At 63.4% G+C, this 113,302-nt stretch carries 107 protein-coding genes and 2 tRNA genes (2 of these 109 cut by a window edge); 78 read left to right on the top strand and 31 right to left on the bottom strand.

Going from position 1 to position 113,302, the window contains the following annotated elements:
* The 3 genes in view from tssM to F8197_RS16170 are tightly spaced (at most 19 nt apart) and all read left to right on the top strand, a layout consistent with a single transcriptional unit that may run on beyond the window.
* Window positions 1-2,572: the 3' portion of a type VI secretion system membrane subunit TssM gene (gene tssM / locus F8197_RS16180; RefSeq protein WP_152882714.1), read on the top strand. Its footprint begins 1,190 nt before the window's first position; 2,572 of the gene's 3,762 nt are visible here — the last part of the coding sequence; its start codon lies beyond the left edge, outside the window; the stop codon is at window positions 2,570-2,572.
* On the top strand, window positions 2,569-3,546 hold the full coding sequence (gene tagF, locus F8197_RS16175; protein ID WP_152882713.1) for a type VI secretion system-associated protein TagF: 978 nt from the start codon (window positions 2,569-2,571) through the stop codon (window positions 3,544-3,546). The genes tssM and tagF overlap by 4 nt, the downstream gene beginning before the upstream one ends.
* A 19-nt stretch (window positions 3,547-3,565) precedes the next feature.
* Entirely contained in the window at window positions 3,566-4,348 is a 783-nt protein-coding gene (locus tag F8197_RS16170) for an OmpA family protein (RefSeq protein WP_152882712.1), read from the top strand.
* Between the two features lie 42 nt (window positions 4,349-4,390).
* Here the strand turns inward: F8197_RS16170 and icmH are convergent, their stop codons facing one another.
* Together icmH and tssK are read right to left on the bottom strand one after the other, a co-directional pair.
* Window positions 4,391-5,173, bottom strand: coding sequence for a type IVB secretion system protein IcmH/DotU (gene icmH, locus F8197_RS16165; protein WP_019920415.1), 783 nt, complete (start codon window positions 5,171-5,173; stop codon window positions 4,391-4,393).
* Complete coding sequence (gene tssK / locus F8197_RS16160) at window positions 5,170-6,516, bottom strand: type VI secretion system baseplate subunit TssK (RefSeq protein WP_152882711.1); 1,347 nt, start codon at window positions 6,514-6,516, stop codon at window positions 5,170-5,172. Before tssK ends, icmH begins: the two co-directional genes overlap by 4 nt.
* 181 nt (window positions 6,517-6,697) lie before the next feature.
* On the opposite strand from tssK, the gene F8197_RS16155 reads away from it, so the two are divergent.
* The 9 genes from F8197_RS16155 (at window position 6,698) to F8197_RS16115 (ending at window position 16,216) form a co-directional block, all read left to right on the top strand.
* Window positions 6,698-7,303 carry a tetratricopeptide repeat protein gene (locus tag F8197_RS16155; RefSeq protein WP_227012274.1) on the top strand — a complete coding sequence of 202 codons (606 nt, stop codon included), beginning with the start codon at window positions 6,698-6,700 and terminating at the stop codon, window positions 7,301-7,303.
* 34 nt (window positions 7,304-7,337) lie between these two features.
* On the top strand, window positions 7,338-7,847 hold the full coding sequence (gene tssB / locus F8197_RS16150; protein ID WP_152882710.1) for a type VI secretion system contractile sheath small subunit: 510 nt from the start codon (window positions 7,338-7,340) through the stop codon (window positions 7,845-7,847).
* A 1-nt stretch (window position 7,848) separates the two neighbouring features.
* The gene (gene tssC, locus F8197_RS16145; RefSeq protein WP_152882709.1) at window positions 7,849-9,339 is read left to right on the top strand and encodes a type VI secretion system contractile sheath large subunit; all 1,491 of its coding nucleotides are present in this window, start codon (window positions 7,849-7,851) and stop codon (window positions 9,337-9,339) included.
* A 46-nt stretch (window positions 9,340-9,385) separates the two neighbouring features.
* Window positions 9,386-9,877 (top strand): type VI secretion system tube protein Hcp, encoded by a 492-nt coding sequence (locus F8197_RS16140; protein WP_019920410.1) that lies wholly within the window; start codon window positions 9,386-9,388, stop codon window positions 9,875-9,877.
* Between the two features lie 59 nt (window positions 9,878-9,936).
* Window positions 9,937-10,398 carry a type VI secretion system baseplate subunit TssE gene (tssE, locus tag F8197_RS16135; RefSeq protein WP_152882708.1) on the top strand — a complete coding sequence of 154 codons (462 nt, stop codon included), beginning with the start codon at window positions 9,937-9,939 and terminating at the stop codon, window positions 10,396-10,398.
* A complete protein-coding gene (tssH, locus tag F8197_RS16130; protein ID WP_152882707.1) occupies window positions 10,395-12,989 on the top strand; it encodes a type VI secretion system ATPase TssH in 2,595 nt (864 codons plus the stop codon). The genes tssE and tssH overlap by 4 nt, the downstream gene beginning before the upstream one ends.
* A gap of 11 nt (window positions 12,990-13,000) precedes the next feature.
* Window positions 13,001-13,876: a type VI secretion system protein TssA gene (gene tssA / locus F8197_RS16125; RefSeq protein ID WP_152882706.1), complete on the top strand. Its 876-nt coding sequence runs from the start codon at window positions 13,001-13,003 to the stop codon at window positions 13,874-13,876.
* Between the two features lie 106 nt (window positions 13,877-13,982).
* Window positions 13,983-15,545, top strand: a complete 1,563-nt coding sequence (locus F8197_RS16120) for a methyl-accepting chemotaxis protein (protein WP_152882705.1) — start codon at window positions 13,983-13,985, stop codon at window positions 15,543-15,545.
* Window positions 15,546-15,556: 11 nt separating this feature from the next.
* The gene (locus F8197_RS16115; protein WP_152882704.1) at window positions 15,557-16,216 is read left to right on the top strand and encodes a tRNA-uridine aminocarboxypropyltransferase; all 660 of its coding nucleotides are present in this window, start codon (window positions 15,557-15,559) and stop codon (window positions 16,214-16,216) included.
* 66 nt (window positions 16,217-16,282) lie between these two features.
* On the opposite strand, the gene F8197_RS16110 is transcribed toward F8197_RS16115, so the two are convergent.
* From F8197_RS16110 to F8197_RS16100, 3 genes are read right to left on the bottom strand one after another with little or no spacing between them, the layout of a single operon-like run.
* A complete protein-coding gene (locus F8197_RS16110; protein WP_152882703.1) occupies window positions 16,283-19,171 on the bottom strand; it encodes an Hsp70 family protein in 2,889 nt (962 codons plus the stop codon).
* Between the two features lie 18 nt (window positions 19,172-19,189).
* Window positions 19,190-21,037, bottom strand: a complete 1,848-nt coding sequence (locus F8197_RS16105) for an Hsp70 family protein (protein ID WP_373996893.1) — start codon at window positions 21,035-21,037, stop codon at window positions 19,190-19,192.
* Window positions 21,034-21,723: a DUF2760 domain-containing protein gene (locus F8197_RS16100; RefSeq protein WP_152882702.1), complete on the bottom strand. Its 690-nt coding sequence runs from the start codon at window positions 21,721-21,723 to the stop codon at window positions 21,034-21,036. Before F8197_RS16100 ends, F8197_RS16105 begins: the two co-directional genes overlap by 4 nt.
* 228 nt (window positions 21,724-21,951) lie before the next feature.
* Between F8197_RS16100 and F8197_RS16095 the strand changes: the two genes are divergently transcribed.
* The gene (locus tag F8197_RS16095) at window positions 21,952-23,106 is read left to right on the top strand and encodes a PA0069 family radical SAM protein (protein ID WP_152882701.1); all 1,155 of its coding nucleotides are present in this window, start codon (window positions 21,952-21,954) and stop codon (window positions 23,104-23,106) included.
* A gap of 78 nt (window positions 23,107-23,184) precedes the next feature.
* Here the strand turns inward: F8197_RS16095 and F8197_RS16090 are convergent, their stop codons facing one another.
* Genes F8197_RS16090 through F8197_RS16080 form a run of 3 tightly spaced genes read right to left on the bottom strand, consistent with a single transcriptional unit; the run spans window position 23,185 to window position 25,351 of the window.
* Window positions 23,185-23,784 (bottom strand): gamma-glutamylcyclotransferase, encoded by a 600-nt coding sequence (locus F8197_RS16090; RefSeq protein WP_152882935.1) that lies wholly within the window; start codon window positions 23,782-23,784, stop codon window positions 23,185-23,187.
* A gap of 49 nt (window positions 23,785-23,833) precedes the next feature.
* Window positions 23,834-24,379 carry an NAD(P)H-dependent oxidoreductase gene (locus tag F8197_RS16085; RefSeq protein ID WP_152882700.1) on the bottom strand — a complete coding sequence of 182 codons (546 nt, stop codon included), beginning with the start codon at window positions 24,377-24,379 and terminating at the stop codon, window positions 23,834-23,836.
* A 57-nt stretch (window positions 24,380-24,436) separates the two neighbouring features.
* Window positions 24,437-25,351 (bottom strand): LysR family transcriptional regulator, encoded by a 915-nt coding sequence (locus F8197_RS16080; protein ID WP_152882699.1) that lies wholly within the window; start codon window positions 25,349-25,351, stop codon window positions 24,437-24,439.
* 168 nt (window positions 25,352-25,519) lie between these two features.
* Here F8197_RS16080 and F8197_RS16075 point away from each other — a divergent pair, with 168 nt between their 5' ends.
* The 14 genes from F8197_RS16075 (at window position 25,520) to F8197_RS16010 (ending at window position 37,861) form a co-directional block, all read left to right on the top strand.
* Window positions 25,520-26,542, top strand: coding sequence for a fumarylacetoacetate hydrolase family protein (locus tag F8197_RS16075; RefSeq protein ID WP_152882698.1), 1,023 nt, complete (start codon window positions 25,520-25,522; stop codon window positions 26,540-26,542).
* Window positions 26,542-27,186, top strand: coding sequence for a maleylacetoacetate isomerase (gene maiA, locus F8197_RS16070; protein ID WP_152882697.1), 645 nt, complete (start codon window positions 26,542-26,544; stop codon window positions 27,184-27,186). The genes F8197_RS16075 and maiA overlap by 1 nt, the downstream gene beginning before the upstream one ends.
* Window positions 27,187-27,289: 103 nt before the next feature.
* Window positions 27,290-28,621: a glucoamylase family protein gene (locus tag F8197_RS16065; RefSeq protein WP_152882934.1), complete on the top strand. Its 1,332-nt coding sequence runs from the start codon at window positions 27,290-27,292 to the stop codon at window positions 28,619-28,621.
* 54 nt (window positions 28,622-28,675) lie between these two features.
* On the top strand, window positions 28,676-29,452 hold the full coding sequence (locus F8197_RS16060; RefSeq protein ID WP_152882696.1) for a uracil-DNA glycosylase: 777 nt from the start codon (window positions 28,676-28,678) through the stop codon (window positions 29,450-29,452).
* Window positions 29,453-29,590: 138 nt separating this feature from the next.
* Window positions 29,591-30,073, top strand: coding sequence for a Fe-S cluster assembly transcriptional regulator IscR (iscR, locus tag F8197_RS16055; RefSeq protein ID WP_026637015.1), 483 nt, complete (start codon window positions 29,591-29,593; stop codon window positions 30,071-30,073).
* A gap of 47 nt (window positions 30,074-30,120) precedes the next feature.
* A complete protein-coding gene (locus F8197_RS16050) occupies window positions 30,121-31,377 on the top strand; it encodes an IscS subfamily cysteine desulfurase (RefSeq protein ID WP_152882695.1) in 1,257 nt (418 codons plus the stop codon).
* A 50-nt stretch (window positions 31,378-31,427) separates the two neighbouring features.
* Window positions 31,428-31,820, top strand: a complete 393-nt coding sequence (gene iscU, locus F8197_RS16045) for a Fe-S cluster assembly scaffold IscU (RefSeq protein ID WP_019920391.1) — start codon at window positions 31,428-31,430, stop codon at window positions 31,818-31,820.
* A gap of 148 nt (window positions 31,821-31,968) precedes the next feature.
* A complete protein-coding gene (gene iscA, locus F8197_RS16040; protein ID WP_019920390.1) occupies window positions 31,969-32,292 on the top strand; it encodes an iron-sulfur cluster assembly protein IscA in 324 nt (107 codons plus the stop codon).
* 7 nt (window positions 32,293-32,299) lie between these two features.
* Window positions 32,300-32,815, top strand: a complete 516-nt coding sequence (gene hscB, locus F8197_RS16035; protein WP_152882694.1) for a Fe-S protein assembly co-chaperone HscB — start codon at window positions 32,300-32,302, stop codon at window positions 32,813-32,815.
* Window positions 32,816-32,881: 66 nt separating this feature from the next.
* Window positions 32,882-34,762, top strand: coding sequence for a Fe-S protein assembly chaperone HscA (gene hscA, locus F8197_RS16030; RefSeq protein ID WP_152882693.1), 1,881 nt, complete (start codon window positions 32,882-32,884; stop codon window positions 34,760-34,762).
* A 29-nt stretch (window positions 34,763-34,791) separates the two neighbouring features.
* Window positions 34,792-35,133: an ISC system 2Fe-2S type ferredoxin gene (gene fdx / locus F8197_RS16025; RefSeq protein WP_056143563.1), complete on the top strand. Its 342-nt coding sequence runs from the start codon at window positions 34,792-34,794 to the stop codon at window positions 35,131-35,133.
* A 1-nt stretch (window position 35,134) separates the two neighbouring features.
* Window positions 35,135-36,073, top strand: a complete 939-nt coding sequence (locus F8197_RS16020; protein WP_373996892.1) for an SAM-dependent methyltransferase — start codon at window positions 35,135-35,137, stop codon at window positions 36,071-36,073.
* Window positions 36,074-36,092: 19 nt separating this feature from the next.
* Window positions 36,093-37,115, top strand: coding sequence for a low-specificity L-threonine aldolase (ltaE, locus tag F8197_RS16015; protein WP_019920385.1), 1,023 nt, complete (start codon window positions 36,093-36,095; stop codon window positions 37,113-37,115).
* Window positions 37,112-37,861: an rRNA pseudouridine synthase gene (locus tag F8197_RS16010; protein WP_152882691.1), complete on the top strand. Its 750-nt coding sequence runs from the start codon at window positions 37,112-37,114 to the stop codon at window positions 37,859-37,861. Before ltaE ends, F8197_RS16010 begins: the two co-directional genes overlap by 4 nt.
* Here the strand turns inward: F8197_RS16010 and F8197_RS16005 are convergent, their stop codons facing one another.
* The 4 genes from F8197_RS16005 to F8197_RS15990 are packed head-to-tail and all read right to left on the bottom strand — an operon-like array spanning window position 37,862 to window position 40,101.
* The gene (locus F8197_RS16005; protein ID WP_152882690.1) at window positions 37,862-38,392 is read right to left on the bottom strand and encodes an RDD family protein; all 531 of its coding nucleotides are present in this window, start codon (window positions 38,390-38,392) and stop codon (window positions 37,862-37,864) included.
* On the bottom strand, window positions 38,379-39,131 hold the full coding sequence (locus tag F8197_RS16000) for a DUF3106 domain-containing protein (RefSeq protein ID WP_152882689.1): 753 nt from the start codon (window positions 39,129-39,131) through the stop codon (window positions 38,379-38,381). The genes F8197_RS16005 and F8197_RS16000 overlap by 14 nt, the downstream gene beginning before the upstream one ends.
* Entirely contained in the window at window positions 39,131-39,538 is a 408-nt protein-coding gene (locus tag F8197_RS15995) for a DUF3619 family protein (protein ID WP_152882688.1), read from the bottom strand. Before F8197_RS15995 ends, F8197_RS16000 begins: the two co-directional genes overlap by 1 nt.
* A complete protein-coding gene (locus F8197_RS15990) occupies window positions 39,535-40,101 on the bottom strand; it encodes an RNA polymerase sigma factor (RefSeq protein WP_019920379.1) in 567 nt (188 codons plus the stop codon). The genes F8197_RS15995 and F8197_RS15990 overlap by 4 nt, the downstream gene beginning before the upstream one ends.
* 463 nt (window positions 40,102-40,564) lie before the next feature.
* On the opposite strand from F8197_RS15990, the gene F8197_RS15985 reads away from it, so the two are divergent.
* The 15 genes from F8197_RS15985 to F8197_RS15915 all read left to right on the top strand — a co-directional run bounded on the left by F8197_RS15985 (window position 40,565) and on the right by F8197_RS15915 (window position 55,179).
* On the top strand, window positions 40,565-42,295 hold the full coding sequence (locus tag F8197_RS15985; protein WP_152882687.1) for an acetolactate synthase 3 catalytic subunit: 1,731 nt from the start codon (window positions 40,565-40,567) through the stop codon (window positions 42,293-42,295).
* A gap of 1 nt (window position 42,296) precedes the next feature.
* Window positions 42,297-42,788, top strand: a complete 492-nt coding sequence (gene ilvN / locus F8197_RS15980; RefSeq protein WP_026637011.1) for an acetolactate synthase small subunit — start codon at window positions 42,297-42,299, stop codon at window positions 42,786-42,788.
* 57 nt (window positions 42,789-42,845) lie between these two features.
* Window positions 42,846-43,862, top strand: a complete 1,017-nt coding sequence (gene ilvC / locus F8197_RS15975) for a ketol-acid reductoisomerase (RefSeq protein WP_056143589.1) — start codon at window positions 42,846-42,848, stop codon at window positions 43,860-43,862.
* Window positions 43,863-44,011: 149 nt separating this feature from the next.
* Window positions 44,012-46,225: a TonB-dependent siderophore receptor gene (locus F8197_RS15970; RefSeq protein ID WP_304506166.1), complete on the top strand. Its 2,214-nt coding sequence runs from the start codon at window positions 44,012-44,014 to the stop codon at window positions 46,223-46,225.
* A gap of 2 nt (window positions 46,226-46,227) precedes the next feature.
* Window positions 46,228-47,313 (top strand): alpha/beta hydrolase, encoded by a 1,086-nt coding sequence (locus tag F8197_RS15965; protein WP_152882686.1) that lies wholly within the window; start codon window positions 46,228-46,230, stop codon window positions 47,311-47,313.
* A gap of 134 nt (window positions 47,314-47,447) precedes the next feature.
* Complete coding sequence (locus F8197_RS15960) at window positions 47,448-48,245, top strand: response regulator (protein ID WP_152882685.1); 798 nt, start codon at window positions 47,448-47,450, stop codon at window positions 48,243-48,245.
* Entirely contained in the window at window positions 48,242-49,594 is a 1,353-nt protein-coding gene (locus F8197_RS15955; protein WP_227012273.1) for an ATP-binding protein, read from the top strand. Before F8197_RS15960 ends, F8197_RS15955 begins: the two co-directional genes overlap by 4 nt.
* A 102-nt stretch (window positions 49,595-49,696) precedes the next feature.
* Complete coding sequence (locus F8197_RS15950) at window positions 49,697-50,455, top strand: SIMPL domain-containing protein (protein WP_152882684.1); 759 nt, start codon at window positions 49,697-49,699, stop codon at window positions 50,453-50,455.
* Window positions 50,456-50,521: 66 nt separating this feature from the next.
* A complete protein-coding gene (locus tag F8197_RS15945; RefSeq protein ID WP_373996891.1) occupies window positions 50,522-51,274 on the top strand; it encodes an SIMPL domain-containing protein in 753 nt (250 codons plus the stop codon).
* 101 nt (window positions 51,275-51,375) lie between these two features.
* A complete protein-coding gene (pssA, locus tag F8197_RS15940; protein WP_152882683.1) occupies window positions 51,376-52,242 on the top strand; it encodes a CDP-diacylglycerol--serine O-phosphatidyltransferase in 867 nt (288 codons plus the stop codon).
* Between the two features lie 86 nt (window positions 52,243-52,328).
* A complete protein-coding gene (locus F8197_RS15935; RefSeq protein WP_152882682.1) occupies window positions 52,329-52,841 on the top strand; it encodes an excisionase family DNA-binding protein in 513 nt (170 codons plus the stop codon).
* A gap of 1 nt (window position 52,842) precedes the next feature.
* Window positions 52,843-53,529, top strand: a complete 687-nt coding sequence (locus F8197_RS15930; RefSeq protein ID WP_152882681.1) for a hypothetical protein — start codon at window positions 52,843-52,845, stop codon at window positions 53,527-53,529.
* Between the two features lie 102 nt (window positions 53,530-53,631).
* On the top strand, window positions 53,632-53,976 hold the full coding sequence (locus tag F8197_RS15925; RefSeq protein WP_152882680.1) for an NIPSNAP family protein: 345 nt from the start codon (window positions 53,632-53,634) through the stop codon (window positions 53,974-53,976).
* Between the two features lie 55 nt (window positions 53,977-54,031).
* Window positions 54,032-54,484, top strand: a complete 453-nt coding sequence (locus tag F8197_RS15920) for an antibiotic biosynthesis monooxygenase (RefSeq protein WP_152882679.1) — start codon at window positions 54,032-54,034, stop codon at window positions 54,482-54,484.
* Entirely contained in the window at window positions 54,481-55,179 is a 699-nt protein-coding gene (locus F8197_RS15915) for a helix-turn-helix transcriptional regulator (protein WP_152882678.1), read from the top strand. The genes F8197_RS15920 and F8197_RS15915 overlap by 4 nt, the downstream gene beginning before the upstream one ends.
* Before the next feature lie 77 nt (window positions 55,180-55,256).
* Here the strand turns inward: F8197_RS15915 and F8197_RS15910 are convergent, their stop codons facing one another.
* The 3 genes from F8197_RS15910 to F8197_RS15900 all read right to left on the bottom strand — a co-directional run bounded on the left by F8197_RS15910 (window position 55,257) and on the right by F8197_RS15900 (window position 58,438).
* The gene (locus F8197_RS15910) at window positions 55,257-56,318 is read right to left on the bottom strand and encodes a TonB family protein (protein ID WP_227012272.1); all 1,062 of its coding nucleotides are present in this window, start codon (window positions 56,316-56,318) and stop codon (window positions 55,257-55,259) included.
* Window positions 56,319-56,380: 62 nt separating this feature from the next.
* A complete protein-coding gene (locus F8197_RS15905) occupies window positions 56,381-57,460 on the bottom strand; it encodes a TonB family protein (RefSeq protein ID WP_152882676.1) in 1,080 nt (359 codons plus the stop codon).
* Between the two features lie 165 nt (window positions 57,461-57,625).
* On the bottom strand, window positions 57,626-58,438 hold the full coding sequence (locus F8197_RS15900; RefSeq protein ID WP_019920363.1) for a hypothetical protein: 813 nt from the start codon (window positions 58,436-58,438) through the stop codon (window positions 57,626-57,628).
* A 263-nt stretch (window positions 58,439-58,701) separates the two neighbouring features.
* Here F8197_RS15900 and rpsO point away from each other — a divergent pair, with 263 nt between their 5' ends.
* Complete coding sequence (gene rpsO, locus F8197_RS15895; RefSeq protein ID WP_026637007.1) at window positions 58,702-58,971, top strand: 30S ribosomal protein S15; 270 nt, start codon at window positions 58,702-58,704, stop codon at window positions 58,969-58,971.
* Window positions 58,972-59,195: 224 nt separating this feature from the next.
* A complete protein-coding gene (gene pnp, locus F8197_RS15890; protein WP_019920361.1) occupies window positions 59,196-61,316 on the top strand; it encodes a polyribonucleotide nucleotidyltransferase in 2,121 nt (706 codons plus the stop codon).
* 159 nt (window positions 61,317-61,475) lie between these two features.
* Here pnp and F8197_RS15885 read toward each other — a convergent pair whose 3' ends face one another.
* The 11 genes from F8197_RS15885 to F8197_RS15835 form a co-directional block, all read right to left on the bottom strand.
* Window positions 61,476-63,122 carry a methyl-accepting chemotaxis protein gene (locus F8197_RS15885; protein WP_227012271.1) on the bottom strand — a complete coding sequence of 549 codons (1,647 nt, stop codon included), beginning with the start codon at window positions 63,120-63,122 and terminating at the stop codon, window positions 61,476-61,478.
* Between the two features lie 158 nt (window positions 63,123-63,280).
* A tRNA-Sec gene (locus tag F8197_RS15880) sits at window positions 63,281-63,376 on the bottom strand.
* A 9-nt stretch (window positions 63,377-63,385) separates the two neighbouring features.
* Complete coding sequence (gene selB / locus F8197_RS15875; RefSeq protein ID WP_152882675.1) at window positions 63,386-65,275, bottom strand: selenocysteine-specific translation elongation factor; 1,890 nt, start codon at window positions 65,273-65,275, stop codon at window positions 63,386-63,388.
* Entirely contained in the window at window positions 65,272-66,786 is a 1,515-nt protein-coding gene (gene selA / locus F8197_RS15870; protein ID WP_152882674.1) for an L-seryl-tRNA(Sec) selenium transferase, read from the bottom strand. The genes selB and selA overlap by 4 nt, the downstream gene beginning before the upstream one ends.
* Window positions 66,783-67,796 carry a formate dehydrogenase accessory protein FdhE gene (gene fdhE / locus F8197_RS15865; protein WP_373996890.1) on the bottom strand — a complete coding sequence of 338 codons (1,014 nt, stop codon included), beginning with the start codon at window positions 67,794-67,796 and terminating at the stop codon, window positions 66,783-66,785. The genes selA and fdhE overlap by 4 nt, the downstream gene beginning before the upstream one ends.
* A 150-nt stretch (window positions 67,797-67,946) precedes the next feature.
* Entirely contained in the window at window positions 67,947-68,606 is a 660-nt protein-coding gene (locus F8197_RS15860) for a formate dehydrogenase subunit gamma (protein WP_152882673.1), read from the bottom strand.
* The gene (gene fdxH / locus F8197_RS15855) at window positions 68,593-69,516 is read right to left on the bottom strand and encodes a formate dehydrogenase subunit beta (RefSeq protein WP_152882672.1); all 924 of its coding nucleotides are present in this window, start codon (window positions 69,514-69,516) and stop codon (window positions 68,593-68,595) included. The genes F8197_RS15860 and fdxH overlap by 14 nt, the downstream gene beginning before the upstream one ends.
* Window positions 69,517-69,537: 21 nt before the next feature.
* Window positions 69,538-72,609 carry a formate dehydrogenase-N subunit alpha gene (gene fdnG / locus F8197_RS15850; protein WP_152882671.1) on the bottom strand — a complete coding sequence of 1,024 codons (3,072 nt, stop codon included), beginning with the start codon at window positions 72,607-72,609 and terminating at the stop codon, window positions 69,538-69,540.
* A gap of 212 nt (window positions 72,610-72,821) precedes the next feature.
* Window positions 72,822-73,739, bottom strand: a complete 918-nt coding sequence (locus tag F8197_RS15845) for a carbohydrate kinase (RefSeq protein WP_152882670.1) — start codon at window positions 73,737-73,739, stop codon at window positions 72,822-72,824.
* A gap of 5 nt (window positions 73,740-73,744) precedes the next feature.
* Complete coding sequence (locus F8197_RS15840; protein ID WP_152882669.1) at window positions 73,745-74,956, bottom strand: AGE family epimerase/isomerase; 1,212 nt, start codon at window positions 74,954-74,956, stop codon at window positions 73,745-73,747.
* Entirely contained in the window at window positions 74,953-76,065 is a 1,113-nt protein-coding gene (locus F8197_RS15835) for a LacI family DNA-binding transcriptional regulator (protein ID WP_152882668.1), read from the bottom strand. Before F8197_RS15835 ends, F8197_RS15840 begins: the two co-directional genes overlap by 4 nt.
* 310 nt (window positions 76,066-76,375) lie before the next feature.
* Between F8197_RS15835 and F8197_RS15830 the strand changes: the two genes are divergently transcribed.
* The 5 genes from F8197_RS15830 to axe2C are packed head-to-tail and all read left to right on the top strand — an operon-like array spanning window position 76,376 to window position 83,270.
* Window positions 76,376-78,739, top strand: coding sequence for a glycoside hydrolase family 3 C-terminal domain-containing protein (locus tag F8197_RS15830; RefSeq protein WP_227012270.1), 2,364 nt, complete (start codon window positions 76,376-76,378; stop codon window positions 78,737-78,739).
* Between the two features lie 28 nt (window positions 78,740-78,767).
* On the top strand, window positions 78,768-80,117 hold the full coding sequence (locus tag F8197_RS15825) for a cellulase family glycosylhydrolase (protein WP_152882667.1): 1,350 nt from the start codon (window positions 78,768-78,770) through the stop codon (window positions 80,115-80,117).
* Between the two features lie 10 nt (window positions 80,118-80,127).
* Window positions 80,128-81,348, top strand: a complete 1,221-nt coding sequence (locus F8197_RS15820; RefSeq protein ID WP_152882666.1) for a glycoside hydrolase family 27 protein — start codon at window positions 80,128-80,130, stop codon at window positions 81,346-81,348.
* A gap of 37 nt (window positions 81,349-81,385) precedes the next feature.
* Window positions 81,386-82,144 carry a GDSL-type esterase/lipase family protein gene (locus F8197_RS15815; protein WP_152882665.1) on the top strand — a complete coding sequence of 253 codons (759 nt, stop codon included), beginning with the start codon at window positions 81,386-81,388 and terminating at the stop codon, window positions 82,142-82,144.
* 1 nt (window position 82,145) lies between these two features.
* A complete protein-coding gene (gene axe2C, locus F8197_RS15810; protein WP_152882664.1) occupies window positions 82,146-83,270 on the top strand; it encodes a bifunctional acetylxylan esterase/glucomannan deacetylase AxeC2 in 1,125 nt (374 codons plus the stop codon).
* 80 nt (window positions 83,271-83,350) lie between these two features.
* Here the strand turns inward: axe2C and F8197_RS15805 are convergent, their stop codons facing one another.
* Together F8197_RS15805 and F8197_RS15800 are read right to left on the bottom strand one after the other, a co-directional pair.
* On the bottom strand, window positions 83,351-84,028 hold the full coding sequence (locus F8197_RS15805; protein WP_056143651.1) for an LrgB family protein: 678 nt from the start codon (window positions 84,026-84,028) through the stop codon (window positions 83,351-83,353).
* Entirely contained in the window at window positions 84,025-84,456 is a 432-nt protein-coding gene (locus tag F8197_RS15800; RefSeq protein WP_152882663.1) for a CidA/LrgA family protein, read from the bottom strand. Before F8197_RS15800 ends, F8197_RS15805 begins: the two co-directional genes overlap by 4 nt.
* Window positions 84,457-84,533: 77 nt before the next feature.
* Between F8197_RS15800 and F8197_RS15795 the strand changes: the two genes are divergently transcribed.
* The 3 genes from F8197_RS15795 (at window position 84,534) to F8197_RS15785 (ending at window position 86,937) form a co-directional block, all read left to right on the top strand.
* The gene (locus F8197_RS15795) at window positions 84,534-85,418 is read left to right on the top strand and encodes a LysR substrate-binding domain-containing protein (RefSeq protein WP_152882662.1); all 885 of its coding nucleotides are present in this window, start codon (window positions 84,534-84,536) and stop codon (window positions 85,416-85,418) included.
* Between the two features lie 99 nt (window positions 85,419-85,517).
* Window positions 85,518-86,291 (top strand): GIN domain-containing protein, encoded by a 774-nt coding sequence (locus tag F8197_RS15790; protein ID WP_152882661.1) that lies wholly within the window; start codon window positions 85,518-85,520, stop codon window positions 86,289-86,291.
* A gap of 31 nt (window positions 86,292-86,322) precedes the next feature.
* Window positions 86,323-86,937, top strand: a complete 615-nt coding sequence (locus F8197_RS15785) for a tetratricopeptide repeat protein (RefSeq protein WP_019920339.1) — start codon at window positions 86,323-86,325, stop codon at window positions 86,935-86,937.
* A 2-nt stretch (window positions 86,938-86,939) separates the two neighbouring features.
* On the opposite strand, the gene F8197_RS15780 is transcribed toward F8197_RS15785, so the two are convergent.
* Window positions 86,940-89,240 (bottom strand): TonB-dependent receptor, encoded by a 2,301-nt coding sequence (locus F8197_RS15780; protein WP_227012269.1) that lies wholly within the window; start codon window positions 89,238-89,240, stop codon window positions 86,940-86,942.
* Window positions 89,241-89,506: 266 nt separating this feature from the next.
* Here F8197_RS15780 and F8197_RS15775 point away from each other — a divergent pair, with 266 nt between their 5' ends.
* From F8197_RS15775 to F8197_RS29100, 24 genes are all read left to right on the top strand, one after another.
* Complete coding sequence (locus F8197_RS15775; RefSeq protein WP_152882659.1) at window positions 89,507-90,487, top strand: NAD(P)H-quinone oxidoreductase; 981 nt, start codon at window positions 89,507-89,509, stop codon at window positions 90,485-90,487.
* 102 nt (window positions 90,488-90,589) lie between these two features.
* Window positions 90,590-91,339, top strand: a complete 750-nt coding sequence (gene tpiA / locus F8197_RS15770) for a triose-phosphate isomerase (protein WP_152882658.1) — start codon at window positions 90,590-90,592, stop codon at window positions 91,337-91,339.
* Window positions 91,340-91,468: 129 nt separating this feature from the next.
* On the top strand, window positions 91,469-91,897 hold the full coding sequence (gene secG / locus F8197_RS15765; protein ID WP_056143672.1) for a preprotein translocase subunit SecG: 429 nt from the start codon (window positions 91,469-91,471) through the stop codon (window positions 91,895-91,897).
* A 209-nt stretch (window positions 91,898-92,106) separates the two neighbouring features.
* A tRNA-Leu gene (locus F8197_RS15760) sits at window positions 92,107-92,191 on the top strand.
* 164 nt (window positions 92,192-92,355) lie between these two features.
* Window positions 92,356-92,715 (top strand): NADH-quinone oxidoreductase subunit A, encoded by a 360-nt coding sequence (locus F8197_RS15755; protein ID WP_026637003.1) that lies wholly within the window; start codon window positions 92,356-92,358, stop codon window positions 92,713-92,715.
* Window positions 92,716-92,718: 3 nt separating this feature from the next.
* Window positions 92,719-93,195, top strand: a complete 477-nt coding sequence (locus tag F8197_RS15750) for an NADH-quinone oxidoreductase subunit B family protein (protein WP_019920332.1) — start codon at window positions 92,719-92,721, stop codon at window positions 93,193-93,195.
* Window positions 93,192-93,785, top strand: coding sequence for an NADH-quinone oxidoreductase subunit C (locus F8197_RS15745; protein ID WP_056143675.1), 594 nt, complete (start codon window positions 93,192-93,194; stop codon window positions 93,783-93,785). Before F8197_RS15750 ends, F8197_RS15745 begins: the two co-directional genes overlap by 4 nt.
* Entirely contained in the window at window positions 93,785-95,038 is a 1,254-nt protein-coding gene (locus F8197_RS15740; protein ID WP_056143678.1) for an NADH-quinone oxidoreductase subunit D, read from the top strand. Before F8197_RS15745 ends, F8197_RS15740 begins: the two co-directional genes overlap by 1 nt.
* 12 nt (window positions 95,039-95,050) lie before the next feature.
* Complete coding sequence (gene nuoE / locus F8197_RS15735) at window positions 95,051-95,539, top strand: NADH-quinone oxidoreductase subunit NuoE (protein ID WP_152882657.1); 489 nt, start codon at window positions 95,051-95,053, stop codon at window positions 95,537-95,539.
* Complete coding sequence (gene nuoF, locus F8197_RS15730; RefSeq protein ID WP_019920328.1) at window positions 95,536-96,831, top strand: NADH-quinone oxidoreductase subunit NuoF; 1,296 nt, start codon at window positions 95,536-95,538, stop codon at window positions 96,829-96,831. Before nuoE ends, nuoF begins: the two co-directional genes overlap by 4 nt.
* Before the next feature lie 18 nt (window positions 96,832-96,849).
* The gene (nuoG, locus tag F8197_RS15725) at window positions 96,850-99,171 is read left to right on the top strand and encodes an NADH-quinone oxidoreductase subunit NuoG (RefSeq protein ID WP_152882656.1); all 2,322 of its coding nucleotides are present in this window, start codon (window positions 96,850-96,852) and stop codon (window positions 99,169-99,171) included.
* Window positions 99,171-100,256, top strand: a complete 1,086-nt coding sequence (nuoH, locus tag F8197_RS15720) for an NADH-quinone oxidoreductase subunit NuoH (RefSeq protein WP_019920326.1) — start codon at window positions 99,171-99,173, stop codon at window positions 100,254-100,256. Before nuoG ends, nuoH begins: the two co-directional genes overlap by 1 nt.
* Before the next feature lie 13 nt (window positions 100,257-100,269).
* Window positions 100,270-100,758 carry an NADH-quinone oxidoreductase subunit NuoI gene (nuoI, locus tag F8197_RS15715; protein ID WP_019920325.1) on the top strand — a complete coding sequence of 163 codons (489 nt, stop codon included), beginning with the start codon at window positions 100,270-100,272 and terminating at the stop codon, window positions 100,756-100,758.
* A gap of 82 nt (window positions 100,759-100,840) precedes the next feature.
* Window positions 100,841-101,479, top strand: a complete 639-nt coding sequence (locus F8197_RS15710) for an NADH-quinone oxidoreductase subunit J (protein WP_019920324.1) — start codon at window positions 100,841-100,843, stop codon at window positions 101,477-101,479.
* The gene (gene nuoK, locus F8197_RS15705) at window positions 101,476-101,784 is read left to right on the top strand and encodes an NADH-quinone oxidoreductase subunit NuoK (protein ID WP_019920323.1); all 309 of its coding nucleotides are present in this window, start codon (window positions 101,476-101,478) and stop codon (window positions 101,782-101,784) included. The genes F8197_RS15710 and nuoK overlap by 4 nt, the downstream gene beginning before the upstream one ends.
* A 47-nt stretch (window positions 101,785-101,831) precedes the next feature.
* Complete coding sequence (gene nuoL, locus F8197_RS15700; RefSeq protein WP_152882655.1) at window positions 101,832-103,946, top strand: NADH-quinone oxidoreductase subunit L; 2,115 nt, start codon at window positions 101,832-101,834, stop codon at window positions 103,944-103,946.
* A 31-nt stretch (window positions 103,947-103,977) separates the two neighbouring features.
* Window positions 103,978-105,477, top strand: coding sequence for an NADH-quinone oxidoreductase subunit M (locus tag F8197_RS15695; protein WP_056143688.1), 1,500 nt, complete (start codon window positions 103,978-103,980; stop codon window positions 105,475-105,477).
* A 36-nt stretch (window positions 105,478-105,513) separates the two neighbouring features.
* On the top strand, window positions 105,514-107,019 hold the full coding sequence (nuoN, locus tag F8197_RS15690; protein WP_152882654.1) for an NADH-quinone oxidoreductase subunit NuoN: 1,506 nt from the start codon (window positions 105,514-105,516) through the stop codon (window positions 107,017-107,019).
* The gene (locus tag F8197_RS15685) at window positions 107,019-107,330 is read left to right on the top strand and encodes a DUF2818 family protein (RefSeq protein ID WP_152882653.1); all 312 of its coding nucleotides are present in this window, start codon (window positions 107,019-107,021) and stop codon (window positions 107,328-107,330) included. The genes nuoN and F8197_RS15685 overlap by 1 nt, the downstream gene beginning before the upstream one ends.
* A gap of 47 nt (window positions 107,331-107,377) precedes the next feature.
* A complete protein-coding gene (locus tag F8197_RS15680) occupies window positions 107,378-107,929 on the top strand; it encodes an NUDIX domain-containing protein (RefSeq protein WP_056143696.1) in 552 nt (183 codons plus the stop codon).
* Window positions 107,930-107,951: 22 nt separating this feature from the next.
* Entirely contained in the window at window positions 107,952-108,659 is a 708-nt protein-coding gene (locus tag F8197_RS15675) for a hypothetical protein (RefSeq protein ID WP_227012268.1), read from the top strand.
* 6 nt (window positions 108,660-108,665) lie between these two features.
* Complete coding sequence (gene ispD, locus F8197_RS15670; protein ID WP_152882651.1) at window positions 108,666-109,367, top strand: 2-C-methyl-D-erythritol 4-phosphate cytidylyltransferase; 702 nt, start codon at window positions 108,666-108,668, stop codon at window positions 109,365-109,367.
* A 16-nt stretch (window positions 109,368-109,383) separates the two neighbouring features.
* Complete coding sequence (gene ispF, locus F8197_RS15665) at window positions 109,384-109,872, top strand: 2-C-methyl-D-erythritol 2,4-cyclodiphosphate synthase (protein WP_056143705.1); 489 nt, start codon at window positions 109,384-109,386, stop codon at window positions 109,870-109,872.
* Window positions 109,872-110,171, top strand: a complete 300-nt coding sequence (locus tag F8197_RS29100; RefSeq protein WP_229214499.1) for a hypothetical protein — start codon at window positions 109,872-109,874, stop codon at window positions 110,169-110,171. Before ispF ends, F8197_RS29100 begins: the two co-directional genes overlap by 1 nt.
* A gap of 153 nt (window positions 110,172-110,324) precedes the next feature.
* On the opposite strand, the gene F8197_RS15655 is transcribed toward F8197_RS29100, so the two are convergent.
* Window positions 110,325-111,593: an MFS transporter gene (locus tag F8197_RS15655; protein WP_193333447.1), complete on the bottom strand. Its 1,269-nt coding sequence runs from the start codon at window positions 111,591-111,593 to the stop codon at window positions 110,325-110,327.
* A 114-nt stretch (window positions 111,594-111,707) separates the two neighbouring features.
* On the opposite strand from F8197_RS15655, the gene F8197_RS15650 reads away from it, so the two are divergent.
* Window positions 111,708-112,331, top strand: a complete 624-nt coding sequence (locus F8197_RS15650; RefSeq protein ID WP_152882650.1) for a TetR/AcrR family transcriptional regulator — start codon at window positions 111,708-111,710, stop codon at window positions 112,329-112,331.
* Between the two features lie 9 nt (window positions 112,332-112,340).
* Here the strand turns inward: F8197_RS15650 and F8197_RS15645 are convergent, their stop codons facing one another.
* Entirely contained in the window at window positions 112,341-112,808 is a 468-nt protein-coding gene (locus F8197_RS15645) for a nuclear transport factor 2 family protein (protein ID WP_152882649.1), read from the bottom strand.
* A 277-nt stretch (window positions 112,809-113,085) separates the two neighbouring features.
* On the opposite strand from F8197_RS15645, the gene F8197_RS15640 reads away from it, so the two are divergent.
* On the top strand, window positions 113,086-113,302 hold the 5' portion of the coding sequence (locus F8197_RS15640) for a diacylglycerol kinase family protein (RefSeq protein ID WP_152882648.1). Its footprint extends 773 nt past the window's final position; only the first 217 of its 990 coding nucleotides appear in the window; it begins with the start codon at window positions 113,086-113,088; the stop codon falls past the right edge of the window.

The following is a 113,302-nucleotide window of genomic DNA, read 5'->3' as shown; positions in this document are numbered from 1 at the left end:
ACATGACCGCACCGCCACCGGCCACTCGGGCTTCTTCCTGTTCAACCTGTTCCGCAACGTCATCTTCGCCGACAAGGACCTGGTGTCGCAGTACGCCAGCCGCCACAAGGTGCGCCTGACGTACGCGGTGTTTTTCACGGCGATGCTGGTGCTGGGCGGGGCGCTGGGCGGGTGGGGCTGGTCTTACCTGGGCAACCGCCAACTGGTGAGCAATGTGCAGGCGGACCTGGACCAGGTGATCAAGCTCCAACAGGGGCGCCTCGATTTGCAGTCGCGGCTGGAGGCGCTGGCGATCCTGCAGGACCGCATCGAACAGCTGGAACGCTACCGTGACGAGCGTCCCTGGTCGCTGCGCATGGGGCTGTACCAGGGGGAGCTGCTCGAGCAGAAGCTGCGCGCCGAGTATTTTGCAGGCGTCAAGGAGGTGATGGTCAGGCCGGTGGTGGCCAACCTGGAAGAACTGCTGACGGCGATGAACACTCACGCCGACCAGCTGCGCGCACCGGACGCCGCAGCACCGAGTGCCGAAGCACCCGCTGCCACGGAGGCGGCGCAGTTCCAGCAGGCGTCTGCCGTCAACGTGGACGATGCCTACAACGCGCTGAAAACCTATTTGATGCTGGCCGATAAAAGCCACGCTGAACCGGGCCACCTGAACGACCAGCTCACGCGTTACTGGCGCGGCTGGCTGGAGAGCCAGCGCGGCGCCATGTCGCGCGAGCAGATGATCCAGGCGGCCGAGCGGCTGCTGACGTTTTACCTGGCGCAAGTAGCCGATCCGGCGTGGCCGCGCATCGAGCCGAAGCTGGCGCTGGTGGACCAGTCGCGCGACCATCTGCGCCGCGTGGTGCGCGGCATGCCGGCGCGCGAACGCGTGTACGCCGACATCCGCGCCCGCGCCAATACCCGCTTCCCGGCGATGACGGTGTCGCGCATGGTGGGAGAGCAGGACCAGGCGCTGGTGGCCGGCAGCCATGCGATTGCCGGCGCCTACACCCGCGAGGCGTGGGAAAAATACGTGCAGCCGGCCTTCCGCGAAGCGGCTGCGCGCGAGCTGCAAAGCACCGACTGGGTGCTCAAGAGCGCTACCCGCGACGACCTCACGCTCGAAGGCAGCCCGGAGCAAATCCAGAAAGGCCTCACCGATTTGTACAAAGCCGACTACGCGCGCGAATGGCAAAAATTCGTCACCGGCGTCACCATCGCCAACCTCGATGGTTTTGACGCCGCTGTCGTTGCCATGAACCGGCTCGGCGATCCGCAGGCGTCGCCGATCGCGAAACTGCTGACCACGATCGACCAGCAAACCTCGTGGGACAACCCGTCGGTGATGAGCGCGGAACTGAAGGCGGCGCAGAGCGGCTTCGTCAACTGGATCAAGAACCGCGTACTGAGTCGCGGGCCATCGCAGGTCAACGTCAACCTGCAACTGCCGCAGGCAGGCGACCAGCCCATGGGGCCGATCGGGCGCGAGTTCGCCGGCGTGGCGAAGCTGCTGGCCGCACGGGACAAGGACGCCTCGCTGCTGGGCGGCTATCTGCAAACCCTGTCGAAGCTGCGCGGGCGCCTCAACCAGCTCAAGAACCAGGGCGACCCCGGTCCCGGCGCGCGCCAGTTCATGCAGCAAACGCTGGAAGGCACCGGCTCCGAGCTGGCCGACGCATTGCGCCACGTGGACGAGCAGATGCTCAACGGTATGAGCGACAGCCAGAAGCAGGCGATTCGTCCGCTGCTGGTACGCCCGCTGATGCAAACCTTCGCGGTGCTGATCGCGCCGGCCGAGGCGGAAATCAACAAGACCTGGCTGGCGCAGGTCGTGGAGCCGTTCCGGCAGACGCTGGCCGACAAGTATCCGTTCGCGCCGAACGGCCGCACCGAAGCGGCCGGCGCCGACATCGCCCGCTTCTTCGGACCGGATGGCCTGGTTGCCAAGTTCGCCACCGCCGCCATGGGCCCGCTGGTGGTCAGGCGCGGCGACGTGCTGGCGCCGCGCACCTGGGCCGACATGGGCATTGCGCTGGCGCCGCAGACGGCCACGCGCTTTGCCGGCTGGATCGCGCCCCTGAACGGCGCGGGCGGGGCCGAAACCCCGCCGCAAACCGTGTTCCAGATCCAGCCGTTGCCAGCGCCCGGCGCGCTCGAATACGTGGTCGATATCGATGGTCAGCAGCTCCGCTACCGCAATACGCCGCCGCAGTGGGCGCACATGGTCCATCCTGGCCCCACCGGCGCCGAGGGCGCGCGCATCACCGCCACCGGCGTGGATGGCCGCAGCGTGGATGTGTTCAACCATCCCGGCCCGCAGGGTCTGAAAATGATGATCGACGCGGCGGCCAAGCAGCGCCGCGAAGGTGGCGTGTTCGAACTGCGCTGGACTACCGGCACGGTGACGGTGGCAATGGGGCTGAAAATCATCAGCAGCCCTGAGAGCGGCAACGATGATCCCGAGCCGCCAGCGTCGGGCCAGCGCTTCAAGGGCATGCAATTGCCCGAGACCGTGGTGGGTGCGGGCATTGCTGCCGGTGGTGCGACGGCCGTAGCAGCCATGGCGGCCGCCGGGACCGCACCATGAAAGGCGGCCCTCAAGCGGCGCGCATCGGCTACTTCGGCAAGCTGCCGGCACGCGCAGACTTCATCAAGGCGGCCGACAACCCGGCGCTGGCCAGCCTGCTCGACGGCTGGTTGGCCGAGGTGATGAACCGCCTGAGCGCCGCGCCGCGCTGGAAGCTGCATTACGATGCCCTGCGCCCGGTGCATTTCGCGTTCGTGGGCACGCGCAGCCGGCGCGCCATCGGCGGCCACCTGGCGGCCAGCAGCGACGCTTCGCAGCGGCGCTACCCGTTCCTGGGCATGAGCGCGATCGACGTGGGCGACCCGCGCGGTTTCGCTGCGCTCAGCCCCCTGGTGCTGGCGCCGTTATGGACTACGCTGGACGTGCTGGCCGCCGAGGTGCTGACGGCGTGCGACCCGGAGCCGGCGTTGCTGGCGCTGGCTGCCGCCACCGTCGATCTCGACCCAGGCGCAGCCGAGCACCAGATTGTGTTCACCGATTTTCTCGACCGCCAGACGATAGCGGGGATGGAGGCGCTGCTGGGCCGCACGCAGGTACGCCGCACCATCCTGGCGCTGGGTCTGCTGCTGCGGACGGTACTGCACGCTGGTGCAGGTACCGCCACGCGTCTCGACAAAAGCCTGGTGTTGCCGCTGCCGGTAGCGACGCGCGTGCGTTACCTCGTGGCCGCCTTCTGGCTCGACCTGGTGACGCCGTTCGTGCAGCAGGCCGACGTGGAGCTGGCGCTGTTCCTGGTCGATAGCGGCGACTTGCCGGTGCTGGTGATCGGCTTTGCCGGCGCCGCACCGGAAACGCTGCAGGCGATCATCGATCCCGAGTGCGCGGCGGATCACCAGGTCGGCTTCGACGACACCGGCTGGATCGACGCGCCGCTGGCGGCCGACGCCGCCGTGCAGACCCTGGCTGCCTACCTGGAGCAGGGCCAGCTCTCGCTGCGCTCCGCCCGCGAGCTGTTTCACGAAACCTTTGTCTGATCATCCTTGGGAGTCTCCGATGCGCCAGCGTTCGATCTGGCCGGCCCTGGCGCCGGCATTGTTTGTGTTGATGGTTCCCGCGTCTGCCCAGACCGGGAGCGACCCGCGCCCGGGCCAGGTGGTGGTCAACGGCGCTGTCGCCGACGAGGGCGGCAAGGCGGCCTTGCTGGCGCGCGTGCGTGAGCTGTATGGGCCGGAGCGGGTGGTGGACCAGGTGGCGATCGCCCAGGTATCGCTGCCGCCCAACTGGCACGGTTACCTGCTCAAGCTGATCGGCCCGAACCTGAAGTGGATCACCAAGGGCGAGATCAAGATCGACGGCACCAATATCACCTTGCGCGGCGAGGTGGCCAACGAGGCGCAGCGCCAGCAGATCGCCAGCGACATCGCCACCAGCCTCAATCCCACCTATACCGTCAACAATGGCTTGCGCGTGAGCGCGGCGGAACAGAACCTGCTCGATGCGGCGCTGGCGAAGCGCATCATCGAGTTCGAAAGCGGCAAGGCGACGCTGGCCGACTCGGGCAAGGTGATCCTCGACGAGATGGCGGCCGCGCTGCACAAGGTCAAGGGCAAGCAGGTGGAGGTGATCGGCCACACCGACAACCTGGGCCAGCGCGAGAGCAACCTGGCGCTGAGCCACGCCCGCGCGCAGACGGTGCGCAGCTACCTGGCGGAGAAGGGCGTGAGCCAGGACATGGTGCTGGTGTCGGGCCAGGGACCGGATCGGCCGGTGGCGGAGAACACTACTGCGGAGGGGCGCGCCAGGAATCGGCGGATCGAGTTCAGGGTGGCGCAGTGAATTTTGAGGCCGTCGCTTCGCGCCGGCGGAGCGTCCGTCTTATTAAGGCAAGGTAATCGTCACGTAAGCCGGCCGTGGTGCCAGCTTGACCAGGTCCGAATATCCGGCCAGCCGCTCGCGCGACTCGCTCGCCAGCGACGCCCGCAAACCGATGAACGCCCCCAGTCCGCACACCGCAAACAAGGCGCACGCGGTCCACAGCGGCGTGTTGGTGCGCAGCTTGTGGACGATCTGGTCGGGCCGCTCGGCCTGCGGCGCGAAGCCTTTGCTCTTGCCCTGGATGTGGGCGATCTCGTCGCCGAGGCGCGCAGTCATGTAGGCCAGCTTGTCGCCGCTGTCGAGCGCATACTTGCCCTTGAAGCCGATCAGCAGGCACATATGAAACACCTGCAGCGCGGCCAGGCGCGCGCCGCCGGTGCTGCGCAGCGCCTCCAGGCGGTCGAAGAAGTGCTCGCCCGCCAGTTGGTCGCCGAAGATCACCAGTTGCAGCGGGCGGCGCTCCCACGCTGCGCGCATCGGGAATTGCGATGACAGGATGATCTCGTCGAGCGCCGCGCAGTACGCGTACTTGGCGGCGTCGATGTCGTCGCCGTGGGCGCGCAGCTTGCGTGCCTCGCGGTCGAAGTCGGCCAGGTACGCGGTGATGTTGTCGAGGAACGCCGCCTCGCCCGGCGGTACGCTGCCGTTCCTGAGCATGAACAGTAGGTAGAAACCCTCCTGCAGCAAATCGAGCAGGGTTTGCACGTGGCCGTAGCCGGGCTGGATCTGGCGCCGCTGGCCGCCCAGCTGGGTGGGATTGGCGCGCCGTTCGACGTGGGCGTTCATGCTGTCACCGCGATCAGGTTCAGACGCAGGTCGCGGATCCCGGACGGCACGTAAATCGAAATCGACTGCGCCTTGAGCATATGTTCATACAACATACCCTTGCCCTCCAGTGCGAAGTAATAGGTGTCCGGTTGAACGGGAATGGCCGCCGGCACTTGCGGCGCGTGCGTGAGTTTCACGCCTGGCATGGCCGACAGCACGCATTTTTCCACGTCGTCGGGCGCACCGACTTTGACGCGCAGCGGCACCACGTCCACCAGCTCCAGCGCCGACAGCGCCGCGCCCACCGCCAGGTACAGCGTGGTGCGCTGGTCGATCTTGCCCGAATCGAGTTTGCCCAGGTGGTAGCTGGGCTTCTCCTCGCTGAGCGCGATCGAAAAATACCTGGTCGAGATCACGGTATCGAGCAGGTCGCGGATGATGTGGTCGAGGCTGGAGAAGCACAGCGCCAGGTCGTCGTGGCGGTAGGCAGGCAGTTGCACCAGCGAGTACTGCTTGGAGTAGGTCATCATGGCGCCGGCCAGCGCGAGCAGGCATTCGAACAGGCGCTCCGGGTGCATGCCGGGATGGCGCACGTAGTGCATCAGGGTGGCGGCCGACGTGCTCACCGTGTGCAGCAGCCAGAACGACGACACGTCGCCGGAGCGGAATTCGATCACGTTGCGGCTCGGCTCCCGCATATGGCCTTGCAGCGACTGCACCTTCGCTTGCAGCGCTTCCATCAGCCGGTCCAGCATCTCCTTGAGCGCCGGTGCGCCAGCGATCGACAACGTGGGCGGGATGAACGCAGGATCGGGTTCGAAGCCGCCGGTCACCGTGCGCCGCAGCCGTATCACCGGCACGCAGTCGAAGGCGCCCAGCGGTTCCTGGTCCGACACCAGCCGCACCGATTGTTTTAAAAACGCCACGTCGGCGCCCACCGCGCCGGTGTACAGGTCGGCCGTTTCGCGCGCGGCCTGGCTGTAGCGGGCGCCCTGGTGGTATTCCTTCGCGCCGGCGGCATTACCGCCGCCCGGCGCCAGCGCAGGCAGGGCGGCGTACCACGTCACCTCCTGCAGCGCGGCAGGCAGCGCGGCCAGGTCCACGGCCGGCGGCAGCGGCTCGCTGCCGGGGGCGTCGAAGATTTCGCCGTCGCGGAAGATCAGCGACAACGCCTGCAGGCGCAGGCGGTCCGCCTTGAGCGCGTCGAGATCCCACTCGATGCGGCGCACGCCCCACAGGAACGGTTGCAGCGCCAGCGCGACCTGGTTCAGGCGCGCCTCGTGATAGCGGTCCTGCTGCTGAAAATGCTGCGGCCGCAGGAACAGGCCCTCGCCCCACAGCACCTTGGATGGAATGGTCATGCGAACTCCTTTCTGCGGACAGTTCTGCATTAGAGCCAATCGAGACTCCTCGATTATTGCGTGAGCGCAAGCAAATCGGAAAGGCAAACCAACCTCCGAGGTAGTTGCGTAAGCGCAATTTCTGCCCGTTTGGTTCATGAATAATGGGCCCCTTCCTCATGGTTAGGCAAAGGAGAGTGTGATGATCACGAACAGAACATGGTTGCCCGGTTTGCCCCGTACCACGCTGGCTGGCGCCTTCGCCGGGCTGGTGCTGCTGTCCGGCTGCGCGACCGACGGCGAGAACATTCGTACCGAACCACCAAAGGCGGCCACGCTGAAAACCGTGCTGGCCGACGCCAACGCCGCGCTCAAGGCCGGCCAGGGCGACAAGGCGCAGGCGCTGCTCAAGGAGGCCGCCACCAGCTACCCGGCCGACAAGGCGCCGTGGCTGCAACTGGCGCAGATCAAGTTCGACCGCGCCAGCTACGGCGAGGCGATCACCAACGCCCAGGAGGCGCTGCGGCGCGACCCGGTCGATACGCTGGCCAACAGCATCGTGGCGGTGAGCGGCCTGCGGGTCTCGACCAAGGCGTTGGCCGACCTCAGTGCCCAGAACAACCTCAATGGCTCCTTGCGCACCGAGGCGCGCGAACTGGCCAAGCTGCTGCGCACTACGCTGGGCGAAGAAGTGCTGGTGCCCACCGTGGCGCCGCCGCCACCGGTGCGCGCCAAAACTGCCCCCACCACCCGCAAGGGCGCAGCGAAAAGCCAGTCGAGCAACGACCCTTTCGGCGGCTTGAAGTAAGCCGCCTCCCATCATCCCACTCCAAGGAACTGCCATGGCCAAAGCTGAAAGTGTTCAGAAGCGCCTGACCCGCGTGCGCCCGCCGCGCGTGCAGATGACGTATGACGTGGAAATCGGCGATACGCTGGAAAACAAGGAACTGCCGTTTGTCGTCGGCGTGGTCGGCGACTTCGGCGGCAATCCGGACGCCGACAAGACGCGCCTCAAGGACCGCCTGTTCGTCGGCATCGATGTCGAAAACTTCGACGAGGTGATGAGCGGCGTCGATCCGGTGGCGCGCTTCAGCGCGCCCAATATGCTGGCCGGCGATGACAGCAGCATCGGCGTGGAACTGCACTTCAAGTCGATGGCCGACTTCCGGCCCGAATCGGTGGTGCGCCAGGTGGCGCCGCTCGCCAAACTGCTGGACGCGCGCGGCAAGCTGGCCGACCTGCGCAACAAGCTGGCCGGCAACGACAAGCTCGAAGACATCCTCGGCGAAGTGCTGGGCAACACCGACAAGCTGGCCGCGCTCAAGTCGGCCCAATCCGGCAAGGGAGACTGAGATGTCCGCACAATTACAGGAACTGCAGCCGGCCACCGCGACCGCCAGCGCGCCGGCGGACAACCTGCTCGACCAGATCGTCGAGCAAAGCAAGGTGGCCAAGTCGTCGGTCGAACATGCGCGCGCCCGCGACATCATCGCCGAACTGGTGGACCAGGTTCTCGACGGCACGGTGGTGGTGTCGAACAACCTCACCGCCACCATCGACTCCAGGGTGGCGGAACTGGACCGCCTGATCTCGAGCCAGTTGAGCGCCATCATGCACGCGCCGGCGTTCCAGAAGCTCGAGCAAAGCTGGACCGGCCTGCATTACCTGGTGACCAATTCGGCCAGCGGCCAGGGCGTGAGAATCCGCATGCTCAACGCCACCAAGCGCGAGCTGGTGAAAGACTTCCAGGCCGCGCTGGAATTCGACCAGAGCACCATGTTCAAGAAGATCTACGAGGAAGAATTCGGCACCTTCGGCGGCGCGCCATATGCGGCGCTGCTCGGCGACTTCGAAATCTCGCGCCAGCCCGAGGACATGTACTTCATCGACCAGATGTCGCACGTGGCGGCAGCCGCACATGCACCATTTATCACGGCCGCTTCGCCCGAGCTGTTTGGCCTCGATACCTACGGCGACCTGGGCAAGCCGCGCGACCTGTCCAAGGTGTTCGATACGGTCGAATACACCAAGTGGAAGGCGTTCCGCGAATCGGAAGATTCGCGCTACGTGGGCCTGACCCTGCCGCGCTTTTTGGGGCGCCTGCCATTCAACCCGGCCGACGGCACCGTGGTGGAGGGCTTCAATTTTGTCGAGGAAGTCGATGGCAGCGATCACCAGAAATACATGTGGTGCAATGCCGCCTACGCCTTCGGCGCCAAGCTGACCCGTGCCTTCGACGACTACGGCTGGTGCGCGGCGATACGCGGCGTGGAGGGCGGCGGCCTGGTGGACGACCTGCCCACCCATACCTTCAAGACCGACCAGGGCGAAGTAGCGCTCAAGTGTCCGACCGAGGTGGCGATTACCGACCGCCGCGAGAAGGAACTGAGCGACCTCGGTTTCATCTCGCTGGTGCACTGCAAGAACACCGCGTATGCCGCCTTCTTTGGCGCGCAGTCGGCGCAAAAGGCCCGGAAGTACTCGAGCGATGCGGCCAATGCCAACGCTGTGCTGTCGTCGCAGCTGCAATACATCTTCGCCGTCTCGCGCATTGCCCACTACATGAAGGCCATGATGCGCGACAAGGTGGGCAGCTTTGCCGCCGCGTCCAACGTCCAGGACTTTCTCAACCGCTGGCTGATGCAGTACGTGCTGCTCGACGATAACGCCAGCCAGGAGCAGAAGGCGCAGTTCCCGCTGCGCGAGGCGTCGGTGCAGGTGCACGAAGTGCCGGGGCGGCCCGGCGTGTATCGCGCGGTGTCGTTCCTGCGCCCGCATTTCCAGCTCGACGAGCTGTCCGTTTCCCTCCGTCTGGTCGCGGAGTTGCCGAAGTCGACCAGTTAATTTCGGAAGTTCACTACCGTAGTTCAACCTGAAACAGGAGCATGCAATGGCAATCGACGTCTATCTGCAAATCGATGGTATCAAGGGCGAGTCCAACGACGACCGCCACAAGGACTGGATCGAGTGTAAATCGGTCAGCTTCGGCGTGGAACAGCCGCGCTCCGCGACGTCGTCCACCGGCGGCGGCCACACCGCCGAGCGTTGCGAACATCGCGATATCGTGCTGTCGAAACTGGCCGACCTGGCCTCGCCGGTCCTGCTGCAAACCTGCGCTGCCGGCCGCACCATCCCCAAGGCCAAGTTCGAATTCATGCGTGCCGATGCCCAGGGCGAGCGCGTGAAGTACTACGAGATCGAAATCGAGAACGTGTTGATCGGCGCCGTGTATCCCACCGTGACCGAAGGCGACATTTTGACCGAGGACGTGTCGCTCAAGTTCTCGAAGATCAAGTGGCGCTACACCCAGCAAAAAGTGAGCGGCGGCGCCGGCGGCAATACCTCGGGCGGTTGGGACTTGTCCGCCAATCGCGTGGTGTAAACCTGCGCGTCTTCAGCCGGGCCGTCCTGGTCCGGCTTTTTTTTCGACAGGGGCTTTCGATGAACGGCTACACACCCGGCCTGCTGGACCGGCTGCTGGGCGCGCGCCCGGGCGGCCTGACCCTGGAGCAGTACAAAGACAGCGTGGCGCGCGACCTGGAAGACTTGCTCAACACCCGCTGCGCGCTGCCGGAAGAACTGCTGCGTGCCTATCCCGAATGCGCGCGCTCGATCATCAACTACGGCCTGATCGACTTTGCCGGCCTGTGTCTCAACAGCGCGGAGGACCGCGCCCGCGTGTGCGCCGCGCTCAAGGCCGCGATCGAGCGCCACGAGCCGCGCCTGCGCCAGGTACAGGCGCGCCTGGAGCGCGAGCACGGCAGCATCAATCGCATCAGCTTTGCCATCACTGCCACCCTGGCCGGATTGCCGCAACGCGAGGCGGTCAGTTTCGACGCCGTGCTGCAACCGTCTTCGCTGCACTATTCCATCAACCGCAACGCGCGTGGAGTCACACCATGACGATGAATCTGAAAACCCTGATCGGCAAACTCAATGACACAACGCGGCAGGCGGCCACCCGCGCGGCCAGCATCTGCATGGCGCTGGGCCAGTACGAGGTGGAGGTCGAACACCTGCTGCTGGCGCTGCTGGAGCAGGAGCGCTGCGACCTCGCCATCATCGCACGCCAGTGCGGTGTGGACCTGGGCCGGCTGGAGGCGGACCTGCACCGGCAGGTGGCCCAGTTGAAGACCGGCAGCACGCGCACGCCGGTGTTCTCGCGCCAGCTGCCGCAACTGATCGAACACGCATGGCTGCTGGCTTCCCTGGAAACCGAACAGCCGGCGCGCATCCGTAGCTGCCACCTGCTGGTGGCCTTGCTGACCGATCCCGAGTTGGCGCAACTGGCGCAGCGGGCCTCGGTGCTGTTCGCCAGCATCCCGATCGACGAGATCAAGCACCGGCTTGACAAATTCACGCGCGGCTCGCAGGAGGAGGCCACAGCGCCCACCCCATCGCCGGGCGACGCGCCCGGTGCGGTGCCGCTTGCCCCCCGCACCCCGGCGCTGGACCAGTACACCACGTGCCTGACGCAGCTGGCCCGCGACGGCAAGCTCGATCCCGTGATCGGGCGCGAGGCCGAAGTGCGGCAGGTGATCGACATCCTGCTGCGCCGGCGCCAGAATAATCCCATCCTCACCGGCGAGGCGGGCGTGGGCAAGACCGCCGTGGTGGAAGGGCTGGCGCTGCGCATCGCCGCCGGCGACGTGCCCGAGGTGCTTAAAGGCGTCGATATTCACACGCTGGACATGGGACTGTTGCAGGCCGGCGCCAGCGTCAAGGGCGAGTTCGAGAACCGCCTGAAAAACGTCATCGACGAAGTCAAGCACAGCCCGCACGGCATCATCCTGTTCATCGACGAAGCGCACACCATGATTGGCGCCGGCGGTGCGGCTGGTCAGAGCGACGCTGCCAACCTGCTCAAGCCGGCGCTGGCGCGCGGCGAACTGCGCACCATCGCCGCCACCACCTGGAGCGAATACAAGCAGTATTTTGAAAAAGATGCGGCGCTGGCGCGGCGCTTCCAGGTCGTCAAGGTGGAAGAGCCAGGCGAAGACATCGCCAGCGCCATGCTGCGCGCAATGGCGCCATTGATGGAGTCCCATTTCGGCATCCGCATTCGTGACGAGGCCGTGACCGAGGCGGTGCGGCTGTCGCACCGCTACATCAGCGGCCGGCAATTGCCCGACAAGGCTGTGAGCGTGCTCGATACCGCGTGCGCACGCGTGGCGCTGGCGCAAAGCGGCACGCCCGCATTGCTGGAAAACGCCGCGCGCGCCATGGAGCGTATCGACGCCGAGACCACCGCCTTGCAGCGCGAGGACGATGGCGACACCGACGCCATCCGCCGCAAGCGCCTGGCGCAGCTGGCCGAACACCGCGCGGCGCTGGCCGAGGAACATGCCCGGCTGGCGCAGCGCTGGCAACGCGAACAAGGCGTGGTGGCCGCCATCACCCGTCAGCGCAGCGCAGGTGGCGAATTGGGCACGCTCAAAGCCGAACTGGCAGCGTTGCAGGGTGAAGCGCCGCTGGTGCCGGTGGAGGTTGATGCGGCGACCGTTGCGGCCATCGTCTCCGGCTGGACCGGCATCCCGCTCGGCAAGATGGTCCGCGACGAAATCAACACCGTGTTGAAACTCCAGTCCACGCTGCAGGAGCGCATCCTGGGTCAGCCGCATGCGATTGCCGCCGTGGCGCAGCGCGTGCGCACGGCGCGGGCCAACCTCGACGACCCGAACAAGCCGAAAGGCGTATTTCTTTTCGTGGGACCGTCCGGCGTGGGCAAGACCGAGACCGCGCTGGCGCTGGCCGATGTGCTGTACGGCGGCGAGCGCAAACTGCTGACGATTAACATGAGCGAGTACCAGGAAGCGCACAGCGTCTCGGGCCTGAAAGGCTCGCCGCCCGGCTACGTGGGCTACGGTCAGGGCGGCGTGCTGACCGAGGCGGTGCGCCGCAATCCGTACAGCGTGGTGCTGCTCGATGAAATCGAAAAGGCTCATCCGGACGTGGTGGAACTGTTCTTCCAGGTGTTCGACAAGGGCGTGATGGACGACGCCGAAGGCCGCGAGATCGACTTCCGCAACACCATCATCATTGCCACGTCCAACGCCGGCTCGGCCACCGTGATGCAGGCGTGCCTGAACCAGCCGACCGCACCCACCGTCGAGGAACTCGAAGCGCTGCTGCGCCCGCAATTGGTCAAACACTTCAAGCCGGCCTTGCTCGGGCGCCTGAAGGTGGTGCCGTATTATCCGATCCCGGACGCGGTGCTGGCACAGATCATTGCGCTCAAGCTGGCGCGTATCGGCCAGCGCATTCACCAGCAGCACCACGCGGAATTCAGCTACGACGAAGCGCTGGTGGACGCGGTGCTGGCGCGCTGCACCGAGGTCGATTCCGGCGCCCGCAACGTCGATCATATTCTCAACGGCAGCCTGCTGCCCGAGATCGCGGAAGCAGTGCTGGAGAAAATGGTGCAGGGCGCGGCGATCGCCAAAATCAAGGTGGGCGCCAACCGCCAGGGCCAGTTCAAATACCAGATCAAATAAGGGAGGCCGCCATGTTCAGCATCGCCCAAATGCTGTTGCCCATCAGCGCCGAGCGCGCGTGCGGCGACGATGTGTCGTTCAGCGCCGAAGTGGACGCCATCGCCCGCGCCCGCACCTGCGACGATCCCACCCTCGACCAGGGCGAATGGGTGGCGGAACTCAAGGAGGCCGACTGGGGCTTCGTCGCCAGCCGCTGCGCCACCATGATCGCCTCGCACAGCAAGGACATGCGCCTGGCCGTGTGGCTGGCCGAAGCCCACGCCAGGACGCGCGGCCTGCGCGGCCTGGGCGACGGCTATGCCGTGCTCACCGGCCTGTGCGAACATTACTGGGACGGCCTGTATCCGCTGGCCGACGACGGCGATTACGACCAGCGCATCGGCAACCTGTTCTGGCTGCTGAACCGCACGCCGCTGCTGGTGCGCGAGATGGCGTTCGAGGGCGGGCTGGCGCCGCAGGACGACACCGAGTACTGCATCGCCATGCTGGGCGACCTGGAACGCGTGGCCGACCTGCGCCTGGGCGCCGACGGGCCGGGGTTCGCGCCGGCGCGCGAAGCCTTGCAGGCGCTGGTGCGCGGCCGCGCGCCGCTCGAACATCCGGCACTGGCAGCCGGCGCCGCGCAGGGAACGACGCCACCAGGTGGGGCAATTAGTGTGGCAATTGCAGTACAGCCGCGCGACCGTGCGCAGGCCTTGCAGCAATTGCGGCTGGTGGCCGATTTCTTCCGCCGCACCGAGCCGCACAGCCCGGTGGCTTATCTGGCCGACAAGGCTGCCAGCTGGGGCGACATGCCGCTGCACCTGTGGTTGCGGGCCGTGATCAAGGATCCCGGCGCCGTCGCCGGTGTCGAGGAGCTGCTCGGATCGTCCTTGTCTGACAACTGACCGTTGCTGCGTTGCTGCACCGCACGACCGAATGTTACTTTCTGCGCTGTAACATTTTGGCGAACGGTGCTAGCATGGACTCGACTGTTTCTTGAAGGAGTCCGCCATGAAAAATCTGAAAATCGGCACGCGCCTGGGGTTTGGTTTTGCACTGATCCTGGTGCTGCTCACGGCGATGACCATCATCGGCATCCTGCGCCTGAGCGCCGCCAGCGCCATGACCGACCACATGATCGACGTGAAGATCCGCGACCAGCGCCTGATCGCCGAGTGGACCAAGATCGTCGAAGTCAACGCCGCCCGCACCATGGGCGCGTGGATGGTGGCCGATGCCGCAGATCAGAAGATGATCGAAGGCCTGATGACCAAGTCGTCCGCCCGCGCCACCGAAATCCAGGACCGCATCGGCGCCGAGATCGAAGAAGAAGCACTGCGGCCGCTGTTCCAGAACGTGGTCGATACCCGCAAGGCCTACACCGCCTCGCGCAAGTCGGTGTTTGCCGCCAAGGCGGCCGGCGACCTGGCGCTGGGCAAGCAGATTTTCGACGGCAAGATGGCGCAGGACCGCGTGGCCTACCTGGGCGCGCTGGACGCGTTCTCGCAAAAACAGGGTGCGCTACTCGACGCCACGGCTGTCACCATCCAGCAGCAGTACACCAGCGGGCGCACGCTGCTGGTATTGCTCGGACTGGCCGCCATCGTGCTGGGCGTGACCGCCGCGTGGTGGATTACCCGCACCATCACGCAGCCGATCAACGCCGCGCTCAAGGTGGCGGAAACCGTGTCGTCGGGCGATCTGACCAGCGACATCCAGGTCACCAGCAACGACGAAACCGGGCAGCTGATGAACGCCTTGAAGGTGATGAATTCCAACCTGGTGGGCATTGTCGCCCAGGTACGCACGGGCACCGAGTTGATGGCCACCGCATCCACCGAAATCGCCGCCGGCAACCAGGACCTGTCGTCGCGCACCGAGCAGCAAGCCAGCTCGCTCGAGGAGACCGCGTCGTCGATGGAGGAACTCACTTCAACCGTCAAGTTCAACGCCGAGAATGCGCGCCAGGCCAACGAGCTGGCGATCAATGCCTCGCACATCGCCAGCCGTGGCGGCTCGGTGGTCGGGGAGGTAGTCAACACCATGGGCTCGATCAATGACTCGTCGCGCAAGATCGTCGAGATCATTTCCGTGATCGACAGCATTGCGTTCCAGACCAACATCCTGGCGTTGAACGCGGCAGTGGAAGCGGCGCGCGCCGGCGAGCAGGGACGCGGCTTCGCGGTCGTGGCGTCCGAAGTGCGCAGCCTGGCGCAGCGTTCTGCTGCGGCGGCCAAGGACATCAAGGGCCTGATCGACGACTCGGTGCAAAAAGTGGCGCTGGGCTCGGAGCTGGTGGACAAGGCCGGCCAGACCATGTCCGAAATCGTCACCAGCATCGGCCGCGTCACGCAGATCATGACGCAAATTAGCAACGCCAGCGACGAGCAAAGCCAGGGCATCGCGCAAGTGAACGACGCCATCACGCAAATGGACCAGGTGACGCAGCAGAACGCCGCGCTGGTCGAGCAAGCGGCGGCGGCGGCCGAATCGATGCAGGAGCAGTCGGCCAAGCTGGCCGACGTGGTGAGCATATTCAAGCTCGCCGGCGCGGGGGTGCCGGCGCTTCGGTAGAATACCGGTCCATGACCACCCGTACCGACCACGCTGCCCCAACCGCCCCTTCAAAAATACCCGCACGCCGGCAATGCCCGGCGTGCCTGCGCCCGCAGCGCACCTGTATCTGCCGCTGGGTGACGGTCATTTCTCCGCAGGTGGAAGTGCTGGTGCTCCAGCATCCGCTGGAGGTGGCCAATGCCAAGGGCAGTGCGCGCTTGCTGCATCTGTGCCTGGCCGGCAGCCGGCTGGAAGTGGGCGAGACCTTTGCGCCTGACCGCCTGGGCGCATTGCTGTCGGATGACCGCCACAACGTGTTGCTGTACCCGGAGACGGCGGAAGAAAAATCGCTCGGTGTCGCCACGCCGCCGGCGTTCGATCCGGCCTGGTTGGCAGCACCGCAGCGCCTGCGGCTGGTTGTGCTGGACGGCACCTGGCGCAAGAGCCGCAAGATGCTGTACCTGAACCCGCTGTTGCAGGCGCTGCCCCGGCTGCCGCTGACCGATACGCCGCCATCGCACTACCTGATCCGCAAGGCGCATTTGCCGGACCAGCTTTCGACGCTGGAGGCGACTGCGTACGCGCTCTCGCAACTCGAGCATGCGCCCGAACGCTATAAACCCTTGATCGATGCCTTTGATGGTTTCGTGGCGCAGCAGGCCGGTTACGCGGCCGAACGCCGCAACTGAATCCCTCTCGGTCAAGTGCACTGTGTGCGTATTGCAGGATGGTTAGCGGTGTAGTGTGGCTGGTGCTCAGCTGAGCAGCTTGAGCCCCGGCGGCAGCGCCTCGCCCAGCATGCGCTTTTCGTCGGCCTGGTCGAGTTGCACCACGTCGCGCACCATCGCGCTCCAGTTGGCAGGCGCGCCCACGGCCGATAGCCGGCGCAGGATTTCGGCGCGCAAGGTGTCGTCGATGTCGCGCGTGCGGTCGCCCGTCATGCGCGCCAGGTGGGCGGCGGCAAAGCCGGCCGGTTCCACTTTTTTCCAGTCCAGCGCGAGGATCGCCGCCAGCCATTGCGCCACCGTGCTTGCGTCAACCACGTCGTGCGCACTGCCGTGGAATGGCTGGCGTGCGCCCACTCGGGACAGGCCCCACAGGAAGCGCGCCTGCGTGGCTTCGGCCTTGCCGGCATTGGCCGCACCGGCACGCGTCTTGTTCAGCGCTGCCTTGGTCGCAGCCTTGGTGGCCGCGTCGAGACGGCCCAGCATCCATGCGCCGATCTCCGCCTTGTAGCTGCCGGGGATGCGTTCGAGCGAGGCGCCCAGGCGCAGCATGTCTTCCTCGCTGCCGTTCACCAGCGTGTGCGGACGGCGGCCGCGTTCCTGGGCGTCGGCCTGCACGTTGAAGGCGAAATCGTCGAGCACGCGCAGTTGCGCTTCCACCGATAGGCCGCCCGCCACGCGGCGCCACAGGGTCCACCATTCGGCGCATACCTGGCCGTCGCCGTGGTGCTGCACGCCGGTTTCGTACAAGGCCCACAATTGCTCGATGCGCCAGTCGTCGAGCGGGTGGCCGAAACCGGGGCGCAGGCTGTAGCCGGCCAGGTTGAGCCACGCGCGTTCGTGCTCGGACGAGCGGCGCCGGCCGCGTGCGCGCTCGATCAGCGCATCGCACAGGCGCCGCAGTACGGGCGTGGTCCAGCTTTCGCGGCTGCCCAGCAAATGTTCGAGCTGGCCACGCAACTGTTTGACTTCTTTCAGTTCGACTTGCAGCGCGCGGCTGCCGAAGATGCGGTCGATTTTTTCCAGCGCGGCCGGCAGGCCGGCGGGCATGACCGCATCGGGGGATGGTGTGCCGTCGATGGTAGTGATGTCGTCGTCTTCGGCAATGGCGGTATCGCCACGCAACTGGAACTCCAGCTGCCAGCGCTGGGCGCCGTCGGTGGCCACGCAGTGCACTTCCAGCGTGCCCACTTCGCTCAGGGTAGCAGCCAGCCGCACGGGCAGTTCCTTGCGGCTGCTGGCGGCGTGGCTGTCGCGCAGCACGGTGGCAATCGGCGGCAACTGCACGTAGTCGTCCGGTTGCAGGTCCACCAGCGCACCGGCCTGCGGGGTGACCGCGTCTGACGTCGAGGACGCGATGTGGAAGCGCACCGGGCGCCCCAGGCGCAAGGCAAAGGTGCGGTCGGCCAGCAGCAGCTCGCGGTTCTCGGCGCTGCCGCGCGGCAGCAGGCAGATGGCGCGGCGGGGCCTGTCAGGCCGCTCGTCGTCGAGCAGCAGGAAATAGCTGCGCGGCGAACCGCCGCCGATCACCGGCGCCTGGCCGGACTGGCCCAGCGCGTAGGCCACGCCACCGCGCGCCACGGCGACGTCGGGATTATCGTTGTGCAGCACGCGCAACGGCGCGCCGCGCCATAGAGCCAGCACCTGTTCCAGGCGTTGGCCCAGCGCGTCGGCGCGGAATACGCCGCCGTTGAGCAGCAGCGTGTCCGGCACCGGGATGGTGGAATCGTCGGGCGCCAGGCCCAGTGCTGCCCGCGCGGCCGGCGCATGCTGGCGCAGAAAGCCTGCCAGGTGCCGCGTGATGGCGGCGTCGCTGGCGTAGGGCAGGCCGAACTCGATGATCGCGCCCCGGCCGCGTCGTGCCGGCTCACGCTCCTCGTTCATCGGGAAAAAGCCATCGACCACCAGTTGCGCCACTTCGTCGCGGGTAAGGTCGGCCGAGCGCGAGCCGCCGATCAGCCTGGAGCCGGCGCCCAGCAGGGTGACGGTCGTCTTGTCGGGGGCGTTGGTGGCCAGCAGTTGTTCCTTGGTGGCGCGGCAGCGCTCCGTCAACTGCGCCAGGCGGCCGGCCGACAGCCGCGCCGGCGCAGCACCGCCGGATGCGGGCAGGCGCGACTCCACAAGGTGCGCCAGCGCCAGGTCCATATTGTCGCCGCCGAGGATCAGGTGGTTGCCCACGCCGATGCGGCTGATCTGCGGCGCGCCGTTCACGAGCGCGACTTCGATCAATGAAAAGTCGGTGGTGCCGCCGCCCACGTCGCAGACCAGCGCCAGGCGCGTGTCTGCCAGATCAAGGGCCAGCGTGGCGCGTCGGCGGTACAGCCAGTCGTAAAAGGCCGCCTGCGGCTCTTCCAGCAGGCGCAGCGCCGGCAGACCGGCTTGCCGCGCCGCTTGCAGGGTGAGGGCGCGCGCGCCTTCGTCGAACGACGCGGGGATGGTCAGCACCAGTTGCTGCTGTTCGAGCGGGTGATCAGGGAAGCGGGTGTTCCAGGCGGCGCGCAGGTGCGCCAGGTACGACGCACTGGCCGCCACCGGTGACACCTTGGCGACGTCCGCCTCCGCACCCCACGGCAGGATGGGCGCGGTGCGATCGACGCCCGGGTGCGACAGCCAGCTCTTGGCGCTGCTGACCAACCGGCCCGGCACCTGCGCGCCGAGCTTGCGCGCCAGGCGGCCGGTGACCACTTGCGCCAGGCCCGCGACGTCGGCATCGCGCCACGGCAGTTGCAGTTCGCCGGCGGCGAATTCGCCTTCGGCCGGATGGTAACGCACCGATGGCAGCAAGGTGGCGGCGCCGATTTCGCCCGGCGCCACCAGCTGCTCGATCTCGAACAGTTCGATGGTGGAGCTGCCTGGCGCCGCGTAGGCCAGCACCGTATTGGTGGTGCCAAGGTCGATGCTGACGAGGTATTGGCCCATGCTGGTTCTTCGCGAAAGTTAAGCGCCGCTGCGCACGTCGAACTCCACCTTCCAGCGCTGGCCGTCGCTGGCCACGGCCAGCAATTCGAGCGTGCCCGATTCGGTGGCCATCGCGTGCAGGCGTACCTGCACCACGTCGCCGGACTGGCGCCCTTCGGGCGACAGATTGGCCTGGATCTCGTTCATCTCGAGCAGTTCGTCCGGGCCCCAGAAGTCGAGCAGGTCGCCGATCTGGTCTTGCCGGCGCACCGAGGAGCCGAAGAAGCGGAACTGCACCGGCTCGCCGACCACCAGGCCGAACTCCTGGTTCGGCAGTTCGATCTCGCTGCCTTCTTCCATGCCGAACGGCGCCACGCACAGCGCCTGGATCGGCGGCTCCATGCCGGGAATGGCCGGCATCGACGATTCGATCGCCACATAGTAAGAACGCGCCGTGCCGCCGCGGATGCGCACACCGGTACCGCGCCGCACGTAGCTGTAATAGGCCGCGCCGCGCGCCACCGCCAGATCGAGGTCGGCGCCGCCGAGCATGCGCGCAGGTTCCGCGCCTTCCAGGTACAGCCAGTCGTTGAGAGTGGCCATGATGCGCTGGGCCAGCAGCTCGGACTTGAACACGCCGCCGTTGAACAGCACTGCGGTCGGGTGCAGGAAGGTGGCGTCGGCGTTGTGCGCGCCGGCATAGCCTTCCAGTTCGCTGGTGGCGCCCACCTGGCGTGCCAGGAACGCGGCCAGGTGGCGGGTGACGCCGGCATCCTGCGCATACGGCAGGCCCAGTTGCGTCAGGCCCGCGCGCTGGCGCACGGCCGGACGTGCCGATGCTTCAACGGTCGGGAAGAAGCCGTCGAGGATGAAGGTGGTCACTTCGGCGCGTGTGAGTTCGGTGCGGATCGAGCCGCCGATCAGTTTCGAACCACGGCTTGGCACCACGATCGGCCAGGTCTCGATGCTGGCGTCGGCCAGCAGCTTTTCCTTGGCGGTGCGGCTGCCGTAGGTCAGTGCGCGCATTTGCCAGGCGTCGAGCTGGGTGCCAGTGGCCGCCAGCTTGCGGGCCACCAGGTGCGCCAGCGCCAGGTCCATATTGTCGCCGCCCAGCAGGATATGGTCGCCGACCGCGATGCGGTGCGGTTCGAGCACGCCGTCGCGTTCCAGCACGGCGATCAGCGAAAAGTCGCTGGTGCCGCCGCCCACGTCAACTACCAGGATGATGTCGCCCGGCTTGACTTCCTTGCGCCAGCGGCCTTCGCTGCCCTGGATCCAGCTGTACAGGGCTGCTTGCGGTTCTTCCAGCAGGGTGAGGTTTTCGTAGCCGGCAGCGCGCGCCGCTTCAGCCGTCAGTTCGCGCGCACCGGGGTCGAACGATGCGGGAATCGTGACGGTAATCGCCTGTTCGTTGAACGGCGCTTCCGGGTGCGCCTGTTCCCACGCCTGGCGCAAGTGGGCCAGGTAGCGGGTGGAGGCGGCCAAGGGCGAGACGCGCGTGACTTCTTCCGGCGCGTCGGCCGGCAGCAGCGCCGAGCGGCGGTCCACGCCGGGATGGCTCAGCCAGCTCTTGGCGCTCGAAACCAGGCGGATCGGCGTGGTGGCGCCACGGCTGCGCGCCATTTCACCGGCCACACCGGTCAGTTCGGCGTCGCTCTGCTGCCAGGGCAGCTTGTTCTCGCCGGGCGCCAGTTCGTCGGCGTGCGGCAGGTACAGGAACGACGGCAGCAGCGGCAGGTCTTCCACCGTGCCCGGTGCGGTCAGCTGGGGAATCGCCAGCACGCCGTGGTCGGTTTTCTCGCCGTCGCTCGCTTGCAGGTTTACATAGGACAGGGCGCTGTGGGTGGTGCCAAGGTCGATGCCGATGGCGTAACGTGGATCGCTCACAGTTCCACCTCCGCTGGGGCCAGGATGGCGGCGTCGTGCGCTTCAGCCAGTTTCGGCAGGCGCACATCGGTCGAGCGCCAGCCGCGATGGCTGAGCGTGCCACGGAACGGCGCCTGGCCGACCACGTTGCCGGTCAGGCGCACGGCGGCAGCATCAAAGCCTTGTTCCAGCACCACGCGGCTGCCTTCGGCTTCGCTGCGCACGGCTTCGATGGTGAAGTGTTCGCGCAGCACCTTGCTGCAACCCTCGTGCACCACGCGCGCGGCGGCGCCGATGTCGGCGTCGGAGTAGGCGGACAGGTTTTCCTGGGTGAAATCGATCAGGCGCGCTTCGCGCTGGAACAGGCTCAGCAATTGCAGGGCGGCGTCGGGCGTGGCCACGCGCAGGGTGACCGGAGCCGGGGCCGGCGCGGTGACGGGTACCGGCGTTGGTACCGGGACAGGCGTAGGTACTGGCACCGGGGTCGGTACCGGCAGCGGCGTCGGCACGGGTACTGGGACGGGCGTAGGTACAGGGGTTGGTACAGGAACCGGCATCGGCGTGGGCGCGGCAACGGGGACGGGTGCGTCATCCATGCGGGTCAGGCGGGCGGCATATTCAGCATCGGAGATGGCGCGAAAAAAGGCGCCGATGGCAATCGAGATGCGGCTGAAAAAAGACGGCAGCGGTTGGTTTGGTGTGTTCATCAATTGCTCGCGGTGAGTATGCCGGCGCGCCGCGTTTGGCGGCGTTCCGGCGTGTAATTGGTTGGAGTCGCGCAAGGCGCGCGGAGGCCTGGCCCCCGGAAGCCCTGCATGATACCAGTTCGTGCCGGGGCGCCAAAGCAGGGCGGGGTGCACAGATGGATTTAGAACTTGATATGGTCCGGGCGAGCGCCTAGAATACTGTTTATATATACAGTATTCAGGTCAGCCATGTCTCACGACGAAAATAACCAATCGCATGTAATGCTGCCGCCGCCGTCGCTCAAGGCGCACAAGGGACGTGGCGCCGTGTCCAATCTGCAGGGCAGGTTCGAGGTTCATGCGCGCGAGGCGTACGACGACGGCTGGCAACGCGAAGAAGAGGAGTCCACACCATGGAAAACCCAGGTCATCGACGAGGTCTGCAAGTCCATCCTCAGCCGCAATGCTTCGCCGGACTTGCCTTTCGGTGTCTCGCTCAATCCGTATCGTGGTTGCGAACATGGCTGCATTTACTGCTTTGCCCGCCCCACGCACAGCTACCTGGGCCTGTCGCCGGGCATGGACTTCGAGAGCAAGATTTTCGCCAAGGTCAACGCGCCCGACATGCTGCGCCGCGAGCTGGCCAAGTCCGGCTACATGCCGGAATCGATCGCGCTGGGCGTCAACACCGACGCCTACCAGCCGTGCGAGCGCGACCGCAAGCTCACGCGCCGCGTGCTCGAAGTGCTGCAAGAGTGCCACCACCCGGTGGGACTGATCACCAAGTCGTCGCTGATCGAACGCGACATCGACATCCTGGCACCCATGGCGGCGCAGCGCCTGGCTGGCGTGGCGATCACGCTCACCACGCTCGATCCGGCCATCGCCCGCACGCTGGAGCCGCGCGCCGCCGCGCCGGCCCGGCGCCTGCGCACCATCCGCACGCTTACCGACGCTGGCATACCCGTGGCCGTGAGCGTCGCACCCATCATCCCGTTCGTGACGGAGCCGGAAATCGAGCGCCTGCTGGCGGCGGTCAAGGACGCCGGCGCCGTCTCTGCGCACTACACGGTGCTGCGCCTGCCGTGGGAGGTCGCGCCGCTGTTCCATCAATGGCTGGAAGCGCACTTTCCCGACCGCGCCCAGCGCGTGATGAACCGCGTGCGCGACATGCGCGGCGGCAAGGACTACGACAGCAACTTCGCCACGCGCATGAAAGGTGAGGGCGTGTGGGCCGACCTGATCAGGCAGCGCTTCAAGATTGCTGCCGAGCGGCTGGGGCTGACGGGGCAGGGCAGCCGCTTCCACACCATGGACGCCTCGCAATTCGTGCGACCACTGGTGGTGCCGCCGCTGGGGGCGCGGGCCAGGGTGGCCAACAACAGCCAACTGGATTTGTTCTGAGCCGCGCGGATGCGGCCACGGTGCGCGGACTGCGTCGGCGTGCCGGCCGGTTACGGGGATGCCGCAGGCGTTAGCCGCTCAGGTCCGCGCCATCCGACTGGCCAGTTCCACCAGGTGCCGCTCGATTTCGAACACGTGCGGATCGTCGCGGCCCAGTTCGCGCAGCGCGTGGGCCAGGTGGTTCAGATAGTCGCTATTGGGACCGCTGGGGCCGGCCGAGCGGGCAATATGTTCGGCGATGTCGCGCTCGGACGCTTCGCCGATGAAGGCGAGATTGTCCGGCGTGGCGATGTAGACGAGCCCCAGCACGCTTTCGGATGCATTGTTAGCCTCTTCATCCTCGAAACTGATCGGCGTAGCCAGCCGTAAATAACCGTCCTTCTCGCGATGGTCGAGATGGGCGAATACCTCGGGCGTGATCAGGTAGGCCATGCCGTGGCAGATGGCGCCCGGCGCTTCGATCAGTGTGACTACGCGGCCCGGCGCGTCGGGCGTGCCGCGGTGGTCGTGCGAGCCTTGCCAGAAGCGCCGGGTCCAGTTGGCGATGCTGGCGGGGCGCCGTTGCAGGTAGGGAAAGTCGGCCTTGTAGATCAGCGAACCGTAGCCGAACAGCCATACGCTGTGGTGGCCGTCGAACTGGTCCATTTTCTGGTTGATGGCGATGGTGTCTGCTGTCATGTCGGTCTTGCTGTGCTGTGGTGTGTCCGCCTGTGGCACTGCCAGCAGGTCAGGCACGGTCTGCCTGCGCGGCAAAATCGCTGCTGCGCGCGATCTGTAATTGTCGCACACCGATCGACGCGAAGGCGGCCTGCAACTGCTCTTCGTAGTGTCGCATTAGCGTGGCGCTGGCCGGGTCGTCCGCGCCGGACGTCACCAGCACCACCTGTATTTCAGCCATGCAATCGTTTTCACTCGGATCATGCAAAGGCAGCAAGCGGTCCAGCCACACCTTCAGCGACGACGGCGCGAAATAATTGTGCATGGGTGCACCGACCACCACGATGTCGGCCTCGATGAACTCTTGCAGCAGCGCGGCGCTGAGCAGCACTTCGGCACGCAGGTCGGGATGCATCGGGATGGCGGCGTTCCATTGCCGGCTCATCGCTTGCAGCAGCGGGCCGCTCACGTGCGACAGCGGCGCGGCTGCCAGGTCGCGGTAGATGATGTGGGCGCCCGGGTGGGCGGCAATCAGTTCGGCCACGGTAGCGGCCGTATGTTGGCGTGAGCGCGACTGGTCGCCGCGCACGCAGGAGTCGATATGCAGGATGTTCATCGGCTCAGGATAAACAGGCGCTTGTCAGTGTGTCATTGGATTAAATGTAAATATTCTTTACAGCAACGATACTTGCCATGGGTGGGCGGCGACGAATTGCTTGAGAAACGCAACAAAACTGTCGGCCGCCGGCGACAGCGCGCGGGCGTTGCGGGTGTACACGAAAAAGCGCCGGGTCAGTGCTGGCGCCTGTAGTTGACGCATGTGCAGGCCGTACAGCGCGACCATTTTCTCGGCGTACGGCAGGCAGACCGTAATGCCGAGGTTGGCGTGGACCATGGCCAGCGCCGTAGTCATGAAGGTCACTTCGTTGGCTGGTCGCAGCGATAAATCCCGGAACGAAGTGTGCATATCGCGCAACAGCCGTTCGGTAAACTGGCCTTGCAATGCAATAAAAGGGTAGCGGTCGACGTCGGCCCAGGTCACGTGCTGCGCCTGCTGCAAGGGGTGGCCTTCGGGAAATACCACCACGAACGGCATCTCGAACAGCGGTTCAGCGGCGATGTCGGCCGTGGTGTCGCGGTCGGGGCCGATGCCGAAGTCCACCTCGCCGCTGAACACGCGCGCCGATACTTGCTCCACCGGGCTGTCGGCCAGCCGCACCTGCACGTCGGGATGCAGGTGGCGATAGGCGGCAATCGCCTCGGGCAGCAAGGTGCACGACAACATCTGCGGCGCTGCCACCCGTACTACGCCCTGCTTGAGCGCCTTGCGGCTGGCAATGTCGGCCATGGTGCGGTCGAGGTCTTGCAGCATTTTCTCGAACAGCGGCGTCAGTTCTCGTCCCAGCTCCGATAATTGCGCCTTGCGCGTGGTGCGCTCGACCACGCGCAAGCCCAGGATCTGTTCCAGTTCCTTGATCTGGCCGCTCAGGGCGGACTGGGTCAGGTGCAGGTGCTCGGCGGCCAGCGTAAAGCTGCCGGTCTTGGCCAGCGCCACCAGGGCGCGCATGTGGCGCAAACTTGGATTCATAAGGAAATTTGATAAATCATGATAAAAATCTCGTTTGCATGATATCTGGGATTGGCGTCTAATCCCAGGGAAACCATCGCGCACATTACGGAGACCTGTCATGCACCAAAGCACCATCGCCACCGCAGCCACAGCCGCAGAAGCAGCAGCCCAACCGGGAGCCCGCGCATGAAACTCGCCACCCTCAAGGACGGCAGCCGCGATGGCCGCCTGGTTGTAGTCAGCCGCGACCTGTCGCACTATCAAGCGGTGCCCAAGATTTCCGCGACCCTGCAACACGCACTCGACAACTGGGACCTGGTCTCGCCGCGCCTGCAGGCGGTGTACGACATCCTCAATACCGGCGAAGCGGTCGATGCCCGGCCATTCGACCAGCACGCCTGTCACTCGCCGCTGCCACGCGCCTACCAGTGGGCCGACGGCTCTGCCTATATCAACCACGTGGAACTGGTGCGCAAGGCGCGCAATGCCGAGGTGCCGGCGTCGTTCTACACCGATCCGCTGATGTACCAGGGCGGCTCCGACAGCTTTATCGGTCCCAACGACCCGATTTATGCGCTCAGCACCGACTGGGGCATCGACCTGGAAGCGGAAGTGGCCGTGATCACCGCCGACGTGCCGATGGGCGTGGCCGTCGAGGATGCCGCCGCCGCAATCCGCCTGGTGATGCTGGTCAACGACGTCTCGCTGCGCAACCTGATCCCCAACGAACTGGCCAAGGGCTTCGGCTTCTTCCAGTCGAAGGCGGCCAGCGCCTTTTCGCCGGTGGCGGTCACGCGCGACGAACTGGGCCAGCACTGGCAGGACAGCAAGCTGCACCTGCCGCTGCTGGTGGACCTGAACGGCCAGCCGTTCGGCAAGCCCAATGCCGGCGAGGACATGACCTTCAATTTCGCCCAACTGGTGGCGCACGCGGCTGCCACGCGTGAGCTGGCGGCCGGCACCATCATCGGCTCCGGCACCGTGTCCAACAAGCAGGGCAACCTGCACGGGTCGAGCATCGCCAACGGCGGTGTCGGCTATTGCTGCCTGGCCGAAGTGCGCATGTACGAAACCATTGAAACGGGCAAGCCGCAAACGGCATACCTGCAGTTCGGCGACCGCGTGCGGATCGAGATGATGGATGCCAACGGCGCCAGCATCTTTGGCGCCATCGACCAGGACGTGGTCCACTACGGCGAAAAAAGCTGATGAAGCTCTACACCTATTTCCGCAGCTCGGCTGCCTACCGGGTGCGTATTGCGCTCGAACTGAAAGGGCTGGATTACCAGGCGCTGCCGGTGCACCTGCTGCGCGGTGGCGGCGAGCAGTTGCAGGCGGCGTACCGCGCCATCAACCCGGCCGGGCTGGTGCCCGCGCTCGACGATGACGGCGCCATCCTGACCCAGTCGCTGGCCATTCTTGAGTACCTCGACGAAACCCGGCCGCAAGCCCCGTTGCTGCCGCCAGACCCCGCTGGCCGGGCCCGCGTGCGTGCGCTGGCGCTGACCATCGCGGCCGATACCCATCCGCTGGGCAACCTGCGCGTGCTGAAATACCTGACCGGCCAGCTGGAGCAAAGCGACGAGACCAAGCTGGCGTGGCAGCAGCACTGGCTGCGCACCGGCATGGCAGCGCTCGAAGCCATGCTGGCCGGTGACCCGCGCACCGGGACCTTTTGCCACGGTGACCAGCCCGGCCTGGCCGATTGCTGCCTGGCGCCGCAGCTGTTTTCCGCCCAGCGTTTCGGTGTCGATCTGGCGCCGTATCCCACCATCACGCGCATCCACGATCACTGCGCGGCGTTGCCCGCATTCCAGCGCGCGCACCCGGCAGCGCAGCCGGATGCCGAATAGCGTCACTCGGGCAAGCTGGTCCGTTAGTTCAGGCACATACCACCGGCCACAGGTATGACACGATGCAGTTTTACAACAACTGCCCGGGCCTGACATGACGACTATGCCGCGTATCGAGCGCCCGCCGCTCGCAGTCGATGACGCGACGGTGGCGCTGCTGGGCCAATTGCAAAGGGAGTCGTTCGACTACTTTGTCACCGAAGCCAATCCCGCCAACGGCCTGGTGCGTGACAAGACGGCCGGCGTCGGCTGGCCCGCCAGCATCGCGGCGGTTGGCATGGCGCTGACCTGCTACCCGATTGCCGTCGAGCGCGGTTTCATGCCGCGTTCCGATGCCATCGCCCGCACCCTGGCCACCTTGCGCTTTTTCGCCAACTGCGAGCAGAGCGAATCGCCAACCGCCAGCGGCTACAAGGGTTTCTACTATCACTTTCTAGACATGGACACCGGCGCACGGGCGCGCGACAGCGAACTGTCCAGCATCGACACCGCGCTGCTGATCGCCGGCGTGCTGGCTGTGGTCGAATACTTCACCGGCGTCGATGACGATGAACGCGAAATCCGCAACCTCGGCGACTTGCTGTACCGTCGCGTGGACTGGCAATGGATGCGCCGCCGCAAGCGCCTGCTGTGCCACGGCTGGAAGCCGGGCAAAGGTTTCCTGCGCTGGCATTGGGAAGGTTACGACGAGGCGCTGATCCTGTACGTGCTGGCGCTGGGCTCGCCTACGTACCCGATCGAACGCGACAGCTACGACGCCTGGGCTACCACCTACGAATGGAAAACCGTCTACGACATCGAGTACCTGTACGCGGGGCCGCTCTTCATCCACCAGATGTCGCACGTGTGGCTCGATATGCGCGGCATCCGCGATCATCCCATGCGCGCTCACGACCTCGACTATTTTGAGAACAGCCGCCGCGCCACGTTGGTCCAGCAGCGCTATGCGATTGAAAACCCGCTCGGCTTTCCCGAGTACGATGCGCTGCACTGGGGCATTTCGGCCTGCGACGGCCCGGGCCCGGGCACCCGCAAGATCGGCGGCGTACAGCGAAAATTTTACGATTACATCGCCCGCAGCGTACCGTACGGCCCGGACGACGGCACGCTGGCGCCGTGGGCAGTGGCAGCTTCATTGCCATTCGCCCCCGAGATCGTGCTGCCGACCATCCGCCACTACCAGACCCTGGACTTGCACGAGGAGCGCCAGTGCGGCTTCAAACCCTCGTTTTCCACCGTGTTCCACCACGCGCGCGGCGGCTGCGTGCGCTGGGTGTCGCCGTACCACTTCGGCATTGACAAGGGGCCGGCCATCATCATGGCCGACAACTACCTGCACGACTTTATCTGGCGCCTGATGCGTGGCAACGAATACATCTGCACCGGCTTGCAGCGGGCCGGCTTCGAAGGTGGCTGGTTAAGCAACAATGGCTAGGTAGCTGCAAGCAGGCAAGTTACAATCTCGCCTTTGTCCGATTGCCTTGCAGCCATGACCATCCCCGATTCTATCCTTGCCGCGCTCGATGGCGCCGACGCTTCCTGGCGCCCGTTGTTAATCGAGGGCCTGCAGGCGGTGATGAAGGCCACGCCCGATTACCTGCCGCAACTGGCAGTTGACCAGTACCTGCCTACCGAAGGCCGTTTGTTTGCCGCGTTTGCCTTGCCGCTGGACCAGGTGCGCTATGTCCTGGTGGGCGAGGGGCCGTACCCGCGCGCGCTCAGTGCCACCGGCGTATGTTTCATGGATGGCGCCGTCGGCAGCCTGTGGTCGAGCGAGGAGGGCGGCGGCTTGTCGAAGGCGGTCAACAAGGCCACGTCGCTGCGCAACTTCATGAAGATGCTGCTGGTGGCCGATGGCCAACTGCAGCTGGACAATACCGCCGGCGACGCCATGGCGGCTGTCTCGACCCGCGCGCGCAGCGGCGCCGGCACCCATATCCAGACCCTGGACGACATGCAGCGCAAGTTGACTGGCCAGGGTTTTTTGTTGCTGAACGCGTCGCTGGTGTTCCGCAGCCATATCGTGCCCGTTAAAGACGCCAAGGCCTGGCTGCCGTTTTTCGAAACCGTGATGGCCGGTCTGGCCGCGCAGTCGGCCACCACGCCCACCATGATCCTGTGGGGCAAGATCGCCGAACTGCTGAAGAAATTACCGGTAATGAACGAGTTTCCGCAGATCGTGGCGGAGCATCCGTACAACCTGAGTTTTATTGCCAACCAGGACATGCACGCACTGTTTAGCCCGATGCAACTATTGAAAGCTTAGCCACAGGCCAAAACCGAGGGGCCACCGGCAAGCTTCGCCAAAGTTTGGTATACTTGACTAATTCGATCAACTACTCAGGCTTAAACGTACACTGAGCGGGGCAGGCAGGGTCGATATTTTAACCGAACCGAGGTAGTGATGCGTCTGACCACTAAAGGCCGTTTTGCTGTGACTGCGATGATTGACCTGGCTTTGCGCCAAGGCAAGGGCCCGGTCACGCTATCGGGCATCAGCCAGCGCCAGGCCATTTCGCTGTCGTACCTGGAGCAATTGTTCGGCAAGTTGCGCCGCCACGAAATTGTCGAATCTATCCGCGGTCCGGGCGGTGGTTACAGCCTGGCCCGCCGGGCGGACAAGGTCACGGTGGCTGACATCATCATCGCCGTCGATGAGCCGCTGGACGCCACCCAGTGTGGCGGCAAGGAAAATTGCCACGGCGCCGATGCCGCCAGTGGCGTGCGTTGCATGACTCACGAGTTGTGGGCCACGCTGAACGAAAAAATGGTTGATTACCTCGATTCCGTGTCGTTGCAGGATCTGGTCGATCAACAGAAGCAAAAGCATGCCGACCAAAGCGTGGTGGTTATGCACCGCAATGAAAACCAGGCCGCGTTGGGTTGAGCGCATTGCTTGCCAGGCTAAAAACAAAAGATGAACGGAGTTACCAGATGAACGCCCCAGAAAAAAATCTCGCCGCCGTAAAGTTCCAGACCGCGCCGCATTTCCCTATTTATATGGACTATTCGGCCACCACGCCGATCGACCCGCGCGTGGCCGATGCCATGATTCCTTACCTGCGCGAGCAGTTCGGCAATCCCGCATCGCGCAGCCATATGTACGGCTGGACTGCTGAAAAAGCGGTGGAAGAGGCGCGCGCCCACGTCGCCGCCCTGGTCAATGCCGACCCGCGCGAAATCATCTGGACCTCCGGCGCCACCGAGTCGAACAACCTCGCCATCAAGGGCGCAGCGCAGTTCTACAAGACCCGCGGCAAGCACATCATCACGGTAAAAACCGAGCATAAAGCTGTGCTCGACACCGTGCGCGAACTGGAACGCCAGGGTTTCGAAGCGACGTACCTGGAACCGCAGGACAACGGCCTGATCACCATCGAGCAGCTGACCGCCGCCATCCGTCCCGACACCATCCTGATTTCGGTCATGCTGGTGAATAACGAAATCGGCGTGATCCAGCCGATCGACGAAATCGGCGCGCTGTGCCGCTCGAAAGGCATCATCTTCCACTGCGACGCCGCGCAAGCGACCGGCAAGATCGTGATCGACCTGCAAAAAACCAAGGTCGACCTGATGACCTTTACCGCGCACAAAACCTATGGCCCGAAAGGCGTGGGCGCGCTGTACGTTTGCCGCAAGCCGCGCGTGCGCATCGAAGCACAAATGCACGGTGGCGGCCACGAGCGCGGCCTGCGTTCGGGCACCTTGCCTACCCACCAGATCGTGGGCATGGGCGAAGCGTTCCGCCTGGCCAAAGTGGAAATGGATACCGAAATTTCGCGCATCAAGGCGCTGCGTGACCGCCTGGCCACCGGCCTGCAGGAAATCGAAGAAACCTATATCAACGGCGACATGGAACACCGCGTGCCGCACAATCTCAACGTCAGCTTCAACTACGTCGAGGGCGAGTCGCTGATCATGGCCGTGAAAGACCTGGCCGTGTCGTCGGGTTCGGCCTGCACCTCGGCCAGCCTGGAGCCGTCGTACGTGCTGCGCGCCCTGGGCCGCAGCGACGAACTGGCGCACAGCTCGATTCGCTTTACCATCGGCCGTTTCACGACCGAAGAAGACATCGACTTCGCCATCGAACTGATGAAGTCGAAAGTCGGCAAGTTGCGTGAACTGTCGCCGCTGTGGGACATGTTCAAGGAAGGGATCGACATCAGCTCGATCCAGTGGGCCGCGCACTAATCACGCTGCGCGCTACGTACGAATCACCTAAAAGATACAGGAGCAACAAAATGGCTTACTCGGAAAAAGTACTGGACCACTACGAAAACCCACGCAACGTCGGAGCTTTCGACAAGGGCGATGACAGCATCGGTACCGGCATGGTCGGCGCGCCAGCGTGCGGCGACGTGATGAAACTGCAAATCAAGGTTGGCGCCGATGGCCTGATCGAAGATGCGAAATTCAAGACGTACGGCTGCGGTTCGGCCATCGCCTCGAGCTCGCTGGTGACTGAATGGGTCAAGGGCAAAACCCTCGACCAGGCGCTGGCCATCAAGAACACGCAAATTGCCGAAGAACTGGCACTGCCACCGGTCAAGATTCACTGCTCGATCCTGGCAGAAGACGCGATCAAAGCGGCTGTTCAAGACTATCAAGCCAAGCATCCCGCAGTCGCCGCTTAAAGTTGTTGAAATGCGACCGTGGCGTCGTGGTGACGGCCCTGTGTTCTCACAGTACTGGCGTACTGTCTTCGCCGCCACGCCTAGCCACAATCGCATTGCAACAACTTTGGTTTTATATAGGCCGGCTGTCGCCGGCACGGAGAATTAGATGGCAATTACCCTGACCGAAAAAGCAGCCAAGCACATCAATCGCTACATCGAACGCCGCGGCAAGGGCGTCGGTTTGCGTTTTGGCGTGCGTACCACCGGCTGCTCGGGCCTGGCGTACAAGCTCGAGTATGTCGATGAAGTGGCCGACGAGGACAGCGTGTTCGAGTCGCACGGCGTGAAGGTATTCGTCGATCCGAAAAGCCTGCCGTACATCGACGGCACCGAGCTGGACTTCGCACGCGAAGGCTTGAACGAAGGCTTCAAGTTCCACAACCCGAACGAAAAAGACGCTTGCGGTTGCGGCGAGAGTTTCCGTATTTAAACCGCCTATGCAAAATCACTTCGAGCTGTTCCAGCTGCCGCAGCGGTACGCGGTCGATGCCCACGCGCTCGACAACGCCTACCGCGACGTGCAAAGCCGGGTCCATCCGGACAAATTCGTCAACGCGACCGACGCTGAAAAGCGCGTCGCCATGCAGTGGGCCACGCGCGCCAACGAGGCGTATCAAACGCTGAAGAACCCGCAAAAGCGCGCCCAGTACCTGTGCGAGCTGCACGGCGTCGATCTGCAGACCGAATCGAATACCGCGATGCCGGTGGCGTTTTTGATGCAGCAGATGGAATGGCGCGAAGCGCTGGGCGACGCCCGCGCCGCGAAAGACAGCGATGCCCTCGACGCGCTCGACCGCGACCTGCGCGCTGCCCGCAAGGCGCAACTGGCCGACATCGAACAGCAGCTCGACGCCGCCGATTACACCGGCGCCGCCCAGGGCGTGCGCGCGCTGATGTTCCTCGAAAAATTCGGCGAAGAAGTCCGCTTCGCCTTCGAAGCAATCGAAGCCTGAGGCCTGCGGGGCCGCTACAGGTTCCCATGCCGCCCAGGCAAACCAACAAGAATACAGGTTCCACCCATGGCACTTCTGCAAATCTCCGAACCAGGCATGTCCACCGCACCGCACCAGCATCGGCTGGCGGTCGGGATCGACCTTGGCACCACCAATTCGCTCGTTGCCACCGTGCGCAACAGCATCCCGGAAGTGCTCAATGACGAAGACGGCCGGCCGCTGCTGCCGTCCGTGGTGCGCTACCTGCCCAACGGCCATGCCAACATCGGCTACAAGGCCCAGCAGGCGCAGGCGACTGACCCGAAAAATACCATCGTCTCCGTCAAGCGCTTCATGGGACGCGGCCTGGCCGATATCGCCTACGTGGAAAACATGCCGTACGATTTCCAGGATACGCCCGGCATGGTGCAGCTGAAAACCGTGGCTGGCATCAAGAGCCCGGTGGAGATTTCGGCGCAAATCCTGGCCACCCTGCGCCAGCGCGCGGAAGACTCGCTTGGCGACGACCTGGTGGGCGCGGTGATCACCGTGCCCGCATATTTTGATGACGCCCAGCGCCAGGCCACCAAGGATGCCGCGCAACTGGCCGGCATCAACGTGCTGCGCCTGCTGTCCGAGCCGACTGCCGCAGCGATTGCCTATGGCCTCGATAACGGCTCCGAAGGCGTGTATGCCGTGTACGATCTCGGTGGCGGCACCTTCGACATTTCGATCTTGCGCCTGTCGAAAGGCGTGTTCGAAGTACTGTCCACCGGCGGCGATTCGGCGCTGGGCGGCGACGACTTCGACCACCGCCTGTTCTGCTACATCCATCAACAGGAAAAACTGGCGCCGCTGTCCGACGAAGACACCGCCACCCTGATGATCAAGGCGCGAGAAGCGAAGGAACTGCTGTCGAACAAGACCGAAGTGACGGTTGACGCCATTCTCAACTCGGGCGAGGAAGTCCACCTGCGCATCACCGCCGAGACCTTCCACGAGATCACCAAACACCTGGTCGCCAAGACCATGAATGCGATCAAGAAGGCGCTGCGCGACGCCAGCATCGATCCCGACGACGTCGATGGCGTGGTCATGGTCGGCGGCGCCACGCGCATGCCGCACGTGCAGCGTGCGGTGGGCGAGTACTTCCACACCACGCCGCACGCCAATATCGATCCCGACAAGGTGGTGGCGCTGGGCGCTGCCGTGCAGGCCAATCTGCTGGCCGGCAACCGCGCGGCCGGCGACGACTGGCTGCTGCTCGACGTGATTCCGCTGTCGCTCGGCATCGAGACCATGGGCGGGCTGGTGGAAAAAATCATCCCGCGCAATTCGACCATTCCGTGCGCGCGTGCGCAGGAGTTCACCACCTTCAAGGACGGCCAGACCGCGCTGGCCGTGCACGTGCTGCAAGGCGAGCGCGAACTGGTCACCGATTGCCGTTCGCTGGCGCGTTTCGAGTTGCGTGGCATTCCGCCGATGGCGGCCGGCGCGGCGCGTATCCGCATCACGTACCAGGTCGATGCCGATGGCTTGCTGTCGGTGTCGGCGCGCGAACTGCGTTCGGGTGTGGAAGCGTCGATCAGCGTCAAACCAGCCTATGGGTTAGGAGACGACGACGTCGCGCGCATGCTGCAAGAGTCGTATAAATCGGCCGACGTGGACATGATTGCCCGCGCCCTGCGTGAAGAGCAGGTGGAAGCGGAACGCATCCTGTTGGCCACGCAGGCAGCGCTGGACGAAGACGCCGCCTTGCTGTCCGACGAAGAGCGCGCGGCAGTCGATGCGCTGCTGGCCGCCACCCGCGACGTGCTGGCCAGGTCGCAAAGCGGCGCGGCCGACCACGGCGCCGTGAAAGCGGCGGTGGAAGCGCTGGCGCACGGCACCGAAGAATTCGCGTCGCGCCGGATGGACCGCAGCGTGCGCAGCGCGCTGGCGGGCAAGGCGCTCGACCAGGTCGTCTGAAAAAACAACTAAAACTACTGAGGTATCAAGTGCCACAAATCGTATTCCTGCCCCACGCCAAACTGTGCCCGGACGGCGCCGTCGTTGAAGCCAAGCCGGGCCAGACCCTGTGCGACATCATGCTCGAGAACGACATCAACATCGAGCACGCGTGCGAAAAATCGTGCGCCTGCACCACCTGCCACGTGCTGGTGCGCGAGGGAATCGAGTCGCTGAACGAAGCGAGCGAAACCGAAGAAGACATGCTGGACAAGGCCTGGGGCCTGGAAGCCGTGTCGCGCCTGTCTTGCCAGGCCGTGGTGGCCGACGAAGACATGGTGATCGAGATCCCGAAATACACGATCAACCACGCCAGCGAAGGCAGCCACTGATATGGCGTCTGCCAAGGCTGGCGCACAGAAGCCGGCAAACAAACCGGCCGCCAGGTCGGTAGCGCCGAAAACCGGCGCAGGTAAAATCGGTACCACGGTGACCGGCGCCGACAACATGCCCGAAATCCGCGAAGGCCAGACCGTGGCGCTGCTGCAGGAGCTGCACATCCTCACGCGCGACGGCAAGATGAACCAGGACAGCCGCCGCAAGTTGAAACAGGTCTATCACCTGTACCAGTTCATCGAGCCGCTGTTGAAGGACGTGCTGGCCGCCAAGGGCCACGTGTCGCTGGTCGATCACGGCGCCGGCAAATCGTACCTCGGCTTCATCATCTACGACCTGTTCTTCAAGGCGCTCGAAGCCGGTTCGCACATTTACGGCATCGAGACGCGCGAAGAACTGGTCGCGCGCTCGCAGCAGCTGGCCGCGCAGTTCGATTTCCCCGGCATGTCGTTTCTGCCGCTGTCGGTGGCCGAGTCCACCGAATCCAAATTGCTGCCACCGCAGATCGACATCGTCACCGCGCTGCATGCGTGTAACACCGCCACCGACGATGCCATCGATTTCGCGCTGAAGAAGAAATCGAAGCACATCGTGCTGGTGCCGTGCTGCCAGGCCGAAGTCGCGTCGGTGCTGAAGAAGAACAAGGGGCAATCGATGGGCAAGTCGGCATTGTCCGAAATCTGGCGCCACCCGATCCACACCCGTGAATTCGGCAGCCAGATCACCAACGTGCTGCGCTGCCTGCAACTGGAAGCCCATGGCTACCAGGTGACGGTGACGGAACTGGTGGGCTGGGAGCACTCGATGAAGAACGAGCTGATTATCGCCACCTATAAAGACCTGCCGCGCCAGCGGCCCGCCGAGCGCCTCAAGGAGGTACTCGATACGGTGGGTTTGCAGGAAATGGACAAGCGATTCTTTACAGAGCAGGTATAACTTAAAGGGGCATGGCATGATGGCTGAGCATAATGAAAAGTGGCTGGACCTGCGCAGCGACACCGTCACCCGCCCCAGCGCGGCCATGCGCGCCGCCATGAACGCGGCCGATGTCGGCGACGACGTCTATGGCGACGACCCCACCGTCAACCGTTTGCAGGAATATGCGGCCGACCTGTTCGGCTACGAGGATGCGCTGTTCGCGCCATCGGGCACGCAGAGCAACCTGCTGGCTCTGCTGGTCCATTGCGGCCGCGGCGACGAATACCTGGTCGGCCAGGAAGCGCATACCTACAAGTACGAAGGCGGCGGCGCGGCCGTATTGGGCAGCATCCAGCCGCAGCCGATCATCAACCAGCCCGATGGCGGCATTGCACTGGACGACATCGCCGCCTATATCAAGCCCGACGATTTTCATTTTGCCCGCACGCGCCTGCTGGCCCTGGAAAACACCATCGGCGGCCGGGTACTGAGCCTCGACTACACGCGCCAGGCCACCACGCTGGCGCATGACAAGGGCCTGGCCACCCATCTCGACGGCGCGCGCCTGTGCAATGCCGCCGTAAAATTGGGCGTGAGTCCGCGCGAGGCGCTGGCCGGTTTCGACAGCGCGTCGATCTGCCTTTCGAAGGGCCTGGGTGCGCCGGTGGGTTCGATCCTGTGCGGCACCCGCCCCCTGATCAAGGAGGCGAAACGCTGGCGCAAGATGCTGGGCGGCGGCATGCGCCAGGCCGGCATGATCGCTGCCGGTGGCCTGTATGCGCTCGAGCACAATATCGGCCGCCTGGCCGACGACCACGCCAATGCCGCGTACTTCGCGGGCGAGCTGGCCAAGATGAAGAAGATCAAGGTCAGCACGCCGCAAACCAATATTTTTTACGTCGACATTCCCTCGTTCGTTTGCCAGGGTTTGAACGACGTACTGCAACTGACCCGCATCCGCGTGTCGATGGCGCCCCGGCTGCGCATCGTCACGCACATGGATGCCACGCGCGACGATATCGATCGCGCGATTACCGTATTTGGAGATTTTTTCGGATGAACACCCCTGACAAGGACAACGACAACACCGTCCGCCTGGCCAAGCGCCTGGCCGAGGAACGCCCCTGCTCGCGCCGCGAGGCCGAGGTCTATATCGAGGGCGGTTACGTCAGCGTCGATGGCGTGGTGGTGGAAGACGCCGGCGCACGCGTGACGGCGCAGCAGCAGATCACGGTGGCCGACGACGCCACCTTGCTGGAAATCGTGCCGGTCACGCTGCTGCTGCATAAACCGGCAGGCGTGAATGGCGGCATCGGCAAGGACGGCCAGCAGGCGCTGCACCTGCTCCAGCCCGCGTCGCTCACGCGCACCGCGCCGGCCCAGCGCGTGTTAAAACGCCACTTCGCCAACCTGACCCTGACCACGCCGCTGGAAACCAAGGCCAGCGGCTTGCTGATCTTCACCCAGGACTTCCGCGTCACGCGCAAGCTGGTCGATGATTCGAGCAAGATCGAAGAGGAAATCATCGTGGAAGTGGGCGGCCAGATCAAAGACAACGGCCTGGCGCTGCTCAATCACGGCCTGCCGTTCAACGGCAAGCCGCTGGCGCCCATCAAGGTCAGCTGGCAGAACGAGAATCGCCTGCGCTTTGCAGTCAAGGGACCGAAGCCCGGCCAGATCGAGCACATGTGCAAGATGGTGGGCCTGGAGGTGATATCGATGAAGCGCATCCGCGTCGGCCGCATCGCGATGTCGAGCCTGCCGTCAGGCGAGTGGCGCTATGTGCAGGACCACGAGCGGTTCTAGTCACTTGGCCGCAACAGCGGCCTTTTGTTTTTTGGGCGGTGCCGGCAGTTGCACCAGCCGCGTGCCCGCCAGCCGGTCATGCAGGAACTGGCGCTCCTTGTCGAACAGCGCCGTCAACGACCACAGCAACACGCCTGCCAGCACCGCGCCCAGCGCCTGCCAGTGATGCAAGCCGAATACGCCGCAGACTATCACCGCCGGCAGCACCCACAACCAGCACAGCAGGTAACGCAGCATCGCCACGCGCGGCGCCACGCGGTCGTGGCCCGGGTGGACCAGCTTGAGGCGCCAGGTGCGCATGGCCAGGGTCTGGCCTTCGCGCGTCCACTGGTGCACAAAATAAATGCCCAAGACTACGAAGCACAACACCTGGCGCAGGTGTTCGATCAGCGGCGCATGGCTGGCACCGGTGATCATTTCGAAAATCAGGAAGGGCAGGAACAGTACGGCAAATGCCAGCAGGAATTCGTACACCATCGATACCAGGCGGCGTTTGACGGTAGGGAAGGTCGTGACGTTATTTGGTGGCATCGGGGATGGCCGGCGCGACGGGCGCCGGCGGGGCGGGAGGCTGGGGAACCGTCGCTGGCGCAGCAGCTGGGGCCGGCGCCGGTGGCGTAATGACCGGCGCGATATTGGATGCATCGGGCCACGGCTGGCCGGTGGCCGGATCGAGCCACGGCGCGGGCGTGGGCAGCGGCGGGGCTGGCGGCGCCACGTGCGGCTTGATTGGCGTCGGCAGCTGCTGCTTGCTTTGCGACGGTGTGGGCAGGTTGGCCAGCTGCTTTTTGCTGGCAGTGTTGGCTGCCTTGGCGGCCAGTTGCTGCTTTTGCGCGTCGGACAGTTGCTGGTAGTTTTCCCACTGCGTGGATTTTTTCGACGGATCGACCTTTTGTGCGCGTGCGAAGTTTTCGCGCACCTGGCGCCGTTCCTCGGGCGTCATGCGCACCCACTCGCGCATGCGTTCCTGTACCCGCAACTGCTCGTCGGGTTTCATGGCGGTGTAGCGCTTGGCGATCGCCAGCCACTTTTGCTTGCGGATCGGTTCGACCTTGTCCCACTCGGCGGCCAGCGGCTCGAGCGCGATTTTTTGCGCCGGCGTCAGGTCTTTCCACAGGGTTTTTTCAGTGGCGTCGGGCGCGCCGGGCACAACCGCCGTGAGCGCCGAGGGCGCATTGGCGCTCGGACCGACCCATGCCGCACCACCTGCTGCTACCGCTAACACCGCCAGTGCGGCGATGCCCATGCCGGCCGAACCACTGACCGCCATTATTGCTCGCTCTGCGCCAGGTAGGCGTTGAAGCCGTGGTCGAGGTAAGCCGTGGGCGGCAGCTCGTCGGACAGCACGGCGGCGTCCATCTCGGCCAGGTCGGCAATGCGTTGCTGCTCTTCGAAGTGGTAGATGCCGGTGAGGCCGCCAACGAGAAGCAGCAGCGGCAGCGCCACGCCCATGCGGCCGAGCCAGCCGAAGCCTTGCGACAGCACGCCACCATCACCAGCAGTAGCGAACCGGGCCTGGCGCACGGTGAGCGGCGCTGCCACGTGGGCTTTCTTGCGGGCCATGGCCAGCTTGCGCGCCTGCGCCAGCCGGTCGGTGGTGGAGGCGGGCAGGTCGTCGAGCCGCTCGTTGAGCGCGTGGCGTACCTTGTACGCGAAGTTCAGATCGTCGGTGTTCATAATTTAATTCCCAAGGCTTTGAGCGAGGCGGCCAGTGCGTGAGTTGCGCGTGAGCAATGCGTCTTCACGCTCCCTTCGGAACATCCCATTGCTTCGGCTGTTTCAGCCACATCCATGTCCTGCCAATAACGCATCAGGAACGCTTCTCGTTGACGTGCCGGAAGCTTTTGAACCTCGTTATCGATCAATTCCAGCATTTGCTGGCGTTCGACCTTGTCGGCGGACGATTCGGCGGCTTCAGAACCTTCCTCGGAGAAAGATTCGAGTATATCAAAGTCCTCGTCGCCATCCTTGGACGAACCCATGCCGGAAAACAGCGTGACCCAAGTATTGCGGACCTTTTCGCGGCGGAAGTAATCGAGGATGGTGGTTTGCAGGATGCGCTGGAACAGCATGGGCAGCTCGGCGGCCGGCTTGTCGCCGTATTTTTCGGCGAGCTTGATCATCGCGTCCTGCACGATGTCCAGGGCCGATTCGTCCTTGCGCACCGCGTACACCGCTTGCTTGAAGGCGCGCCGTTCGACGTTCTCGAGGAAGTCGGAGAGTTCTTTGTCTGTGGCCATGCTGGAGGTTGTGGAAAACTGACCGCATCCTAGCAAAAATCCCACGCATTTGCATGGTTTTACGTCATTCCACCCACTTTTTGCACCGGTAACAGGCCTTTTTCTACTTTGTTCTTGCTCAACATGGTGCATCGGGTGTACCGTATGGGACGCTTTGAACACCCCGAAGCTGTATGGTCATCTCGCAGCAGGCACACAACGCCGCCATCGACATGACGCGCTTTCATATGTAGGCAGTTTGTTCTGACCCGCGCCACAAGCGCGAGAGGTAGGCACAACCGCTACAGAATTCCAGCGAAACGACTATATGCGTTTTAGCGCCATTTTGCCCGTCACTACGGTTGGCGGAAGAGGTGGACGTGACCGCATGACAAAGGGACGTTGGGCAAGCTGTAGGGGTAGGCATATTTCGCGAGGGAAGAACATCCGATCAATCTCCAATGGACCTTGAAAGGAATGTTTCATGAACACCGAAGCATCTTCGCAACAACTTACTGGCGCCGAAATACTGGTGCGCTGCCTCGCGGAAGAGGGCGTTGAACACGTCTTCGGCTATCCCGGCGGTGCCGTCCTGTACATCTACGACGCCATCTTCAAGCAAGACAAATTCCAACACGTTCTGGTACGCCATGAGCAGGCTGCGGTGCACGCTGCCGATGCCTATTCGCGCAGCTCGAACAAGGTTGGTGTCGCGCTGGTCACGTCCGGTCCGGGTGTTACCAATGCCGTCACAGGTCTTTCCACCGCTTACATGGATTCCATTCCCATGGTCGTGATCTCGGGCCAGGTGCCCAGCCACGCCATCGGCCAGGATGCCTTCCAGGAATGCGACACGGTCGGGATTACCCGTCCCGTGGTCAAGCACAATTTCCTCGTCAAAGACGTCAAGGATTTGGCGGAAACCGTCAAGAAAGCCTTCTTCATCGCCCGCACCGGCCGTCCCGGCCCCGTGCTGGTCGACATCCCGAAGGATATCTCGATGCACAAGACGACGTTCTCGTACCCGAAAGAGGTCGAGATGCGTTCGTACAAACCGGTAGACAAGGGCCACGCGGGCCAGATCCGCAAGGCCGTCCAGCTGCTGCTGCAAGCCGAACGCCCGATGATCTACACCGGCGGCGGCGTGATCCTGGCCAGCGCATCCGACGAGCTCAACAAGCTGGTGGACAAGCTGGGCTTCCCGGTCACCAACACGCTGATGGGCCTGGGCGCCTACCGCGCCTCGAGCGAGAACTTCGTGGGCATGCCCGGCATGCACGGCACGTATGAAGCGAACATGGCGATGCAGCACTGCGACGTCCTGATCGCCATCGGCGCCCGCTTCGACGACCGTGTGATCGGCAACCCGAAACACTTCGCCTCGAACCCGCGCAAGATCATCCATGTCGATATCGACCCGTCGTCGATTTCGAAACGCGTCAAGGTCGATATTCCGATCGTCGGCAACGTCAAGGACGTGCTGATCGAATTCCTGGCCCAGCTCGACGCCAGCGAAGCCAAGCCGAATGTTCCTGCAGTCAAGGACTGGTGGAAGCAGATCGCCGAATGGCGCGGCAAGGACTGCCTGAAATTTGCCGATTCGGATCTCGTGATCAAGCCGCAATCGGTCGTGCAAAAGCTGTGGGAAGTGACCAAGGGCGATGCCTTCATCACGTCCGACGTCGGCCAGCACCAGATGTGGGCGGCACAGTACTACCCGTTCGACAAGCCAAAGCGCTGGGTCAACTCGGGCGGCCTGGGCACCATGGGTGTGGGCTTGCCGTACGCCATGGGCGTGCAGATGGCCAACCCGGACGCGACCGTTGCCTGCATCACCGGCGAAGGCTCGATCCAGATGTGCATCCAGGAGCTCGCTACCTGCAAGCAATACCACCTGACGCCGAAGATCATCATGCTCAACAACCGCTTCCTGGGCATGGTCCGGCAGTGGCAGCAGATCGACTACGGTTCGCGCTACTCCGAGTCGTACATGGACTCGTTGCCGAATTTCGAGAAGCTGGCCGAGGCCTATGGCCACGTCGGCATGCGCATCGAAAAACCGGGCGATGTCGATGGCGCGCTGCGCGATGCCTTCGGCATGAAAGACAAGCTGGTGTTCATGAACTTCATCACCGACCAGTCGGAAAACGTGTGGCCGATGGTCAAGGCAGGCAAGGGCCTCTCTGAAATGCTGCTCGGTTCGGAGGACTTATAACATGCGACACATTATCTCTGTCTTGCTGGAAAACGAAGCCGGTGCGCTGTCGCGCGTGGTCGGCCTGTTCTCGGCCCGTGGCTACAACATCGAAACGCTGACGGTAGCGCCAACCGAAGACGCCACCCTGTCGCGCATGACCATCGTCACCAGCGGCTCGGACGACATCATCGAGCAAATCACCAAGCACCTGAACCGCCTGATCGAGGTGGTGAAGGTGGTGGACCTGACCGAAGGCCAGCACATCGAACGCGAGCTCATGCTCATCAAGGTGCGCGCCGTGGGCAAGGAACGTGAAGAAATGAAGCGTACGGCGGATATCTTCCGTGGCCGCATCATCGACGTCACCGAAAAGTCCTACACGATCGAACTGACCGGCGCCAAGAGCAAGCTCGACGCGTTCATCGACTCGATCGACCGCGCCTCGATACTCGAGACGGTACGTACCGGCGGTTCCGGCATCGGACGCGGCGAACGCATCCTCAAAGTTTAATCCCGGTACCGCATACAGCAAGTACCTGTTTACCATACAAAATACCAAGGAATTATCATGAAAGTTTTCTACGACAAAGACGCCGACCTCTCCCTGATCAAGGGTAAAAACGTTGCCATCATCGGCTACGGTTCGCAAGGTCATGCACACGCACAAAACCTGTCCGAGTCGGGCGTCAACGTGACCGTTGGCCTGCGCAAGGGCGGCGCTTCGTGGAACAAGGTTGAACAAGCCGGCCTGAAAGTGGCGGAAGTGAACGACGCCGTCAAAGCTGCCGACGTCATCATGATTTTGCTGCCGGACGAGAACATCGCCCAGGTCTACAACGAAAACATCGCCCCGAACGCCAAGCAAGGCGCAGTACTGGCCTTCGCCCACGGCTTCAACGTGCACTACGGCCAAGTCGTGCCACGCGCCGACCTCGACGTGATCATGGTTGCTCCTAAGGCACCAGGCCACACCGTGCGCGCCACCTACACCCAGGGCGGCGGCGTGCCTCACCTGATCGCCGTGTACCAGGACAAGTCCGGCACCGCCCGTGACATCGCCCTGTCGTACGCATCGGCCAACGGCGGCGGCCGTGCCGGCATCATCGAAACCAACTTCCGTGAAGAAACCGAAACCGACCTGTTCGGCGAACAAGCCGTGCTGTGCGGTGGTGCTGTCGAGCTGATCAAAGCTGGTTTCGAAACCCTGACCGAAGCTGGTTACGCTCCGGAAATGGCGTACTTCGAGTGCCTGCACGAACTGAAACTGATCGTTGACCTGATCTACGAAGGCGGCATCGCCAACATGAACTACTCGATCTCGAACAATGCCGAATACGGCGAGTACGTGACCGGTCCTAAGGTTGTCACCTCGGCTACCAAGGATGCAATGCGTCAGTGCCTGAAAGACATCCAGACCGGCGAATACGCCAAGTCGTTCATCCTGGAAAACAAGGCCGGTGCCCCAACCCTGATCTCGCGTCGTCGCCTGAACTCGGAACACCAGATCGAAGAAGTCGGCGCCAAGCTGCGCGCCATGATGCCTTGGATCGCCAAGAACAAGATGGTTGACCAGTCGAAAAACTAAGCGTTTTTCTGCTCAACGAAAAGCCGGCGCAAGCCGGCTTTTTTGCGTTATGCGGCGCCACATTGTTGACACACCTTGACAAACTTTTCAGCTTGCAAATGACTATCATTCTCGTTTGATACATAAGACTAACGAGGACATAGCATCGCATGAAGCACATTCCCTGCACCCCCATGGCTGCCGCCATTGTCGGCGCTTTTTTGATGTTGCCGCTGGCAGCAAGCGCGCAGCAAGCCCCCGCCGAGCAAACCCTGGCCACCGTGCAAGTCGTGAGCACCGCCGAGGAGGAACTGAAGCAGGCGCCCGGCGTCTCGGTGATCACGGCCGAAGATATCGCCAAGCGCCCGCCGGCCAACGACCTGTCGGAAATCATCCGCACCATGCCGGGCGTGAACCTGACCGGCAATAGTTCGAGCGGCCAGTACGGCAATAACCGCCAGATCGACCTGCGTGGCATGGGGCCGGAAAACACGCTGATCCTGGTCGATGGCCAGCCGGTGAGCGCGCGCAACTCGGTGCGCATGGGCCGCAGCGGCGAACGCAATACGCGTGGCGACACCAACTGGGTGCCGGCCGAAGCGGTCGAGCGCATCGAAGTACTGCGCGGTCCGGCAGCGGCCCGTTACGGCAGCGGCGCGGCCGGTGGCGTGATCAACATCATCACCAAGTCCCCGGGCAAGCAGTTGGCCGGCTCGGTCACCGCTTACACGCTGGCGCCCGAGCATAGCGAAGAGGGCAGTACCAGGCGCCTCGGTTTCAATCTCAGCGGTCCGCTGGCCGATCATTTCTCGTTCCGCGTGTACGGCAACGTCAACAAGACCGATGCCGACGATCAGGCTATCAACGCCGCCGCGTCGGGTACCGCTGCCGGCAACGTGGCGCCGGCCGGCCGCGAAGGTGTGCGCAACCGCGATATCGGCGGCCTGCTGCGCTGGGACGTGGCCACCGGCCAGGTGCTGGAACTGGAATCGGGCTTCAGCCGCCAGGGCAATATTTACGCCGGTGACCGCGCCGTGGGCAGCGCCGCGGTCGATACCAGCATCGTCGGCAGCCTGGCCGCACAGGGCGCGGAAACCAACGTCATGATCCGCCGTAACGCGTCGCTCACGCACCGTGGCAAGTGGGACTTCGGCACATCGAAACTGTCGCTGCGCTACGAAGACACCGACAATACGCGCCTGAACGAGGGTCTGGCCGGCGGCCCGGAAGGCAATATCACGACCACTGCCACCCGCTCGACCTCGGCGCTGCAAAACTATGGCCTGAACGGTGAAGTGAGCATGCCGTTGAAATGGGGCGGCGTGCCGCAGATGCTGACTGCCGGTTTCGAGGCGCGCAAGGAAAAGCTGAACGACCCTTACTCGATGACGCAAACCGCCACCGCGATCCCGGGCATGACCGCCACCGCCCGCGACGGCAAGACCGACGCCACCACCTACGGCGTATTCATCGAAGACAATATCAACGCCGCCACCGGCCTGGTGCTGACGCCGGGCCTGCGCTTCGACGACCACAGCCAGTTCGGCACCAACTGGAGCCCGAGCCTGAACGCATCGTACGAGCTGACGCCGACCATCTCGCTCAAGGGCGGCGTGGCGCGCGCGTTCAAGGCGCCCAATCTGTACCAGTCGAACCCGAACTACCTGTACTACACGCGCGGCAACGGCTGCCCGGTCAACAACCCCAACCTCGGCGGCGGCTGCTATGTGCGCGGTAATGAAAACCTCAAGCCCGAGATCAGCCTGAACAAGGAAATCGGCATTGCCTTCAACAGCAATGGCTATGTGGCCGGCCTGACGTACTTCCACAACGATTACAAGAACAAGATCACCGGCGGCATGGACAGCCTGCTCGGCAACACCACCGCCAACGGCCGGATCTTCCAGTGGGAAAATTCGCCGAAGGCGATCGTGCAGGGCGTGGAAGGCAATCTGACCTTGCCGTTCGCCCGCAATATCAAGTTCATCAACAACCTGACGTACATGGTCGAGAACAAGAACAAGACCACGGGCGAGCCGCTGTCGGTGATTCCGAAATACACGCTCAACTCGCAACTGGACTGGCAGGTCAACGACAAGCTGTCGCTGCTGCTCACCGGCACCTATTACGGCAAGCAGGAGCCGCGCCGCCTGACCGGCACCGGCGCCGCCGCTACCGGCGCCCAGCTCAATGCGCTCGATCCGTACGGCGTGATGGGTTTCAGCGGCGGCTACGTGTTCACCCGCAATGTATCGGTGCGCGCCGGTGTCAACAACCTGTTCGACAAGCGCATGTTCCGTGAAAGCGTGGGATCCGATGCGGGCGCCGCCACGTATAACGAACCGGGCCGCTCGCTGTTCGTCAGCCTGTCGGCATCGTTCTGAGCATGGCGCTTCCCGTATCAATCAAGACGGGCCTGGTGGCCGCCGCGCTTGCCGTAGCTGGCCTGGCAGCGGCGCCTTCGATGGCGCAGCCGAACCTGGCGCAAGCGGTCGGGCCAACCGTGGCGGAGCCGTCTTCGCCCGCGTCCGCCGCTTACCGCTTCGAGCAGTGGGAGCTCGATGCTGCCGACGGCGCGCGCCGTTACCGCGTGCAGTTGGCGGTGCCCCGACGCGCGGCGCCGGCCGGTGGTTTTCCTGTGCTGTATATGCTCGACGGTAACGCGGCTTTTGCAGCGCTGACTGCGGACCAACTGCTGGCGCTGGAGCGGGAAGGCACGCCGCCGGTGGTCGTTGCCATCGGCTACGCCACGAATTTGCGCTTCGACACCACGGCGCGCGCCTATGACTACACGCCGCCCGTGCCGGGGCCCGGCCCGACCATGGACAGCGGCGCCCACGACCGGCCGGCCGGCGGCGCCGATATTTTCCTGGCATTCATCGAACAGCAGATCAAGCCGGCCGTGCGCGAGCGCGTGGCGATCGATCCGACACGGCAGTCGCTGTGGGGGCATTCGTATGGCGGCCTGTTCGTGCTGCATGCGCTGCTGCGCCAGCCGGCTTCGTTCCAGCGCTACATTGCTGCCGATCCGTCGTTCTGGTGGCAGAACGGCTTTATTTTGCAGGAGGAACGGCAAGCGGCTGCCATCGCGCCCGGAAGCTGCCTGCTGGTGATGAGCGGGGCCAGCGCCGGCAATGCCAGCAATTCCAACAACGCCAACAACGCCAACAACGCCAAGCCGGCCAATGCGGCCAATGCGGCCAATGCGGCCAGCGCCGCCGCTGATCAGGCGCCGCCGCCAGCCCGCGCCGGCATTGATTCCGCCGCTGTCCAGCGCATGCGCGAGGCGCGCCGCTCGGTGCCGCCGGAAACCGCGCGCCTGTTCGTCGCGCGCCAGGCGCAGCGCGACGGCCTGCGCGCCACCTGGCGCGAGTTCGAGGGCGCCAGCCATGGCGCCATGCTGGGTTTGTCGGTGGGACCGGCGCTGCAGGTCGCCAGCAGTGCGCCGGGCGCGTCCTGCACTCTGCCATAGGAGGGTTGCAACGCTGTCGTTGTCGTGATTGGCCCCGTCGTATCTTTTCGCGCCATGCTGTTACAATAGCGCGATAATGAGAATACGAATCAACCGCATTAACAAAGGTTAATGTGGCACCAGGGTGCATCATCATGACGACGGCAGCACAAGCAGGCGAACACATACTGGTCGTGGACGACCATCCCGACATCCGCGACGCGCTGGCGGCATACCTGCGCCGCCAGGGCCTGCGCGCCACCACCGCCGCCAGCGCCGAGCAGGCACGGCTGGCGCTGGCCGGCACCCGGTTCGACCTGATGGTGCTCGACGTGACCATGCCGGGCGAGGACGGCCTGTCGCTATGCCGGGCGGTCGCCGCCAGGTCGCAACTGCCGGTCATCCTGCTGACCGGCATGAAAAGCGCGGCCGACAAGCTGGCCGGCTTCGACAGCGGCGCCGACGACTACGTGGTCAAACCGTTCGATCCGCCGGAGCTGCTGGCGCGCATCCGTTCGGTGCTGCGCCGCTGCAGCCGCGCCCAGTACCTCTCGCCCATGCCGCCCGCTGCGGCCACGTCCGCCAATCCCTACGCCGGCTTCGCCTTCGACGCCTGGTACCTCGACGTGCAAAAACGCCAGCTGTACGACCAGCAACTGAACATTCCGGTGGCGCTGAGCCAGGCGGAGTACCGCCTGCTGCGCGCGCTGGTGGACCACCCCGGCACCATACTGAGCCGCGACCGCCTGATGGACCTGACGGTGGGTGACGACGCCTTGCCGTTCGACCGTAGCATCGACAGCCAGGTCAGTCGCCTGCGCAAGAAACTCGAGCGCGACCCGCGCCAGCCGGGCCTGCTCAAGACCGTGTGGGGGCAGGGTTACCTGTTTGCCACCGACGTCGTTGCCTGTCCGCGTGGCGTGCCGCTGGCCGCCCCGCACACCGCGCAATGACGGCATACTGGCAGCACTGGTGGTCGCGCACCATGGCCGCGCAGCTGATCCTGGTGCTGTTCGGCGCCATGATCGCTTACCAGGTCGCCTCGCTGATCGTGCTCGGGCGCGGCGACGTTATCCACCCGGTGTCGCGCCGCCATGTCATTGCCCAGGCTGTCGATATGTGGCGCCTCGCTGGCGCCCAGTTGCAGGCCGTGCCCGGCGCCGCGCAGGCATCGCAAGTATTGGCCGCGCTCGATCGTCCCGGCACCCATGTGCGCGTGGCCGCCGCCAGCGATATCGAACCGCACCAAGCGCTGCCCGGCGAGGAAGCCAACCTGCACGCCAGCCTGCTGGCCAGAACCGGCCTGGCGGCCGACGCCGTGCGAGTGCGTTTCGAACCGGCCGAAGGCGACGACCAGGAAGCCCGGCTGGCCATCTCCATGCGCCTGGCCGACGGCCACTGGATGAACAGCGCCCAGCAGCCCATGACCAAGTTCCCGTGGTGGCGCTCGAACCGCTTCTCGCTGCCGATGACCACCTTGCTGGTGCTGGCGCTGGGCTTCGCTTTCGTGCACGGCACCTTGCGCGCGATCCGCAAGCTTGCGCGCGTGGCCGAGCGGGTGGGGCGCGGCGAGCAGGTGGCGCCGCTGCCGTTGAGCGGCCCGCGCGAGACGCGCGAACTGACCGCCTCGTTCGACGCCATGCGCCAGCGGCTGGCGCGCCATATCGAAGACCAGGCGCAGCTGATCGGCACCATCACTCACGATCTGCGCACGCTGATTGCCACGCTGCGGCTGCGCGCCGAGCTGGTGGACGATGCCGACCTGCGCACCGCCATGCAGCGCACGCTGGTGGACATGGAACAGATGGTCGAGCAATCGCTGCGCATGGCCAGCGACGAGGCCCACGCGGAAGCCACGACCGAAACCGACCTGGCCGGCCTGCTGCGCGACATCGCCGCCGAACAGGGCGCGCTGGGGCAGGACGTGCGCCTGCACGCCACGGCGCCCGCCAGCGTGCCGTACCGCTGCCGGCCGCTGGGCCTGCGTCGCGCGCTGACCAACCTGGTGGAAAACGCGGTGCGTTACGGCAGTCGCGCCCGCATCGGCATCGAGCATGCCCGGGCGGAGGCGGGCGGCGGCGCCGTGCTGCGCATCGTGATCGACGACGACGGCCCGGGCATCGCGCCGGCGCAGCTGGACAATGTGTTCAAACCGTTCTTCCGGCTCGACCGCGCGGTTGGCGGCACCGGTCTGGGGCTGACCATTGCCCGGTCATGCGTCGAAGCGCACGGCGGCAGCCTGCAGTTGCACAACCGGGGCGGCAGCGGCCTGCGCGCGGTGGCGCTGCTGCCAGCGTCTTGATAAGTCAGGTGCGCTCTGTTACAAACACTCACCATGTCTTACAGTTGCGTCATGTAAATTCAGTTAAAGTTTGTTTTGTCTTAAACTTAACTGGAGTATGCAATGACCGTCATCAAACACCTCGCCGCCGCCGCCGCAGTTTCACTCGCACTGACGGGCGCCGCCCATGCCGCCGAAGCGCTGCCGACCACCGGCGCGCTGGTCGTCGTGCCGGCCTTCGGTGAAGTCAAGCATGCCAATGACCAGGCCGTTGCTACCTTTGCCATCGAAGAGCAGGACAAGGACAAGGCTGCTGCCGCGTCGCGCGTGAACCAGAAAATGAAGCAGGGCGTCGATATCCTGAAAAAGGCTGATCCGCAAGCAAGCCTGAAAACCCAGGGCTATTACACCTATCCGGTGTATCCGGAAGACCGCCCTTTGCCGAACGGCCAGGTCGCCAAGCCGCGCGTGCCGACTTCGTGGCGCGTGGGCCAGTACGTGGAAGTGACCACGACCAACCTGGAAGCGCTGCCGAAAACGGCCGCCGCCGCCCAGAAGGTGCTGACCCTGAACAACCTCAATTTCGGCCTGGCGCCGGAAACCACCAAAAAGCTCGACGATCAGCGCATCGCCGCCACGTATAAAAATCTGAACGAGCGCATCAACTCGATTGCCACCGCCATGGGCCGCAAGGTTGGCGACGCCGTGCTCGAAACGGTCGATTTCGAAGGTTCGGGCAACTATGCCCAGGAAGGCGCCCGCGCCGCGCCGATGATGATGCGCGCCAAGGCCGCCGACAGCATGGAAGTCGCCGAGCCGAGCTTCGAGCCGGGCGAGACCACGCTGGAAATGCGCCTGGTGGGCAAGGTGCGCTTCAAATAATGTGATGTTGTAGGGCAAACATCATGGTAGAGTCCAGGTTGCTTTTATATCAACCAGGAGACTGCCATGATGTCCAGACTTGCTGTTACTGCCATCCTTTGCGCCGGTGCTGGTGCTGCCCACGCAGCCGCGCCGGCACCATTGCCGAGCACGGGCATGTTGATCGTCCTGCCGGCCACCGGCACGGTACGCCAGGCCAACGACCAGGTCACCGTCGTCATGACGGCCGAGGAAACCAGCAAGGACAAGGCGGTCGCGCAGTCGCGCGTCAACCTGAAAATGAAGCAGGGGCTGGCGCTGCTCAAGCAGGCCGACCCGCAGGCCAGCCTCAAGACCGAATCGTATTCCACCTATCCCGTCTATCCCGAACAGACCAATCCGCCAAACACCCAGCCGCGCGTGCCCAACGGCTGGCGTGTGACCCAAAGCCTGCGCGTGACCACCACCAACCTGGCCGGCCTGCCCAAGACTGTCGCCGCCGGGCAGGGCGTGCTGGGATTGTCCAATCTGTACTTCGGCCTGGCGCCGGCCACGTTTCAGAAGCTCGATGATGAGCGCATCGCCGCTACCTATGCCAACCTGAACCAGCGCGTGCGCGCCGTCGCCGCCGCCATGGGCCGCGATCCCGCCGACGCCGTGGTGGAAGTGATGGATTTCGAGGGTTCCGGAAATTACGCCGAACGCGGTGCGCCCGCGCCCCCTGCACCCATGGCGCGGGCGGCCTCGATGTCGGCGGCGCCAGCGGTGGAAGAGCCCAGCTTCGAGCCGGGCGAAACCACGCTCAATATGCGTGCGGTGGGCAAGGTGCGCTTCAAATAGAAAAGTCGCTGCACAACCAGGGGCCGGCATGCGGCCCCTTTTTTATGTTCGGCTCCTCTATAATGATGACGCAACAAGAACATTAACCGAACTGGAACCCTATGCCGAACTTCCCGCGTCGCCGCGCCAAGAACGCCGCTGCCAAAGCCAAACTGCCCAAGACGTCGCGTTTCAGCCGTTTTGCGCGCAGGGCCAGGGGGGAAGACCTCGACCGTCCCCGCCCGCGCGGCATCTACCTGCTGCCCAACGCTTTTACCACCGCTGCGCTGTTCTGCGGCTTCTACGCCATCGTCATGGCGATGAACCAGAAATTCGAATACTCGGCCTGGGCGATTTTTATTGCCATGGTGCTCGACGGTCTCGACGGCCGGGTCGCGCGCCTGACCAACACCCAGAGCGAATTCGGCGCCCAGTACGACAGCCTGGCCGACATGGTCTCGTTCGGCGCCGCACCGGCGCTGGTGATATACGAATGGTCGCTGCGCGGCCTGGGCAAGCTGGGGTGGATCGCCGCGTTTGTCTATTGCGCCGGCGCCGCGCTGCGCCTGGCCCGCTTCAACACCAATATCGCCGTCGTGGACAAGCGCTTCTTCCAGGGCTTGCCATCGCCGTCGGCCGCCGCGCTGGTGGCCGGCTTCGTGCTGCTGATGGTGGACCAGGAAGTTTCCGGCCTCGAGCTGGCCTGGGTATCGTGGGGCATCGCCGTATTTGCCGGCCTGACCATGGTCACCAATGTGCCGTTCTACAGCTTCAAGGACGTCAACTTCCGCAAGTCGGTACCGTTCATCACGGTATTCCTGATCGCACTGTTCTTCGCCCTGATTTCGATCGATCCGCCCAAGGTGATGTTCCCGCTGTTTATCGCATACGGCCTGTCAGGCTACGCAGTGCTGGTCTGGCGCCTGGCCAAGGGCAAGCCGGTCAGCGTGATCCAGACCGAGATCGAGGACGACGACAGCCATCGTTGACCCCGGCGCCGCTTGCGCTTTCAACAGGTCGTTCCTTGTAATGGTTTCGTTTTTCGATTAGCATTTAAAATCGAAACGGAGGTCATATGACGGCGACATTGAAGCGCAGAGTACTTGCGCCAGATACATGGGCAACCATAGCGTCCAGACTGGCCGAGAAACTGGACGCGTGGGGCCAGCCGCTCACGTCGCATCAGATTGCGCGAGCCCTGCATGATTTGCTCGATGGGCAAGATCAATCGGCCAGGGAACTGCGTGCCGCTGTTCAGATTCACCTGGCCATCGTTGCCAGTGAGAGCGTCGCCAGCGACGTGGTCGCCGATGGCAAAAACGTAGAGATGCTCAGCACGGAGCAAGCTGCGCAACTCATGGGTTGCAGCCGGCCATATGTGGCCATGCTGATCGATGCTGACAAACTTGCGGGCGGCGTGACATCCAAAGGCGGCCATCGTAAGGTCCCCAAGTCGTCGGTGCTGCAATGGATCGCGGACAAATCAGCCGCGACAATCGATAAAGACTACCGAAAAGCAGCCGCCGACAGCGGGATGTATGCCATTCCAGACGCTGAATACGTGAAGGCTGCTAAAAGGGGCGGGTGAAATGTCGATTGACCATCCGCTCTCGCCAGGAGGCAGCACGCTTGCCGTATTGGACGCCAATGTACTCCTTCCACCTCGCTTGTCGGATATTCTTTTCGACATGTTCATGATTGGCTTGTATTACCCTCGGTGGACGCAGACCATTGAAGGTGAGTTCATCCGGAACTTTGGGGCAGTGGCGTTGGCGGAAAACGCGAAGGAAAGAAAAGCGTTCAAAGCAGCACGAGCCAATCCGAAGCACATCGCCAAAGCTCAATACCGGCTAAATTGTTTTCGCGACGCAGTGGGGCCAGAATATGAAGTGCTGCTTTATGACAGGCCTGCTTACAGGGCCAAGGTGCCGCCAGCTGTACATGCTGGCGACATCCATGTGGCTTCCGCCGCACTTGTGCTGCATACCCTGGCTCAGGAAGAGGGCGTTGCTGACAAGGTATTCATTGTATCCAGCAACCTGGCGCATCTTGCTGTCAAAGACTTGGCGGCGATGGGAATTAGTGTCCTTTCCCCAGGTGCCTTTATCGATAAGATGAACACGGCTGCGCCAGCCAGGGTGAAGATGGCCCTGCTTAAAACCATTAATGATCTGTCTGCCCCGCCGTTTACCAAGGAGGATCTGCTGAGTCTTCTGGTGATGCACGGCGCCACAGAAACGGCTGGATTGCATGAGACAGGCTGGAAAACAAGTTGAACCTTGCTTTCGTATGGATCATTCCCATACTTCGTTCCACGCCGAAGCATTCGATCCCGCCCAAGGCTATCTTGTCGGTACTTTCAACGACCAGAGGCCAACATGACTATCACCTGCTTTATCCACTACCAGATCGACCCGTTCCAGCGCGATACCTTCCGCGTGTACGCCGAAAACTGGGGCCGCATCATTCCGCGCCTGGGCGGCCACTTGCTTGGCTACTTCCTGCCGCATGAAGGCACCAACGACGAGGCGTGGGGGCTGGTGGCTTTCGAGTCGCTGGCGGCTTACGAGGCCTATCGCGCCAGTCTGCGCGCCGACGACGAGGCGCGGGCCAATTTCGAGCTGGCCCGCAGTCAGCGTTTCATCCTGCGCGAGCAGCGTACTTTTGTTGAGGCGGTCGAGGGCGCGTTCTGCCTGCCGCCGCTGGCGCTGGTGGCACGGTGAAGCAGGCGCCGCTGGCCTACAATGGCGCCACCATATTCTTGCCGGAGGGCGCGCAATGATCGCCGTCATATTTGAAGTTGTGCCGAGCGCGGCTGGCCGCGCCGAGTACCTGGCGCGCGCTGCGCAGCTGGGGCCGCTGCTGGCGCAGGTCGATGGTTTCATCTCGGTCGAGCGCTATACCAGCATCGGCGATCCGGATAAGCTGCTGTCGCTGTCCTTCTGGCGCGACGAGGCGGCGGTGCGCGCCTGGCGCGAACGCGAGGCGCACCGCGCCGCCCAGTCGGCCGGCCGCGCCGGCGTGTTCGAGCATTACCGCCTGCGCGTGGCCGAGGTCGTGCGTGACTATGGCCTGATGGAGCGCGAGCAGGCGCCGCCGTTTCACCCGCCGCGTGTGTGCGATACGTCGGCCCCCTCGGCCACGCCGACCAAGCCGACCAAGCCGACCACGCCAGCCATGTCGACTACGCCAGCCATGCCGACTATGCCTCCTGCACCGGATCCGGCATGAACACCGCCGCGCAACCACGCTTTGCCCGCGTGGCCGCCGCCATCGGCGACCCCACGCGGGCGCTGATGTTGTCGCGCCTGCTGGACGGCCGCTATTACACTGCCACCGACCTCGCCACCCACGCCGGTGTCGCCGCGCCCACCGCTTCGCAGCATTTGAAGCTGCTGGTGGACGAAGGCCTGGCCCGCGTGCGCGCCCAGGGGCGGCATCGCTATTACATGCTGGCCGACGCCAATGTCGCGCACGCGCTGGAAGCATTGCTGCGCGTAGCCGACGGCGCGCTGCCCGAAACCACGCGCTGGCAGGCGCCGGCCATGACCGGGCTGCGCCACGCGCGCACGTGCTACGGCCACCTGGCCGGCGTGCTGGGCGTGGACTTGTGCCGGTGTTTCATCGCGCGCGGTTGGGTGACGCCGGGCGCCCACGATTATCCGCTGACACCGGAAGGCAGACAGCGCCTGTTGGCGCTGGGCGTGGCGCTGCCCGCCGAGGGCGTGCCGGCAAGGCGGCAACTGTACGGCTGCGTGGACTGGTCGGAGCGGCGCGATCACTTCGCCGGCCCGCTGGCAGTGGCGCTGCTCGACAATTTTATCGAGCGCGGATGGTTGCGGCGCAACAGCGACAGCCGCGCGCTGGAGGTGCCGGCCAGCGGCAAGCTGGCGCTGGCCGAGTTGTTTGGCGACGACAGCGGCTGAGGCCGCCGCGCTACCCACGCCAACCTGCAGCCTGTTCCGGGAGGAGGCATGCAGGCAGCGGCGCAGCTTGCGGACGTTTATTGGCCGGCCGCTGCTGCGCCAGCCGTGGGCGCTTCATTTGCTTCCTGCATCAGGCGCTTGGCCCGCTCGGGGTTCTTGTTCACTCCACGGCCACTTTCGTAGAAGCCGGCCAGTGCGATTTTTGCTTCCACGTTGCCATTGGCGGCGGCCTCGCTGTACAGCTTTGCTGCCTTCACATCATCGCGCGCCACCACTTTGCCACTGGCATAGCATTTGGCCAGCTTGACGATGGCGCCGGTCATGGATTGATCGGCGGCTTTCTGTAGCAGGGTGAAACCATACAACTGCTGATCTTCATCTTCGCTGTCGATCAACATTCCGCCGAGAATTTCCTGCGCGATGGGAAATCCCTTGTCTGCCGACTCATCGAGCTTGTCCATCGCCTCTTCGATTTTCTCGGCTTCCATGAGGGACGTGGCAACCACGAACAAGGCGGAAGCATCGCCTTGCTCGGCCGCTTTGCGGTACCAGACCATGGCCGCTTCGGTGCGCGGGGCGCCGGCGAGCTTTCCCTCCAACATGCCCATGCCCGCCTGCGCACTGGCAAGGCCCTGTTCGGCGGCCTTGAGCAACCATTGCCGGCCTTGCACTTCGTCTTTCTCGACGTTGCGGCCTTCAAGATACGACCAGGCCAATTGGTACTGGCTCTCGGCATCGCCACGCTCGGCAGCTGCCAGCATCTCCTGCGTCTTTTTTGCAATAACGGCAGGATCGTCCGGTTCCAGTGTCCACACATACTGCATGTCCATCCAGGCAGTGACCGGCTTGCCATTTTCGGTGCCTGGTGTGAACGAGCAGCGTTCGATGCCTTCCTGCGCCGCCAGGTCGAGCGCCGCGTGGCCGCTGGATTTTTTGATCCGTGACTCGCGCACGCGCCCGTCTGCGCCGATCAGGTACGAGAGCGTGACTACCCCGGAGTGTTCCGCCCGCAACGACGGCAATGGCCACAGTGGCAAGGCGCAGCCTTCGAATTGTACGACCGGCTTGGTGGTGGCGGCGACTGCGGGCTGCAGTGCCTGGACGGCGATCAGCAGGAATGGAGCAAGAGCACGAATCATGATGGCATGGTGGATGAATTGACCACTTATCTTACACGCCATTACATGCCACTAGGAAATTTTCATAATTTTTTGTCAGGGTTCGCCTGTGCCTCGGCCTCCGCCCTGGCTTTGCGCTTGTCGGTCTCATCAGCGGCGTCGCGCCAGAGTTTGGCCAGTGCCGCATCCTGCTTGATGCCTTTGCCGTTGGCATAGGCCAATCCGAGTTCGCGCTGGGCCGGGCCGATGCCGGCGATTGCGGCTGGCCGGAAGTGTTCCACCGCCAGCTCGTTACTTTGCGGCAGGCCCCGGCCAATCGCGTAGCTTTCGGCCAGCATCCAGTGGGCGTTGTTGTCACCCTTGGCCGCCGCTTGTTGCAGCAGGGCGGTGGCGCGTGGCAAGTCTTCGCTGCGTCCGCTGTCGAGCAACTGCACGCCCGCCAGCGACATCGCCTCGGGATGTTGTTGCGCCACGGCGCGATCCATCAGGGGCTGGGCTTCTGCCATTTTGCCTTGCGCCATCAATACCCGCGCCAGCAGGTACTGGCCTGCCGGATGGTCTTGTGCTGCGGCCTTGCGCAGCCATTCCACGGTCTCTTCCGAGGCATTGTTGAAGCGGCTGGAACTGATTTGCGTGAGCGCCATGGCCACCTGTGCACCAGCCAGGCCCTGGTCGGCGGCGCGCCGTATCCATTGCGTACCGGCTTCCATATTGCGTTTGCCGGCACGGCCGCTCAGGTAAATCTTGCCCAGTTCGAACTGGCTGGCAGCGGCGCCCTGGCGCGCGCTGCGTTCCATTGCCGACAGTTCCGACGAGCTCAGTCCCTGGTTTTCAAACGTCCAGACGTAGGCGATGCGTGCCCATGCGGCGATGGGCTTGCCGTCTTCGATGGCGGGCTTGAACTGGCACAGCGCCAGGCCTTCGACAGAAGCGCGGTCGAGGCGCGCAAAACCGCTCGAGCGCAGCACCGTCGTCTCGTGCAGCTTGCCGTCTTCACCCACCAGGAACGCCAGGATCACGCGGCCTTTTTCCAGGGCACGCAGCGACTCGCGCGGCCATGCCGGCTTTTCGCAACTGCCCGGCTGGATATGGGCCATGGAAGTGGCCGCCATGGCCGGTAGCACAAACAGGGACAACGCCAGCACCGCGAGAGCTTTTTTCATGGAATGAAATAGGTTTATGAATGACAACAATTCTACATGTTGCCAAAACCGCAAACGCTGGGAGGTGTAAAAATAATCAATCGAATGATTGAAAGACAGGGAGGGGAGTGTGGCACGCGCGGACAAGTCCACGCGTTGCCACAGCAAGCGTAAAGCGGGGAAAGATCAGAAGCGCACTTTGAGGTAAGCAGCAGGGCCGTTCAGGCGCACGTTGACGGCGGTGTCGTCGCGGTCGCGGCGCAGGCTGATCTTGGAGGCCGTGTATTCCGCCACCACGCCGACCATCGGCGTCACATACCATTCCATGCCGACCGAGCCGCCGTAAATATGGCCATTGACGTTGCCGCCGTTTTTCTTGATGCCGTTGGCATTGGCATAAAAGCGTGCTTCCGGCGAGAACTGGTGACGATAACCGAGTTCCAGCAGCGGCGCCCAGGCGCTTTCGCTTTCGTCGTAGCGGGCGTTACCGGAAATGCCGTTGATCGAACCATTGGCCGTGCCTTCGATACCGGCGCGGTAGTAGGCGCCACCGATGCCGATGCCGAACACGTCATTGCCCTGGCCCAGCCACCATTTGTAGGCGATGCTGGCCAGGTCCAGGCGCAGCTTGGCGTTCAGGCGGCCGTTGCCGGTCAGCGGCTGGCCGTTGAAGTTGGTGCTGCCGGACAGGCCCGGGTTGTAGTCTTTGTCGTAGCGGTAGTAGTCGAAGTCGAAGCCGTGCGAATCGCCGATCAGTACCGACGCCTTGACGCGTGGCAGGGTGGTTTTATCGCCCTTGTAGGTGCCGGTGTCGATGCGGCCGTACTCGGTGTCGCCCTCGACCTTGATGCGCGGCTCGGTATAGAACGCACCGACCGACAGGCTGGCGCGGTCCAGCGCCGGCGATGGCTGGGCAAATGCCAGCGCGGAGACGGTAGACAGGGCCAGCAGGGAGGCGGTATAGATGGCGGTACGGGCGGACGGGGTGCGGAAAGACATGACTACTCCATAAAAAAGTTGCGTGACGGTATGGGCGGATCATATCAATCACACAGCTGATTTAACGTCGGCGCACTCCCAAGCTGCACGTGGGACTGCTCCTACTCAGTGGAGGGCAGAATATTCAGCAATTGTCGTACTCAATGAGTACATGCAGGCCATTTTCCGCTATACTTGCGGGTCTGGTCTTTTCGGACCAGTTTTTTTGAAATCACGGTGGGCAGGGTTCAGACTCCGCGCACCGCATGTTAAAGGTAAATATCATGACCGTAGAAAACATCAACAAAGCCGCGATCATCGCGGACAACGCCCGTGGCCAAAAAGACACCGGCTCGCCAGAAGTGCAAGTTGCACTGCTGACCGCCCGCATCAACGAACTGAACGGCCACTTCAAGGCCCACAGCAAGGATCACCACTCGCGTCGCGGTCTGATCATGATGGTTAACCGTCGTAAAAGCCTGCTGTCGTACCTGAAGAACAAGGATGCTACCCGTTACCGCGATCTGATCGCCAAACTGGGTCTGCGTAAGTAATTTTATTGCGCCCTTAGCTTCAAAAGAAATGCCTGCGCCAGTTTACTGTCGCAGGCATTTTGTCATTTGTGCAGACGAAAAAATTGCTAGCTGGAATAGTCATTTGACAAGCTGGCATGCTGTTAAAGAGCAAGTGTAGCAAAGGCGGCAGCCACAGATGCCGCCCGTGGTGAGGTGAACGACAGCGCCTGAAAATCTGTCGGCAAATAGAAAGGGATTTACCCATGTTTAATAAAGTTACGAAAACCTTCCAGTACGGCCAGCACACGGTCACGCTGGAAACCGGCGAAATCGCTCGCCAAGCCTCTGGCGCAGTGCTGGTGTCGATTGAAGACACCGTCGTACTGGCTACCGTGGTGGCGCGCAAGGATGCCAAGCCGGGCCAGGACTTCTTCCCGCTGACCGTCGATTACCTTGAAAAGACCTATGCAGCCGGCAAGATTCCCGGTGGTTTCTTCAAACGTGAAGGCCGCCCTTCGGAAAAAGAAACCCTGACATCGCGTCTGATCGACCGTCCTATCCGCCCTCTGTTCCCAGAAGGCTATATGAACGAAGTGCAAGTGATCATTCACGTGCTGTCGGTCAACCCGGAAATCGATCCCGACATCGCTTCGATGATCGGCGCCTCGGCCGCATTGTGCGTGTCGGGCGTACCGTTCAACGGCCCGATCGGCGCTGCCCGCGTGGGTTACGCCAATGGCCAGTACATCCTCAACCCAACGGTTGAACAGCTGAAAACCTCGCAGATGGACCTGGTGGTTGCCGGTACCGAAGCGGCCGTGCTGATGGTGGAATCGGAAGCCAAGCAGCTGTCCGAAGAAATCATGCTCGGCGCCGTGGTCTTTGGCCACACCCAGATGAAAGCTGTCATCGACGCCATCCACGACCTGGTACGCGACGGCGGCAAGCCTGAACAAGTGTGGACCGCGCCAGCCAAAAACGAAGCGCTGATCGGCCGCGTGACCCATTTCGCCGAAGCGAAAATCCGCGAAGCGTATCAAACCCGCGACAAGCAGGCACGTACCGACAAGCTGCGTTCGATGCACTCGGAAGTCGTCGCTGAACTGGGCGCCGAAGCGGCTGCCGCTGGCGCCGTGTCGCCGGATGGCGTCGAAGTTGGCAACATCCTGTTCGACATGGAAGCCAAGGTCGTGCGTTCGCAAATTCTGGAAGGCGAGCCACGCATCGACGGTCGCGACACCCGCACCGTGCGTCCGATCTCGATCCGCACGTCGGTCCTGCCGCGTACCCACGGCTCGGCACTGTTTACCCGTGGCGAAACCCAGGCGCTGGTCGTTGCCACCCTGGGCACCGCCCGCGATTCGCAAAAGATCGATGCACTGATGGGCGAGTTCACCGACTCCTTTATGCTGCACTACAACATGCCACCGTTCGCCACCGGCGAAACCGGCCGCGTCGGTACGCCGAAGCGCCGCGAAGTCGGCCACGGTCGCCTGGCCAAGCGCGCGCTGATCGCCGCGCTGCCGGAAGCTGACGAGTTCAGCTACGCTGTGCGCCTGGTGTCGGAAATCACCGAATCGAACGGTTCGTCGTCGATGGCTTCGGTCTGCGGCGGCTGCCTGGCGCTGATGGATGCGGGCGTACCGATGAAAGAGCACGTGGCTGGTATCGCCATGGGCCTGATCAAGGACGGCGGCAAGTTTGCCGTGCTGTCGGACATCCTGGGCGACGAAGATCACCTGGGCGACATGGACTTCAAGGTAGCCGGTACCCGCAACGGTATCACCGCGCTGCAGATGGACATCAAAATCCAGGGTATCACCAAGGAAATCATGCAAGTGGCACTGGCGCAAGCCAAGGAAGGCCGCGAGCACATCCTGGGCGAAATGCAAAAAGCCATGCCAACCGTGAAAACGGAACTGTCCGATTTCGCTCCGCGCCTGATCACCATCAAGATCAATCCGGAAAAAATCCGTGACGTGATCGGCAAGGGCGGCGCCGTGATTCGCGCGCTGACCGAAGAGACCGGCACCCAGATCGACATCAGCGACGAAGGCGTGGTCACCATCGCTTCCGTCGACGCTGCTGCCGGCCAGGAAGCCAAGCGCCGCATCGAAGAACTGACCGCGTCGGTCGAAGTAGGCAAAACCTACGACGGTACCGTGCTGAAACTGCTGGACTTCGGCGCCATCGTGCAAGTGATGCCAGGCAAAGACGGCCTGCTGCACATCTCGCAGATCGCCAACGAGCGTGTGAACGCCGTCGCCGACTACCTGAAAGAAGGCCAGCAAGTGCGCGTCAAGGTTCTGGAAACCGACGACCGCGGCCGCCTGAAGCTGTCGATGAAAGCTGCTGCTGAAGAAGCGGCTGCTGCTGCGCAGTAATCTGAGTTAGCTCAGCAAAAAGCCACCTGGTGTCACCCGGGTGGCTTTTTTTTCGTCCTGTTTTTCCTCGTTATCGCGTTCGCGCGACGGCGTGTTGCGCACGCCGCGCGGGCGGCAATGACGCAGGGAAGGATGGTGGTTCGAACCAGTTGCGCCGAATCAGCTGCCCAGCGCCAGGCGGCGGCTGGCCGCTGCCGGGGCGGCACTGCGTTTGGCAGCAGGACGCACCGCTGCCGCCGGCGCGAAACCTGCATTGTCCAGCTTGAACACGCTGACCAGCTGCGCCAGGTGCTTCGATTGGCCTTGCAGCGATTCGGCCGCTGCTGCCGCCTGTTCCACCAGCGCCGCATTCTGCTGCGTCACGCCGTCCATCTCGCCGATGGCCTGGTTGATCTGGTCGATGCCGGCTTCCTGTTCCAGGCTGGCGGTGGCGATCTGCTCCATGATGTCGCTCACGCTGCGCACGCTGTTGACGATCTCGGTCATGGTGTTGCCGGCCTGGTCCACCAGCATCGCGCCGGTCGAGATTTTTTCCACCGAGTCGCTGATCAGTTCCTTGATGTCCTTGGCGGCGCTGGCTGAGCGCTGCGCCAGGTTGCGCACTTCGGTTGCCACCACGGCGAAGCCACGGCCCTGTTCACCGGCGCGCGCCGCTTCCACGGCCGCGTTCAGCGCCAGGATATTGGTCTGGAAGGCGATGCCGTCGATCACGCCGATGATGTCCACCACGCGCTTGGACGAGGTGCTGATCGATTCCATCGTGGTCACCACCTCGGCCACCACGTCGCCGCCGCGCACGGCCACATCGGAAGCGCTGGCGGCCAGCTGGTTGGCCTGGCGCGCGTACTCGGTGTTCTGCTTGACGGTGGAGGTCAGCTCTTCCATCGACGACGCGGTTTCTTCGAGCGAGCTCGCTTGCTGCTCGGTGCGCGAGGACAGATCCATATTGCCGCTGGCGATTTCGTCGGAGGCCGTGGCCACCGCCTCGGTGGTGCCGCGCACTTCGCCCACGATGGCGGCCAGGCGGTCGCGCATGGCGGCGATGCTGAAGAGCAGGCTGCTGGTGTCGTTGGCGGCCAGGTCCACCCGCACGGTCAGGTCGCCGGCGGCAATGCGGTCGGTGATGCCGGCAGCGTAGGCCGGCTCGCCGCCGAGCTGCCTGAGTACCGAGCGCGCAATCAGCCAGCCGAGCAGCAGCGCCACGCCGATCGAGATCGCGGTCAGGATGGCGGTAATGGTAATGGCCTGCACGCTGCGGTCGTGCACGGCCTTGCCGATTTCGTCGATGGCGGCGCGCTGGCGGTCGGCCACGGCACCGATGCTGGCCAGGTAGGTTTCGCTGGCCGGCACGAACTTCTGGTTGATCAGTTGCTTGGTCAGCGCGACGTCGCCGGCATCGCGTGCTTGCATGACGCTTTTGCGCGCGGCCTGGTAGATGTCGCGGTCGGCCATGGCCTTGGCATACAGTTCCTTGGCGCGTGCATCAACCAGCCGCTCGACGATCAGTTTCTGCACTTCGCCGTTGCGCTTGATGGCGCGCGCCAGGCCGTCTTCGAAGTATTTCTGTTCCTCGGGGTCGGTCAGGCGGGCGGCCGCCTGTGCACGCTGCACATTGTTCTCGATGCTGCCTTTCCATTCGGTGACCAGGCGCTCGGTTTGCAACTGTTGCTCGATCAGGTTGTCGGTGTCGTTGGTGACCGTGTTGAGTGCGGTGGAACTGCCGATCGCCACGACCACCAACAGTGCCAGCGTGGAGCCGAAGCCCAGGGCCAGGCGCGCCCCCACTTTCATATTAGCCAGTTTCATAGACGTCCTCGATGTAAAGTTATCTCTAATGCAAAAAATATTGCGAATGAGAAATTGTAGCACCGATCAGGAAAAAATGTTCCTTGTGGAAACTGCTGACGCGCCCGCCAGCCTGTTGACAGGAAATGGGTGTAAAAAGATGTAAATAGACGGGGAAGTGGCGGAAAGCAGTAGGAGTCGAACCTACAGAGGAACGGCTGACGCCCCTCACCGGGTTTGAAGCCCGGCCCCATCACCGGATGAGATTGCCTTCCTTGGGAGTGCTAGGACCACGTTGTATCGGGTCGCACCATGTGAATATTTCCAACGCGCCGAGTATAGCCGACGCGGTTGAAGAACTCCAATATCTGAATGCCGCGTTTGCGTCCCAGGCCGGTGGCGTCGCGGAACGATGCCGCCTGCACCTGCGGCAGCGTGACCAGCAACTGCGCCAGCTCCGCCAGCGGCTGCGGGTGGTAAAACAGGTCGGGCACTATCTGGCTGATCTCGCCGCTGCGCGCCAGCTTGCGCAGCAGGCGCCGCACTTCGGCCTCGGGCATTGCGTGTTCGCGCACCAGGTCGCGCACCCACGGCGGATCGTAGCGGCCCGCCAGCAGCGATACCAGCAACGGCGCCACCAGCGCCTGTTCTTCCGCACCCAGCTCCACGCTGTGCTGCGGCAGGTGCAGGCTGCGCCCGCGTCGGGCGATGCGGCCAGCGGCCAGCAGGGTGTCCACCAGCCGGCTCCACAGGCGCTCTTCCATCTCCGGCGAGACGATGCGCTTGAGCCGCCATAACTCCGGCCCGGCGTCGTCCGGCGAACGTTCGTGGAACTGCGCCAGCGCGGCCAGGATGCGTTCTTCCAGCGCCTGCACGTCGGCGGCGCCGATCAGCAGCGCGTCGCCACCGGTCAGCGCCACGTTGACGGCGCCCGGCGGCGTGGCGATCAGCGCGGCCGGCAGTTGCGACAGCCGCACCAGCGCCGACACCCGCAAGCCCAAGGCGCTGCGCGCCAGCAGGGCGGCCGTGTCGCCATGGTCGATGAAATCCGCCAGCGCATCGAGCCAGTCCACCCGCGCGCCACTGCGGCGCTTGCGCGCGGGGCCGAACGGATCGAGCACCACGCCGCCGCCCACGGTGGCCGTGGCTTGCGCATTTCGGATCACGAAGCGGTCGCCCGGCACCGCGTGCACCGGCGCGTCGAGCACCAACTGCACGCGGCCCGTGTGGCCCGGCGCCAGCGCCTCGCCGTCGAGCAGCACCACGTTGGCCGTGTGGTGGGCGGCGCCCAGGTGCACGTGCAGCGGCGACCACGGTTTGAGCGTGACGCCGCAATCGGGCGTGAGCGTGAGTTCGACATCGATCCGCTGCGAGCATTCGGCCAATGCCGGCGCGACGATCCAGGTGCCGCGCGCAATGTCTTCCCTGGCCACGCCGCCCAGGTTGAGCGCCAGCCGCTGGCCGGCGCGCCCGGTTTCCGCCGCCTGGTTCTGCGCATGGATGCTGCGCACGCGCGCCTGCTGGCCGCCCGGCGCCAGCGTCACCGTGTCGCCCACGCGCACCGTGCCCGCCAGCGCGGTGCCAGTGACGATGGTGCCCTGGCCGGACAAGGTGAATACCCGGTCCACGCCGAGGCGGAACAGGCGCCGCTCGTCGCTGGCCGGCAGCGTGGCCGCCAGTTGCGCCAGGTAGGCACGCAGGGCTTGCACGCCGGCGTCGTCGGCCTCGGTGGCATTGGTGTGAAAAACAGGGGCGCCAGCGAAGTCGGTCGGCGCCAGCAGGGCAGCGATGTCGGCTTCGATGCGGGCGATCTGCGCGGCGTCGGCGCGGTCGATCTTGGTGAGCGCCACCGCGCCGCGTTTGACGCCAAGCAGGCGCAGGATGGCCAGGTGTTCCAGCGTTTGCGGCATGATGCCGTCGTCGGCAGCCACCACCAGCAGGGCGGCGTCGATGCCGGTGACGCCGGCGGCCATGGTGCGGATGAATTTTTCGTGGCCCGGTACGTCGATCACGCCCAGCGTATCGTGTTCCGTCAGTGCCGTGTAGGCGTAACCGAGTTCGATCGAGATGCCGCGCGCCTTTTCCTCCTTCAGGCGGTCGGTATCGACGCCGGTGAGCGCGCGCGTGAGGGTGGTCTTGCCATGGTCGATATGGCCTGCGGTACCGATGATCATGCGCCGGCCTGCTCCAGCAGCGCCAGCTGGGCGATGAATTTTTCCTGCTGTTCGTCGTTCAGGCAACGCAGGTCGAGCCACAGCGCATCGTGCGCCACGCGGCCGATCACCGGCAGCGGCAAGGCGCGCAGGCGCTGTTCCAGCCTACCCAGCGCATTGCTGGCTTTACCGTTTGGTCTGATCACCAAACCAAAACTCGGTAACTGGTCCACCGGCAGCGCGCCGCTGCCGATCTGGCTGGTCATGGCCTCGGCGGTCACTGCGTAGCTGGCGCCCAGCGCCGCCTGCAACGGCGCCACGATCGCTGCCGCCTGCGCGCGCATGGCGGCGGCGGGCCGGGTCAGCAGCTTGAGCGTGGTGAGGCGCTCGGGCAGCAGGTCGGGCGCGCGGTACAGGGCCAGCACCGGCTCCAGTGCGGCCAGCGTGAGCTTACCGACGCGTAGCGCGCGCTTGAGCGGGTTCTTCTTGATCTGCGCGATCAAATCCTTGCGGCCGACGATGATGCCGCATTGCGGGCCGCCCAGCAGCTTGTCGCCGCTGAAGGTCACCAGGTCGGCGCCGGCGGCAATCGTTTCACGCACCGTGGTTTCGTGCGGCAGGCCATACTGCTCCAGGTCCACCAGCGTGCCGCTGCCCAGATCGACGGCAACGTCGATCTGATGCGATTTGGCCAGCGGCGCCAGTTCCGGCAGCTCCACGCTTTTCGTAAAACCGGTAATTTCGTAATTACTGCAATGGACCTTCATCATCAGCGCCGTCTGTGGACCGGCCGCTTCCGCGTAGTCCTTCAAATGGGTGCGGTTGGTGCTGCCCACTTCGCGCAGTACGGCGCCGGCGCGCGTCATCACGTCCGGGATGCGGAAGGCGCCGCCGATCTCCACCAGTTCGCCGCGCGAGACGATCACTTCGCGGCCCAGCGCCAGGGTGTTCAACATCAGCAGCACGGCGGCGGCGTTGTTGTTGACGATGGTGGCCGCTTCCGCCCCTGTCAGTTCCAGCAGCAGCTCTTCCACCAGGTTGTCGCGGTCGCCGCGCTTGCCGGTGTCGATGTTCCATTCCAGGTTCATCGGCCAGCGCAGCGCTTCGGCCACCGCCTGCACCGCGCTGTCGGGCAGCAGCGCGCGGCCCAGGTTCGTGTGCAGCACGGTGCCGGTGAGGTTGAAGACAGCGCGCAGGTTGGAACGGTTGCTGCGTTGCAGGCGTTCGGCCAGCATGGCCAGCAGGGCAGGGATGTCGGTGGCTGCACCGGTACTGGCGGCCGTGCTTGCGCCGGTATCGATGCCGGCAGCGCCGTCATCCTGGCGTGCGGCCAGCAGCCGGGCGCGCAGGTCGGCCAGCAGTGCGCGCGCCGTGTCCGTGGTCTGGGTGCGGCCATATTGCTCGATCAGCGGCTGGCAGCCGGCATCGGACAGGATCAGGTGCACGGCCGGCAAGCGGATTTTCGGCGCGCTGGACGTCACCGGCGCCGCAGTTGCGGTAGTGGCAGTCGTGCTGCTGGCCGGCGCGGTCATGCTGCGTTAAACCACAGCAGCGGATTGCCGCTGGCGCGCGCGTAACCGGCTTCGCTTACCAGCACGTCCAGCGTGAGGCTGGCCAGGTCGTCGGCCAAAGGCTCCACGTTGAAGTCGTGCTCCTGGTTGAAGATCTTGCGATAGGTTTTGCAGTCTTCGCAGGTCTCGGCGCGGGCGACCTTGCTCGGGTCGTTGGCCTTGTTCGCCTTGGCGTCCGTGGCGTCTTCCACCGGCAGCTTGTCGTCGTTGGTTTCCAGGCTCTGGTATGCGATCTTGCCGGTGTGCTCGCAGCACGAGCACTTTACGCGCACCATGTGCCATTCGCTGGCGCAGCAGCTGCACTGCAGGTAGCGGTAGCCCTGCGACTGCCCGCCGATGCGGATCACGCTCGCCACCGGGTGCGAGCCGCATACGGGGCACAGGGTATTGGTGACCAAGGGCTGCACGCGCGGCGAATCGAGTTGGCCGGCGCGCCTGGTCCACATCACTTGCAGCGCGGCGGCCACGAACGGTGCATGCAGCGGGTGCACGCCTTCGGTCAGTTCGGCCAGGACGGCGTCGGCGCAACCTTCCAGTTGGGCGACGTCGAGCACGCGCAGTTCGGCCAGCACGGCGTCGATCTGCGGCTGGTCCTTGACCGATGCCGCCAGGTGGTCGAGCAGGGCCGCGAACACCGTGCGCCACTCGGGGGGGCGCACGCCGTTGACGGGCAGCGGCGGCATGTTGTGATCGATGGAAAGCTTGATGTCGGCCGCCGGTGGCAGGCTGAAAGTCTCGGGGGGCAGCGCGGCGGCAACCGCGCCTTGCGCGTCCACCACGGCCGCCATCAGTTGCAGATAACCCTGCATGGCTTCGCCGACCGGAATGCCCTTGATATCGTTGTTGGCCAGCTGGCGCAGGCGCGCGGCGCGCGCGGCAAACAGGCTGCGTGCTTCAGGCAGCAGCAGGCGCGGAATGGCGGTGTGATCGAGCGCTTCGATCTGGCCTGGTTCGAGCAAGCGTTGTACCACTAGATTCTCCAGTAGCCGGCGGCAAAAGGGGCGGCCGGGCAAAAATGTATTTTAATCCGAAATTGGAACGGGGGAGCCGGTTGGCTCGGGCGGGAGAGTCCGGGCGCGCGTGGCGCCCGGACGTGCTGCGGGTGTTACGTCATGCGACCATCAGTCGCGCTGCTTCTTGATCACCGACTCGAACCAGCGCGGATGGTGCTTGCGCGCCCAGCCATAGGTGACCGTGCCGCGCACCATGGCGCCGATCGAACCCTTGACCCAGAACGCCGCATAGATATGCACGATGATCGAGCAAATCAGCACAAACGCGCTGAACGCGTGCAGCAGCGCCGCAAAGCGCACCACGTCGATCGGGAAGTAGAACGCGAAGTATGCGCGCCAGATCACGATGCCCGACAACAGCAAGCCCACCATGCTGGCGATCAGCACGAAGAACAGGATCTTCTGGCCGGCGTTGTACATGCCGATTTTCGGCAGGCGGTCTTCGCGGTTGGTGAGCACATCGCCGATCTGCTTCATCCACTGCTTGTCCGCCTGGTCGATCTTGTTGTGGTGCCAGAAGCGCATCACCAGCACCGAGAACGACACGAACATCACCACACCGAGAAACGGGTGCAGGATGCGCGTCCACTGGCCGCCGCCGAGGAACACGGCCATCCACGACGTGGCCGGATGGAACATGGCCAGGCCGGAGACGGCCAGCAGCACGAAGCAGATCGCCGTGATCCAGTGATTGCTGCGGTCATTGGCGGTGTAACGCTGGATCAAGGGATTGCCGTCCTTGTCCTTCAGCGGATCATGTGCGCTCATTGTGGTCCTCCCGGATGCGTTGTGCTTCGTGCAGCGCCTCGGCTTCTTCTTCCTTGCTCACTTCGTTCGGACCGATGCGCGAATAGTGGAAGAAGCCCGCCAGCGCGGTGGCCGCGATACCGGCCAGCGCCAGCGGCTTGGTCAGACCCTTCCACAGGCCCACCATCGGGCTGATGGACGGATTCTGCTTGAGGCCATGGTACAGCGGCGCCTTGTCGGCATGGTGCAGCACATACATCACGTGCGTGCCGCCAACGCCGGCCGGATCGTACAGGCCCGCCTGCGCAAAGCCACGCGACTTGAGGTCTTCGATCCGCTCCTCGGCATGGTGCTTCATGTCTTCCTTGGTGCCGAAGACGATCGCGCCGGTAGGGCAGGTCTTGACGCAAGCCGGTTCCTGGCCGACGGCCACGCGGTCCGAGCACAGCGTGCACTTGTAGGCGCGGCTGTCGGCCTTGGAAATGCGCGGCACGTCGAACGGGCAGCCGGCAACGCAGTAGCCACAGCCGATGCAGTTCTCCTGGTGGAAATCCACGATGCCGTTGGTGTACTGGACGATGGCGCCCGGCGCCGGGCAGGCTTTCAGACAGCCAGGATCTTCGCAGTGCATGCAGCCGTCCTTGCGGATCAGCCATTCGAGTTTGCCGTCGGTGTTCTCGTATTCCGAGAATCGCATGACGGTCCACGATTGCGGCGTCAGGTCGGTTGGATTGTCGTACACGCCGGTGGTTTCACCCACTTCGTCGCGCAGGTCGTTCCATTCCATGCAGGCCGTCTGGCAGGCCTTGCAGCCGATGCACTTGGAGACGTCGATCAGTTTGGCGACAGTGCCGGTGACCGGGGTGCGGGCCACCGGCGGCTGCACCGTGGTGGCCGACAGGCGTTTGATATCTAGCGATTGTAATGACATGTTTTAATCTCCCTCGGGCCGTCAGGCTTTTTCCACTTTCACCAGGAACGACTTGAATTCCGGTGTCTGTGAATTGGCGTCGCCTACCGTCGGCGTCAGTGTGTTGATCAGGTAGCCCGGTTTGGTGAGCCCCTTGAACCCGAAGTGGATCGGCAGTCCGACCTGGTGGGTCTTTTTGCCATCGATAATCAATGCCTTGATACGCTTGGTCACCACCGCTTTCGCCACGATGTAGCCACGCTTGGACGACACCCGTACCCGGTCGCCGTGCACTACGCCGATTTCCTTGCCCAGCTCTTCGCCGATTTCGACGAACTGCTCCGGCTGGATAATCGCGTTCAACCGCGCGTGCTTGGTCCAGTAGTGGAAGTGTTCCGTAAGGCGGTAACTGGTGGCCACGTGCGGATACTCTTCCTTCCTGCCCAGCTTTTTGCGGTCGTTGGCGAACATGCGCGCGGCCGGATTGTTGAACGCACGCGGATTATTCGGGTGCATCGGGTTGTGCCCGATCGGCGACTCGAACGGCTCGTAGTGCTCGGGGAACGGCCCTTCGGCCATGGCGTCGCGCGCGAAGAAGCGCGCCACACCCTCGGCCAGCATGATGAACGGACCCATGCCGTTTTCCGGCGGTTCGTCCGCCTTGAAGTCCGGCACGTCGGCGCCGGACCAGGTGGTGCCGTTCCAGGCCACCAGCTTGCGGGTCGGGTCGAACGGCTTGCCCTTGGTATCGCACGAAGCGCGGTTGTACAGGATGCGGCGGTTGGCCGGCCAGGCCCACGCCCAGTTCAGCGTATTGCCGATGCCCGACGGGTCGCTGTTGTCGCGGCGGCCCATCTGGTTGCCCTGTGCGGTCCACGAGCCGGCAAAGATCCAGCAACCGGACGCCGTACTGCCGTCATCGCGCAGCTGCGCGAAGCCGGCCAGCTGCTCGTTCTTCTTGAGCAGCAGCTTGGTCGGGTCTTTGGCATCGTAGATGTCCTTCAATGCCTTGCCATTGAATTCCATGGCGATTTCTTCGGGCTGAGGGCTCATCGGCTGGGCGTAGTTCCAGGTCAGATTGACGATCGGATCGGGGAACTTGCCGCCGTCTTTCTGGTACGCCTTGCGAATGCGCTGGAACAGGCCCGACATGATTTCCAGGTCGCTCCTGGCCTGGCCCGGTGGCTCGGCGCCTTGCCAGTGCCATTGCAGCACGCGCGAGGAGCTCACCAGCGAACCGCGTTCTTCGGCAAAGCACGACGTGGGCAGGCTGAATACCTCGGTCTGGATCTTGGTCGGATCGACCTTGTGGAAGTCGCCGTGCGGTTTCCAGAACTCGGACGTTTCTGTCTGCAGCGGATCCATGATGACCAGCCATTTGAGCTTGGACAGGCCGTCGGTGATCTTCTGCTTGTCCGGCGCCGAGGCCAGGATGTTGAAGCCCTGGCAGATGTAGCCGGTCATTTTGCCCTGGTTCATCAGCTCGAACGCCTGCATCATGTCGTACGGCTTGTCGAGCTTGGGCAGGTAGTCGAACGCGTAGTTGTTCTCCTCGGTGGCGGCATCGCCCCACCAGGTCTTCATGAACGAGACCAGGAATTTTTTCGCGTTGCTGTAGTAGCTGAGCTGATTGGGACGCAGCGGTTGCAGCGCGCGCTTGGCCACGTACGCGTTCCAGTCCTGTTCCGCCTCGCCGGGCAGGGTCAGGTAACCGGGCAGCATATTGGTGAGCAGCCCCAGGTCGGTCAGCCCCTGGATGTTGGAGTGGCCGCGCAGCGCGTTCATGCCGCCGCCGGAGATGCCCATGTTACCGAGCAGCAGTTGCACCATGGCGCCCGTGCGCAGGGTTTCCGCGCCGGTCGAGTGCTGGGTCCAGCCCAGGGCGTACAGGATGGTCGCGGCCTTGCCTGGCACTGCCGTCGATGCCAGCAGTTCTGCCACCTTGTGGAATTTTTCCGGCGGCACGCCGCAGGCTTTTTCCACCATCTCGGGCGTGTAGCGCGAATAGTGCTTCTTCATCAGCTGGTACACGCAGCGCGGGTGTTCGAGCGTAGGGTCGATCTTGGCATAGCCGTCGTCGCCCATCTCGTAGTTCCAGCTGCTCTTGTCGGTGTACTTGCCCGCTGCCTCGTCATACCCCGAATACAGGCCGTCGTTGAAGGCGAAGTCCTCGCGGACGATGAACGGCATGTCCGTGTAGTTACGGACGTATTCGTGCTGGATTTTGTCGTTGGTGAGCAGGTAGTTGATGATACCGCCCAGGAAAACGATGTCCGCACCGGTACGGGTAGGGACGTAATAGTCCGCCACCGAAGCGGTTCGGGTAAAGCGCGGATCGACCACGACCAGCTTGGCGCCGCGATGCGCCTTGGCTTCCGTGACCCATTTAAACCCGCAAGGGTGTGCTTCTGCTGCGTTGCCGCCCATGACCAGGATGACATCTGCGTTCTTGATGTCTACCCAGTGATTCGTCATCGCACCACGTCCAAATGTCGAGGCAAGACCTGCCACCGTCGGACCGTGTCATACACGTGCTTGATTGTCGAATACCAGCATGCCGAGACTGCGCATGGTTTTATGGGTTAAATAACCGACTTCGTTCGATGCCGCCGACGCGCACAGCATGCCGGTGGTGGTCCAGCGGTTGACGGTTTTGCCGTCGGCCGATTTTTCGATGAAGTTGGCATCGCGGTCGGCTTTCATCAGCTTCGCAATGCGGTTCAGCGCGTCGTCCCACGACATCGGCGACCATTCGGTCGCACCCGGGGCGCGGTACTGCGGCGCCATCAGGCGATTCGGCGAGTGGATGAAGTCGATCAGGCTGGCGCCTTTCGGGCACAGCGTGCCGCGATTGACCGGGTGGTCGGCATCGCCTTCGATGTGGATGATGGAAGCGGTGGCGTTTTTGGCGCCGTCGCCCAGCCCATACATCAAAATCCCGCAGCCTACGGAGCAGTAGGGGCAGGTGTTGCGGGTTTCGGTACTGCGCGCCAGCTTGTATTGCCGGACTTCGGCCATGGCCGTTGCCGGCGCAAAGCCGAGGAGCGCGATGCTCGAACCCGCGATGGTGGCGCCAGTTACCCGAAGGAACTGTCGCCTGGACATCTGGTTCATAGGAAGCCTCTTGGTTATGGAAAAGGACAACCTAAGTTTACCACCCGCAAATCATTTATGTCCGCAATGACGCATATCAATCGCACGCATTACAGACATTTAATTTTTGGGTTCTTGATGAAAACGATAATTTTTCTCGGTAAAAAGGGAGAGTTGCCAGATTTTATCAAGAATGAGAATCGTTTGCCTTTAGCATTGGTTGTAACTAAAAATCAATCTTCCCGCGTTGCCAACGCCTCGATCGCGGCCAGCGTGGGCGGCGACGCGCCCTCGGTCATGCAGGCTGCCGCGCCCGCGCACACGGCAAAGCGCAGGTGGCGGTCGGGCGCGCGGTCCGGGTAGTGCAGCAGGCTGTAGGCGAGGGCGGCGATGCTGGCGTCGCCGGCGCCCACGGTGTCGGCCACGGTGATCTGCGGCGTGTCTTGTGTCCACGACTGCTCGCCGCAGTGCAGCGACGCGCCGTGTTCGCCCTTGGTGTACAAATACGTCGCTTGCGGATTCCAGCTGCGCAGGGTGGTAAATGCCGCGTCGATGTCATCGGTTCGGAACAGGCCCGCCAGATCTTCCTCCGACACCTTGACCACGTCGGCCAGTTCGGTCATGCGGCGCAGCGTGGCGTCGTAGCGCTCATCCATCAGCAGGCGGTAATTGGGGTCAAAGCTGATGCGTACGCCGTCGGCCTTCAGTTGTTCGGCCAGCGCCACCAGCTTGCCGGCCAGCGGCTGGCGCGCCAGGCTGATGCCACCGAAATGCACCCACCTGCAGTGCGCGCGCCAGTCCTGCGGCAGCGCGCTGGCGTCGAAATGCAGGTCGGCGCTGTCGTCGCCCACGAAAAAATACGCGGGCGGATCGGTGCGGTGGACGATGGCCAGCAGCGGCGATTTGGCATGGCGCTGCAAGAAGCGCAGGTCGAGTTTGGCGGCCGCGCTGGCCTGCCACAGGGCGTCGCCGAAGACGTCGTCGCTGATCGCGCCCGCAAACGCGGTCGGCACGTCCAGTGCGGCCATGGTGCGCGCCACGTTCCAGGTGGAGCCGCCTACCTTGCTGTGCCAATGCTGTTGGGCCGCGTCCTGCACGATCATGTCGGTCAGCGCTTCGCCGGCGGCGACGAAAATGGGAAAATCGGACATCTCTTTTAATCCTTAATCACGTTCAGTACTTCGTAGCAGGCGCCCATGGTGTGGTAATCGACCTTGCCAGCCGGGCTTTTCTCGTCGGTGAGCTTGCCGTTGTCGGCGCCCAGGATGCGGTACCACGCGCCGTATTGGTGATCGACGAAATGGGTCCAGCTATAGTCCCAGATTTTGTCGTACCAGGTCCAGTAGCGGGCGTCTCCGGTGCGCGCTGCCAGCAGGGCTGCGGTGGCGATGCTTTCGGCCTGCACCCAGAAATATTTGAGGTCGTCGCAAATGCTGCCGTCCGGCGCGAAGCCGTAATAAATGCCGCCGTGCTGCGCATCCCACGCCTTGTCCACCGCCGCGTCGAACAGCACGATCGCGCGCGGCAGCAGCCAGTCTTGGCCATGCGCCAGATGGGCGCCGTGGCGTTCGAGCAGCAGCAGCAGCTTGGCCCACTCGGCCAGGTGGCCGGGCTGGTAGCCCCAGGGGCGGAAGATATTGCTCTTGTCGTCGCGGTTGTAGTCCCAGTCCACCGACCAGTCGGCGTGGTAGTGCTCCCAGATCAGGTTGTCGGCCAGCGCGGCCTGGCGCAGCGTGATGTTGCGCGCCAGCGTTTCGGCGCGCAGCAAGTAGGCGCGCTCGCCGGTCGCCTCGAACGCGGCGATCAGCGCTTCGCACGCGTGCATATTGGCGTTCTGGCCGCGGTAGCCATCGAGATGGGCCCAGTCGGGCGAGGCTTCGTCGGCGTACAGGCCGTGCTGCGCATCCAAGAAACGGTGCTCCATCAAATCGAACGTTTCGGCGATCCATTCGCCCGCCTGGGTTTCGCCGGCCATCAGCGCGTGGCTGTACGCCAGCAGCACGAAGGCCAGGCCGTAGCAGTGGTTGGTGCCGTCGGTAACGTGCGCGACGCCGTCTTTCCAGTCCAGCGTCCAGGCGTAGCCGCCGGTGTGCACGTTGCGGTGGGCGTCGCGCAAAAAGGCCAGGGCGTGGCGCAGGCGCTGCTGGTCGGCGGCGTCGCCGAACTGGCGCCACGCCATGGCGTAATTGAAGACGAAGCGGGTGCTGCTCACCAGGTGGCGTGTGCGCTCGTCATAGATGCTGCCGTCGTCCTTGTAGAAGTGATACAAGCCGCCGCTGGGGTCCACGCAGCGCCCATCGTAAAAACGCTTGGTGTGGCGGATGTGGTCGAGCAGCGTGGCGCGGGAGTGGAAGTTCGGTGCCGTCATGGGGTCCGTGAAAAGGTTGGTGGACGATCGGTGGAGGAAGATTGCGGCGCGCGCCAGCCGTCGAACACGGTGCTGGCGCGCACGATCAGCTCCACCGGTGCGATGTGCTGCACGGGCGGATGCTGGGGATGTCCCGGCTGGGCCGGATTTTGCGTCAGGTGCTGGTTATTGAGCAGCAGCTCCACGCCCATCGCGCCGAGCGCCTTTTTGTCGATGCGCAGGGTGGTGAGCGGGCGGTGGCCCAGCACGGCCGTGGAGATGTCGTCGAAGCCCACGATGGCGACATCGTGCGGCACCTTGAGTCCCTTGGCCAGGCAGCAGCGCATCGCTACCAGCGCGGCGCTGTCGTTGTAGCAGAACACGGCGTCGGGCGGGTGGGGCAGCGACAGCAGCTGCTCCATCGCCTCCCAGGCGCCCGTTTCCAGGTCCACGCCATCGGGCAGGTTGGCTTCCAGGCGCGGGTCGGCCAGGATGCCTTCCTCGAACAGGGCCTGGCGATAGCCGCGCGCGCGTTCGCGGATGCTGTAGTGCGCCAGCGGGCCGGAAATAAAACCCACGCGGGTGCGGCCGGTGTCGATCAGGTGCTTGGTGGCCAGGTAGCCGCCCATCATATTGTCCGGGTTGACCGAGTTGTAGCCGCGCAGCTGCATGTCGATCAGCACCAGCTGCTTGCCGGTGGAGCGCAGCGCGGCCAGCGTTTCGGGCTCGAAAAAGCCGGCGCACACGATGCCGTCCGGCGCGTGCATGCGGATCTGGTCGATCAGGCCGTCGGCCGGGCCCACCGCCATGAACGACAGCACGATTCCCTGCTTGCGGCATGCTTCTTCGGCGCCGTGCAGCACCGGGGAGTAGAACGGGCTGCTGGCGGCGGTATTGTGCTGGCGGTGCAGCAGGAAAGTGAGGCGGCGCAGGCGCTTGGGGCGCAGCTTGCAGAAGTCGTAGCCGAGCGAGCGCGCCGCTTCCAGCACCATCTGGCGCGTGACTTCGGTCAGTCCCGGTTCGTTCTTGAGGGCGCGCGAGACCGTGCCTGCGGACACGCCCGCAACTTGCGCGATGTCGCGGATCGTTACGCCCGGCGTCGCTGTTGCGGTGTTAGCGGTAGTGGCCATCTGGTCTCCGTTGTCTCGGTGAAGCGGCTCGCGACTGCGTCGTCGGCCGGTTCTGTGTGAAGGAAGTCTTGCATGAGCGTCTATCCATGGTCAAACGACCAACAGGATTCAGTGAAAAGTTTAGCGTTCTTTACTAAACATCGAGTTTGCCACTGCTGCGGGTGTTGCAGCGCGCCATTTGAGTGTGTGCGTGCGTGTTTAGTGAAGATGGCTAAACTGCGCCCCGATTTTGGCCTTGGTTTGACCGGTGGAGTGCGTCCATGCAGAATATTTTCATAATATAAAACCCATCCATACGGGAGACACGTTTATGGAACAAGTTGCATCCGCCCGGTCCGCTGCCGGACCGCGCCACCTTCACGCCCGGCCCGTTGCCATCGCCTTGGCGCTGGCGTTCGGGATAGCTGCTGCGGTCCCGGCCAGCGCCGCCGGCCAGGCGTTAGCCGGGCAAGCCGGGCAAGCTGCCCTAGCCGAACAGGCCGAACAAGCGAAACAGGCCGAACGAGCCAAACAAGCAGCACCTGCTGCCAGGCCGTGGCTCGATGCGGCGCTGCCGGCCGACCGCCGCGCCGCACTGGCGCTGGCCGCCATGACGCAGGAAGAAAAGCTGTCGTGGGTACTGGGTCACTTCGGCTCCGACTTTGCCAACAAGACCAAGCGCCATCCGGCCGCGCTGCCTTATTCGGCCGGCTACATCGCCGGCGTACCACGCCTGGGATTGCCCGCGCTGTTCGAAACCGACGCCGGCCTCGGGGTGGCCACGCAAGCCGGACCCACCCCGCGCGGCCGCACCTCGCTGCCCTCGGGCCTGGCCACCACGGCTACATGGAACCCGGCCCTGGCCTACCAGGGCGGCGCCATGATCGGCAGCGAGGCGCGCGCGTCGGGCTTCAACGTGATGCTGGCCGGCGGCGTCAACCTGCAGCGCGAACCGCGCAATGGCCGCAACTTCGAATACGCCGGCGAAGACCCGCTGCTGGCAGGCAGCATGGTCGCGGCGCAGATCAAGGGCATCCAGTCGAACCACCTGATCGCAACCATGAAGCACTTCGCCGTCAATGCCCAGGAAACCGGCCGCTTCGTGCTCGATGCCCGCATCGACGATACCAGCAACCGCATGTCCGACCTGCTGGCGTTCCAGTTCGTGCTCGAACAGGCCAACCCCGGCTCGGTGATGTGCTCGTACAACCGCCTGAATGGCGTGTACGCGTGCGAGAACGACTACCTGCTCAACGGTGTGCTGAAAAAAGACTGGGGCTTCAAGGGGTACGTGATGTCGGACTGGGGCGCAGTGCACAGCACGGTGGAAGCGGCCAAGGCCGGCCTCGATCAGCAGTCGGGCTGGGAGTTCGACAAGTCGCAGTACTTCGGCGGCGCGCTCGAGGAGGCGGTGGCCAACGGCCATGTGCCGCAGGCGCGCCTGGACGACATGGTCTATCGCATCCTGTGGGCCATGTTCGACAAGGGCGTGGTCGAGAACCCGGTGGCCGAAGGCGGCGCGATCGACTTCGCGGCCAACCGCCTGGTCAGCCAGGCCGACGCCGAGGAAGGCATGGTCCTGCTCAAGAACGCCAATAGCACGCTGCCGCTCAAATCCGGCGCGCGCAAGATCGTCGTCATCGGCGCCCACGCGGACGTGGGCGTGCTGGCCGGCGGCGGCTCGTCGCTGGTGTACCCGGTGGAGGGCAACCCGGTGCCCGGCATCGAACCTTTGACCTGGCCCGGCCCGGTGGTGTACCACCCGTCGTCGCCGCTGAAGGCGATCCAGGCGCGCGCGCCCGGTGCGCAGGTGATTTACCACGACGGCCTCGATCCGGTCGCCGCCGCCAAAGCTGCCGAAGGCGCCGACGCGGTGATCGTGTTTGCCCAGCAGTGGGTGGGCGAGGCGCTCGATGCGGTGTCGCTGGCGCTGCCCGACAACCAGGATGCGCTGGTGGCGGCGGTGGCAAAAGCCAATCCGAAAACCGTGGTGGTACTTGAAACCTCGGGCCCGGTGCTGATGCCGTGGCTGGACCAGAGCGCGGCCGTGCTGCAGGCGTGGTACGCCGGCTCGGGCGGTGGCGAGGCGATCGCCCGCATCCTGTTCGGCGAAGTCAATCCGTCGGGGCACTTGCCGGCGACATTCCCGGCGTCTGCCAGCCAGTTGCCGCGTCCCGTGCTCGATGGCGATCCGAAGAACGAAAAAGTGCGCTTCGCGGTCGATTACCATGAAGGCGCGGCAGTCGGCTACAAGTGGTTCGACCTGAAAGGCCACAAGCCGCTGTTCCCGTTCGGCCATGGCCTGTCGTACACCACGTTCGCGTATTCCGACCTGAAGTCGGGCCAGCAGGACGGCAAGCTGCAACTGCGCTTCAAGGTCACCAATACCGGCGCAGTGGCGGGCAAGGATGTGCCGCAGGTATACGTGGCGCCGCTGGGCATGAAGTGGGAAGCACCCAAGCGCCTGGCCGCTTTCGAGAAAGTGGACCTGGCGCCGGGCGCGAGCCGGGAAGTCACCGTGACCATCGATCCGCGCCTGCTGGCGCTGTACGACAGCCGCTCGAAGACCTGGCGCATCGCCGCCGGCAGCTACAAGGTGCTGCTGGCGCACGATGCCGCCGATGCCGGCGCCCGAACCATTACCGTCAAACTGCCGAAGCAAGTCCTCAACGTCAACGGCAAGCCCCTGAAGTAGCAGCAACCATAACCATAAAGGACGAGACATGAAACAACTGTTCAAATTCTGCGCCGCCGCCATGATGGTGGGCGCGGTCGGCATCGTGGCCGCCGCCGATGGCGCGCCGGTGACCAACGCCGCCAAGTCGGAGTTCATCACGGCCAAGAAAACGCACTTCAGTCGCAAGGGCCAGGCGTATTACATCGTGGGCGCCAACTTCTGGTACGGCGGCTACCTCGGTGCGCCGAGCGGCGTGGGCGAGCGTGCCCGCCTGCTCAAGGAGCTCGATACCATGAAGGCGACCGGCATCAACAACCTGCGCGTGCTGGCCGTCTCCGAGAAGACCGACATGAAAAGCGCGGTCAGCCCCGCCACCACGGCCAAGCCGGGCGAGTACGACGAGAACCTGCTGGTGGGCCTGGACTTCCTGATGGCCGAAGCGGCCAAGCGCGACATGACCGTGGTGCTTTACCTGAACAACTTCTGGCAGTGGTCGGGCGGCATGACCCAGTACCTGAACTGGTTCGAAGGCACGCCGGCGCTGGACCCGAACGTGACCAAGGACTATGACGATTACATGAAGAAGAATGCGCGCTTCTATGTGAACGCTGCCGCGCAAAAAGAGTACCGCCAGGTGATCGCGAAAATCGTCAAGCGCGTCAACACCATCACCGGCAAGCCGTACTCGGAAGATCCGATTCTGATGTCGTGGCAGCTGGCCAACGAGCCGCGCCCCGGCAACGGCAAGGCGACGAAGGAAGAGAAGGCCGCTTACGTCAAGTGGATCGACGAGACGGCCGGCTACATCCACAGCCTCGATCGCAACCACATGGTGAGCACCGGCAGCGAAGGCCTGGCCGGTTCCGCCCACGATGCGCAGCTGTTTCTCGACGCCCACCGCAGCAAGCATGTCGATTACCTGACGTACCACCTGTGGCCGAAGAACTGGGAATGGTTCGACTCGCGCAATCCCGAAGGCACCTGGGACAATGCGATCACCAAGAGCCGCGACTACCTGAATTCGCACATCGAGCTGGCCAAAAAACTCGGCAAGCCGATCGTGCTTGAAGAATTCGGCCTCGATCGCGATGGCCCGTCGTTCAGCATCAAGGCCACGACCAAGATCCGCGATCGCTTCTACAAGGAAGTGTTCGACGTGGTCTATACCCGCGCCGCCAAGGGCGACCCAATCGCCGGCTTCAACTTCTGGGCGTGGGGCGGCGCCGGCCGCGCGGCCAATGCCGATTACTGGTGGAAGCCGGGCAACGACTTCATGGGCGACCCGCCGCAGGAAGAGCAGGGCCTGTACTCGGTGTTCGACACCGATACCAGCTCGCTCAAGCTGATCAAGGAGTATGGCGACAAGCTCAAGTCGCTCAAAGCACCTGCACGGTAAGGAGCCGCGCATGAAAAAGTCGATGCCCGTGTGGCTCGCTGCCTGTGCGCTGGCCGGGTTGTTCAGTACCTCCGCCAGCGCCCAGAAGTTCGACGGCCTGGCGGCCACACCGCAAATGGGCTGGAACAGCTGGAACACTTTTGCCTGCGATATCAACGAGCAGCTGATCCGCGATACCGCCGACGCCATGGTGAAAAACGGCTTGAAGGACGCCGGCTACACATACGTCAACATCGACGACTGCTGGCACGGCAAGCGTGACGACAAGGGCGTGATTCACCCCGACTCCGCGCGCTTCCCGTCCGGCATGAAGGCGCTGGCCGACTATGTGCATGGCCGTGGCCTGAAGCTCGGCATCTACTCCGACGCCGGCGCCACCACCTGCGGCGGCAAGCCGGGCAGCCGTGGCCACGAGTACCAGGACGCGATTACCTACGCCGAATGGGGCATCGATTACATCAAGTACGACTGGTGCGACACCAAGGGCCTGAACTCCGCCGGTGCCTACACCACCATGCGCGACGCGATCCGCAGCGCCGGCCGCCCCATGTTGTTCAGCATCTGCGAGTGGGGCGACACGAGGCCGTGGGAGTGGGCGAAAGACGTGGGCCACTCGTGGCGCACCACGGGCGACATCTATCCGTGCTGGGACTGCGAATTCAGCCAGGGTTCGTTCTCGGCCTGGGGCGTGCTGCGCATCCTCGACAAGCAGGCCGGCTTGCGCCAGCACGCCGGTCCCGGTCACTGGAACGATATGGACATGCTGGTCGTGGGCAAGGGCCTGAGCGAGGACGAGGACAAGTCGCATTTCTCGGCGTGGGCCATGCTCGCGTCGCCGCTCATCCTCGGCAACGACGTGCGGACGATGCCGGCGTCCACCCACCGCATTCTCACCAATGCCGGGGCGATCGCCATCAACCAGGACAAGCTCGGTGTATCGGCGTGGCGCTTCCTGCAGGCCGGCGATATCGAGTACTGGGCCAAGCCGCTGTCCGGTGACGAGTGGGCGCTGATGGTGATGAATCGCGGCGCGCAGGCTGTGCCGGTGAGCTTCGACTGGGGCGCGTATCACATCAACGATGACCTCAGCAAGCGCACGGCGTACTTCAAGACGAAGCCTTATGCGTGGACCGACGTCTGGACCGGCAAGACCGGCGACACCACGCGCAGGCTCGAAGCCAAGGTGCCGGCGCACGGCACGCTACTGCTGCGCCTGAAGTTGAAAACTTAAGCTACACTGAAATCCCGTTCAATCTGAGGTCAAAAATATGAAGAATAGCCTTATTGTTTCGCTCATCACCAGTGCCGTGCTGGCGCTGTCCGGCGCTGCCGCGCAGGCGGCCGACGCCAAGCCGGCCGTCATCGACGGCAAGGCGTGCAGCATCACCCCGGCGCCGCGCACCGTCGAATACCCGTGGATGTCGATCGCCCGCTGGCAGGCCATGTTCCAGGAAGATATCGAGGTCGCGGAGACCGGCAAGGTGGACCTGCTGTTCGTGGGCGATTCCATCACCGAGGGCTGGAACAAGAAAATATGGGATAAATCGTTTGGCAAGTGGAAGACGGCCAACTTCGGCATCGGCGGCGACCACACCGGCAACGTGCTCTGGCGGCTCGACAACGGCCAGGCCGGCAAGCTATCGCCCAAGCTGGTGGTGCTCACCATCGGCGTCAATAACTTCTTCCACTGCCAGGCCAATCCGGCACAGGTATTCGACGGCGTCAAGGCAGTCGTGACCAAGCTGCGCACGCTGTATCCGAACGCGCGCATCCTGCTCAATGCCGTGCTGCCGTACGAGCAATCGGCGGCCAGCCCCAAGCGCGCGCAGATCATCGAACTCAATCGCCTGATCGCCACGCTCGATGACGGCAAATCCATCGTCTTCAAGGACTATGGCAAGAAGTTCCTGCAAGCGAACGGCGACATGTCGCCCACCATCATGGCCGATTACCTGCACCCCACGCCCAAGGGCTACCAGGTGTGGTCCGACGCCATGCTGCCCGATATTAAAAAGCTGATGAAATAACATGGCATCGATCCCCCGCCTGGCTGCGCTGGCAGTCCCCGCCACCGCAGTCGCGTTGGCGTTCGCCTGTGCCGCTGTGGTCACCGCTGCGGTGCTAACAGCGGCGCCAGCCAGCGCCGCCACGACAGCCACGGCAGGGACCAGCATCACGGCCGCCGATCCGCGCGTGGCCCGCACCGGCCGCAGCCAGGTTCAACCCGACGGCGCCGTGTACTTCGCGTACCCCGGCGTGGGCTTTGCCGTGGCCATCGACGGCACGCGCGTGGCGATGGCGGTCGATGCTACCAGCGACAACAGCTACGTTGACGTGATGGTCGATGGCGGCGCTGCGCGCAAGGTGCACCTGGCCAAGGGGGCACAAACGCTGGTGCTGGCCGAAGGGTTGGCCGCCGGTCCGCACCGGGTGGAGGTCGTCAACCGTTCCGAGGCCTGGCTGGGCAAGGCCACGGTGCGGCGCTTCGATACCGACGGCGCTTGGCTGCCGGCGCCCGCGCTGCCGCAGCGCAAACTGCTGGTGATGGGCGATTCCGTCACGTGCGGCGAAGCGATCGACCGCGTGCCGGGCGCCAAGAAGGAAGCGTCGTGGTGGGATGCGCGCGCGTCGTACGGCATGCTGCTGGCGCGCGACCTGCAAGCGCAGGTGCAGCTGGTGTGCGCCGGGGGCAGGGGACTGGTGCGCACGTGGGACAACCATACCGACCAGCTCAATCTGCCCGACTACTACCAGCTGGCCATCGCCGACCAGCAGCAGCCGGTCAAGTGGGACCAGCGCCAGTACCATCCGGATTTGATCATCAGCGCCATCGGCACCAACGATTTCAACGTCGGCATTCCCGAGCGCGAACAGTATGTCGGCACCTACGTGCGGCTGGTGCGCACGCTGCTGGCCGACCATCCGCAGGCGAAAATCGTGCTGACCGAAGGCGCGATGCTGAAGAACGAACGCAAGACAGCGCTGGTGGCATACCTCGCCGAGACGGTGCGCCGCGTGGGCGATCCGCGCGTGCAGGCGGTGCCTTCAACCACCTACCCGGGCGACCCGCAGGACGCCCACCCCACGCGCGAACAGCACGCCGCCATGGCGCGCGACCTGGCGCCGCAGATGCGCAAGGTGATGGGCTGGTAATACGCCAACCGGCATTGCATAAGCCGGCGATGCACAAGCACCGCTGCATGGGCTGCTCAAGCGGCGGCGGCTAACGCGGCTCAGGCCAGCAAGCGCCCCAGCAACGGCGCCAGCAGCACCATCAAGATCCCGCTGAAAATCATCGTCAGGCTGGCCACGGCGCCTTCCTGCGGGCCGATCTTGCGCGCCACGCTCATGCCGAAGCCGTGGGCCGCCGCACCGAAAGGCGCGCTGCGTGCCACCCGCATCCGCAGCGGCAGCAGGCCAAGCAGCACCTGTCCCAGCAAGATCCCGAACAGGCCGGTGATCATCACGAACACGCCGGTCAACTGCGATTCGCCGCCGAGGTGGCGCGTGGCTTCCAGCGCGAACGGCGTGGACACCGACCGCGCCAGCAGGCTGTGGGCGGCATTGGCGTCGAGGCCGAGCAGGCGGCTCAGCAGCAGCGTGCTGCCCAGCGAGACCACGATGCCGGCGCAACTGCCCAGGCCCAGCGCCAGCCAGTGCCGCCTGATCAGATCGCGCTGCTGGTAGATCGGCAGCGCAAAGGCGACGGTGGCGGGGCCCAGCAGCCATGGCAGCCAACGGGTATCGCCAAAATATTGCGAGAAAGGCGTAGATGTCAGCTCGATCAAGGCAATCAGGATCGCCGACGTGGTGATCGCGGGCGTGAGCCAGAAGTACTGGTAGCGGCGGTGCAGCGCCTGGTTGGCGTAGAACAGCACCACGGTGAGCACCAGGTAAAGAAACGGTTTCATGCCGGCTGCTCCTGGCGGATTTGACGAACACTGCGCAGTTTACGCAACCGCACCCGCCGCTCGAATTTGCATACCCACTCCACGGTAAAGGCAGTGGCCAGCAGCACCGAAATGAAACCGATGCCGATCGCCGCGAACAGCCGCACCCCTTCGCGCTCGAGCAAGGCGGTGAACTGCACCACCGAGACGATCAGCGGGATAAAGAACAACAGCATGTTCGACAGCAGCCACTCGGCGCCATGGTCCACCACCGACGGCCGTACCACGCCCGCCAGCAGCAGCGCCACCATGACCAGCAGCCCCACCACGCCGCCGGAAAACGGCAAGTGCAGCCAGGCAGCGATGCGGTCGCAGGCGTACCAGATGGCGATCAGGAGCACGATCTGTAATACGGTATACACGAATCGGGAGACGCAAGAGGTTTTCATGCAGCCATTCTAGGCGTGGCCAATCAAAAGATAAAATGAATTAAAATTATGAAAATCATTCTATATTGGAATAGATCATGGATTTGCGTTCCTTGCGGTATTTCGTCGCGGTCGTGGACCACCAGGGTTTCAGCCGCGCTGCCGAGCAGTTGCACGTGACCCAGCCCACGGTCAGCAAGATGATCGCCCAGCTCGAGCAGTCGCTGGACCTGGTGCTGCTCGAGCGCATCGGCAAGCGCTTCACGCTGACCGACGCGGGCCAGGTGGTGCTGGCGCGTGGCAGGGCGCTGCTGGCCATGCACGCGGAACTGAACGTGGAGCTGGCCGATTTGCAGCAACTGCGGCGCGGCGAATTACGCCTGGGCGTCACGCAACAGGCGCACCAGCCGCTGGCGCCGCTGCTGGCGGCGTACCACCGCCAGTATCCGGACGTGGAACTCAAACTGTTCGAGGACGGCACCCAGGCGATCGAAGCCAACCTGCGCAACGGCACGCTGGAAATGGGCTCGCTGCTCGACTATGCCGGCAACGCCCACATCTGGACCGAATTCGATTCGCTGCCGCTGGTCACATCGCCGTTGTGCGTGCTGGCGCCGCTGGCGTCGGCCTGGCGTGGTCGGCCCACGGTCGCGCTGCGCGAACTGGCCGACAGCCCGTTCATTTTTTACGGCGCGTCGTTCGCGCTGAACGACATCGTTACCGACGCCTGCGCTGCCGCCGGCTTCCAGCCCAGGATCAGCGGGCGCAGCGGCCAATGGGACTTCGTCGCCTCGCTGGTGCGTCTGGGCGTGGGCGTCGCGATCCTGCCCAGGCTGTTCTGCGACACGCTGCCACAGGGCCAGTTCTCGATCGCCACGCTGACCGAACCCGCGCTCGACTGGAAACTGCGGCTGGCCTGGCGTCGCAACAGCCACCTGTCGTTTGCCGCCCGCGCCTGGCTCAACCTCGCCCGCACCACTTGATTTTGTTGTTCATGCCTTGATTTGTGCAGTTCGTCGCAATTTCGCGGGTGGGCGTGCGCGCGGCGTTATGATTGTGGAATCATCAGCCAGGGATAGATCATGAAGAGGATTTTCCAGTTCGGTTTGCTATTTGCTGCGGCGTGCGCGCTGTTCGGGCGCGCCTCGGCTGCCGACGATACCAGCGAAACCCGTACCGTCAGCATCGATGCGCGCGTGGTGCGGGTCAAGATCGATGGCATGGTCGATGTCCGGCTGCGGCAGGGCGACACGCCGTCGCTCAAGATCACCGGCGACAAGCGCTATATGGACCGGCTGACCTACGCGCAAAGCGGCGACACGCTGCACCTGGAAACCGACGGCGGACGCGGCATCAAGATCAATACCAGCAACGGCGCCCGCGCCGAGATGGTGCTGCCCAACCTGCGGCAGGTGGTGGTGGAGGGGCTGGGCGCCACCGATATCAGCGGCTTCTCCGGGCAGGACCTGGAACTGGTGCTCGATGGCGCCGGCAGCATGAAGGCCACGGTCGATTACAAGACCGTGCGCGCCAAGCTCGGCGGCGTGGGCAAGATGAATTTGTGGATCAGCGAAAACGAACGCATCGACCTCGACCTGGGCGGCGCCGGCAACATCGTCCTTGGCGGACGCGGCAAGCTGCTCAAGGCCGACCTTGGCGGCCTCGGCGGCCTGAACGCGCAGAAGTTCACGGCCGACAGCGTCCAGCTCGATCTGAGCGGCCTCGGCAACGCTACCGTCACCGCCACCGCCAACGCCAAGCTCGACCTGAGCGGTCTCGGTTCCGTCACCGTGTACGGCAAGCCGCTCAACCGCGAAGTGTCGGTTGACGGCCTCGGCAAGGTCAACTGGAAGTGAGCCCGCATCAACGCACCATAGCTAAAACGATATGAAAAAATTCATACTGGCGATCTGTCTCGCCCTGGGCCTGCACCAAGCCGCGCTGGCCGGCTTCCTGGAGGGCGCCACCGCCTACAACAACAAGAACTACGGCACCGCGCTGAAGGAAATCACGCCGCTGGCAAAGGCCGGCAATGCCGATGCCCAGCACCTGCTGGGCCTGATGTATTACATGGGGCGTGGTGTGCCGCAGGATTATCCGCAAGCGTTTCAGTGGCACCGCAAGGCCGCGCTGCAAGGCAAGGCCGACGCCCAGTACGTGGTCGGCGCCATGTACTACACCGGCAACGCGGTGATCCAGGACCACAAGCAGGCGGTGAGCTGGTTCCGCAAGGCGGCCCAGCAAGGCCACGGCGAAGCGCTGCAAACCATGGGCCTGATGTACCGCTATCACATTGGCGGCGTGCCGCAGGATAACGTGATCGCCTACATGCTGTGGAACCTGGCTGCCGCCCGCAGCGCCCCCAACGCGGCCGAACAGCGCGCAGCCGTGGTCAAGCACATGACGCCGGAACAGATCGAAGAGGGGCAGGCGCTGTCGGCGCGCTGGAAGCCGAATTCGCCCTTGCCCACCAAATCACGGACCGGGGGAGACGGAAACTGAAGTTACAGCTTCATCGTTAATCCCACCTGGAACCCGCGGCCCGGCAGCGGCGCAATGTATTTCAGCGGCGAGTTGTGCGGCCGCGCATCTTCATCGAGCAGGTTGGAGCCGCTGATGAATACTTCCAGCCCGGTCACGCGCGCGTACGGCAACGCGATTGCGCGGCTGACCTGGAAGTTCACCATGTTGTAGGCGTCGAGCGGCACTTCGTTGCTCACGCTTTTGCCCAGGTATTTCTGCTTGTCGTAATACGTGCTCGACAGGCGGGCCTTCCAGCCCTGGTTTTCCCACAGCACATTGGTGCCATAGCGGTTGGTTGGCATATTGGGCAGGTATTCGCCATCGTTTTGCGTGCGCAGCCGGTCCGGGTGGTCGGCCTTGTTCTTGACCAGGTCCGCAAACGCCGACACATTCAGCTTGCCGTAGGCGCCCAGGCTGAGCTCCTGCGACGCATCGAGCTCGAAGCCCTTGACGGTCGTGTCGGTCTGCTTCCAGTACTTGAGCGGCAGGCGGTTGCCGGTCTGGAGGCCCGAGTGACCGAGGTACAGGTAATTGTCGTACTTCATCTGGTAGGCGGTACCGCTCAATTTGAAGCCGCCAACGCCGAACAGCACGGTCAACTCGGTGTTGCGGGAGCGTTCAGCCTTGAGGTTCTGGTTGCCTTCTTCCTGCGTCATGATCGAGTAGTGGCGGTTGCTCGCATACAGCTCGTTGATGTCGGGCGCGCGCTCCGACGATCCGTACCGCATCTTGGCGCCCCACAATTTACCGAGCTCGAAAGCGGCGCCGACGTTGTAGCTGTTCAGGCTGAACTCGCGGTCGGCCAATTTGGTATTGGCGGCGTTGCGCGAGGTCTTGAATGCGCTGTTCTCGATCTCGTGCTCCACTTTCTCGTGGCGGAAACCGGCGTCGAACGATGCCCAGTCGAAGTCGAGATTTTGCTTGATGAACAGCGCGCGGCTGGCAGTGCCCACGTTGGGCAGGTAGAGCTGCGGGCCGCTGCCGGTCACATCGCGCGACCGGTACGACAGGCCGACCAGGCCGGACAGTGCACCGGCGCGGCGCTGCGCCAGCAGCAGCTCGGCCTGGGTGGTGTCGAACGCGTACTCGTTGGCGTTGGTCGGTCCGATGTATTCGCCCGACGTATTGTTCAGGCGCGAGACGCGCAGCTCGGCGCTTTCCACGTACGGCACCGGCTCGCGCAGCTTGCCTTCCAGCGCATACTTGTCCTGGCGGATTTTCACACCGACCGGCAGCCCTTCATCGTAGTTGGCGCCGAACGACTTGTTCTCCATCGAAAAGCCCGGCACGCCGTACTTGCTTTCCTTCGAGTCCAGGCTCACGCCCAGGTAGCCCTGGTCGAAGAAATAGGTGGTGCCCACGCCGAAGTGCGAGTTGTTCGAGTAGCTGTTGCCGAGCGTGCCGTGGTAGTCGGGCGTGACATCGTTGTTGATCCTGTTTTCGACCGTGCGCGGCGTACCGGGCACATACGCCGGGTTGGCGGGGTTGACGTACGTTTTGCGCTGCCACACCGAGGTCGGGTTGTTGGTGTAAAAGGAAAAATCGCCATCGGCCCAGTCCGGATTTTCCGTGATGAATTGTTCGATAAACGGCTGCGACGCCTTGTTGTACACCTGCTGGATGCGCGCCTCTTTCTGGCAACTGTCGGCAAGAAACGTGTTGACGCCGCCGTTGGCCGGGAACAGCCCGGTATTGCACACGGCCGCCTTGCTGTTGCCGGGAATGTCGTAGTGGCCGATGCTCTGGAACGACAGCTGGATATTGGTCGAGAAATTCTTGCCGTTGTTGACGTTCAGGCGCAAGCCCTGGGCGTCGGCATCGTTGTGGCCCTTGCGCAGCACCAGTTCCAGTTCGTGGTCCTGGTTTTCCATCGTGCGCGACAGCAGGCCCGAATCGACATTGACGCTGCCGCCGATCGCATTGCCGCCGTAGCGCACGCTGTCCGACGATTTGCTGACGGTGGCGCTGCGCGCAAACAGCGGGTCGAACGGAATGTTGATGTCGCCGCTGATGGCGTTCATGCCCAGGATCGACTGGCCATCTTCGAGGATTTGCACGCGGCTGCCGGACAGGCTGCGGATCACCGGCGCGCCGGCATTGGGGCCGAAGGCGCTGCTTTGCACGCCCGAGACGTGTTCGAGCATGTCGCCGAGGGTGCGGTTCTGGGCGCGGTCGTTCTGGACCGTGACGCTGGTGTCGCTGCCGGCCGGCTTGTCGGCGCGGACTTCAACGGTCTGGAGGGTGGCGTCGTCGGCCGCGTAGGCGCTTGAAAATGTGGACAAAATGGCGGCTGCAAGTACGTGATGGCGCATGATTTCTGGCAATGGTATTGGAGGGTTGGTGCGGGCGCGGCCCGGCGAAATGGGGCAGGGCAGCAGCACAAGAAGTGTTAATGCAAAACTGTTGCAATAATAACGGTCAAGCATCATTGTTGCAAGTCAATTGCATTTGTGGTGGTGCCGAGGGTTCGTCGTGCAGCGGTGTGCCCGCCTGCGTGGCGCTGTAGCCTCGCGTACAATCTTTTCTTTAAAATTTGCAGAGGTCCACCATGCGCGCGATTGAAATCACCCAACCCGGTTCGCCCGAAGTACTGAAATTGTGCGAGCGTCCCATGCCAGTGGTAAAAACCGGCGAAGTGCTGATCAAGGTGCACGTGGCCGGCATCAACCGTCCCGACGTGTTCCAGCGCAAGGGCGCTTACGCGCCGCCGCCGGGCGCGTCGGATTTGCCAGGACTGGAAGTAGCTGGCGAGATCGTCGACGGCGACCTCGACTACTCTACCTTCGACATCGGCGATCACGTGTGCGCGCTGGTGCAGGGCGGTGGTTACGCCGAATACTGCGTGGCGCCCATCGAGCAGGTGCTGCCCGTGCCCAAGGGCTGGAGCATGCTGGAAGCGGCGACGATTCCCGAAAACTATTTCACCGTGTGGAGCAATGTATTCGACCGCGCCCGGTTGACAGGCGGTGAAACCCTGCTGGTGCAGGGCGGTACCTCGGGCATCGGCGTGGCGGCAATCCAGCTGGCCAGCGCCCTGGGTCACCGCGTGTTTGCCACCGCCGGCAGCGCCGACAAGATCGCTGCATGCCAGGAACTGGGCGCCGAGCGCGGCATCAATTACAAGACCGAGGATTTTGTTGACGTCGTCAAATCGCTGACCAACGACCGTGGCGTCGATGTGATCCTCGACATGGTGGGCGGCGACTACGTGCCGCGCGAAGTGGCGTGCCTGGCCGACGATGGCCGCATCGCACTGATCGCCACGCTGGGCGGCGCCAAGACCACGCTGGACCTGGGGCAGATGTTGTACCGCCGCCTGACCATCACCGGCTCCACTCTGCGACCGCGTTCGGTGGAGTTCAAGGGCGCGATTGCCAAAAACCTGCTCAAGCGCGTGTGGCCGCTAATGGCCGAGCGCAAGATCAAGCCGGTGATCCACACGGTGTTTCCGCTCGAGCAGGCGGCCAAGGCGCATGAATTGATGGAAAGCAGCACCCATGTCGGCAAGATCATGCTGCAAGTGATTTAAGCACTCAGCTCTTGCAACCAAAACAACAAATTCACCGATGCAAGTTTGACCCACTGTCGGCGGGCGCGGTAAAATCATAGGTTATTGAAAATTTAGGCTACTATGCGACGCAAACTCGTTATCGGCAATTGGAAAATGAACGGCAACCGCGCTGCCAACGCGGCCTTGTTGTCCGGCATCGTCTCCGGCCTCAAGGATGTCAACGACCGCGCCGATTGCGCGGTCTGCGTGCCTGCTCCCTACCTCGCCCAGTGCGAACAGGAATTGAACGCCACCCCGGTCGCCTGGGGCGGCCAGGACCTGTCGATCCACGCCAGCGGCGCCTATACTGGTGAAGTGGCGGCATCGATGCTGGTCGATTTCGGCGCCAAATACGTGCTGGTCGGCCACTCCGAGCGTCGCGCGTATCACGGCGAAACCAATGAACTGGTTGCGCAAAAAGCCGTGGTGGCACTGGCCGCCGGCCTCATCCCCGTGATCTGCGTGGGCGAGACCCTGGAAGACCGCGAAGCCGGCAATACCGAAACCGTGATCTGCGCCCAGTTGCAGGCTGCGCTCGACGTCATCCCGGTCGATCAGCTCGATAAAGTCGTACTGGCCTACGAGCCGGTGTGGGCTATCGGCACCGGCAAGACCGCCACCCCGCAGATGGCCCAGGAAGCGCATTTCTTCCTGCGCGGCTGCGTGGCCAAGAAAAGCGAGCAGGTCGCTACCAAGATCCAGATCCTGTACGGCGGCAGCATGAAGCCGGACAACGCAGTCGAACTGCTGGCCCAGGCCGACATCGACGGCGGCCTGATCGGCGGCGCGGCACTGAAGGCAGCAGATTTCCTCGCCATCATCCACGCCTGAGCAAGACATTAAGGGTTTTCCCTTAACGAGAAGTACTGTTGTAAAAATGCAGTTAATCCAGCCTGTTGCACGCTATTGGCAGGTTGGAAACAAAACGATACAAAACTATTTAATTTTGAATGGAATATCATGAGCAGCATGTTCAACCTGGTAGTCATCATCCAAGTCGTCTCGGCCCTGGCCATTATCGGCCTCGTCTTGCTGCAGCACGGTAAGGGCGCCGATATGGGCGCAGCCTTCGGCTCAGGCGCTTCCGGCAGCCTGTTCGGCGCCACCGGCTCGTCGAACTTCATGTCCAAGTCCACCGGCGTGGCAGCGGCGATCTTCTTCAGCGCCACCCTGGCCCTGGCGTACATCTCCACCCAGCACAACAACGGCGCGGTCAGCGGCGGCGTGATGGACAAGGCCTTGCCAACCGCACCGGCAACCGCACCAACCACCGGTTCGGCCGGCATTCCGAACGCGCCGACGCCAGCGCCTGCGGCACCTGCCGGGCAGCCAACTGCTCCGGCTGCACAAACTCCTGCACCGGCTCCTGCAAATTCCATCCCAAAGTAATATAATAGCGGTCTTGGAATACAACGTTGGGCAACAAAGGCAGTACGTTGCCCAATGTTTTAGCAGTGACAGGCAGTGAAATGGCGCATTGGTGGGCAAAAGTTAAACCAGTGTACCGAGAAGTAAATATTTATCGTTTTTCTTCTTGTTTTTTCGCAATACGGCATTAACAAGCCGGCAGAAACGCAGTAGAATAGCGGCCTTAGAATGCCGACGTGGTGAAATTGGTAGACACGCTATCTTGAGGGGGTAGTGGCGCAAGCTGTACGAGTTCGAGTCTCGTCGTCGGCACCAAAAATTTAGAGGCCAGCAAGGGAGTAGTGCCTGAGCTGGCTTTTTTACGAGGATGTGTCGTTCGATCCTGGTCTAAGTTGTACGATTGGGGCGAACGTAAAGAGCACCGCAAAACATCGCAGTGTGGTCCTTCAAACCAAGCGTTCAATAAAAGCTCATCAATCGTGAACCTCGAAAATTATCTCCCCGTTCTGTTGTTCATCCTCGTCGGTCTCGGCGTAGGTATCCTTCCCCAGGTGCTGGGCCACGTGCTCGGACCAAACAAGCCTGACTTCGCCAAACTGTCCCCGTATGAATGCGGCTTCGAAGCTTTCGAAGATGCGCGCATGAAATTCGACGTGCGTTACTACCTCGTCGCTATCCTCTTTATTTTGTTCGATCTGGAAACGGCATTCTTCTTCCCCTGGGGCGTCTCCGTGCGCGAACTGGGCTGGAACGGATTCCTGGTGATGATGAGCTTCATCGCTGAATTCGTGGTCGGTTTTTGGTATATCTGGAAGAAAGGTGCCCTTGATTGGGAATAAGCCATGGCTATTGAAGGCGTATTAAACGAAGGTTTCATCACTACCTCGGCTGACAAGCTGATCAACTGGGCGCGTACGGGTTCGATGTTCCCGATGACGTTCGGTCTGGCCTGCTGTGCGGTTGAAATGATGCACGTGGGCGCGGCCCGTTACGACATGGACCGCTTCGGCGTGGTGTTCCGTCCTTCGCCACGTCAGTCCGACGTGATGATCGTGGCCGGCACGCTGTGCAACAAGATGGCGCCTGCGCTGCGCAAGGTCTACGACCAGATGCCGGAACCGCGCTGGGTCATCTCGATGGGCACCTGTGCCAACGGCGGCGGCTACTACCACTACTCGTACTCGGTTGTACGCGGCTGCGATCGCATCGTGCCGGTCGACGTGTATGTGCCAGGCTGTCCTCCCACCGCTGAGGCGCTGCTGTACGGCATCATGCAGCTGCAGAACAAGATCAAGCGTACCAACACCATCGCACGATGACTACCAAATTAGAACAACTCCAAACCGCCCTCGGCACTGCCCTGGGCGAACGCGTTAGTACGGTCGTGGCGCTCGGCGAGATCACCATCACCGTCAAGCAAGCCGACTACTATGGCGTGATGCAGACCCTGCGCGACGATGCGTCGCTCGGTTTCGAGCAGGCCATCGACCTGTGCGGCGTCGACTACCTCACCTATGGCGAAGGCGCCTGGGACGGCCAGCGTTTCGCGGTCGTGATCCACCTGCTGTCGCTCAAGTACAACTGGCGCGTGCGCGTGCGCTGCTTCGCCAGCGACGACGAAATGCCGGTGTTCCCGTCACTGACGCCGCTGTGGCGCTGCCTGAACTGGTTCGAGCGCGAAGCGTTCGACATGTTCGGCATCCTGTTCGAGAACCACAACGACTTGCGCCGCATCCTGACCGATTACGGCTTTATCGGCCACCCGTTCCGCAAGGACTTCCCGGTGTCGGGCTATGTCGAAATGCGTTACGACCCCGAGCAGAAGCGCGTGATCTACCAGCCGGTCACCATCGAGCCGCGTGAAAACGTGCCGCGTGTGATCCGCGAAGAAAACTACGGGATTAAATAATGGCTGAGATTAAGAATTACACCCTGAACTTCGGTCCGCAACACCCGGCCGCGCACGGCGTGCTGCGCCTGGTGCTCGAGCTCGACGGTGAAGTGATCCAACGCGCCGACCCGCACATCGGCCTGCTGCACCGCGGTACCGAGAAGCTGGCGGAGCAAAAGACCTACCTGCAGTCGGTGCCGTACATGGACCGCCTCGACTACGTCTCGATGATGTGCAACGAGCACGCCTACGTGATGGCCATCGAAAAGCTGCTGGGCCTGGAAGTGCCGCTGCGCGCGCAGTACATCCGCGTGATGTTCGATGAAATCACCCGTATCCTGAACCACCTGATGTGGCTCGGTGCGCACGCGCTCGACGTCGGTGCCATGGGTCCGTTCCTGTACTGCTTCCGCGACCGCGAAGACTTGTTCGACGTGTACGAAGCCGTATCGGGCGCACGCATGCACGCGGCCTACTACCGCCCGGGCGGCGTGTACCGCGACCTGCCGGACGCGATGCCGCAGCACAAGCCATCGATCATCCGTTCGGCCAAGGCGATTGCCGACCTGAACGAACACCGCCAGGGTTCGGTACTCGACTTCATCGAAGCGTTTACGAATCGTTTCCCAGGCTACGTGGACGAGTACGAAACCCTGCTGACCGACAACCGTATCTGGAAACAGCGTACCGTCGGCATCGGCGTGGTGTCGCCGGAAGATGCGCTGGCCATGGGCTTTACCGGCGCCATGCTGCGCGGTTCGGGCATCCAGTGGGATCTGCGCAAGCACCAGCCGTACGAAGTGTACGACCTGATGGACTTCGACGTGGCCATCGGCACCAACGGCGACTGCTACGACCGCTACCTGGTGCGCGTGGAAGAGCTGCGCCAGTCGAACAAGATCATCAAGCAGTGCGTGGAGTGGCTGCGCAACAACCCGGGTCCGGTCATCACCAGCAACCACAAGGTTGCCCCGCCTAGCCGCGTGGACATGAAGACCAACATGGAATCGCTGATTCACCACTTCAAGCTGTTTACCGAAGGCTTCCACGTGCCACCAGGCGAAGCGTATGCCGCCGTGGAACACCCGAAAGGCGAGTTTGGCGTGTACCTGCTGTCGGACGGCGCCAACAAGCCATACCGCATGAAGTTGCGCACGCCCGACTATGTGCACCTGCAAGCGCTGGACGAAATGTCGCGCGGCCACATGATTGCCGACGCCGTGACCATCATCGGTACGCAGGACATCGTGTTCGGCAGTATTGACCGCTAAGAGGCAAAAAGTATGTTGTTATCAGAGCAGTGCTATCAAAAAATCGACCGCGAGCTGGCCAAGTACCCGGACGACCAGCGTCAGTCCGCCGTGATGGCGGCGCTGGCGCACGCCCAGGTTGAACTGGGCTGGATCTCGCCGGAAACCATGCAGGAACTGGCCGACTACATCCGCATGCCGGCAATCGCCGTGCAGGAAGTGGCCACTTTCTACAATATGTACAACCTCAAGCCCATCGGCAAGCACAAGATTACCGTGTGCACCAACCTGCCATGCGCCTTGTCCGGTGGCGAGCGCGCCGCGCAGCACCTCAAGCAAAAGCTGGGCATCGACTACCGTGGCACCACGGACGACGGCGAATTCACGCTGATGGAAGGGGAGTGCATGGGCGCCTGCGGCGACGCACCGGTGCTGCTGGTGAACAATCACCGCATGTGCAGCTTCATGTCCAACGATAAAATCGACACGCTGGTCGGTGAACTGAGCGGGAGTACCAAATGACGTCACTCCACAATCGTCACATCGATCCTGTCATTCTCGCCGGCCTCGACGGCGAAAACTGGCACCTCGAAGATTACGTCAAGCGCGGTGGCTACAGCGCCCTGCGCCGCATCATCGAAGAAAAGATCACCCCGGAACAGATCATCGCCGACCTGAAAGCGTCGTCGCTGCGCGGCCGTGGCGGTGCGGGCTTCCCGACCGGCCTGAAATGGAGCTTCATGCCCCGTCAGTTCCCGGGCCAGAAGTACCTGGTATGTAATACAGATGAGGGCGAGCCTGGTACTTTCAAGGACCGCGACATCATTCGTTACAACCCGCATGCGCTGATCGAAGGCATGGCCATTGGCGCCTACGCGATGGGCATCACCGTCGGCTACAACTACATCCACGGCGAAATCTTCGCCGAGTACCAGTTGTTTGAAGAAGCGCTGGAAGAGGCGCGCGCTGCCGGCTTCCTGGGCAACAACATCATGGGCAGCGAGTTCTCGTTCCAGCTGCACGCCCACCACGGCTACGGCGCCTACATCTGCGGCGAAGAAACCGCGCTGCTCGAGTCACTCGAAGGCAAGAAGGGCCAGCCGCGCTTCAAGCCGCCGTTCCCGGCGTCGTTCGGCCTGTACGGCAAGCCAACCACGATCAACAACACCGAGACCTTTGCTGCCGTCCCGTTCATCCTGAACATGGGCCCGGAAAAGTACCTGGCCATCGGTCGTCCGAACAACGGCGGTTCCAAGATCTTCTCGATCTCGGGCGACGTCGAGCGTCCGGGCAACTACGAAGTTCCGCTGGGCACGCCGTTTGCCAAGCTGCTGGAACTCGCTGGTGGCATGCGCGGCGGCAAAAAGATCAAGGCTGTGATTCCTGGCGGTTCCTCGTCGCCGGTGATTCGTGGCGAGATCATGATGCAAACCGATCTGGACTATGATTCGATCGCCAAGGCGGGCTCGATGCTCGGTTCGGGCGCGGTCATCGTCATGGACGAAACCCGTTGCATGGTCAAGGCCATGGAACGCCTGGCGTACTTCTACTTCGAAGAGTCGTGCGGCCAGTGCACCCCTTGCCGCGAAGGCACGGGCTGGATGTACCGCATGATCCATCGCATCGAAAACGGCCAGGGCCGTGCTTCCGATCTGGACGTGCTGAACTCCATTTGCGACAACATCCAGGGCCGCACGATTTGCGCGCTGGGCGACGCTGCGGCGATGCCGATGCGTGCGTTCATCAAGCAGTTCCGCGAAGAATTTGAACACCATATCGAGCACAAGAATTGCTGTGTGCCCGCATATATCTAAAAGCTGGTAACAATCACCATGGTTGAAATCGAAATAGACGGCAAAAAAGTCGAAGTCCCTGCTGGTAGCATGGTGATGGACGCCGCCAACAAGCTGGGGACGTACATCCCGCACTTCTGCTATCACAAGAAATTGTCGATCGCCGCCAACTGCCGCATGTGCCTGGTTGAAGTGGAAAAAGCACCGAAGCCTCTGCCTGCCTGCGCCACACCGGTATCGGCCGGCATGATCGTGCGTTCCGCGTCCGACAAGGCCGTGCAGGCACAGAAGTCGGTGATGGAATTCCTCCTGATTAACCACCCGTTGGACTGCCCGATCTGCGATCAGGGCGGCGAGTGCCAGTTGCAAGACTTGGCAGTGGGTTACGGCAAGAGCGAATCGCGCTACGAAGAAGACAAGCGTGTGGTCGTGCCGAAAGACGCCGGCCCGCTGGTCTCGATGCAAGAGATGGCACGCTGCATCCAGTGCACCCGTTGCGTACGTTTTGGCCAGGAAGTGGCCGGCGTGATGGAACTGGGCATGATCGGCCGTGGCGAACACTCGGAAATCACCTCGTTCGTTGGCCAGACCGTCAACTCGGAAATGTCCGGCAACATGATCGACCTGTGCCCGGTGGGCGCACTGACGTCGAAGCCATTCCGTTACAGCGCCCGTTCGTGGGAACTGTCGCGCCGCAAGTCGGTCTCGCCGCATGACGGCCTGGGCGCCAACCTGATCGTGCAAGTCAAGGGCGGCAAGGTCAAGCGCGTACTGCCGCTGGAAAACGACGCCGTCAACGAGTGCTGGATTTCCGACAAGGACCGCTTCTCGTACGAGGGCCTGGAAGCCGCCGACCGCCTGACCCAGCCTATGCTCAAGCAAGGCGGCGAGTGGAAAGAAGTCGATTGGCAGACCGCGCTCGAATACGTGGCGCACGGCCTGAAAAACATCCGCCACGAGCATGGCGAAAACGCGCTGGCCACCCTGGCCACGCCGCACTCCACGCTCGAAGAACTGCACCTGCTGCAAAAGCTCACCCGCGCCATGGGTTCGACCAGCGTTGACACCCGTCTGCGCCAGTCCGACTTCTCGCTGCAAGGTGTGACGCCCTGGCTGGGCATGTCGATCAACGACTTCGGTCAACTGGACCGCGCGTTCGTGATCGGCTCGTTCCTGCGCAAGGACCATCCGCTGCTGGCCACCCGCCTGCGCGCGGCAGTGAAGGGCGGCGCCAAGCTGTCCGTGCTGCACGCCACCGACGACGACCTGCTGATGAATGTGTCGAGCAAAGTCATCGCCGCTCCTAGCGAATGGTTATCAAGCCTGTCGCAAATCGTTTCCGCTGTCGCTGCCGCCAAGTCGGTTGCTGCCCCTGCCGGTTTCGATGGCATCGAAGCATCGGACGCTGCCAAGGCAGTGGCTGCTTCGCTGGTGTCGGGCGAACGCAAAGGTATCTTCCTCGGTAACGCTGCCGTGCAACACCCGCAAGCTGGCGCGCTGCACGCAGCAGCCCAGTGGCTCGCTGAACAGACGGGCGCAACGCTCGGTTACCTGACCGAAGCGGCCAACACCGTCGGCGCTTACATCGTCAATGCCAACGGCGCCACCGCGCCGGCATTCTCGGAAGCCAAGCAAGCGTACGTGTTGCTGAACGTCGAGCCTGAGCTGGACGCACACAATCCGCAAGCCGCGATTGCCGCACTGAACAAGGCCGAAATGGTCGTGGTCATGTCCGCCTTCAAGCATGGCATGGACTACGCCGACGTGCTGCTGCCGGTTTCGCCATTCAGCGAAACCTCGGGCACGTTCGTGAACTGCGAAGGCCGTGCCCAAAGCTTCAACGGCACCGTCAAGCCGCTGCTGGAAACCCGCCCTGCATGGAAAGTGCTGCGCGTTTTGGGCAACATTCTCGGCCTGTCCGGTTTCGACTACGACACCTCGGAAGCGATCCGCGACGAAGTGCTGGGCGCTGGCAACTTCGACGTTGCTGCCAAGCTCAACAACAAGGCTGCGCAAGCTGCCGTGGCTTCGACCTCGGTGTCGACCGGCGTGGAACGCATCGCCGACGTACCGATCTACTTTGCCGACGCCGTGGTGCGCCGTGCCGAGTCGCTGCAAAAGATGGCCGATGCGGCTGCGCCGAAAGCGCACCTGTCGAGCGCACTGGCGCAGCAACTGGGCGTGGTGGCCGGCGACACCGTCAAGGTTACGCAAGGTAACGGCAGCGCAGTCCTGGTTGCCACCGTTGACGCCAAGCTGCCAGCGAACGCCGTACGCGTTGCTGCGGCCCACCGTTCGACCGCTGCACTGGGCAGCATGTTCGGTGCCATCACCGTTGAAAAAGCAGGAGAGGTGAAATAATGGCGTTGCCTGAATTCGTCACGACGTTGCACGACCTGGGCGCCAACAGCCCGCTGGCCCCGGTCTGGCCTATCGTCTGGAACCTGATCAAGATCGTGGTGGTACTGCTGCCACTGATGGGCCTGGTTGCTTACCTGACCCTGTGGGAGCGCAAGCTGATCGGCTTCATCCAGATCCGTATCGGCCCGAACCGCGTCGGTCCCGGCGGCTTGCTGCAGCCGATCGCCGATGCACTGAAACTGCTCTTCAAAGAGATCATCACCCCGGCCAAGGCCAACCCTGGCCTGTTCGTGATCGGTCCGGTCATGACCATCATGCCGGCGCTGGCCGCCTGGGCGGTCGTACCGTTCGGTCCCGAAGCCGTGCTGGCCAATGTGAACGCCGGCCTGCTGCTGCTGATGGCGATCACGTCGATGGAAGTCTACGGCATCATCATCGCCGGCTGGGCGTCGAACTCGAAGTACTCGTTCATGGGTGCGATGCGCGCTTCGGCACAAATGATTTCGTACGAAATCCCGATGGGCTTCGTGCTGGTCGTGGTGCTGATGATTACCGGTTCGCTCAACTTCGGCGATATCGTCGCCAGCCAGCAAGCGGGCACGATGGCATCGCATGGCGTCAACTTCCTGTCGTGGAACTGGCTGCCGCTGCTGCCGCTGTTCGTGGTGTATCTGACCTCGGGCCTGGCCGAATGTAACCGTCACCCGTTCGACGTGGTCGAGGGCGAGTCGGAAATCGTTGCCGGTCACATGGTGGAATACTCGGGTATGGCGTACGCCATGTTTATGCTGGCCGAATACGCCAACATGATCCTGATCGCAGCCCTGGCATCGATCATGTTCCTGGGCGGCTGGTCGGCACCGTTTGCGTTCCTGGAATTCTGGGGCGGTTTCGGCGGCTTCTTCTGGTTGTTCGCCAAAACGTTCTTCCTGGTGTCCGTCTTCATCTGGGTGCGCGGTACTTTCCCACGCTACCGTTACGACCAGATCATGCGTCTGGGCTGGAAAGTGTTCATTCCGCTGACCCTGGTGTACCTGGTGTTCGTGGCTGGTTGGATGCATTCCCCATGGAATATCTGGAACTAAGGAAGAGACACAAATGGAACGCTTAAAAGACTTCATCGGCAGCTTCATGCTGACCGAACTGATCAAAGGGATGGCGCTGACGGGCAAGTATATGTTCTCGCGCAAGATCACCGTGCAGTACCCGGAAGAGAAGACGCCGATGTCGCCGCGCTTCCGTGGTCTGCACGCACTGCGCCGCTACCCGAACGGGGAAGAGCGCTGCATCGCCTGCAAACTGTGCGAAGCAGTGTGCCCGGCGATGGCGATCACGATTGAATCGGAGCAGCGCGACGACGGTTCGCGCCGCACCACGCGTTACGACATCGACCTGACCAAGTGCATCTTCTGCGGTTTCTGCGAAGAGTCGTGCCCGGTCGATTCGATCGTCGAAACGCACGTGCTGGAATACCACGGCGAAAAACGCGGCGACCTGTACTACACCAAGGAAATGCTGTTGGCCGTGGGCGATCGTTACGAAAACCAGATCGCCGAAGCACGCGCCGCGGACGCTCCTTACCGCTGACGACAGGCGGGGCAGGGCTCGAGCCTGGTAGCCCCGCCGCAGTGGTGGTTCAAACAAAAACTGTACGTCTCTTGGGTTAGTTATGGAATTTAAAACTGCTTTGTTCTACGCCTTTGCAGCCATCATGATATTGGCTGCCACGCGCGTTATCACGGCCCGCAATCCGGTCCACGCGGCCCTGTTCCTGGTGCTGGCGTTCTTCTCGGCCGCCGGCATCTGGATGCTGCTCGAAGCCGAGTTCCTGGCCATCGTGCTGGTGCTCGTGTACGTGGGCGCGGTCATGGTGCTGTTCCTGTTCGTGGTGATGATGCTCGACATCGACACCGGCAGGCTGCGCGAAAACTTCTGGAGCTACCTGCCGGTAGCGAGCTTTGTCGGCGTGATCATCGTGCTCGAAATGGCTGCCGTGCTGTGGAAGTCGTTCCTGTCGTTCGATACCCAGGCAGTCGCTGCCGGTAACATCGGCGGCACCAAGGAACTGGGCATCCTGATCTTCACCAAATATGTTTATGGCTTCGAGATCGCTGCGGCGATCCTGCTGGTGGCGATCGTTGCCGCCGTGGCCCTGACCCTGCGCAAGCGCAAGGACACCAAACATTTCGACCCAGCTGATGCTGTCCGCGTCAAGCGTAACGACCGCCTGAAGATCGTCAAGATCGCCCCGGTCACCACGCGTGGACAAGTCGAAGCCGGTTCGGCAGAGAATAAGGAGACCCCATGACTTTATCGCTTGCTCACTACCTGGTTCTTGGCGCGATACTGTTCGCGATCTCGATCGTTGGTATTTTCCTGAACCGCAAGAACATCATCGTTCTGCTGATGGCCATCGAACTGATGCTGCTGGCAGTGAACATGAATTTCATCGCGTTCTCCCACTACCTGGGCGACGCAGCCGGCCAGATCTTTGTTTTCTTCATCCTGACCGTGGCCGCTGCTGAATCAGCGATCGGCCTCGCGATCCTGGTGGTGCTGTTCCGTAATCTGGACACCATCAATGTGGAAGACCTCGATAGGCTCAAGGGTTAATCCCTCGGCTTGGTTCTCATTTCGAAAAATAACGATTAAGGTTCATCATGGCGGGTACTCTCAACCCTAACCTCCTACTGGCCGTACCTCTGGCGCCGCTGGTCGGCTCCGCGATTGCGGGTTTGTTAGGAACCAAATTCTTTGGCAATGTCGTGGGACGCAAAACGTCCCACACGGCCACCATCCTGGGCGTGCTGATCGCCTTCATCCTGTCGGCGATGACGTTCAACGAGGTGCTCAACGGCGCCACGTACAACGGCACCGTCTACCACTGGATGACGGTGGCCGGCATCAACTTCGAGGTCGGCTTCCAGATCGATACGCTGTCCGCGATGATGATGTGCGTGGTCACGTTCGTGTCGCTGATGGTGCACATCTACACCATCGGCTACATGGCCGAAGACGAAGGCTATAACCGCTTCTTCTCGTACATCTCGCTGTTCACGTTCTCGATGCTGATGCTGGTCATGGCCAACAACTTCCTGCAGCTGTTCTTCGGCTGGGAAGCAGTGGGCCTGGTCTCGTACCTGCTGATCGGTTTCTGGTACAAGCGTCCTACCGCGATCATCGCCAACATGAAGGCATTCCTGGTCAACCGCGTGGGCGACTTCGGCTTCATCCTCGGCATCGGCCTGCTGTTGGCCTACGCCGGCACCATGAACTACCAGGAAGTGTTCGCCAAGAAGGACGAACTGGCGCTCTTGAGCCTGCCAGGCACCGACTGGGCGCTGCTGACCGTAGCGTGCATCTGCCTGTTCATCGGCGCCATGGGTAAATCGGCACAGTTCCCGCTGCACGTGTGGCTGCCGGACTCGATGGAAGGTCCTACCCCGATCTCGGCACTGATCCACGCCGCAACCATGGTTACCGCCGGCATCTTCATGGTGTCGCGCATGTCGCCGCTGTTCGAGCTGTCGGACACCGCGCTGTCGTTCATCCTGGTGATCGGTTCGATTACCGCGCTGTTCATGGGTTTCCTGGGCATCATCCAGAACGACATCAAGCGCGTGGTCGCTTACTCGACCTTGTCGCAGCTCGGCTACATGACCGTCGCACTCGGTTGCTCCGCTTACTCGGTGGCCGTATTCCACCTGATGACCCACGCATTCTTCAAGGCACTGCTGTTCCTGGGCGCCGGTTCGGTCATCATCGGCATGCACCACGACCAGGACATCCGCAACATGGGCGGTCTGCGTAAATACATGCCGATTACCTGGATCACGTCGCTGCTCGGTTCGCTGGCACTGATCGGTACGCCGTTCTTCTCGGGTTTCTACTCGAAAGACTCGATCATCGAAGCCGTGTTCGAGACCCATATCTGGGGCGCCGGTTTCGCCAAGTTCGCTGTACTGGCGGGTGTGTTCGTGACGGCGTTCTACTCGTTCCGCATGTACTTCCTGGTGTTCCACGGTAAAGAGCGTTTCGGCCAGGCCCATGCCCACGGCCACGATGCCCACCACGATGCGCACGCACCAAAAGCTGCCCACGGTGTGCACGATGCCCATGACGCTCACGGTCATGACGACCACCACGAGGAAGACGAAGACGACCACGCCCATCACGGCCTGGAGCCTGGCCAGAAACCGCATGAATCGCCATTCGTGGTCTGGTTCCCGCTGGTGATGCTGGCGATTCCTTCGGTCATCATCGGCTACCTGGCCATCGGCCCGATGCTGCACGGCGACTTCTTCAAGAACGTGATCTTTGTCGGTGAAAACCACAGGGCCATGGAAATCCTGGGCGAAGAGTTCCACGGCGCCCTGGCCATGACCATCCACTCGCTGACGACCGCGCCGCTGTGGCTGGCGATTGCCGGTGTGGCCAGTGCGTACTACTGCTACATGATCAACCCACGGGTACCGGCCTGGTGCTTTGCCAAGTTCACCGCAGTGCACACGCTGCTCGAGAACAAGTACTACATGGACAAGTTCAACGAGGTGGTGTTCGCCGGCGGTGCGCGCCTGCTGGGCAACGGCTTGTGGAATGTCGGCGACAAGACCCTGATCGACGGCCTGCTGGTGAACGGCAGCGCCAAGGTCGTGAACTGGTTCTCGAAGCTGGCACGTTTGGGACAGACGGGTTACATCTACCACTACGCCTTCGTGATGATCCTGGGCATCCTGGGGTTCCTGGTCTACTTCCTGCCGTTTTGGCACGCTTAATTAGCTGATACGCATAGAGATAACGAAAACCATGATGCAGTCAACCATATCTACATTACCTCCGTACCTGAGCCTGGCGATCTGGCTCCCGATCGTGTTCGGCGCCCTGATTCTGGCGCTCGGCCGCGACACCAACGCCGGCCTGGTACGTATCGGCTCGCTGATCGGCGCCATCATCAGCTTTGCAGCAACGATTCCGCTGATTACCAACTTCGACAATGCCCATCACGGCATGCAGTTCGTGGAAAGCAGCAAGTGGATCGACACCTTCAACATCTACTACTCGCTGGGCATCGACGGCCTGTCGCTGTGGTTCGTGCCGCTGACCGCCTTCATCACGGTGATCGTGGTGATCTCGGCCTGGCAGGTGATCCAGTCGCGCGTCGCGCAATACATGGGCGCATTCCTGATCCTGTCCGGCCTGATGATCGGCGTGTTCTGCGCCATGGACGGCCTGCTGTTCTACTTCTTCTTCGAAGCGACCCTGATCCCGATGTACATCATCATCGGCGTGTGGGGCGGTGAAAACCGCGTGTACGCCTCGTTCAAGTTCTTCCTGTACACGTTCTTCGGTTCGCTGCTGACCCTGGTCGCAATCATTTACCTGTACCGCACCACCGGCAGCTTCAACATCCTCGACTGGCACCTGGCGCCGTTGACGATGAAGGAACAGATCTTCATCTTTGCCGCGTTCTTCATGGCGTTTGCCGTGAAAGTGCCGATGTTCCCGGTCCATACCTGGCTGCCGGACGTCCACGTGGAAGCGCCTACCGGTGGTTCCGCCGTGCTGGCCGCGATCATGCTGAAACTGGGTGCCTATGGTTTCCTGCGCTTCTCGCTGCCGATCACCCCTGACGCCTCGCACTACCTGTCGGGCTTTGTGATCACGCTGTCGCTGATCGCCGTGATCTACATCGGCCTGGTGGCCCTGGTCCAGAAGGACATGAAGAAACTGGTCGCCTATTCGTCGATCGCGCACATGGGCTTTGTCACCCTGGGCTTCTTCATCTTCAACCCGATCGGCGTGCAGGGCGGTATCGTGCAAATGATTTCGCACGGCTTCATCTCGGGCGCCATGTTCCTGTGTATCGGTGTGCTGTACGACCAGGCCCACTCGCGCCAGATCGCCGACTACGGTGGTGTGGTCAACAAGATGCCGAAGTTCGCAGCACTGTTCGTGTTCTTCTCGATGGCCAACTGCGGCCTGCCAGCAACCTCCGGCTTCGTCGGCGAGTTCATGGTGATCCTGGGCGCGGTGCAGTACAACTTCTGGATTGGCCTGCTGGCTGCCACGGCTTTGATCTTCGGCGCGGCTTACTCGCTGTGGATGGCCAAGCGCGTGATCTTCGGCAAAGTGACCAACCACCATGTGGCCGCACTGGTCGACGTGAATGGACGCGAGTTCTTCATGCTGGGCGTGCTGGCGATTGCCGTGCTGTACATGGGTCTCTACCCGGCGCCGTTCACCGACACCATGCAAACGTCGGTGGCCGACCTGCTGGCCCATGTTGCCAAAAGCAAGTTGCCTTAAAATGAAATTGAACACCGGAACATCGAGAAAATCCTAATGATTACACCTATTCCACAAGAGGCGTTCAACATCGCCCCGGCGTATGCCGAGGTCACGATGATCGTCGGCGCTTCGCTATTGCTGTTGGTCGACATGTACCTGTCGGAGTCCAAGCGCTCGATCACGTACCTGCTGTCGCTGGCACTGCTGGCCGTTTGCGCGACCATCAGCTACGGCGACTTCATGGCAGGCACCACCACGTACACCTTCCATGGCATGTACGTGTCCGACCCGATGTCGAACCTGCTCAAGCTGTTTACGTACCTGGCACTGGGACTGACCCTGATTTATTCGCGCCAGTACACCACCCAGCGCGGCATGATGACCGGCAACCTGGGAGGCGAGTTCTACGTCCTGGCGCTGTTCGCCGGCCTGGGCCAGATGATCATGATCTCCGGCTCGCACTTCCTCACCATCTACCTCGGTGTGGAACTGATGTCGCTGTCGCTGTACGCGCTGGTCGCCCTGCGCCGTGACAACCACAAGGCCACCGAAGCGGCGATGAAGTACTTCGTCCTCGGCGCGCTGGCTTCGGGCTTCCTGCTGTACGGTATGTCGATGCTGTACGGCGCTACCGGCACGCTGGAAATTTCGAAAGTGGCTGCTGCCGTTGCAGCCGGCACCATCAAGCCGACCATCCTGGTGTTCGGCATCGTGTTCCTGGTCGCTGGCCTGGCATTCAAACTGGGCGCGGTGCCATTCCACATGTGGGTACCGGACGTGTACGAAGGTTCGCCAACCGCAGTGACCCTGCTGCTGGGCGGCGCACCGAAGATCGCCACCTTTGCCGTCTGCATCCGCCTGCTGGTGGAAGGCCTGCTGCCGCTGGCAGGCGACTGGCAGCAAATGCTGATGGTCCTGGCCGTGATGTCGCTGGTGATCGGTAACCTGACCGCCATCGCCCAGACCAACCTGAAACGTATGCTCGCTTACTCGACCATCGCCCAAATCGGCTTCGTGCTGCTGGGCCTGCTGTCGGGCGTGGGTACCACCGTCGGTACCGGCGGCATGGAAGCGGCCTACAGCGCGTCGATGTTCTACGTGGTTACCTATGTGCTGACCACCGTGGGCACCTTCGGCCTGCTGATGCTGCTGTCGCGCGCCGGTTTCGACGCCGACAACATCGCCGACTTCAAGGGCCTGGGCAAACGTAGCGGCTGGTTCGCGCTGATGATGACCATCATGATGTTCTCGATGGCCGGCGTGCCACCGCTGGTCGGCTTCGCCGCCAAGTTCTCGGTACTGAACGCAGTACTGGGTACCGGCCAGGTATGGCTGACCATCATCGCGGTGATGTTCTCGCTGATCGGCGCCTATTACTACCTGCGCATCGTCAAAACCATGTGGTTCGACGAGCCGGTTGACAGCGCACCGCTGGATGCACCGGCCGACATGAAAGTGGTCTTGAGCCTGAACGGCGTTGCCATCCTGGCGCTGGGCGTGCTGCCAGGCCCGCTGCTGGCCGTGTGCGCCGCCGCCATGAAAGTGACGCTGGCTACCTGATGGACGTCAACGTTGCCAGCTGGTTGGTGATCGCGGTAGCCATCGCGGCCGCCAACCTGCCATTCTTTAACGACAAGGTGCTGGCCTTGGTGCCAGCCCGCTGGTCGAACGAAGCCAAGCCGCTGTACGTACGGCTGGCCGAGATGATAGGCTTGTACTTCGTGGTGGGCGCCATCGGCATGGCGCTCGAAGCGCAGATCGGCACGCGCTTCCCGCAGACCTGGGAGTTCTACGCGATTTCCGCCTGCCTGTTCCTGGTACTTGGCTTCCCCGGCTTTATCGTGCGCTACCTGCGCCGCCCCCGCGATTAATGTTCCGCTGATACACTGTTGCTCTTCGAACCCCTGGAGAGCAGCACGTGAATCTGACCGAAACCCGCCTTGATGGCGAACTGGCCTACGATGGCCACTTCCTCAAAGTCCAACGCGATAATATCGAACTGCCCGATGGCCGCCACGCCGTGCGCGAGTACATCAAGCATCCGGGCGCGGTCGTGATCTTGCCCGTGTTCGACGATGGCCAGGTCCTGCTGGAAAACCAGTTCCGCTATCCGCTGCACCGCGCCTTCATCGAATTCCCGGCCGGTAAACTCGATCCCAACGAAGACCCGCTCGATTGCGCCAAGCGCGAACTGGTCGAGGAAACCGGCTATACCGCCACCGACTGGCAGTACGTCTGCACCATCCACAACGCGATTGCCTATGCCGACGAACACCTCGACATCTACCTGGCGCGCGGCCTGGTCGCGGGCGAACAAAAGCTCGACGACGGCGAATTCCTCGAACTGTTTACCGCGCCGCTCGACGACCTGCTGCAATGGGTGCGCGAAGGCAAAGTGACCGACGTGAAAACCGTGATCGGCGCGTTCTGGCTCGACAAGCTGCGCGCCGGCGACTGGAAGCTGGGCTGACCGCATGCGCGGGCTGGCGCTCATGTTGATGCTGGCTGTGCCGGGCGCCGCCGGCGTGATGGCGCCGGCGCCTGCCGTCGCTGCTGCGGCAGCTGCCCGCACGCCATTCCAGATCCGCTGCGAAGACACGATCAGCAAGACCATCTCTGTCCTCTCCAGCAAGAACAACGGTTTTACCATCAACAACCAGTTGCCATACCGCGCGCTGACCCTGAAGACCGGCAGCATCGACGGCCGCCGCGAAACGCTGGGTTTGACGGTGACGCGGGCACAGTATTCGGCCACGCTGGGCGGGCCGATGTTGCAGGACCCGGTGAGCGGCTACGAGTGCGTAGCGCCGAAGGTGGAGGTAAAACTCAATTATGCGCCGGTGCTGATCTACGTCGGCAACGAGTTCGCGCCCGGCACCTGCGCCTATAACGTCATCCTCGAGCACGAGCAGCGTCACCTGAAAGCCTACATGGACAACCTGGTGCGGGTGGAAAAAGTGGTGCGCGCGGCGCTGGAAAAGCGCTTCGACGCCAGGCCGCTGTACGCGCCGTCGGGCACCGCGCAATCGGCGCTGCAGCACGAGATCAACAGCATCTGGTTCCCGTTCATCAAGGCGGAATTCGACAAGGGCAACGTGGAACAGGCTAAAATCGACACCCCGCAGGAATACGCGCGCCTGGCCGAGACCTGCAACGGCGATATCCGCCGCATCATCGAGCAACGCCGCCGCAAACAATAGAACTACATGACCGACACCAATCCCCCCCCTCGCTATTTTGCCTTGCTGCCCGCCGCCGGCGTCGGCGCGCGCATGGCCGCCAACGGCCCCAAACAATACCTGCCGGTCGGCGGCAAGCCGCTGTTGCGCCACGCGGTGGACGCGTTCCGCGCCAGTCCGCTCGTTGCCCACACCTACGTGGTGGTCAGTCTTGAGGACGGCCAGATCGACGCCGTGCTGCCACCGGGCCTCGATGGCGTGACGGTGCTGCGCTGCGGCGGCGCCACCCGCATGGATTCAGTGCTGAATGGCCTGCGTGCGCTGCACGGCCAGCTGTCTGATACCGACCTGGTGATGGTGCACGACGCCGCCCGCCCGGGTTTGACTCCGGCGCTGATTGAAAAACTGGTGCAGGGCGTGGGCGACCATCCGGCAGGAGGCTTGCTGGCCTTGCCGGTGGTCGATACCGTCAAGCGCAGCGGTGACCAGGTTGCCACCGTGCCGCGCACCGGCCTGTGGCTGGCGCAAACGCCGCAGATGTTCAGCTACGCGCTGCTGCTGCGGGCACTTGGCAGCGCCCCGGACGCCAACGCCATCACCGACGACGCCAGCGCGGTCGAGATGCTGGGACTGTCGCCGCGTCTGATCGAAGGCCATCCCCGCAATCTCAAAGTCACGCTGCCGGCGGACATCCGCATCGCCGAGATGTACCTGGCCGCCACCGAATAAACCTTAGAAAGAACACATGAGCAAACTACCATTCCGTATCGGCCAGGGCTACGATTGCCACGCACTGGTGGAAGGCCGCAAGCTGATCATCGGCGGCGTCGACATTCCGCACCACCTCGGTCTGCTGGGCCACTCGGACGCCGACGTGCTGCTGCACGCGATCACCGACGCCATCCTGGGCGCCGCCGCGCTGGGCGACATCGGCAAGCATTTCCCGGACACCGACGCCCAGTTCAAGGGCGCCGATTCGCGCACCTTGCTCAAGGAAGCCGCGCGCCGCGTGGCCGCCACCGGCTACCGCATCGGCAATATCGACGCCACCATCATCGCCCAGAAACCGAAGATGGCGCCGCACATCGCCGCCATGTGCGCCAACGTCGCCGAGGACCTGGGCGTGGACATCGGCCAGGTGAACATCAAGGCCAAGACCAATGAAAAGCTCGGCTACCTGGGCCGCGAAGAAGGCATCGCCGCCGAAGCAGTGGCCTTGCTGCTGGCAGACTGATGGCGCGCGACATTTACGCCTACCGCCAGGTGGCGGTGCACTCGGTGCAGCGCGGGGGGGCGGTGGAGATCCACCCGGTGCCGGGCCAGGCGTTTTCGCCGGAGCTGCTGGTGCAGTGCTCGCAGCGGTTGAAGGACCTGAACACGTACCCGCTGGGTACGTGCTTCTTGCTCGACGCCAAGCTGACCGACCGGGGCGGCAACCAGTACATGTATGCGTGGCACGGCGATGCAGTGCAGGTGTTGTCGCCGAAGCAGACCAAGGCGTTTCTGGCTGAATTCCGGCGCGGGCGGATTTAACAAAACCTGGATCCCCGCGTTCGCGAGGATGACTGCGCTCGGGCCTCAGGCCATAAACCCGTCATCCTCGTCAACGCCACAGGCTCTAAATCCGTCATCCCCGCGCAGGCGGCGATCCATGGAACTTACGAGCCGCAGCAATCTCACCGGCAGTCAATGTACCGCCGTCAACTTCACCGACGGCCCACCATCCTCATCCCCGAACCGCCAGATCACCAGCGCCATCGCCAGCGCAAAAGCACCGCCGGCAATCATCACGCCCGACACCCCCAGGTGATCGGCCACGATGCCGCCGACCAGCGCGCCGCCGGCCAGCGCCACTTGCGCCGTCGAGACGAACACCGCGCCGCCACTCTCCATCGCATGCGGCGCCGCCTTGAACATCCAGCTCTGCACCGAGATCGGCATCATGCCGAAGCCGAGTCCCCAGGTCACGATCAGCAGCACTACGCCCGCCAGCGACGTGCCCACCAGCGGCAGCGCCAGAGTCGAGAGCCCGATCACCAGTCCCACGGTCATCAACGACCGCCGTACGCTGCGCGCCACCAGCCAGCCGCCGACCAGGTTGCCGATAAAGCCCGCCACGCCATACGCCAGAAACAGCGCGCTGATCACCCCCGCACCGAGCTGCGCCACCTGCACCAGGAACGGCGTCACATACGTGTAGGCCGAGAACTGGCCGATAAATACCAGCAAGGTCACCGCCATGCCCAGGCGCGCTTTCTTGATGCGCAATAGTTCCGGCACCTGGCGGAATGTCAGCGAGCCGGCAGCCGGCAGGCTGGGCATCAGCGCCAGTTGCAGCACCAGCACCACCGTGCCGACCGCGCCGGTGGCAAGAAAGGCCGCGCGCCAGCCGGCGATCTCGCCCAGCAGCGCGCCGGCCGGCACCCCGGCCACCGTGCCGACCGAGACGCCGGCAAAGATAATCGACGTCGCCCGCGCTGCATAGGGCGCCGACACCAGTCGCGTGCCGATCGCGCCGCCGATGGCCCAGAAGCCGCCGACGCCCACGCCGAGCAGCGCGCGCGCCAGCAGGATCAGGGTGAACGAATCGCTGAAGGCCACGATCAGGTTGGAGACGATCAGCGTGGTGGTGAGACCGGCGATCACGTAGCGGCGGTCGGTCTTGCCGATGCCGATGGTAACCAGGATGGCCGCAAACGCGGCAATGATGCCGGGCAGGGTGACCATCATGCCGGCCGTGCCCTCCGAGATGCGCAACTCGGCCGCGATCGACGGCAGCAGGCCGACCGGCAGAAACTCGGTGGTCACCAGCGCGAACGAACCGATGCCGACCGATAGCACGGCCAGCCAGGCGGCGCGGGTGGGTGGGATGAATGCGGGATCGGGTGCAGGATCGGTTACAGGATCGGGCAAGGCGTCCGCAGGCAGAGCCTGAGCAGTGGAAGTCTGTTGCATAATATGGGATTCCGGGTGGGTTGAACTGGTCCGTAAAAACGCTTGAGTTTTTTACTGGTCGGTTCATAATGAATCCACCGCTGCTTGCTGTCAACGAGTTTTTAACCGAATGGTATGAAAGAATCCGCATCCACCACCCGCAAGACCGGACGCCCGCGCACGTTCGACGCCGACACGGCGCTCGACAAGGCGATGAAGGTATTCTGGGAAAAAGGCTACGAAGGCAGTTCCTTGCCGGAGCTGACCGAAGCGATGGGCATGAACCGGCCGAGCCTGTACGCCGTGTTCGGCAACAAGGAAAACCTGTTCCGCCTGGCGCTGGAGCGTTACGGCGCCACCCACGATCCGCTGTTCAACGCCGCCTTGCAGCTGCCGACCGCGCGCGCCGTGGTCGAGCATTTTTTACGCGGCAACGCCGACGCCCAGACCGAAGCCGACAACCCGCAAGGCTGCCTGGTGATCAACGGCGCGCTGGCGTGCAGCGACGATGCTCTACCGATCCGCGCGTCGCTGATCGAGCGCCGGGCCCTGAGCGAAGCGCGCCTGAAGCAGCGTCTGGAGCAGGCACGCGACGAGGGCGACCTGCCGGCCGACTGCTGCCCGGGCCAGATGGCGCGCTACGTGATGACGGTATCGAACGGCATGGCCGTGCAATCAGCCGCCGGCGCCTCGCGCCAGCAGTTGCAGGAGGTGGTCGATCATGTGTTGCGCGGTTGGCCGGGACAGGCGGCGCGCTGAACCTGGCGATTAAGGTTTGGGCGGGCGGATGCCCGTGTATTGGGCCGACACCAGCACCCATTGCTGGCCGACCAGGCGGGCGACATAGCCGCCGCGCATGGCAAATTGTCGCGCGACGCCGCCCTGGTTCATGCTGTACGAAAGACGTGCCGACACCAGCGCCGTATCGCCCTTGTCGCCGATAATGCGCACCACCGGCTCGTCCACCTGGACCTGCGGAGCAGGGCGCTTCAATTCCGGTGCGTAGAACGACAACATCTTCTCCCGGCTGTCCACTTCGCCCACTGGCGATATCTCGACATAATTTTCCGCGGTTGTGGTGCGCAGGGTGGCCTGGTCGAAGTTGCTTTGGGCCTGGGCGTGGCGTTCGACCAGCGCTACCAGTTCGGCATCGGTCGGGGCCGCGTGCGCAGTGCCAGCGACCATCATGATGCCGGCTGCGGCGCCGGCAAGTACTGCGGAATAATTCAAGGTCATTGCGTCATCCTCATCGAAACTGCCTGGTCAGGTTTGGGAATACTGCCCGATACATATTACGTGGCGAGCGGCGACGCTTCGGAGGTTTGAGACGGTCGGTGCGATTCGGGCGATGGAGTGTCTTTTAAGGGGAGTATTCCGTACTTGCGCGGGGACGCTACACCACCGGAATCCTCGACGTTCGCCAGCGCGTCACTGGGCATTTCCAAACACCAATGAAACATCTACCGTGTTAATGTCAACGTTACAATGATCATCCGCACCAGACCGGTGATGCATGATCAACCTGACCCACGCCATGACAGCTACCGCTGCCCCGCCCGACGCCACCTTTTTCATCGCCCTTAACGCCGGTTCCGGCCATTCGGAGACCGACGAACGCCGCTCCACCATCGAGACCGTTCTGCGCCAAGCCGGCCGGCATTTCGAACTGACCATGATCGACGAGCCCGGCACCATTGACGAGATCGCCGCCAGGCTGGCCAAGCAGGCGG

Source organism: Duganella sp. FT27W, assembly GCF_009295655.1.
GTDB lineage: Bacteria > Pseudomonadota > Gammaproteobacteria > Burkholderiales > Burkholderiaceae_D > Rugamonas > Rugamonas zoogloeoides.
This window is presented reverse-complemented; position numbering and strand designations above follow the sequence as displayed.

Excerpts from the sequence above, each read along its gene's own strand:
- tagF (WP_152882713.1), top strand. The coding sequence starts at position 2,569 with ATGAAAGGCGGCCCTCAAGCGGCGCGCATCGGCTACTTCGGCAAGCTG.
- F8197_RS16170 (WP_152882712.1), top strand. The coding sequence starts at position 3,566 with ATGCGCCAGCGTTCGATCTGGCCGGCCCTGGCGCCGGCATTGTTTGTG.
- icmH (WP_019920415.1), bottom strand. The coding sequence starts at position 5,173 with ATGAACGCCCACGTCGAACGGCGCGCCAATCCCACCCAGCTGGGCGGC.
- tssK (WP_152882711.1), bottom strand. The coding sequence starts at position 6,516 with ATGACCATTCCATCCAAGGTGCTGTGGGGCGAGGGCCTGTTCCTGCGG.
- F8197_RS16155 (WP_227012274.1), top strand. The coding sequence starts at position 6,698 with ATGATCACGAACAGAACATGGTTGCCCGGTTTGCCCCGTACCACGCTG.
- tssB (WP_152882710.1), top strand. The coding sequence starts at position 7,338 with ATGGCCAAAGCTGAAAGTGTTCAGAAGCGCCTGACCCGCGTGCGCCCG.
- tssC (WP_152882709.1), top strand. The coding sequence starts at position 7,849 with ATGTCCGCACAATTACAGGAACTGCAGCCGGCCACCGCGACCGCCAGC.
- F8197_RS16140 (WP_019920410.1), top strand. The coding sequence starts at position 9,386 with ATGGCAATCGACGTCTATCTGCAAATCGATGGTATCAAGGGCGAGTCC.
- tssE (WP_152882708.1), top strand. The coding sequence starts at position 9,937 with ATGAACGGCTACACACCCGGCCTGCTGGACCGGCTGCTGGGCGCGCGC.
- tssH (WP_152882707.1), top strand. The coding sequence starts at position 10,395 with ATGACGATGAATCTGAAAACCCTGATCGGCAAACTCAATGACACAACG.
- tssA (WP_152882706.1), top strand. The coding sequence starts at position 13,001 with ATGTTCAGCATCGCCCAAATGCTGTTGCCCATCAGCGCCGAGCGCGCG.
- F8197_RS16120 (WP_152882705.1), top strand. The coding sequence starts at position 13,983 with ATGAAAAATCTGAAAATCGGCACGCGCCTGGGGTTTGGTTTTGCACTG.
- F8197_RS16115 (WP_152882704.1), top strand. The coding sequence starts at position 15,557 with ATGACCACCCGTACCGACCACGCTGCCCCAACCGCCCCTTCAAAAATA.
- F8197_RS16110 (WP_152882703.1), bottom strand. The coding sequence starts at position 19,171 with ATGGGCCAATACCTCGTCAGCATCGACCTTGGCACCACCAATACGGTG.
- F8197_RS16100 (WP_152882702.1), bottom strand. The coding sequence starts at position 21,723 with ATGAACACACCAAACCAACCGCTGCCGTCTTTTTTCAGCCGCATCTCG.
- F8197_RS16095 (WP_152882701.1), top strand. The coding sequence starts at position 21,952 with ATGTCTCACGACGAAAATAACCAATCGCATGTAATGCTGCCGCCGCCG.
- F8197_RS16090 (WP_152882935.1), bottom strand. The coding sequence starts at position 23,784 with ATGACAGCAGACACCATCGCCATCAACCAGAAAATGGACCAGTTCGAC.
- F8197_RS16085 (WP_152882700.1), bottom strand. The coding sequence starts at position 24,379 with ATGAACATCCTGCATATCGACTCCTGCGTGCGCGGCGACCAGTCGCGC.
- F8197_RS16080 (WP_152882699.1), bottom strand. The coding sequence starts at position 25,351 with ATGAATCCAAGTTTGCGCCACATGCGCGCCCTGGTGGCGCTGGCCAAG.
- F8197_RS16075 (WP_152882698.1), top strand. The coding sequence starts at position 25,520 with ATGAAACTCGCCACCCTCAAGGACGGCAGCCGCGATGGCCGCCTGGTT.
- maiA (WP_152882697.1), top strand. The coding sequence starts at position 26,542 with ATGAAGCTCTACACCTATTTCCGCAGCTCGGCTGCCTACCGGGTGCGT.
- F8197_RS16065 (WP_152882934.1), top strand. The coding sequence starts at position 27,290 with ATGCCGCGTATCGAGCGCCCGCCGCTCGCAGTCGATGACGCGACGGTG.
- F8197_RS16060 (WP_152882696.1), top strand. The coding sequence starts at position 28,676 with ATGACCATCCCCGATTCTATCCTTGCCGCGCTCGATGGCGCCGACGCT.
- iscR (WP_026637015.1), top strand. The coding sequence starts at position 29,591 with ATGCGTCTGACCACTAAAGGCCGTTTTGCTGTGACTGCGATGATTGAC.
- F8197_RS16050 (WP_152882695.1), top strand. The coding sequence starts at position 30,121 with ATGAACGCCCCAGAAAAAAATCTCGCCGCCGTAAAGTTCCAGACCGCG.
- iscU (WP_019920391.1), top strand. The coding sequence starts at position 31,428 with ATGGCTTACTCGGAAAAAGTACTGGACCACTACGAAAACCCACGCAAC.
- iscA (WP_019920390.1), top strand. The coding sequence starts at position 31,969 with ATGGCAATTACCCTGACCGAAAAAGCAGCCAAGCACATCAATCGCTAC.
- hscB (WP_152882694.1), top strand. The coding sequence starts at position 32,300 with ATGCAAAATCACTTCGAGCTGTTCCAGCTGCCGCAGCGGTACGCGGTC.
- hscA (WP_152882693.1), top strand. The coding sequence starts at position 32,882 with ATGGCACTTCTGCAAATCTCCGAACCAGGCATGTCCACCGCACCGCAC.
- F8197_RS16020 (WP_373996892.1), top strand. The coding sequence starts at position 35,135 with ATGGCGTCTGCCAAGGCTGGCGCACAGAAGCCGGCAAACAAACCGGCC.
- ltaE (WP_019920385.1), top strand. The coding sequence starts at position 36,093 with ATGGCTGAGCATAATGAAAAGTGGCTGGACCTGCGCAGCGACACCGTC.
- F8197_RS16010 (WP_152882691.1), top strand. The coding sequence starts at position 37,112 with ATGAACACCCCTGACAAGGACAACGACAACACCGTCCGCCTGGCCAAG.
- F8197_RS16005 (WP_152882690.1), bottom strand. The coding sequence starts at position 38,392 with ATGCCACCAAATAACGTCACGACCTTCCCTACCGTCAAACGCCGCCTG.
- F8197_RS16000 (WP_152882689.1), bottom strand. The coding sequence starts at position 39,131 with ATGGCGGTCAGTGGTTCGGCCGGCATGGGCATCGCCGCACTGGCGGTG.
- F8197_RS15995 (WP_152882688.1), bottom strand. The coding sequence starts at position 39,538 with ATGAACACCGACGATCTGAACTTCGCGTACAAGGTACGCCACGCGCTC.
- F8197_RS15990 (WP_019920379.1), bottom strand. The coding sequence starts at position 40,101 with ATGGCCACAGACAAAGAACTCTCCGACTTCCTCGAGAACGTCGAACGG.
- F8197_RS15985 (WP_152882687.1), top strand. The coding sequence starts at position 40,565 with ATGAACACCGAAGCATCTTCGCAACAACTTACTGGCGCCGAAATACTG.
- ilvN (WP_026637011.1), top strand. The coding sequence starts at position 42,297 with ATGCGACACATTATCTCTGTCTTGCTGGAAAACGAAGCCGGTGCGCTG.
- ilvC (WP_056143589.1), top strand. The coding sequence starts at position 42,846 with ATGAAAGTTTTCTACGACAAAGACGCCGACCTCTCCCTGATCAAGGGT.
- F8197_RS15970 (WP_304506166.1), top strand. The coding sequence starts at position 44,012 with ATGAAGCACATTCCCTGCACCCCCATGGCTGCCGCCATTGTCGGCGCT.
- F8197_RS15965 (WP_152882686.1), top strand. The coding sequence starts at position 46,228 with ATGGCGCTTCCCGTATCAATCAAGACGGGCCTGGTGGCCGCCGCGCTT.
- F8197_RS15960 (WP_152882685.1), top strand. The coding sequence starts at position 47,448 with ATGACGACGGCAGCACAAGCAGGCGAACACATACTGGTCGTGGACGAC.
- F8197_RS15955 (WP_227012273.1), top strand. The coding sequence starts at position 48,242 with ATGACGGCATACTGGCAGCACTGGTGGTCGCGCACCATGGCCGCGCAG.
- F8197_RS15950 (WP_152882684.1), top strand. The coding sequence starts at position 49,697 with ATGACCGTCATCAAACACCTCGCCGCCGCCGCCGCAGTTTCACTCGCA.
- F8197_RS15945 (WP_373996891.1), top strand. The coding sequence starts at position 50,522 with ATGATGTCCAGACTTGCTGTTACTGCCATCCTTTGCGCCGGTGCTGGT.
- pssA (WP_152882683.1), top strand. The coding sequence starts at position 51,376 with ATGCCGAACTTCCCGCGTCGCCGCGCCAAGAACGCCGCTGCCAAAGCC.
- F8197_RS15935 (WP_152882682.1), top strand. The coding sequence starts at position 52,329 with ATGACGGCGACATTGAAGCGCAGAGTACTTGCGCCAGATACATGGGCA.
- F8197_RS15930 (WP_152882681.1), top strand. The coding sequence starts at position 52,843 with ATGTCGATTGACCATCCGCTCTCGCCAGGAGGCAGCACGCTTGCCGTA.
- F8197_RS15925 (WP_152882680.1), top strand. The coding sequence starts at position 53,632 with ATGACTATCACCTGCTTTATCCACTACCAGATCGACCCGTTCCAGCGC.
- F8197_RS15920 (WP_152882679.1), top strand. The coding sequence starts at position 54,032 with ATGATCGCCGTCATATTTGAAGTTGTGCCGAGCGCGGCTGGCCGCGCC.
- F8197_RS15915 (WP_152882678.1), top strand. The coding sequence starts at position 54,481 with ATGAACACCGCCGCGCAACCACGCTTTGCCCGCGTGGCCGCCGCCATC.
- F8197_RS15910 (WP_227012272.1), bottom strand. The coding sequence starts at position 56,318 with ATGATTCGTGCTCTTGCTCCATTCCTGCTGATCGCCGTCCAGGCACTG.
- F8197_RS15905 (WP_152882676.1), bottom strand. The coding sequence starts at position 57,460 with ATGAAAAAAGCTCTCGCGGTGCTGGCGTTGTCCCTGTTTGTGCTACCG.
- F8197_RS15900 (WP_019920363.1), bottom strand. The coding sequence starts at position 58,438 with ATGTCTTTCCGCACCCCGTCCGCCCGTACCGCCATCTATACCGCCTCC.
- rpsO (WP_026637007.1), top strand. The coding sequence starts at position 58,702 with ATGACCGTAGAAAACATCAACAAAGCCGCGATCATCGCGGACAACGCC.
- pnp (WP_019920361.1), top strand. The coding sequence starts at position 59,196 with ATGTTTAATAAAGTTACGAAAACCTTCCAGTACGGCCAGCACACGGTC.
- F8197_RS15885 (WP_227012271.1), bottom strand. The coding sequence starts at position 63,122 with ATGAAACTGGCTAATATGAAAGTGGGGGCGCGCCTGGCCCTGGGCTTC.
- selB (WP_152882675.1), bottom strand. The coding sequence starts at position 65,275 with ATGATCATCGGTACCGCAGGCCATATCGACCATGGCAAGACCACCCTC.
- selA (WP_152882674.1), bottom strand. The coding sequence starts at position 66,786 with ATGACCGCGCCGGCCAGCAGCACGACTGCCACTACCGCAACTGCGGCG.
- F8197_RS15860 (WP_152882673.1), bottom strand. The coding sequence starts at position 68,606 with ATGAGCGCACATGATCCGCTGAAGGACAAGGACGGCAATCCCTTGATC.
- fdxH (WP_152882672.1), bottom strand. The coding sequence starts at position 69,516 with ATGTCATTACAATCGCTAGATATCAAACGCCTGTCGGCCACCACGGTG.
- F8197_RS15845 (WP_152882670.1), bottom strand. The coding sequence starts at position 73,739 with ATGTCCGATTTTCCCATTTTCGTCGCCGCCGGCGAAGCGCTGACCGAC.
- F8197_RS15840 (WP_152882669.1), bottom strand. The coding sequence starts at position 74,956 with ATGACGGCACCGAACTTCCACTCCCGCGCCACGCTGCTCGACCACATC.
- F8197_RS15835 (WP_152882668.1), bottom strand. The coding sequence starts at position 76,065 with ATGGCCACTACCGCTAACACCGCAACAGCGACGCCGGGCGTAACGATC.
- F8197_RS15830 (WP_227012270.1), top strand. The coding sequence starts at position 76,376 with ATGGAACAAGTTGCATCCGCCCGGTCCGCTGCCGGACCGCGCCACCTT.
- F8197_RS15825 (WP_152882667.1), top strand. The coding sequence starts at position 78,768 with ATGAAACAACTGTTCAAATTCTGCGCCGCCGCCATGATGGTGGGCGCG.
- F8197_RS15820 (WP_152882666.1), top strand. The coding sequence starts at position 80,128 with ATGAAAAAGTCGATGCCCGTGTGGCTCGCTGCCTGTGCGCTGGCCGGG.
- F8197_RS15815 (WP_152882665.1), top strand. The coding sequence starts at position 81,386 with ATGAAGAATAGCCTTATTGTTTCGCTCATCACCAGTGCCGTGCTGGCG.
- axe2C (WP_152882664.1), top strand. The coding sequence starts at position 82,146 with ATGGCATCGATCCCCCGCCTGGCTGCGCTGGCAGTCCCCGCCACCGCA.
- F8197_RS15805 (WP_056143651.1), bottom strand. The coding sequence starts at position 84,028 with ATGAAACCGTTTCTTTACCTGGTGCTCACCGTGGTGCTGTTCTACGCC.
- F8197_RS15800 (WP_152882663.1), bottom strand. The coding sequence starts at position 84,456 with ATGAAAACCTCTTGCGTCTCCCGATTCGTGTATACCGTATTACAGATC.
- F8197_RS15795 (WP_152882662.1), top strand. The coding sequence starts at position 84,534 with ATGGATTTGCGTTCCTTGCGGTATTTCGTCGCGGTCGTGGACCACCAG.
- F8197_RS15790 (WP_152882661.1), top strand. The coding sequence starts at position 85,518 with ATGAAGAGGATTTTCCAGTTCGGTTTGCTATTTGCTGCGGCGTGCGCG.
- F8197_RS15785 (WP_019920339.1), top strand. The coding sequence starts at position 86,323 with ATGAAAAAATTCATACTGGCGATCTGTCTCGCCCTGGGCCTGCACCAA.
- F8197_RS15775 (WP_152882659.1), top strand. The coding sequence starts at position 89,507 with ATGCGCGCGATTGAAATCACCCAACCCGGTTCGCCCGAAGTACTGAAA.
- tpiA (WP_152882658.1), top strand. The coding sequence starts at position 90,590 with ATGCGACGCAAACTCGTTATCGGCAATTGGAAAATGAACGGCAACCGC.
- secG (WP_056143672.1), top strand. The coding sequence starts at position 91,469 with ATGAGCAGCATGTTCAACCTGGTAGTCATCATCCAAGTCGTCTCGGCC.
- F8197_RS15750 (WP_019920332.1), top strand. The coding sequence starts at position 92,719 with ATGGCTATTGAAGGCGTATTAAACGAAGGTTTCATCACTACCTCGGCT.
- F8197_RS15745 (WP_056143675.1), top strand. The coding sequence starts at position 93,192 with ATGACTACCAAATTAGAACAACTCCAAACCGCCCTCGGCACTGCCCTG.
- F8197_RS15740 (WP_056143678.1), top strand. The coding sequence starts at position 93,785 with ATGGCTGAGATTAAGAATTACACCCTGAACTTCGGTCCGCAACACCCG.
- nuoE (WP_152882657.1), top strand. The coding sequence starts at position 95,051 with ATGTTGTTATCAGAGCAGTGCTATCAAAAAATCGACCGCGAGCTGGCC.
- nuoF (WP_019920328.1), top strand. The coding sequence starts at position 95,536 with ATGACGTCACTCCACAATCGTCACATCGATCCTGTCATTCTCGCCGGC.
- nuoG (WP_152882656.1), top strand. The coding sequence starts at position 96,850 with ATGGTTGAAATCGAAATAGACGGCAAAAAAGTCGAAGTCCCTGCTGGT.
- nuoH (WP_019920326.1), top strand. The coding sequence starts at position 99,171 with ATGGCGTTGCCTGAATTCGTCACGACGTTGCACGACCTGGGCGCCAAC.
- nuoI (WP_019920325.1), top strand. The coding sequence starts at position 100,270 with ATGGAACGCTTAAAAGACTTCATCGGCAGCTTCATGCTGACCGAACTG.
- F8197_RS15710 (WP_019920324.1), top strand. The coding sequence starts at position 100,841 with ATGGAATTTAAAACTGCTTTGTTCTACGCCTTTGCAGCCATCATGATA.
- nuoK (WP_019920323.1), top strand. The coding sequence starts at position 101,476 with ATGACTTTATCGCTTGCTCACTACCTGGTTCTTGGCGCGATACTGTTC.
- nuoL (WP_152882655.1), top strand. The coding sequence starts at position 101,832 with ATGGCGGGTACTCTCAACCCTAACCTCCTACTGGCCGTACCTCTGGCG.
- F8197_RS15695 (WP_056143688.1), top strand. The coding sequence starts at position 103,978 with ATGATGCAGTCAACCATATCTACATTACCTCCGTACCTGAGCCTGGCG.
- nuoN (WP_152882654.1), top strand. The coding sequence starts at position 105,514 with ATGATTACACCTATTCCACAAGAGGCGTTCAACATCGCCCCGGCGTAT.
- F8197_RS15685 (WP_152882653.1), top strand. The coding sequence starts at position 107,019 with ATGGACGTCAACGTTGCCAGCTGGTTGGTGATCGCGGTAGCCATCGCG.
- F8197_RS15675 (WP_227012268.1), top strand. The coding sequence starts at position 107,952 with ATGTTGATGCTGGCTGTGCCGGGCGCCGCCGGCGTGATGGCGCCGGCG.
- ispD (WP_152882651.1), top strand. The coding sequence starts at position 108,666 with ATGACCGACACCAATCCCCCCCCTCGCTATTTTGCCTTGCTGCCCGCC.
- ispF (WP_056143705.1), top strand. The coding sequence starts at position 109,384 with ATGAGCAAACTACCATTCCGTATCGGCCAGGGCTACGATTGCCACGCA.
- F8197_RS29100 (WP_229214499.1), top strand. The coding sequence starts at position 109,872 with ATGGCGCGCGACATTTACGCCTACCGCCAGGTGGCGGTGCACTCGGTG.
- F8197_RS15655 (WP_193333447.1), bottom strand. The coding sequence starts at position 111,593 with ATGCAACAGACTTCCACTGCTCAGGCTCTGCCTGCGGACGCCTTGCCC.
- F8197_RS15650 (WP_152882650.1), top strand. The coding sequence starts at position 111,708 with ATGAAAGAATCCGCATCCACCACCCGCAAGACCGGACGCCCGCGCACG.
- F8197_RS15645 (WP_152882649.1), bottom strand. The coding sequence starts at position 112,808 with ATGACCTTGAATTATTCCGCAGTACTTGCCGGCGCCGCAGCCGGCATC.